At 57.8% G+C, this 115,343-nt stretch carries 91 protein-coding genes and 1 pseudogene (2 of these 92 running past the window's edge); 32 read left to right on the forward strand and 60 right to left on the reverse strand.

The genetic code is table 11. The features are described 5' to 3' along the window. Positions 1-1,349 carry the 3' portion of an ATP-dependent DNA helicase RecG gene (recG, locus tag ACYZT8_RS29180; protein ID WP_461977861.1) on the forward strand. Its footprint begins 727 nt before the window's first position, so the window shows 1,349 of its 2,076 coding nt (coding positions 728-2,076); the start codon falls outside the window, past its left edge; it ends in the stop codon at positions 1,347-1,349. Between the two features lie 78 nt (positions 1,350-1,427). Further along, positions 1,428-2,828: an aminoacyl-tRNA deacylase and HDOD domain-containing protein gene (locus ACYZT8_RS29185; protein ID WP_461977863.1), complete on the forward strand. Its 1,401-nt coding sequence runs from the start codon at positions 1,428-1,430 to the stop codon at positions 2,826-2,828. A gap of 97 nt (positions 2,829-2,925) precedes the next feature. On the opposite strand, the gene ACYZT8_RS29190 is transcribed toward ACYZT8_RS29185, so the two are convergent. Next, positions 2,926-4,290: a hypothetical protein gene (locus ACYZT8_RS29190; protein WP_461977865.1), complete on the reverse strand. Its 1,365-nt coding sequence runs from the start codon at positions 4,288-4,290 to the stop codon at positions 2,926-2,928. A gap of 177 nt (positions 4,291-4,467) precedes the next feature. On the opposite strand from ACYZT8_RS29190, the pseudogene ACYZT8_RS29195 reads away from it, so the two are divergent. Further along, a pseudogene (locus tag ACYZT8_RS29195) lies at positions 4,468-4,746 on the forward strand (histidine kinase); the annotation flags it as partial. A 313-nt stretch (positions 4,747-5,059) separates the two neighbouring features. Here ACYZT8_RS29195 and ACYZT8_RS29200 read toward each other — a convergent pair. Continuing rightward, positions 5,060-5,449 carry a hypothetical protein gene (locus ACYZT8_RS29200; protein ID WP_008150118.1) on the reverse strand — a complete coding sequence of 130 codons (390 nt, stop codon included), beginning with the start codon at positions 5,447-5,449 and terminating at the stop codon, positions 5,060-5,062. 483 nt (positions 5,450-5,932) lie between these two features. Here ACYZT8_RS29200 and ACYZT8_RS29205 point away from each other — a divergent pair, with 483 nt between their 5' ends. After that, entirely contained in the window at positions 5,933-6,316 is a 384-nt protein-coding gene (locus ACYZT8_RS29205) for a DUF6124 family protein (protein ID WP_461977867.1), read from the forward strand. A 64-nt stretch (positions 6,317-6,380) separates the two neighbouring features. On the opposite strand, the gene ACYZT8_RS29210 is transcribed toward ACYZT8_RS29205, so the two are convergent. The 7 genes from ACYZT8_RS29210 to ACYZT8_RS29240 form a co-directional block, all read right to left on the reverse strand. Further along, on the reverse strand, positions 6,381-6,929 hold the full coding sequence (locus ACYZT8_RS29210; protein WP_461977869.1) for a hypothetical protein: 549 nt from the start codon (positions 6,927-6,929) through the stop codon (positions 6,381-6,383). A gap of 28 nt (positions 6,930-6,957) precedes the next feature. Beyond that, positions 6,958-7,389: a hypothetical protein gene (locus tag ACYZT8_RS29215; RefSeq protein WP_461977871.1), complete on the reverse strand. Its 432-nt coding sequence runs from the start codon at positions 7,387-7,389 to the stop codon at positions 6,958-6,960. A 13-nt stretch (positions 7,390-7,402) separates the two neighbouring features. After that, positions 7,403-8,641: a lysozyme inhibitor LprI family protein gene (locus ACYZT8_RS29220; RefSeq protein ID WP_461977873.1), complete on the reverse strand. Its 1,239-nt coding sequence runs from the start codon at positions 8,639-8,641 to the stop codon at positions 7,403-7,405. Positions 8,642-8,833: 192 nt separating this feature from the next. Continuing rightward, positions 8,834-9,244, reverse strand: coding sequence for a hypothetical protein (locus tag ACYZT8_RS29225; protein ID WP_461977875.1), 411 nt, complete (start codon positions 9,242-9,244; stop codon positions 8,834-8,836). A gap of 3 nt (positions 9,245-9,247) precedes the next feature. After that, positions 9,248-12,262 carry a hypothetical protein gene (locus ACYZT8_RS29230; RefSeq protein ID WP_461977877.1) on the reverse strand — a complete coding sequence of 1,005 codons (3,015 nt, stop codon included), beginning with the start codon at positions 12,260-12,262 and terminating at the stop codon, positions 9,248-9,250. Beyond that, positions 12,259-13,290, reverse strand: a complete 1,032-nt coding sequence (locus ACYZT8_RS29235) for a tetratricopeptide repeat protein (RefSeq protein WP_461977879.1) — start codon at positions 13,288-13,290, stop codon at positions 12,259-12,261. The genes ACYZT8_RS29230 and ACYZT8_RS29235 overlap by 4 nt, the downstream gene beginning before the upstream one ends. Positions 13,291-13,301: 11 nt before the next feature. Further along, complete coding sequence (locus ACYZT8_RS29240; protein ID WP_461977881.1) at positions 13,302-15,350, reverse strand: type VI secretion system Vgr family protein; 2,049 nt, start codon at positions 15,348-15,350, stop codon at positions 13,302-13,304. Positions 15,351-15,806: 456 nt separating this feature from the next. Between ACYZT8_RS29240 and ACYZT8_RS29245 the strand changes: the two genes are divergently transcribed. Continuing rightward, the gene (locus tag ACYZT8_RS29245) at positions 15,807-16,193 is read left to right on the forward strand and encodes a DUF6124 family protein (protein WP_461977883.1); all 387 of its coding nucleotides are present in this window, start codon (positions 15,807-15,809) and stop codon (positions 16,191-16,193) included. A 104-nt stretch (positions 16,194-16,297) separates the two neighbouring features. Here the strand turns inward: ACYZT8_RS29245 and ACYZT8_RS29250 are convergent, their stop codons facing one another. The 28 genes from ACYZT8_RS29250 to ACYZT8_RS29385 all read right to left on the reverse strand — a co-directional run bounded on the left by ACYZT8_RS29250 (position 16,298) and on the right by ACYZT8_RS29385 (position 48,374). After that, complete coding sequence (locus ACYZT8_RS29250) at positions 16,298-17,206, reverse strand: tetratricopeptide repeat protein (protein ID WP_461977885.1); 909 nt, start codon at positions 17,204-17,206, stop codon at positions 16,298-16,300. Beyond that, positions 17,196-20,342 (reverse strand): peptidoglycan DD-metalloendopeptidase family protein, encoded by a 3,147-nt coding sequence (locus ACYZT8_RS29255; protein WP_461977887.1) that lies wholly within the window; start codon positions 20,340-20,342, stop codon positions 17,196-17,198. The genes ACYZT8_RS29250 and ACYZT8_RS29255 overlap by 11 nt, the downstream gene beginning before the upstream one ends. Positions 20,343-20,365: 23 nt before the next feature. Continuing rightward, positions 20,366-20,803, reverse strand: a complete 438-nt coding sequence (locus ACYZT8_RS29260; RefSeq protein WP_461977889.1) for a hypothetical protein — start codon at positions 20,801-20,803, stop codon at positions 20,366-20,368. A 27-nt stretch (positions 20,804-20,830) separates the two neighbouring features. Then, positions 20,831-22,867, reverse strand: coding sequence for a type VI secretion system Vgr family protein (locus ACYZT8_RS29265; protein WP_461977891.1), 2,037 nt, complete (start codon positions 22,865-22,867; stop codon positions 20,831-20,833). Positions 22,868-22,895: 28 nt separating this feature from the next. After that, positions 22,896-23,897: a serine/threonine-protein kinase gene (locus ACYZT8_RS29270; RefSeq protein WP_461977893.1), complete on the reverse strand. Its 1,002-nt coding sequence runs from the start codon at positions 23,895-23,897 to the stop codon at positions 22,896-22,898. Then, on the reverse strand, positions 23,894-24,622 hold the full coding sequence (locus ACYZT8_RS29275) for a PP2C family protein-serine/threonine phosphatase (protein WP_461977895.1): 729 nt from the start codon (positions 24,620-24,622) through the stop codon (positions 23,894-23,896). The genes ACYZT8_RS29270 and ACYZT8_RS29275 overlap by 4 nt, the downstream gene beginning before the upstream one ends. Next, entirely contained in the window at positions 24,622-28,161 is a 3,540-nt protein-coding gene (tssM, locus tag ACYZT8_RS29280) for a type VI secretion system membrane subunit TssM (protein ID WP_461977897.1), read from the reverse strand. Before tssM ends, ACYZT8_RS29275 begins: the two co-directional genes overlap by 1 nt. A 13-nt stretch (positions 28,162-28,174) precedes the next feature. Continuing rightward, complete coding sequence (gene icmH, locus ACYZT8_RS29285) at positions 28,175-29,050, reverse strand: type IVB secretion system protein IcmH/DotU (protein WP_461977899.1); 876 nt, start codon at positions 29,048-29,050, stop codon at positions 28,175-28,177. Positions 29,051-29,055: 5 nt separating this feature from the next. Further along, positions 29,056-30,387 (reverse strand): type VI secretion system baseplate subunit TssK, encoded by a 1,332-nt coding sequence (gene tssK, locus ACYZT8_RS29290; RefSeq protein ID WP_461956333.1) that lies wholly within the window; start codon positions 30,385-30,387, stop codon positions 29,056-29,058. Positions 30,388-30,389: 2 nt separating this feature from the next. Then, the gene (gene tssJ, locus ACYZT8_RS29295) at positions 30,390-30,890 is read right to left on the reverse strand and encodes a type VI secretion system lipoprotein TssJ (RefSeq protein WP_461956334.1); all 501 of its coding nucleotides are present in this window, start codon (positions 30,888-30,890) and stop codon (positions 30,390-30,392) included. Positions 30,891-30,895: 5 nt separating this feature from the next. Next, positions 30,896-32,092 (reverse strand): type VI secretion system-associated FHA domain protein TagH, encoded by a 1,197-nt coding sequence (gene tagH, locus ACYZT8_RS29300; RefSeq protein ID WP_461977901.1) that lies wholly within the window; start codon positions 32,090-32,092, stop codon positions 30,896-30,898. A gap of 17 nt (positions 32,093-32,109) precedes the next feature. Next, positions 32,110-32,250, reverse strand: coding sequence for a type VI secretion protein (locus tag ACYZT8_RS29305; protein ID WP_092276060.1), 141 nt, complete (start codon positions 32,248-32,250; stop codon positions 32,110-32,112). 270 nt (positions 32,251-32,520) lie between these two features. Continuing rightward, positions 32,521-34,038 (reverse strand): sigma-54 interaction domain-containing protein, encoded by a 1,518-nt coding sequence (locus tag ACYZT8_RS29310; protein WP_461977903.1) that lies wholly within the window; start codon positions 34,036-34,038, stop codon positions 32,521-32,523. 10 nt (positions 34,039-34,048) lie between these two features. Next, positions 34,049-36,697: a type VI secretion system ATPase TssH gene (tssH, locus tag ACYZT8_RS29315; protein ID WP_461977905.1), complete on the reverse strand. Its 2,649-nt coding sequence runs from the start codon at positions 36,695-36,697 to the stop codon at positions 34,049-34,051. A 13-nt stretch (positions 36,698-36,710) separates the two neighbouring features. Further along, the gene (tssG, locus tag ACYZT8_RS29320; protein ID WP_131062487.1) at positions 36,711-37,718 is read right to left on the reverse strand and encodes a type VI secretion system baseplate subunit TssG; all 1,008 of its coding nucleotides are present in this window, start codon (positions 37,716-37,718) and stop codon (positions 36,711-36,713) included. After that, complete coding sequence (gene tssF / locus ACYZT8_RS29325; RefSeq protein ID WP_461977907.1) at positions 37,682-39,469, reverse strand: type VI secretion system baseplate subunit TssF; 1,788 nt, start codon at positions 39,467-39,469, stop codon at positions 37,682-37,684. The genes tssG and tssF overlap by 37 nt, the downstream gene beginning before the upstream one ends. Before the next feature lie 24 nt (positions 39,470-39,493). Further along, positions 39,494-39,922: a hypothetical protein gene (locus ACYZT8_RS29330; protein ID WP_461977909.1), complete on the reverse strand. Its 429-nt coding sequence runs from the start codon at positions 39,920-39,922 to the stop codon at positions 39,494-39,496. Further along, positions 39,919-40,344: a hypothetical protein gene (locus ACYZT8_RS29335; protein ID WP_461977911.1), complete on the reverse strand. Its 426-nt coding sequence runs from the start codon at positions 40,342-40,344 to the stop codon at positions 39,919-39,921. The genes ACYZT8_RS29330 and ACYZT8_RS29335 overlap by 4 nt, the downstream gene beginning before the upstream one ends. 23 nt (positions 40,345-40,367) lie before the next feature. Next, positions 40,368-40,568: a hypothetical protein gene (locus ACYZT8_RS29340; RefSeq protein WP_461977913.1), complete on the reverse strand. Its 201-nt coding sequence runs from the start codon at positions 40,566-40,568 to the stop codon at positions 40,368-40,370. A gap of 2 nt (positions 40,569-40,570) precedes the next feature. Further along, the gene (locus ACYZT8_RS29345) at positions 40,571-41,380 is read right to left on the reverse strand and encodes a hypothetical protein (RefSeq protein WP_461977915.1); all 810 of its coding nucleotides are present in this window, start codon (positions 41,378-41,380) and stop codon (positions 40,571-40,573) included. After that, a complete protein-coding gene (locus ACYZT8_RS29350; protein WP_461977917.1) occupies positions 41,377-41,889 on the reverse strand; it encodes a PAAR domain-containing protein in 513 nt (170 codons plus the stop codon). Before ACYZT8_RS29350 ends, ACYZT8_RS29345 begins: the two co-directional genes overlap by 4 nt. Positions 41,890-41,899: 10 nt before the next feature. Further along, the gene (gene tssE, locus ACYZT8_RS29355; RefSeq protein ID WP_008150080.1) at positions 41,900-42,307 is read right to left on the reverse strand and encodes a type VI secretion system baseplate subunit TssE; all 408 of its coding nucleotides are present in this window, start codon (positions 42,305-42,307) and stop codon (positions 41,900-41,902) included. 14 nt (positions 42,308-42,321) lie between these two features. Continuing rightward, a complete protein-coding gene (gene tssC, locus ACYZT8_RS29360) occupies positions 42,322-43,797 on the reverse strand; it encodes a type VI secretion system contractile sheath large subunit (protein WP_109626782.1) in 1,476 nt (491 codons plus the stop codon). A 28-nt stretch (positions 43,798-43,825) separates the two neighbouring features. Then, positions 43,826-44,329: a type VI secretion system contractile sheath small subunit gene (gene tssB / locus ACYZT8_RS29365; RefSeq protein WP_019650069.1), complete on the reverse strand. Its 504-nt coding sequence runs from the start codon at positions 44,327-44,329 to the stop codon at positions 43,826-43,828. A 32-nt stretch (positions 44,330-44,361) separates the two neighbouring features. Next, positions 44,362-45,918 carry a type VI secretion system protein TssA gene (gene tssA, locus ACYZT8_RS29370; RefSeq protein WP_461977919.1) on the reverse strand — a complete coding sequence of 519 codons (1,557 nt, stop codon included), beginning with the start codon at positions 45,916-45,918 and terminating at the stop codon, positions 44,362-44,364. A 649-nt stretch (positions 45,919-46,567) separates the two neighbouring features. Next, positions 46,568-46,843, reverse strand: coding sequence for an HU family DNA-binding protein (locus ACYZT8_RS29375; RefSeq protein WP_003213368.1), 276 nt, complete (start codon positions 46,841-46,843; stop codon positions 46,568-46,570). A 192-nt stretch (positions 46,844-47,035) separates the two neighbouring features. Further along, positions 47,036-48,184, reverse strand: coding sequence for an NAD(P)/FAD-dependent oxidoreductase (locus ACYZT8_RS29380; protein ID WP_461977920.1), 1,149 nt, complete (start codon positions 48,182-48,184; stop codon positions 47,036-47,038). Positions 48,185-48,206: 22 nt separating this feature from the next. Beyond that, positions 48,207-48,374 carry a rubredoxin gene (locus tag ACYZT8_RS29385; protein ID WP_007954349.1) on the reverse strand — a complete coding sequence of 56 codons (168 nt, stop codon included), beginning with the start codon at positions 48,372-48,374 and terminating at the stop codon, positions 48,207-48,209. A 202-nt stretch (positions 48,375-48,576) separates the two neighbouring features. Between ACYZT8_RS29385 and ACYZT8_RS29390 the strand changes: the two genes are divergently transcribed. Next, positions 48,577-49,140, forward strand: coding sequence for a chorismate--pyruvate lyase family protein (locus ACYZT8_RS29390; protein WP_461977922.1), 564 nt, complete (start codon positions 48,577-48,579; stop codon positions 49,138-49,140). After that, on the forward strand, positions 49,140-50,030 hold the full coding sequence (gene ubiA / locus ACYZT8_RS29395; protein WP_461977924.1) for a 4-hydroxybenzoate octaprenyltransferase: 891 nt from the start codon (positions 49,140-49,142) through the stop codon (positions 50,028-50,030). The genes ACYZT8_RS29390 and ubiA overlap by 1 nt, the downstream gene beginning before the upstream one ends. A 55-nt stretch (positions 50,031-50,085) precedes the next feature. Here ubiA and ACYZT8_RS29400 read toward each other — a convergent pair whose 3' ends face one another. Then, positions 50,086-50,472 carry a COG4315 family predicted lipoprotein gene (locus tag ACYZT8_RS29400; RefSeq protein WP_461977926.1) on the reverse strand — a complete coding sequence of 129 codons (387 nt, stop codon included), beginning with the start codon at positions 50,470-50,472 and terminating at the stop codon, positions 50,086-50,088. A gap of 151 nt (positions 50,473-50,623) precedes the next feature. On the opposite strand from ACYZT8_RS29400, the gene phoB reads away from it, so the two are divergent. The 3 genes from phoB to ACYZT8_RS29415 all read left to right on the forward strand — a co-directional run bounded on the left by phoB (position 50,624) and on the right by ACYZT8_RS29415 (position 54,145). Beyond that, positions 50,624-51,313 carry a phosphate regulon transcriptional regulator PhoB gene (gene phoB / locus ACYZT8_RS29405; protein ID WP_008150066.1) on the forward strand — a complete coding sequence of 230 codons (690 nt, stop codon included), beginning with the start codon at positions 50,624-50,626 and terminating at the stop codon, positions 51,311-51,313. An 81-nt stretch (positions 51,314-51,394) separates the two neighbouring features. Continuing rightward, entirely contained in the window at positions 51,395-52,681 is a 1,287-nt protein-coding gene (gene phoR, locus ACYZT8_RS29410) for a phosphate regulon sensor histidine kinase PhoR (protein WP_461982647.1), read from the forward strand. A gap of 123 nt (positions 52,682-52,804) precedes the next feature. Next, positions 52,805-54,145 carry a hemolysin family protein gene (locus ACYZT8_RS29415; RefSeq protein ID WP_461977928.1) on the forward strand — a complete coding sequence of 447 codons (1,341 nt, stop codon included), beginning with the start codon at positions 52,805-52,807 and terminating at the stop codon, positions 54,143-54,145. Between the two features lie 159 nt (positions 54,146-54,304). On the opposite strand, the gene ACYZT8_RS29420 is transcribed toward ACYZT8_RS29415, so the two are convergent. The 8 genes from ACYZT8_RS29420 to ACYZT8_RS29455 all read right to left on the reverse strand — a co-directional run bounded on the left by ACYZT8_RS29420 (position 54,305) and on the right by ACYZT8_RS29455 (position 65,045). Continuing rightward, positions 54,305-55,201, reverse strand: a complete 897-nt coding sequence (locus ACYZT8_RS29420; RefSeq protein ID WP_461977930.1) for a peptidoglycan DD-metalloendopeptidase family protein — start codon at positions 55,199-55,201, stop codon at positions 54,305-54,307. Positions 55,202-55,401: 200 nt separating this feature from the next. Beyond that, a complete protein-coding gene (locus ACYZT8_RS29425) occupies positions 55,402-56,307 on the reverse strand; it encodes a response regulator (protein ID WP_461956349.1) in 906 nt (301 codons plus the stop codon). 167 nt (positions 56,308-56,474) lie between these two features. Then, complete coding sequence (phoU, locus tag ACYZT8_RS29430) at positions 56,475-57,236, reverse strand: phosphate signaling complex protein PhoU (RefSeq protein ID WP_461956350.1); 762 nt, start codon at positions 57,234-57,236, stop codon at positions 56,475-56,477. A 71-nt stretch (positions 57,237-57,307) separates the two neighbouring features. Beyond that, positions 57,308-58,141, reverse strand: a complete 834-nt coding sequence (gene pstB, locus ACYZT8_RS29435) for a phosphate ABC transporter ATP-binding protein PstB (protein ID WP_033059285.1) — start codon at positions 58,139-58,141, stop codon at positions 57,308-57,310. Between the two features lie 167 nt (positions 58,142-58,308). Further along, positions 58,309-59,979, reverse strand: coding sequence for a phosphate ABC transporter permease PstA (gene pstA, locus ACYZT8_RS29440; RefSeq protein ID WP_461956352.1), 1,671 nt, complete (start codon positions 59,977-59,979; stop codon positions 58,309-58,311). 15 nt (positions 59,980-59,994) lie between these two features. Further along, positions 59,995-62,277, reverse strand: a complete 2,283-nt coding sequence (locus ACYZT8_RS29445) for an ABC transporter permease subunit (protein ID WP_461977933.1) — start codon at positions 62,275-62,277, stop codon at positions 59,995-59,997. 236 nt (positions 62,278-62,513) lie between these two features. Next, the gene (locus ACYZT8_RS29450; protein ID WP_461956354.1) at positions 62,514-63,515 is read right to left on the reverse strand and encodes a phosphate ABC transporter substrate-binding protein PstS family protein; all 1,002 of its coding nucleotides are present in this window, start codon (positions 63,513-63,515) and stop codon (positions 62,514-62,516) included. A 231-nt stretch (positions 63,516-63,746) separates the two neighbouring features. Beyond that, positions 63,747-65,045: an MFS transporter gene (locus tag ACYZT8_RS29455; protein WP_461977935.1), complete on the reverse strand. Its 1,299-nt coding sequence runs from the start codon at positions 65,043-65,045 to the stop codon at positions 63,747-63,749. 382 nt (positions 65,046-65,427) lie between these two features. Between ACYZT8_RS29455 and ACYZT8_RS29460 the strand changes: the two genes are divergently transcribed. Both ACYZT8_RS29460 and ACYZT8_RS29465 read left to right on the forward strand, forming a co-directional pair. Beyond that, entirely contained in the window at positions 65,428-65,832 is a 405-nt protein-coding gene (locus ACYZT8_RS29460) for an acyl-CoA thioesterase (RefSeq protein ID WP_007896491.1), read from the forward strand. A 57-nt stretch (positions 65,833-65,889) separates the two neighbouring features. Further along, the gene (locus ACYZT8_RS29465) at positions 65,890-66,801 is read left to right on the forward strand and encodes a D-hexose-6-phosphate mutarotase (protein ID WP_461977937.1); all 912 of its coding nucleotides are present in this window, start codon (positions 65,890-65,892) and stop codon (positions 66,799-66,801) included. A gap of 123 nt (positions 66,802-66,924) precedes the next feature. Here ACYZT8_RS29465 and ACYZT8_RS29470 read toward each other — a convergent pair whose 3' ends face one another. The 5 genes from ACYZT8_RS29470 to ACYZT8_RS29490 form a co-directional block, all read right to left on the reverse strand. Next, positions 66,925-67,461 (reverse strand): DUF3299 domain-containing protein, encoded by a 537-nt coding sequence (locus tag ACYZT8_RS29470; RefSeq protein WP_461977939.1) that lies wholly within the window; start codon positions 67,459-67,461, stop codon positions 66,925-66,927. Positions 67,462-67,547: 86 nt separating this feature from the next. After that, a complete protein-coding gene (locus tag ACYZT8_RS29475) occupies positions 67,548-67,793 on the reverse strand; it encodes a GlsB/YeaQ/YmgE family stress response membrane protein (protein ID WP_090177848.1) in 246 nt (81 codons plus the stop codon). Positions 67,794-67,903: 110 nt separating this feature from the next. Continuing rightward, a complete protein-coding gene (locus ACYZT8_RS29480; RefSeq protein WP_461977941.1) occupies positions 67,904-68,986 on the reverse strand; it encodes a 5-(carboxyamino)imidazole ribonucleotide synthase in 1,083 nt (360 codons plus the stop codon). A gap of 11 nt (positions 68,987-68,997) precedes the next feature. After that, positions 68,998-69,489, reverse strand: a complete 492-nt coding sequence (gene purE / locus ACYZT8_RS29485) for a 5-(carboxyamino)imidazole ribonucleotide mutase (RefSeq protein ID WP_008150032.1) — start codon at positions 69,487-69,489, stop codon at positions 68,998-69,000. 295 nt (positions 69,490-69,784) lie between these two features. After that, complete coding sequence (locus ACYZT8_RS29490) at positions 69,785-70,702, reverse strand: LysR substrate-binding domain-containing protein (protein ID WP_461977943.1); 918 nt, start codon at positions 70,700-70,702, stop codon at positions 69,785-69,787. A 180-nt stretch (positions 70,703-70,882) separates the two neighbouring features. Between ACYZT8_RS29490 and aspA the strand changes: the two genes are divergently transcribed. The 8 genes from aspA (at position 70,883) to ACYZT8_RS29530 (ending at position 88,726) form a co-directional block, all read left to right on the forward strand. After that, a complete protein-coding gene (aspA, locus tag ACYZT8_RS29495; RefSeq protein ID WP_046044988.1) occupies positions 70,883-72,307 on the forward strand; it encodes an aspartate ammonia-lyase in 1,425 nt (474 codons plus the stop codon). A gap of 498 nt (positions 72,308-72,805) precedes the next feature. Further along, entirely contained in the window at positions 72,806-74,257 is a 1,452-nt protein-coding gene (locus ACYZT8_RS29500; protein WP_461977946.1) for an alanine/glycine:cation symporter family protein, read from the forward strand. Between the two features lie 199 nt (positions 74,258-74,456). After that, the gene (locus tag ACYZT8_RS29505; protein ID WP_461977948.1) at positions 74,457-75,461 is read left to right on the forward strand and encodes an asparaginase; all 1,005 of its coding nucleotides are present in this window, start codon (positions 74,457-74,459) and stop codon (positions 75,459-75,461) included. 165 nt (positions 75,462-75,626) lie between these two features. Then, on the forward strand, positions 75,627-76,625 hold the full coding sequence (locus ACYZT8_RS29510; protein ID WP_461977950.1) for an AraC family transcriptional regulator: 999 nt from the start codon (positions 75,627-75,629) through the stop codon (positions 76,623-76,625). 328 nt (positions 76,626-76,953) lie between these two features. Further along, a complete protein-coding gene (locus ACYZT8_RS29515) occupies positions 76,954-77,985 on the forward strand; it encodes a histone deacetylase family protein (RefSeq protein ID WP_461977952.1) in 1,032 nt (343 codons plus the stop codon). Between the two features lie 12 nt (positions 77,986-77,997). Further along, positions 77,998-79,098, forward strand: a complete 1,101-nt coding sequence (locus ACYZT8_RS29520) for a polyamine ABC transporter substrate-binding protein (protein ID WP_461977954.1) — start codon at positions 77,998-78,000, stop codon at positions 79,096-79,098. 368 nt (positions 79,099-79,466) lie between these two features. Beyond that, positions 79,467-84,053: a dermonecrotic toxin domain-containing protein gene (locus tag ACYZT8_RS29525; protein WP_461977956.1), complete on the forward strand. Its 4,587-nt coding sequence runs from the start codon at positions 79,467-79,469 to the stop codon at positions 84,051-84,053. Between the two features lie 146 nt (positions 84,054-84,199). Beyond that, positions 84,200-88,726, forward strand: a complete 4,527-nt coding sequence (locus tag ACYZT8_RS29530) for a dermonecrotic toxin domain-containing protein (protein WP_461977958.1) — start codon at positions 84,200-84,202, stop codon at positions 88,724-88,726. Between the two features lie 4 nt (positions 88,727-88,730). Here ACYZT8_RS29530 and pdxR read toward each other — a convergent pair whose 3' ends face one another. Continuing rightward, a complete protein-coding gene (pdxR, locus tag ACYZT8_RS29535; RefSeq protein ID WP_461977960.1) occupies positions 88,731-90,281 on the reverse strand; it encodes a MocR-like pyridoxine biosynthesis transcription factor PdxR in 1,551 nt (516 codons plus the stop codon). Between the two features lie 90 nt (positions 90,282-90,371). Between pdxR and ACYZT8_RS29540 the strand changes: the two genes are divergently transcribed. The 3 genes from ACYZT8_RS29540 to ACYZT8_RS29550 are packed head-to-tail and all read left to right on the forward strand — an operon-like array spanning position 90,372 to position 92,140. After that, entirely contained in the window at positions 90,372-90,995 is a 624-nt protein-coding gene (locus tag ACYZT8_RS29540) for an FMN-binding negative transcriptional regulator (RefSeq protein ID WP_461977962.1), read from the forward strand. Positions 90,996-91,004: 9 nt separating this feature from the next. Next, the gene (locus ACYZT8_RS29545) at positions 91,005-91,451 is read left to right on the forward strand and encodes a GNAT family N-acetyltransferase (protein WP_461977964.1); all 447 of its coding nucleotides are present in this window, start codon (positions 91,005-91,007) and stop codon (positions 91,449-91,451) included. A gap of 17 nt (positions 91,452-91,468) precedes the next feature. Further along, on the forward strand, positions 91,469-92,140 hold the full coding sequence (locus ACYZT8_RS29550; protein WP_461977966.1) for a GNAT family N-acetyltransferase: 672 nt from the start codon (positions 91,469-91,471) through the stop codon (positions 92,138-92,140). 88 nt (positions 92,141-92,228) lie between these two features. Here the strand turns inward: ACYZT8_RS29550 and ACYZT8_RS29555 are convergent, their stop codons facing one another. Further along, a complete protein-coding gene (locus ACYZT8_RS29555; protein ID WP_461977968.1) occupies positions 92,229-93,128 on the reverse strand; it encodes a homocysteine S-methyltransferase family protein in 900 nt (299 codons plus the stop codon). A gap of 112 nt (positions 93,129-93,240) precedes the next feature. Between ACYZT8_RS29555 and ACYZT8_RS29560 the strand changes: the two genes are divergently transcribed. Beyond that, a complete protein-coding gene (locus ACYZT8_RS29560; protein WP_461977970.1) occupies positions 93,241-94,062 on the forward strand; it encodes an ABC transporter substrate-binding protein in 822 nt (273 codons plus the stop codon). After that, positions 94,059-94,895 (forward strand): amino acid ABC transporter permease, encoded by an 837-nt coding sequence (locus ACYZT8_RS29565; protein WP_461977972.1) that lies wholly within the window; start codon positions 94,059-94,061, stop codon positions 94,893-94,895. Before ACYZT8_RS29560 ends, ACYZT8_RS29565 begins: the two co-directional genes overlap by 4 nt. A 77-nt stretch (positions 94,896-94,972) precedes the next feature. On the opposite strand, the gene ACYZT8_RS29570 is transcribed toward ACYZT8_RS29565, so the two are convergent. Next, positions 94,973-95,251, reverse strand: a complete 279-nt coding sequence (locus ACYZT8_RS29570; RefSeq protein ID WP_461977974.1) for a helix-turn-helix domain-containing protein — start codon at positions 95,249-95,251, stop codon at positions 94,973-94,975. After that, the gene (locus ACYZT8_RS29575) at positions 95,248-96,600 is read right to left on the reverse strand and encodes a HipA domain-containing protein (RefSeq protein WP_461977976.1); all 1,353 of its coding nucleotides are present in this window, start codon (positions 96,598-96,600) and stop codon (positions 95,248-95,250) included. Before ACYZT8_RS29575 ends, ACYZT8_RS29570 begins: the two co-directional genes overlap by 4 nt. 539 nt (positions 96,601-97,139) lie before the next feature. Between ACYZT8_RS29575 and ACYZT8_RS29580 the strand changes: the two genes are divergently transcribed. Further along, complete coding sequence (locus ACYZT8_RS29580) at positions 97,140-99,536, forward strand: autotransporter outer membrane beta-barrel domain-containing protein (protein WP_461977978.1); 2,397 nt, start codon at positions 97,140-97,142, stop codon at positions 99,534-99,536. 213 nt (positions 99,537-99,749) lie between these two features. Here the strand turns inward: ACYZT8_RS29580 and oadA are convergent, their stop codons facing one another. Both oadA and ACYZT8_RS29590 read right to left on the reverse strand, forming a co-directional pair. Beyond that, complete coding sequence (oadA, locus tag ACYZT8_RS29585; protein WP_461977980.1) at positions 99,750-101,558, reverse strand: sodium-extruding oxaloacetate decarboxylase subunit alpha; 1,809 nt, start codon at positions 101,556-101,558, stop codon at positions 99,750-99,752. Positions 101,559-101,569: 11 nt separating this feature from the next. Further along, on the reverse strand, positions 101,570-102,985 hold the full coding sequence (locus tag ACYZT8_RS29590) for an acetyl-CoA carboxylase biotin carboxylase subunit (RefSeq protein ID WP_461977981.1): 1,416 nt from the start codon (positions 102,983-102,985) through the stop codon (positions 101,570-101,572). 190 nt (positions 102,986-103,175) lie between these two features. Here ACYZT8_RS29590 and ACYZT8_RS29595 point away from each other — a divergent pair, with 190 nt between their 5' ends. After that, positions 103,176-104,138, forward strand: a complete 963-nt coding sequence (locus ACYZT8_RS29595; RefSeq protein ID WP_461977983.1) for a LysR family transcriptional regulator — start codon at positions 103,176-103,178, stop codon at positions 104,136-104,138. Here ACYZT8_RS29595 and ACYZT8_RS29600 read toward each other — a convergent pair. Together ACYZT8_RS29600 and hexR are read right to left on the reverse strand one after the other, a co-directional pair. After that, positions 104,080-104,289 carry a PA3496 family putative envelope integrity protein gene (locus ACYZT8_RS29600; protein ID WP_461956379.1) on the reverse strand — a complete coding sequence of 70 codons (210 nt, stop codon included), beginning with the start codon at positions 104,287-104,289 and terminating at the stop codon, positions 104,080-104,082. The two genes, ACYZT8_RS29595 and ACYZT8_RS29600, sit on opposite strands and share 59 nt — an antisense overlap. Before the next feature lie 251 nt (positions 104,290-104,540). Then, positions 104,541-105,407 (reverse strand): transcriptional regulator HexR, encoded by an 867-nt coding sequence (gene hexR, locus ACYZT8_RS29605; protein WP_008027445.1) that lies wholly within the window; start codon positions 105,405-105,407, stop codon positions 104,541-104,543. Positions 105,408-105,765: 358 nt separating this feature from the next. On the opposite strand from hexR, the gene ACYZT8_RS29610 reads away from it, so the two are divergent. The 4 genes from ACYZT8_RS29610 (at position 105,766) to ACYZT8_RS29625 (ending at position 110,481) form a co-directional block, all read left to right on the forward strand. Next, positions 105,766-107,256, forward strand: a complete 1,491-nt coding sequence (locus tag ACYZT8_RS29610) for a DUF6531 domain-containing protein (RefSeq protein ID WP_461977985.1) — start codon at positions 105,766-105,768, stop codon at positions 107,254-107,256. 17 nt (positions 107,257-107,273) lie between these two features. After that, positions 107,274-107,801, forward strand: coding sequence for an RHS repeat domain-containing protein (locus ACYZT8_RS29615; RefSeq protein WP_461977987.1), 528 nt, complete (start codon positions 107,274-107,276; stop codon positions 107,799-107,801). Between the two features lie 96 nt (positions 107,802-107,897). Continuing rightward, positions 107,898-109,961, forward strand: a complete 2,064-nt coding sequence (locus ACYZT8_RS29620; RefSeq protein ID WP_461977989.1) for an RHS repeat domain-containing protein — start codon at positions 107,898-107,900, stop codon at positions 109,959-109,961. Beyond that, on the forward strand, positions 109,945-110,481 hold the full coding sequence (locus ACYZT8_RS29625) for a hypothetical protein (protein WP_461977991.1): 537 nt from the start codon (positions 109,945-109,947) through the stop codon (positions 110,479-110,481). The genes ACYZT8_RS29620 and ACYZT8_RS29625 overlap by 17 nt, the downstream gene beginning before the upstream one ends. A gap of 52 nt (positions 110,482-110,533) precedes the next feature. On the opposite strand, the gene ACYZT8_RS29630 is transcribed toward ACYZT8_RS29625, so the two are convergent. After that, positions 110,534-113,404, reverse strand: a complete 2,871-nt coding sequence (locus ACYZT8_RS29630) for a putative bifunctional diguanylate cyclase/phosphodiesterase (protein WP_461977993.1) — start codon at positions 113,402-113,404, stop codon at positions 110,534-110,536. Between the two features lie 258 nt (positions 113,405-113,662). Between ACYZT8_RS29630 and uvrD the strand changes: the two genes are divergently transcribed. Further along, positions 113,663-115,343 carry the 5' portion of a DNA helicase II gene (gene uvrD / locus ACYZT8_RS29635; RefSeq protein ID WP_461977995.1) on the forward strand. It continues 503 nt past the right edge of the window, so the window shows 1,681 of its 2,184 coding nt (coding positions 1-1,681); its start codon is at positions 113,663-113,665; its stop codon lies beyond the right edge, outside the window.

Below are 115,343 nucleotides of genomic sequence, written 5' to 3' on the forward strand. Positions count from 1 at the left end.
TGCGTTCTCTGCGCGCACCGGCGATGCCGAAAGCCACCAAGCTGCCGGCCCAATACCTGGCCAACCTGGGCTTCACGCCAACCGGCGCCCAGCAGCGGGTCGGCAACGAAATCGCCTACGACCTCAGCCAGCACGAACCGATGCTGCGGCTCATTCAGGGCGACGTCGGCGCGGGTAAAACCGTAGTTGCCGCCCTCGCCGCGCTTCAGGCGCTGGAGGCCGGTTATCAGGTCGCTTTGATGGCGCCCACCGAAATCCTCGCCGAACAACACTTCATCACCTTCAAGCGCTGGCTCGAACCGCTGGGCATTGAAGTCGCGTGGCTGGCCGGCAAGCTCAAGGGCAAAAACCGCGTGGCCGCGCTGGAACAGATCGCCAACGGTGCGCCGATGGTGGTCGGTACGCACGCGCTGTTCCAGGACGAAGTGCAGTTCAAGAACCTCGCGCTGGCGATCATCGACGAACAGCACCGTTTCGGCGTGCAGCAGCGCCTGGCATTGCGCCAGAAAGGCGTTGGCGGCCGGATGTGTCCGCATCAGCTGATCATGACCGCCACGCCGATTCCGCGGACGCTGGCCATGAGCGCTTACGCCGACCTCGACACCTCGATCCTCGACGAACTGCCGCCCGGCCGAACCCCGGTCAACACTGTATTGGTCACCGATACAAGGCGCGTGGAAGTCATCGAACGGGTACGCGGCGCCTGTGCCGAAGGGCGTCAGGCCTATTGGGTGTGCACGCTGATTGAAGAATCGGAAGAGCTGACCTGTCAGGCCGCCGAAACCACTTACGAAGACCTCACCGCAGCGCTTGGCGAGTTGAAGGTCGGCCTGATCCACGGCCGCATGAAGCCCGTCGAGAAAGCCGCGGTCATGGCCGAATTCAAGGCCGGCAACCTGCAACTGCTGGTGGCCACCACCGTGATCGAAGTCGGCGTCGACGTCCCGAACGCCAGCCTGATGATCATCGAAAACCCCGAGCGCCTCGGCCTCGCGCAGCTACACCAATTGCGCGGCCGTGTCGGTCGAGGCAGCGCCGCCAGCCATTGCGTGCTGCTCTACCATCCGCCGCTGTCGCAGATCGGACGTCAACGCCTGGGCATCATGCGCGAGACCAACGACGGTTTTGTCATCGCTGAAAAAGACCTCGAACTGCGCGGCCCCGGCGAAATGCTCGGTACACGCCAGACCGGTCTACTGCAATTCAAGGTCGCCGACCTGATGCGCGACGCCGACTTGCTGCCCGCCGTGCGCGACGCCGCCCAGGCTTTGCTGGAACGCTGGCCGGACCACGTCAGCCCGTTGCTAGACCGCTGGCTGCGCCATGGGCAGCAATACGGCCAAGTGTGAGCACCGTCGCAGTTTGTAGACGATGCTTTTAAACAAGCTGGTTATACTCCTGCAATTGTTTGAATACGGATACAGACCATGACAGAAGCTGCCCTCGCCCCCGACACCCTGCACGCTCCGTCTGTTATTCGGCTGCTGCTGGGCAAATTGGGCATTGCCTACGAAGAAGTACTCGACCACCACGGCCTCAACGCCTCGCGCAAAGTGCAGGCGGTGCTGGTGGACGACGCGGTCGGTGCCCTGATGGTGCTGTTTCCGCAAAGCCAGTTGCTGGACCTCAATCGACTCGCCGAATTGACCGGTCGCCGCCTCACCGCCGTGCCCACCGAACGCCTGGTGAAAATGCTCGGCAAGCACAACCTGAGCCTGCTGCCCGGCCTGCCGGCGCTGACCAGTTCGCCGTGCCTGTACGAAGAAAGCCTGCTGCGCGTACCGAAGTTGCTGATCAACTCGGGCGAGCCGGGCCTGCTGCTGGAAATCGCCAGCGAAGACTTCAAGACCATGCTGACCAAGGCCAGCGCCGCGAACTTCGGCGAGAACCTGACCAGCATCCGCCCGAACCTCGACCGCCCCGACGATGACCGCGAGGAAATCACCCAGGCCGTCCAGGCGTTCACCGCGCGACGCATCCAGCAACGCCTGGAAGCCACCATCGAGATTCCGCCACTGGCCGAGACCGCGCAGAAAATCATCAAGTTGCGCGTCGACCCCAACGCCACCATCGACGACATCACCGGCGTGGTCGAAACCGACCCGGCGCTGGCCGCCCAAGTCGTCAGCTGGGCCGCGTCGCCGTACTACGCGTCACCGGGCAAAATTCGTTCAGTAGAAGATGCGATTGTGCGTGTGCTGGGTTTCGACCTGGTGATCAACCTCGCGCTGGGCCTGGCCCTGGGCAAAACCCTGAGCCTGCCCAAAGACCACCCGCAACACACCACGCCGTACTGGCAGCAATCGATCTACACCGCCGCCGTCATCGAAGGCCTGACCCGCGCCATGCCCCGCGCCCAGCGCCCGGAAGCCGGCCTGACCTACCTCGCTGGCCTGCTGCACAACTTCGGCTACCTGTTGCTGGCCCACGTGTTCCCGCCGCACTTCTCGCTGATCTGCCGCCACCTCGAAGTCAACCCGCACCTGTGCCACAGCTACGTCGAGCAACACCTGCTCGGCATCAGCCGCGAACAGATTGGTTCCTGGCTGATGCGCTACTGGGACATGCCCGACGAACTGGCTACCGCGCTGCGCTTTCAGCATGATCCGAGCTACGACGGTGCCTACGCTGAATACCCGAACCTCGTCTGCCTGGCCGTACGCCTGCTGCGCAGCCGTGGCATCGGCTCCGGCCCGGACGAAGACATCCCTGATGCCTTGCTCGAACGCGTCGGCCTGACCCGCGACAAAGCCAACGACGTCGTCAGCAAAGTCCTCGAAGCTGAAGTCCTGCTGCGCGAACTCGCTTCGCAGTTCAGCCAAGCCTAAAAGTATCGCGGGCAAACCACGCTCCCACAGGATTTACGCAATCCCTGTAGGAGCGTGGCTTGCCCGCGAAGAATCCAACTCGCTCTGACTGACCGCCTCAAGCCAGGTAGCGGATAACAAACCCGCCAAAACGCGCAGCCCAAGGGGTAGAGTCGCGCCAGAGGTGGCCACATACTACGATTCGTCCATCCGCCATGATCGCCATGTCCTGTACGGATTCATAGACGTACTCAAGATCGAAAACAGCCCAGCCCCGAAAATTAAACGTCTGATCCAGGGTTCCGTCAGAAAGGTACCGCGCCGTCACCGGTGCCAATTGTTCCCCGACAAAGCCATCACCGCGGCTGCCGGTGACTACAATCGCCCCGTCTGCTTGCCAGGCACATCGCCGCCAACCAAGCCCTTCAGGCAGCATGTCCGAGTACAACGGCATTCCGTTGTTAAAGACCCGATTGAAAGATCCGCTGGAGTTCAGGACGACGATCATCCCGTATCGAACTGAGCTACTCAAAACGTAACCAACCGCTACGATCCCACCATCACTTTCTCTAACGGATATTGCATTCATATCGATCAAGCGATCCGCGGGACGAGAAATGGTCACCGCAACACCGCCATTAAAGCTGGCATCAACCTGTCCTGATGCGTCAAATCGCATCACGAATGCCCCTTTCGGGCCGGCGGGATGAATGCTTGTGTAATGACCAGCCACCAGCACTTTTTCATCAAACTGCACTGCAATAGAATCGATGCTATTGCGACCGTACGTCACACCTGGAAGCTCGACGATCGCGGAACCACCATTAAACGTTTTATCGTCCGTACCGTCTGAATTAAGACGCAGCACAAGCCCTTTTGAAATACCGGAGCCGTCTGAAACGCTGGCGGAAAAGAGGATCTTGCCGTTTGACTGTTCAACTGCGGAGTGCCCGGAATTACCCGCCAGTCTAGGTTCCTCTTCGGAAAAATCCTCGTCATCCCGACTCAAAATATCGGCCTTCACCCGCATTTGCTCGGGTACGCCAATTTCGTTGTAAGGAATGAAACGCCCCCCACCTGAACCGAAGGACTCCACTACTGTGCCGTCCTGACGCTGCCGCACAAATGCCAAACCTTCGGAGCTTTTTGAGACGTATTGGCCGTAAGTTACCCACCCGCCATCAGCTAAAGGAATGAGCCCGAATATGGGATACACAACGGTATCCTCGAAGATCACTCGAACAACGCCGTTTTGTTCATCGCCGAACCCGGAGTCAAGCGTTCCATCCTCATTCAGACGCGCCACTGTAAACGAGGGCTCTCCCACGTATGGCTCAACGGCAATAAGCAGCTTGCCTTCAGGTAGCGCGAGAACGGCCGACGAAATGGCTCCGGTACTTCCAATCGGCACAGTTACCACTCCGTGATCACCAAACGCCGGGTCTAGATTACCGGCATTTTTTTCCACTTGCAGTTGACTCATGATCTTGCTCCATCAAGGTGATTGAGAGCCCCCGATGGGCTTCTCCCACACCAGTAGAGCAGTCAGTGGCACCATCAAACACCTGTCATAAATAACAGTATTACTGTCTTTGAGAGACACATTGGTGACACGCGGAGCCAGAGTTTCATTGAAACACCGACTTTGCGCTTAACGAAGATAGGCTCATGGTTGATTCGCTACCGGGACATGCCCGACAAACTCGTCACCGCGCTGCGCTTCCAGCACGGCACGTATGCCGAGTATCAGAACCTTGTGTGTTTGGCGGTGCGATTGCCGCTTGGACGCGGGATTGGCTCCGACCCGGACGAGGACATCCCGGATGCGTTGCTGGAGCGTGTGGGTTTGACGCGCGACAAAGCCAACGACGTCGTCAGCAAAGTGCTTGAGGCTGAAGTTCTGCTGCGCGCACTGGCTTCACAATTCAGCCAAGCCTAAAAGCATCGCGGGCAAGCCACGCACACACAAGATTTACGCAATCCCTGTGGGAGCGGTCTTGCCCGCGATGAATCCCCCGCCGATCCACCTGAATCACCACAACCCCCTGTAGGAGCGAGCCTGTTCGCGATGAATCCAACTCGGTATCTCTGAATCACCACACCTCTGTGGCGAGGGAGCTTGCTCCCGCTCGACTGCGCAGCAGGCGCAACCCAGCCAACGCGGCGTGTCAGATACAACCGAGGCCAGGCTTTAGGGCCGCTTCGCAGCCCAGCGGGAGCAAGCTCCCTCGCCACAGGGTTTACCTCCGACCTTAAGCCTTGGCTTTAGCCTTCGCCTTCCGCGGCTTCAAATACTTGGTCAACCCCTGAAACCAGATCACCAGCGCCGGATTGCCCTTGATCTGAATCGACTTGTCCTGAATCCCCGTCATAAACGCCAACTGCTTGTTCTTCGCCTGCATCGTGGCAAAGCCATACGCCGCATCCTTGAACGCAATCGCAAACGCCGGCTCGGCATACACGCCCGACTTGCTGGTAATGCGCTGATCCTTCACAAAGAAATGCCGCGCCACTTTCCCGTCCAGGGTCTGTAGCTGGAACACCAATTCCTTGTCACCCAACTGCTGCTGAAACGCAGGATTAGTCCGACTGGCCTTACCCATCAACAAACCCAGCATCCACAGTAGAAAACGAAATTTCATGCGCACAGCCTCAAGAGAAAAGTGAACGGCCGGCGCAGTGTAGCGGCTTCAAGCGAGAACGCCACTGTTGTGCAGCGATAGAAGAAGATGCCCTAGTTTTTGACGCTGATGACTACCAAGTCATTGACGAAGCAAGGGTGTTTAAAAGCGTGAAGATTTTGATCTTTCTACGCTCGACGCCATCGGATATTTCCTTCAACACGTGGTGCTGTTCGTGAACTAGGCAGGGTTTGGCTTCATCGATAGGCTTTGTTCGTCGCCGCAAAATCGGTGACACGGACGTGCAAGTCCGGCGGGATACACAATGGTTATGGCAATTCATCGAGCATTTTCCTATGCTCGCGAACCGTTATGGCAGTTGTGTATGGGAGACCTTCGGGTCTGCCGGGTAATCCCGCCGGTCTTGCACACCTATGCACAGCTGCCACCTCTTTCGAAGTGCAAGCGAAACGGTGTCGGCTCCATAATTACGGGATAACACTTATGATCAAGCCAACACCGAATCCACCAGCAAACGAAGCTACATCCCCCTACGAATCCCTCGATTCGAAGAAACTCCACGAAGCCGCCGAACGCGCGCTCGACCACCATTTCGCCCCACCACCCGGCGATAAACCCAAACCTCGCAAAGGCAACCTCTTCGCCGTCTCCCCCGACATCGACACCGAAGCCCTCCTGGCTAACGCCTCGGAAGACCTGTTATCCATCAGCGCCATCGCCGCCAACCTGGCCGACGACGTGGACGGTGCACGTCGCTCCCTAGCCTTGGCGCTCAGCAGATTGGCGGATGGGGTCCGGTTGTTGGTGGAGCGAGCGCTGGATCACATTGATTCGCCGAATCCGGCGGAGCATCGGGGGAAGGTGTAACAGGAACGCGAATAGAAAAAGGGGACTTGGCGTCCCCTTTTTTGAAAATTTGAAATTCGCTTTTTTATGACTTTCCGTCAGCTGCGATAGACCCAACGTTACATCGTCCATCCTGAAGATCAGGGATCAGACTTCTGTTTCCCGACTGATACCAGTCGGCAAGCAATTGGCTCTCGCAGAAAGCTTCTTTCTGGACATCGTAATAAAATGCCACCGTATGGGTCGCCATGGCGCCCCGATTCGGTAGGAAAACCTCCAAATCAAATACGACATCGGGCAAAGGACCATTCCTGTCGGCCATCAATTTTGGCGGCCCTTTAAATTTGCAGGGTGCTCCTGTAAACGCGGAATCCAGCAAGCCACTCTGATAAGTGTAGATGGCGCAGTTCGGTATTGAATCTTCAAACACCACCGCAACCATTACACCGCCCTTCCAACTTAAAGCACCGAAGGGGATTGGATGAACGTCCTCTGCACGCATCTCATTCTCCGCAGCGATGGCAGCAGTTACAGCGACCGGCAACGATTGCTCCACATTCAACAGGGTGGGTGCCGCATGAGCCGACATTACAAATAGGGGGAAAATGAGACTGTAGAGGGCAACAGCTTTCATGCACGCCCCCCGAGAAAACGAAATGAAATCACCATTGGCAACCCGTTCCTGGCGACGCATCCATACCGATATCTTGATCGAATGAATACTTCTTTTGGGTTTTGTAGTTTGTGTAAGTCATCCCGTAAATGCGGGCACCTTGGCTGACCATTTCATAATCTCCCGATACCACGCCATCGGAGACTTCAACCCAGGTCGTCGTAAATTGAGACGGCCGATCCGGATCCATGACTTCTTCCTCGGAATTTTTGTAGACAAGACCAATTGCCGTTTTTGACTTGCTGTATTTGACGTTCGCGCCGCTCCATTTAACGACCGAATCGAAATAGCGTCTGAACTCAAAATTGATGCTTTTGCCTTCCTGCGAGCGGAAGCAATAGACCTCGGTTGTGATTTCACTGTGAGCCGCCATTGGACAGAGGAGTAGCAAGGCTACAAAAAACGAAGAAAAATATTTCAAACCGATCATTCCTTTAGCGGTTCATGGGTAACTGAAAGCGCATTCGCACAGCGCAATAAGCGAGATCTTCACGAAACAGACGGAAACTCATCTCGCACTGCCCGACCGCATATTGCTTCCAAACCGGATCGTCGAAGTCTCCCCCTCCGAGCAGATTGATCGAGGCCTTCAGACCGCTTTCGCGATCCTGCCCTGCCATCAACGAAGCAGCTTTGTAAAAGCCATCATTCGGCGTTCCTGTCTGTAGATAAATGAGCTCACCCAACCGGGCGGTGGTTGTCTGCGCCAAGCACGCAAGCTTATCGATGGGAGCCTCCGCTCCCGGAAAAACGGACTGATAGATATCCTCGCAATACGCTTCTTTGAAACTCACCCACTTTCTTTGCACATCGCTCAGTTGCTTCTTGTCTGCAGGAGACAAACTGGCCAACGCTTTTTTGTATTGCTCATTCAACAAGGCATCCACTTTTTCGAGGCTTTGCTGGCCGCAAATAATCAAATCTGTATTGGTGAAACTGTCGGGGTTGCAGGCTTCCTTGGCGCTAGCGGAAACACTTGAAGCAGATGAAGCATTCGCCGCCGGAGGCCTAGCCTTTTCTGATGTGCCGGAAACGCAATTGGACAAGCAGGACACCGTCGGCAGATTCGGATCGCCATTTCCGGCAAATACGTAAGTCGCAACGCCGACACGGGTTCGTGCTGTATACACGGGAACACTTACGGCCAAGGATTTGGAGGGCACGGAGACGGATGGGACTCTCGGCACAACTACCACGTCACCCTCAACATCTCCACACAATGCCTGCATAGCTGATTCGCTGAAAGGCATACCGCTTGGCGGAGCAAATTGTTTGGAGTCAGGTCGGCAGTCGTAACCGTGCCAGTAAGGCCCCGACTGTTTAGAGGTATCAAAGGAGAAGATATAAATCCTTTGTAGTTCAATTATTCCACCTTCGTATCCAAACACCACCCAGCGGCGGGACCGAGCACTGGAAGAACTTTCATTAGCCAGAATGTACTGACGGCCATCCCGATAGAGCTCAAACGAATTCAAAGCGCCAGTCGGCTCCGCCGTGTCGGATAACTTCTTACCGGAACCGGCATCCAACATATAACCATTACCATCCAGCACCACCGAGCAATTATTCGTGGCACTCCCTTTCTGCATGCACGACCGCAGGGATTGAAAGATCGGTTCAGCAGCCACAATCGGTGGACATAAGAACATCACCAACAACAAAAACTTATTCAATACTATTTCCTTGTATTGATGCATATACTGAAACAAAACAGCGAACGCACTTATATACAGCCCAAAAACAATACAACTAACAAACCCTGTCAACCACCATCACACTACCCACACTCAACCAAGGAGGCGGATTTATTTGCTGCCTCCCTTAATCAAAGATGGAGACAGCTAAATTAATCTGACGCCTCGCAGTTATTTCCCTGCTTCGGAACAGCTCAGGTCTTTAATTACCGCTGCCGTTACAGGAATGACACAGCTTCTGCGCTGCTCACCGGTTGGCTGCAGAGGGATAAGGCTAAGTGTCAAATGAACCCCGTCAGCTTTCACCGAAATATCCTCGAAACCAGCATCAGCAAAGTCCGAACCGAATTTTTTACCTTCAAAGGTACAGAAGTTCGAAGAGGACAGAACTTTCCAGTTTTTTTCAGGGCTAATCACCTGAACATCAAGACAACTATTACCGAATGTTTTTACATACCTGACGACATTATTGCCAACGCGGCCGGCCCCGACTTCCGAGACAGAGCCGATATCTGGAATTTCGGCTGCTGCGTGTCCCAGGTAAAAAACACAAAACAATGGTACCAACTTCGAAAATTTCATAAATCACCTAAGATAATCAACACGTCTATTGAACCGATCTTCAGGCACATTGCCCCATTTCGAACGATCGCCTATTACATCTGAAAATGCAGACAAATTATTGTCCGTCATATGTCTTTGAATAAGGGCCCTGGAATCCCCTGTGTAGTCACCTCGATAAATCAAGTCGATGGCCATATCCTGAATTCTAGGATTTGTAGAATCCCAACTCAAACGACCGTAAAGATTAATAGCATCGGTCTTATCCGATATCCTCACAACTTCACTTTTCATGAATTCATAAATTGGCACGAACAATTGATGCTGCTGTTTCCGGGTTATGAATATTTTTCTGATTTCTGGGCTCGCGCTCTGCAGATAATTTCTTGCGGCACTTCCACTTAAACCTTTTGCCCCCAATAGCCAACCCAGCAATGGTTCTTTAATACCTACAGCAGCAAGATCACTTTCGGGATTAGGTCTCTGGCCAAGGTCGTAGCCTCTCCCGATCGTGACTCCAGAAACGCCCCCAGGCCAATGGACCTTCCGACTGAAATACATATGCAATGGGTTCGCCGGATCTTCCAGATCATTCCCCTCCACGTCAAATGTCAACTGACCTCTATCGACCTTCAGCCACCTCAAATCATTGTCATCTTCCACGGCAAGGGAGTTTGCGATAAAACCGATTGGATGAAAGTGATAAATCAAACCTGATTCGATGGCCGCTTTCCCGGAAAGCTCATCCCAAAAAACATACTTGCTGATCCGCTCTTTTTCATGCTTCAGCGTCTTCGGGGAGGTTTCCAATAGCTGATCCAACTTGCTCCACTTTGCAGAGTCCGCTTTGTCCTTCCACTCGGTCGGATGATGAGCGATTAGCTTCGACCAGCGTGCACGTGTTTCAGCATTTTTTAACGCATTCGCGAGCTCAGCTGAATCGACTTGGCCGTCGTGGTTTGTGTCAATTTTGGCGAACAAGTCTTTGAAGAACTGCGGCATGTCTTCGGGATCAAGGAAACCATCCGCCGTTGCGTTTGTTTCTTCAACAATCTGGAATCCGAGTTTTTCCCAATCATGCTGGGTGATGATGTTCGCGCCTGCTTTATTTACCAGTCCGCTGACCGGTTGACCGTCGTCGGTGACGCTTACGTTGCACCAGTCTTCCGTGCCGACCTTGATCACCGGGGCCTTGCTGAGGTCGACGGCGTGGTCGAGCTTTAGCAGCGTCGTGCCGGTCGCCGGGGCTACTTTCTTGAGCTCTGTTCCGGTCGGCAATTGAAGGTACTGCTTACCTGTTTTAAGGCCAGCGAGGTTTTTGAGGAGATCTTTCACTTCCGACTCGGCGGTGAATATTTCGACGTGAACCTGAAACTTGCTGTCCGACGCGCCTTGCTCGCTAGTGAGATTATCCGTCTGCCCCAAGTATCCAATCGGATCGCCAGCCTTGATGCCGGTACTGGTTGATACAACGCTATCAAAGTCCGTAGGAGTCACCGTCTCCCACTGCACATACTGACTTGCTGGATCGTTTTCGACGGTCGTCCAGAATGTCGGCGGTGCATTCCCCGTTGGCTGCCACACTCCGCCAGACACAAGTGTGCATGAGCCCATGCGCCGCAATTTGTTGCCAACCACAAGGTTTACAACTTCCTTGCTATTGAACTCGATAACACTATTGACGGCCAACTCCAGGCCACCATCGACGGGCGCACCGGCAGGTTGCCCGTTTGTTGGATTCGCCGGATTCTGATGCAGTGGCAGACGTTTAGACGCCCTAGCTTTAACCTTTCCTTGCCAGTAATTTGGCCTTGCTCGTTCTGGTATGGCGTCTGCCGTCCAAATACGATGATGCTGGGTGTTTTTGTATGGCTCGCCATCTTTCAAATAAGCGAACCAAATTTCAGCACCTACGTCCCGAACTTTGTGCGAACCAGCCTTCACGCTGCCGGAAAGAATTTTGCCTTTAGCGTAGGTGATGTTGTTGACGTCCTTCTGCTCCAGAACTTCAAGCTTGGTACCGTTAGTCACTTTCCCGGGAGAGGTTATGTCACTCGACAAGGGCGCCTCGTCATAAGCCTTGAAGTCCCCGACCTTCATGGTCACCTTCGGTTTTGGCGTTTCATCCGGGGATAGCGGATAGCGTTTATAAGGTAGCAAATGCATATACAGACTGTAGAAATTCAGCTTGTTTTGCTTACCTTTATTCGGCCCTTCTTCCGGGTTTGGCGCCGATTTGTACTCATGGCGCACCAAACAGAAAGAGTTGGAGTACTTCAGCTTTTTCTCGTTATCACCGAAGGTCGATTCTAAGTAGTCCTGATTCAACCGGTACGCGACGACCTCACCATCGGCCATACAGCGAACCGGCTCATTGAGTACGCATTGCGGAGCACTTGCATTACTGATGTGGATGCCGCCATGCCAAAATTTGTTGCTACCTAACAAGTAATGACCTGACTTCTCATTTTCGAGCGCTTTGCAAATTTCCTCTGTGTCAGTGAACTGCTTCCCGTCAGCCTTTCGGAAGGGGTATTGAAAATTCATTAGGGGTGCAGGTCCCGCCGGAGCAGGTACTGGGGTTGGCGCCGCCGCAGGCGCCGGTTGTGCACCAGTTCTGTATTGAGCTTTCGGACGCAAAAACTTTTCTGGCATCGGCCAGTAACCGCTCTGGTGCCCATACTTAGCGGATTTCGGCCCAGAAGAAGATTGCGAGCCGAAAAAATTCCCCGCAGTCCGTACTGAGTTGATGTCCTCGACTACCCCCGTATGCCCGTGGAAATTAATCCAGAGTGCAATATCACCGGGCTCGACGCTCGCGAGCGGGATGACTTCAAAATGGGTTACATCAACATTTAACTGTCCCGTTGTCAGGTATGGGATTGAATATCCCGCATCCTTCAACATTCGGTACAACAGCCCTGAGCAATCGATTTCCTTGCGACCGTCGGCGTCGGCGTCGGCATACCCTTTCGCAGGGCCGTATTCATATTGGCTATGTGGGTAGTTAGCCCGCTGTTCAAGTAGTCCAGTACTCATCGGAAGCTTCCTGCTTTAAGACATTGAGTTGAGTTTTCAGCGACGACGCCTTGGGCCGCTAAGTGGTCAACGCCTCGCGCACCGGACTCACGATCCGTTTTCTGAACCTCCTGATAACACGCCATTGCTCTGGGCAGATCAGCAGGGACGACAGTGCCGACTTCATACACCTCTCCTAGTTGGATAAGTGCATCAACTGAGCCTCGGCGCGCGGCGCTTTCCAATGCGGCCATTGACTGTTGCGGATTGATACAGACGTGCTTGTCGTCGTATTCACCCTCATCGCAGTAAAAATTTGCAAGCGTCACGCCTGCGCCGGGAATGCTTTTTGAAGCAGCGACCAAAAGATCCAAAATTTTGGTGTTATCCAAGCGCGGAGCTTGTCCAGAAAGACTGATTCCCGCAGCAGACAATGCAGCCTGCGGCGAACCGAGTTGCGCTCCGGCTAAATAGCTATCCAGTGCTGCGGCGTACAGGTAAACACCGGACTCGGGCGAAGCATGATTAGCCAACCGGTCAAACCACACACCTTTCTTCAGCTCTCGTTCACCGGGCGATAGTTTTTCCGTTCGAGCCACACCCTCTGAAACGTTTTCAAGCGACCAGTCTTCGACACGGCTCAAAGCCCAGCAGTTGTCTTTTTTGAAGACGAAAATTTTCAGAAATCCGCCCGTTTGGTCACGGACGATCACCTTGTTAGGTAATTCGACCTTAATGGTGAGATTCGACTCAGCGGCTTTTTCTGGAATGAGAACGCTCAATTCAGTAGCGTCCAGCGTTTTGAGTTTACGTTTGACTACCTTCGGCTTACCACCATCGAAAACCACTCGAATCTCTTGAACGGGAGAGGCGATAAAGGCCTTCTGTATCTCAGGCTGGGAGGCGAAAACTTTAACGAACTCTGCAAAGTTGTCGCTCGGACATTGAGCATCAATGGACGACGAGGCAAAGGCACCAGTGTGCATACCTAAGGTCAGCAATGCGATGGAGCACCACTTCACCAGCCTTACGTGTTTGTTTGTTGTCATCACGAAACTCATCACTCAGAAAACACAAAAAAAGCCTTCGGTTTAACCTTCTCCGGCACCGCATTCCCCAACGCCTGATCCATCAAACTCCCCGCCTTATCCTTATCCGCCGCCCCCGGCAGCACCGGCGGTTTAATCCCGATCCCAGTCCCCGACCCCGCCGAACCACCCGCATTAATCTTCACCACCGGCCCAACAACCGTCACCCCACCGGCATCCAGCTTGATAAAGCTGCCACCACCCAAAATGGTCAGCTCGCTGCCAGCCTCAATAACAATCTTCGCCCCAGCCTTCAGATGAATCTCTTTCCCAACGCTGGTCAGCTGCGCAGTCCCCAGCTTCACATGCTGGTTCTGCCCAATCGTCAGGTGATCATCCAGCCGCGTTTCAACCTTGCGATCAGCAATCGTGGTGCGATGCTCTTCAGCCTTGAGCTCGGTGTAGGTGTTCTTGACCACCGTATCGTGGCGTTCGTTACCCACGCGGATCTTCTGATCATGCTCAATGTTTTCATCCCAATCCCGCTGGGCATGAATAAAGATCTGCTCCGCTCCCTTCTTGTCTTCAATCCGCAGTTCATTAAACCCACCTCCCCCCGGTGAGCTGAGGGTTTTGAACACGGTGCGAGTTTTATTGGCCGGCAGTTCGTAGGGAACCTGGTTTTCCTTGTGGTACAGGCAACCGGTCACCAGCGGTTGGTCGGGGTCGCCTTCGAGGAAAGTGACGAGCACTTCCATGCCGATGCGCGGGATAACGATGGCGCCATACCGATCCCCGGCCCAACTCGAAGAAACGCGCATCCAGCAGCTGGTTTTGTCATCCGCCAAGCCTTCGCGGTCCCAGTGGAATTGCACTTTGATGCGGCCGTATTGGTCGCAGTGAATCTCTTCACCTTTGGGACCGGTGACCATGGCGGTCTGGCTGCCGAGGACGCGGGGTTTGGGGTGTTGCAGCGCGGGGCGGTAGAACACGGCCCACGGGGTGGCGAGGAAGCGGTTGCGGTAGCCCTGGTGGAAGTCGTCTTTGTTGTCGGTGGTGTCGCTGGTCACCGATTCTTCGAGGACTTGCGGTTGTTTGCCTTCGTGGACGATTTCGGTGAGCAGCCAGAGGTCGTTCCACTCGGTGCGCGGGTGGTCGGACATTTCCAGGAAGTGGCCGCTGATCAGTTTGGTCTGGTCGCCGTGGCCTTCGGCTTGCTGGTAGTCGGCACGATGGCGTTCGAGGGCGCGTTGGCTGAGGAATTTGCCGCGCGCGCGGTCGAGGAAGCGGCCGGGGTAGTCGTAATCTTCCAGATCCGGTTCGGTGCTTTCGCCGTCGGGCTTGTAGGCGGCTTCGAGTTGCAGGCGCGGTTTTTCGAAGTCGTAGTCGCGGCGGGTGACGCGGCCGGTGCGGGTTTCGAGGCGCAGTTTGAAGCCTTTGATCACAGGTTCGTCGGCGACCATGCCGCTGCCTTGCACATACGCCGTCGGCTGGCCGAGTTTCGGGAACACGGTCTGGTCGTCACCGAACACCAGCAGATGACCTTTCTCGCTGTGCTGGAAGTGGTAGTGAATGCCTTCCTCTTCGCACAGGCGCTGGACGAAGTGCAGGTCGGTTTCGTCGTACTGCACGCAGTAGTCGCGATCCGGGCAGGGCTGGCTGAGCTGGAAGCTGTACGAGTTGCCCTTGATGCCGTGCTCGTCGAGGATCAGCGCGATGATTTTCGGCGCGGACATCTGTTGGTAGATGCGCTGGTTGGTGCGGTGATGCAGGTATTGCAGTTGCGGCACCAGGGAGACTTTGTAGCGGGTCAGGCGCTTGCCGGCGTCACCTTGGGCGACGCGGTAGATCTGGCCGTGGATGCCGGAACCCTGTGGGTCGAACGCCAGGAACGCCTGTTTGTGCAGGAGTTTTTCCAGGTCCAGATCGGGGTTTTCGCTGACCAGTTCGAGGTCGAAGCGATACGGCTGGCTGATGCCTTCAGTGCCGGTGAACGACAGCACTTGCAGGTCGCCCACCTGATCGCCTTGAGAACCGTCGACGGTCAGGCTGAAGTGGGTTTCGTTAGCGGAGTTGAACATTGCTTGCTCCCTGTTCGGTAGTCATCCGTTACGCCGACAGGCCGTCACTGTCAGACCGATCTATTACATGCCGCAACTATTTAAACGGAATCACGGCCTTTTGATTTTGCCCCTACAGGGATGTCATGTTTATCGGACATTTCCTGCAAGACGTGGGGCTGTTCATGAACTATTCGCCCCTTGCTTCCACCGCTAACCTTTACTTGTCACCGCAAAAAACGATGACACGGACGTGCAAGTCCGGGTAAAAGACGACGCACAACGTCATTGGTCGCTGGTCGAGCAGATTACTGCTCGTGGCGCCTGTTTTATGGCGGCTGTGCGTGGGAGATCTTTCTTTCGAGAGCGATCTGCCGGGGTCCGTCTGCCCGGTCTTGCACACCTGCGCACAGTTGCCACCTTATTCGCGTGCAAGCGAACGGTGGTGGCTCCCAAAATACAGATGGAGATACATACATGTTCAAGGTCACGCCCAATCCGCCAGACAAATCTGGTACCTCTACTGAAGAATTCCTCGACACCGAAAAACTCAATAAAGAAGCTGCCGACCGCGCTTTCGCCCATTACTTCCCCCCAGCCAACGGAAAAACGCCCAAGCGCCGTAAAGGCAATCTCTTCACCGTGTCCCTCGATATCGACACCGAAGCCTTGTTGGCCAATGCCTCCGAAGACCTACTTTCGATCAGCGCAATCGCAGCCGATCTGGCAGACGATGTCGAAGGCACTCGGCGGTCCGTAGCCTTGGCACTGAGCAGAATGGCGGATGGTGTGCAGCTTTTGGTGGAGCGTGCTTTGGATCGTCTGGATGAGTTGGAGATGAGAAGGCAGCAGGCGAAAACGTAAGAACTGTAAGGGGACGGATTAGTTTGAAAAATAAATCCGTCCCCTTACTCCAGATTTATATACCGACCGCAACAAAGCCAACTCACAAATCGCCCCTTTACTTTCTACTTCAGAACACTACGCTCCTTCGAACGCTCAGGAATTTTTTGCTGTTTACCGCCTGCTATCATAAGCTCGTTATACGCTTTATAGTTTTTCGCGGCGGTAGCTTTGTCGCCTTCCGACCAATATGCATCTGCAATATTCAGATAGGCTACGACTCGCTTCGGATTATCGGCAATGACTTTTCCCAACAACCAAATAGCATCCTCATTGAAACCGGCCTGCTGCCAAAAATAAGCAATATCATTAAAGCTTTGCTGATCACCACTCGAGTAACCATAGTCAATTATATACTTCTCTATAAAACCTCGTTTCGGAAAACTCACGAACGCTTCTTTATTTTTATAGAGCCGAGATGTTGCATTCTTGAACTCTGTCAGAATCTCACCTTTCAGGCTCGCAACAGTTTTCTCTACCAGTCCTTTTTTCTGCATGCAATCTTCAGTTGTACAGGCTTCTGCTGCATCTTGCTCAACGACTGAGTAACAGTATGGTTGCGATGACTCAGAGGCACTTGGTCCCTTCTGCAAATAAACAAGTCGATCATGATTTGTTTTTATTACCTTGCAATAGGGTACCGCTCCAAATGAGTCAGGAACACCCGATTTATTTTTTACAATATCTGCCGCACTTACAACCTTACTCGCCTCAAGTGTTTTAACTTTTCCGTCCTGACTGACAAACCAGAAGATATTCTCTTGAGTAGTGCAGTCACATTCACAGCTCAGCACGTAATCTCCACCTCGGATGTCCCACTTGGACTTGGCTACTCCGTCAGGCCCACAATAATTCTCTGCAATGGCCACAGAGCAAACATTGGTATCCGGATCGCATGCCAGCTTTTTACCCTCGCCCCACGCGGAAGATACCAGTAACAGAAACACATATAACCAACGGCTGTTAAAGTTCACAAATATCACCCTCAATAATCATTCCGTAGTTACCATTTTCTCGCGACGCAGTATTACCACTCATCGTCGCAGTATATTTCTGCCCTTGAATGATACCCATGCGCCGGCTAAACGCATCAGCTCGATAAGCCGTTGATGCCTTCTCTGCGCGTTTCTTACACACAAAAATAACAAGTTCTTTTTGCGTCGTGATGTTGGCGGTCGGAAACTCCGCACGAATCAACTCCTCGGCCTTCGACAAGTTATTTTGCTGAACACATAAATCATAAAGCGCACAATAGGTTCGCAACTTAACTTTAACCATCAGGTTCGGCGCTAGTTCACGCATCAACTTAAGGCAAGAAATTATATTATTATTATATTTGGCAGCATGATCCAGCTGAATTTTCTGGAAGGCTTCAACCTCACCAAGCTTTTTAAATGCGGATTTCCAGCCAGCGTTATTACTGGAAATAATTCCGATCGCCCAGTTCATCTGCGCCGTTGTGTTTGCAGCATTCAGTGTATTGAGCAATGTCTGGAAATTCATATTTGCGCCAAAGCATGCATCAAATTTAGCCTGATCGGCTGCACGCATCTCTAACAATACCGGACCAAGCGTGCCTTGGCCAAAGTTCCACTGAATGATGCCAAACGACATACCCTGCCCATCAAAATTACCCGCCAGTGCTTCGTAATCGAGTTTGCTTTTCCCTTCATACCCAGAAGAAACCAGCAGCGCAATTTCCTTTGCCTTACTGAGAGGAATACAGGTAGTCGATAATAAATTCTCTACGAATGCAACAGAATGGAAATGCCAAACAACATCTGAGCTTACAGCTGCTTTGCCAGCAAGCTCTTCCCAAAAAACGTATTTACTTATTCTTTCTTTTTCATGCTTTAACGTTTTCGGTGACGCCTCCAGCAACTTATCAAGCTTGCTCCACTTGGCAGAATCTGACTTGTCTTTCCACTCAGTTGGGTGATGAGCGATAAGCTTCGTCCACTGCGCTCGCGTATCAGCGTTCTTCAAAGCGTCAACGAGTTCGCCCGGATCAACTTCACCATCATGGTTATTATCGATTTTCGCAAAGAGATCCTTGAAGAACTGTGGCATGTCTTCAGGGTCAAGAAATCCGTCCGCCGTAGCGTTTGTTTCCTCAACAATCTGAAAGCCAAGCTTTTCCCAATCATGCTGTGTGATGATTTCCGCACCTGCTTTCTTCACCAGTCCGGTGACCGGCTGATCGTCCTCGATCACGCTGACTTCGTAATAATCGTCGTTACCTTCCTTGATAATCGGTGCCTTACTCAAGTCAATCGCATGTTCCTTCTTGAGTGGCGTGGTGCTCGTTGCCGGCGCTTTTTTCTTCAGTTCGGCTCCCACCGGCAGATGCAGGTACTGCTTGCCGATCTTCAGTCCGGCAGGGTTCTTGAGGAATTCTTTCACGTCATTTTCGGCAGTGAAGATCTCGACATGAACTTGATATTTGCTCGCCACACCACCCTCTTCGCCGGTGAGGTTTTCGGTTTGTCCCAAGTAACCAATCGGATCGCCAGCCTTGATGCCAGTACTGGTTGATACAACGTTATCAAAGTCCGTAGGAGTCACCGTCTCCCACTGCACATACTGACTTGCTGGATCGTTTTCGACGATCGTCCAGAATGTCGGTGGTGCATTCCCTGTTGGCTGCCATACGCCGCCAGACACCAGTGTGCATAAGGCCATGCGCCGCAATTTGTTGCCAACCACAAGGTTAACGACTTCTTTGCTATTGAACTCGATAACACTATTAACTGCCAACTCCAGGCCACCATCGACGGGTGCACCGGCAGGCTGTCCGTTTGTTGGATTCGCAGGATTCTGATGTAGTGGCAGCCGTTTTGACGCCCTAGCTTTAACCTTTCCTTGCCAGTAATTTGGCCTTGCGCGTTCTGGTATGGCGTCTGCCGACCAAATACGATGATGTTGGGAGTTTTTGTATGGCTCGCCATCCTTCAAATAGGCGAACCAAATTTCAGTTCCTACGGCGCGAACTTTTTGCGAACCAGCCTTCACGCTGCCGGAAAGAATTTTGCCTTTAGCGTAGGTGATGTTGTTGACGTCCTTCTGCTCTAGGACTTCAAGCTTGGTGCCGTTAGTCACTTTACCGGGAGAGGTTATGTCGCTCGATAAAGGCGCCTCGTCATAAGCCTTGAAATCCCCGACCTTCATGGTCACCTTCGGTTTTGGCGTTTCATCCGGGGATAGCGGATAGCGTTTATAAGGTAGCAAATGCATATACAGACTGTAGAAATTCAGCTTGTTTTGCTTACCTTTATTCGGCCCTTCTTCCGGGTTTGGCGCCGACTTATATTCATGGCGCACTAGGCAGAAGGAGTTGGAGTACTTCAGTTTTTTCTCGTTGTCTCCGAAGGTCGATTCCAGATAATCCTCATTCAGCCGATAAGCAACGACTTCGCCATCGGCCATGCAGCGTATCGGCTCATTTAGGACGCATTGTGGGGCACTTGCATCGCTGATGTGAATGCCGCCATGCCAGAATCTATTGCTACCCAATAGGTAATGCCCTGATTTTTCGCTCTCAAGCGCTTTGTAAACATCTTCTGCATCAGTGAACTGCTTACCATCTGCCCTTCGGAATGGGTATTGAAAGTTCATGAGTGGTGTAGGCCCTTCATTAGGTGAAGAGGCCGGAGCCGCAGCAGGACTTGCGGCTGCTTCCTGTTGGCTCCACCACACTTCAGGGCTAATGAGGTTCCCATTGGGACCCTTCATTTGATAATGGACATGACGTGGATATTGGGTCACACCATTCGGCCCTTTCCCCCCCATTGTTCCGATCTCGTCACCTGCAGCAACGGTTGCTCCCTGACTTACCATGTGACTGCTTGTATGCAAAATCTCATGACTGTTGCCGTCCGCATCTTTTATTTTTATCGTGCCATAGTTCCCACCAGTAAATGTGACTGTGCCTGCAATTGGCGCATAAACTTTTGGATTCTGCAAATTGATGCCATTTTGGCCACCAATATAATTAAAGTCTGTCCCTCCATGAGGGCCACTCGCACGTTGCTCGCCATAGACTCCCGTTATATGAGGCTGGTGGCCATCAACCGGGGGCAGAACACGGAGCATCACTTCATTGAAAGACATATAACTTCCTTTTTAAATTTCTATCAAAGCGAGTAATCTTGAACTTCATCCAAAAACCAACACAACTCCAACTTAAATGTATAGAAAACCTGGTAATCGGTATCTGGCTTTTCAATTTTTATTTTTGCAATACCGTTGGACGCCTCTAGAACTTTGACTTCGAGACCGTCAGCAGTTCGTTTCTCTTTCCCAGGAACTATAGGGAACTTCAGATTTTCTTTTTCCAAAAAAACTATTTTTTGCTCTGGCTCAGGCTCGGCGTCTACCGTTATTAACTTTTTCAAGGGGGTATGAGTAAACTCCCGCTGCACCGAAGAGCTCTCCAAGTAAGCAGCTAAAAAAGCTGAAAAGTCCTTCGATGGGCATGAACTTACATCAGCTCCGCCTGCAATCGCACTGCTTGAAAAAAGCCCTAGCGCGGATATAACAAGTGCGAGAGTGATGCGCAATTGACAGTTCATAAGCAGATCCTTTAGTTGAATTACTAATCACTCAGAAAACACAAAAAAGGCCTTCGGTTTAACCTTCTCAGGCACCGCATTCCCCAACGCCTGATCCATCAAACTCCCCGCCTTATCCTTATCCGCAGCCCCCGGCAGCACTGGCGGTTTAATCCCAATCCCAGTCCCACTCCCCGCCGATCCACCCGCATTAATCTTCACCACCGGCCCAACAACCGTCACCCCACCGGCATCCAGCTTGATAAAGCTCCCCCCCCCCAAGATGGTGAGTTCGCTGCCAGCCTCAATAACAATCTTCGCCCCAGCCTTCAGATGAATCTCTTTCCCAACGCTGGTCAGCTGCGCAGTCCCCAGCTTCACATGCTGGTTCTGCCCAATCGTCAGGTGATCATCCAGCCGCGTTTCAACCTTGCGGTCGGCAATCGTGGTGCGATGCTCTTCAGCCTTGAGTTCGGTGTAGGTGTTCTTAACCACCGTGTCATGCCGTTCATTCCCGACACGAATTTTCTGATCATGCTCAATGTTTTCATCCCAATCCCGCTGGGCATGAATAAAGATCTGCTCGGCACCCTTCTTGTCTTCAATGCGCAGTTCATTAAACCCACCGCCCCCCGGGGAGCTGAGGGTTTTGAACACGGTGCGGGTTTTGTTGGCCGGCAGTTCGTAGGGAACCTGGTTTTCCTTGTGATACAGGCACCCCGTCACCAACGGCTGATCCGGATCCCCTTCAAGGAACGTCACCAGCACTTCCATCCCGATCCGCGGAATGACAATCGCGCCATACCGATCCCCAGCCCAACTCGAAGAAACGCGCATCCAGCAGCTGGTTTTGTCATCCGCCAACCCTTCGCGGTCCCAGTGGAATTGCACTTTGATGCGGCCGTATTGGTCGCAGTGAATCTCTTCGCCTTTAGGGCCGGTGACCATGGCGGTCTGGCTGCCGAGGACGCGGGGTTTGGGGTGTTGCAGCGCGGGGCGGTAGAACACGGCCCACGGGGTGGCGAGGAAGCGGTTGCGGTAGCCCTGGTGGAAGTCGTCTTTGTTGTCGGTGGTGTCGCTGGTCACCGACTCTTCGAGGACTTGCGGTTGTTTGCCTTCGTGGACGATTTCGGTGAGCAGCCAGAGGTCGTTCCACTCGGTGCGCGGGTGGTCGGACATTTCCAGGAAGTGGCCGCTGATCAGCCTGGTCTGGTCGCCGTGGCCTTCGGCTTGCTGGTAGTCGGCGCGGTGGCGTTCGAGGGCGCGCTGGCTGAGGAATTTGCCGCGCGCGCGGTCGAGGAAGCGGCCGGGGTAGTCGTAGTCTTCCAGATCCGGTTCGGTGCTTTCGCCGTCGGGCTTGTAGGCGGCTTCGAGTTGCAGGCGTGGTTTTTCGAAGTCGTAGTCGCGGCGGGTGACGCGGCCGGTGCGGGTTTCGAGGCGCAGTTTGAAGCCTTTGATGACGGGCTCGTCGGCGACCATGCCGCTGCCTTGCACGTAGGCCGTTGGCTGGCCGAGTTTCGGGAACACGGTCTGGTCGTCGCCGAACACCAGCAGATGACCTTTCTCGCTGTGCTGGAAGTGGTAGTGAATGCCTTCCTCTTCGCACAGGCGCTGGACGAAGTGCAGGTCGGTTTCGTCGTACTGCACGCAGTAGTCGCGGTCCGGGCAGGGCTGGCTGAGCTGGAAGCTGTACGCGTTGCCCTTGATGCCGTGCTCGTCGAGGATCAGCGCGATGATTTTCGGCGCGGACATCTGCTGGTAGATGCGCTGGTTGGTGCGGTGATGCAGGTATTGCAGTTGCGGCACCAGGGAGACTTTGTAGCGGGTCAGGCGTTTGCCGGCATCGCCTTGGGCGACGCGGTAGATCTGGCCGTGGATGCCGGAACCCTGTGGATCGAACGCCAGGAACGCCTGTTTGTGCAGGAGTTTTTCCAGGTCCAGATCGGGGTTTTCGCTGACCAGTTCGAGGTCGAAGCGATACGCCTGGCTGATGCCTTCGGTGCCGGTGAACGACAGCACTTGCAGGTCGCCCACGTAGTCTTCCACGGTCAGGCTGAAATGCGTTTCGTTAGACGGGTTGAACATTGCTTGCTCCCTGTTCGGTAGTCATCCGTTACGCCCGCAGTCGCAGGCGTTGCAGCAAAGACGAAGTGGCGCCCAAGGCGTCACGCAGTTGGGCGGCGGTGATGGTGCGCTTGGCCGCATCGAAAGCCAGCGCCGTTCGCAGGGCTGGCCAGCAGTGTTTCGGTAGATTCCATGGAGCGTGCAGCTCGCGGTCGAGGTGCGCGTCGCGGGCCTCGATCGACGACAAGCGGCGGAACGGGTGTTTGCCGCCCGCCAGTTCGTAGAGCACGCAGGCCACTCCGTACACGTCGGCACTGGCCGACAGCGGTTGGCCTTCGAGCAGTTCCGGGGCTGCGTAGCCTGGGGTCCAGGCGTTGAAGCGGTCGCGGCTCAGGTGTGGCAGGCCGGGCAAGATGCCCTCTTCGGCCTGGCCCAGACCGAAGTCGAACAGGCGCACGCCTTCTTCGCTGAGCATCACGTTGCTCGGCTTCATGTCACCGTGCAGCACGCCGCGAGCGTGGGCGTAGGCCAACGCGTCGAGCAGCGGCAGCGCGATGTCGCGCAGTTCTTTCCACGGCAGGCCCAGGGGGCGCTCGCAGAGTAATTTGTCCAGGGTCAGCCCACGCATGAGTTCCATGGTAATGAAGGCGCGCTGGCAGTCGGTGTCCACTTCAAAGGTGTGCGGTCGCAGCACGTTGTTGTGGCGCAATCGTCGGGTCAGGGCGAACTCGCTGTAGAGCAAGGCGCTGGCGTCTGGCGATTCGGCAAATTCTTCGCTGAGGATTTTCAGCGCGATGTAAGGGTCGGGATCGCCGAACTGTTCGCTCAGCAAGTCCCGTGCGCGGTAAACCGCGCCCATGCCGCCGGCACCGAGCAGGCGCTCGATGCGGTAACGGCCTGCGAGCACGTCGGGCATTTCGCCGACGCTGGCTTTTGTTGGCGCCAGCGCGGGTTCTGCCTTGTGAGCTTTGGCGAACGCAAAGTAAGTCAGGTTATTGGCTTCCTCGTCGGTCACCAGCAGGTCGTCGAGCGGCGGCATGAGTTGGGTCATTGTCGGATCACCACGGCAGTCAGGTTGTCCCGGGCCGACCCACGCAGAGCGCCGTCGAACAGACGCTCCAGCGCAACGTGCGGCGCGGTCAGGCTCAGGGCATTGCCCAAGGCATCGCTGCTGAGCCCTTGGTACAAACCGTCGCTGCACAACAGAAACGTATCGCCGGGGTAAACCTCGAGTTCGAGCACGTCCAGCGTCAGCACCTCGGCGGCCCCGACCGCACGGGTCAGGGCATGGGCCGACGGATGCGCACGGGCGTCTTCGACGCTCATGTTTTGCTCGTCGATCAGTTGCTGTTGCAGCGAATGGTCCTTGGACAGCTGATACAACCGCTGGCCACGCCACAGGTAGCAACGGCTGTCGCCGGCCCAGATGCAAGCCGCGCGATTGCCCTCCACCAGCAGCGCCACCACGGTGCTGCCCATGATGCTGTCATGGCGCCCGGCGGTGACGGTCAACTCCTGACCCAGGCGGCGATTGAGCCAGTGCAGGCACTGGCGAATGCCTTTGAGTCGTTCGTCGAAGCCGTCCTGCACCGGCAATTCCGCCAGGCTGGCGACGATCAACTGGCTGGCGATGTCGCCACCCTGATGACCGCCCATGCCATCCGCGACCACCCACAGCCCCTGCTGTGGACAGTCGAGAAAAGCATCTTCGTTGCGCGCCCGAACCTTGCCCGGATCGGTACGCGCAGCGCTGCGCCAGGGACTGGCAACCAGCATCAGAGCTGCACCGGCATACGGAAGGTACGCAGCACGCCCATGTCGAACGGGTTCGGCGGGCGCTGGCTGCTGAGCAGGTAATTGGCGCGCAGGCCACCCACGTCAGCTTTCAGCACCAGCACGTCGCGACCGCTCAGGTACTCGGTCTGCATCAGGTCGAACAGACGGAACAGCGACCAAGGGCCGGTGTTCTTCTCGATACCAATCGGGCGGCCGGCCATTTTGTCGAGGACCAGGCTGGTGCGACCGTCTTCAGCGTCGGTCGGCCATTTGAACGACACCGGCACGATCGGACCGTGGCGGTATTCGATGGTCTTGTCGCCAAACTTGAACTCGGAACGGCTGACGGCCGGGTCGAGGGTGTACGGCTCCAGTTTGAACTGCACTTGCGGCTCGGCCGGGTTGATCGAGAAGAAGCTCTGGCGGATCACTTGGGCGGCGGCCATCTGGTCGAGGTAGACCTTGGAGATCGGCATGCTGTGACCGTCAATGCTGCGCAGGCGGTAGTTGCCTGGGTCGCCACTGACGAACGGACGCATGTAGGTCTCGAAGAAGCGATCGTTGATGCCCTGCGCCTTGAAGAACTCGCGGAAATCGCTGATCGCGACGTCGCTGGTGCTGTGGGCGCTGAACGGGTAACGCTTGTTGATCGCCTTGCCGTAGAAGCTGTACAGCTCGCTCTGATAACGCTGGTTCAGGTACTGGTAGGAATCGTTCAGCACCAGACGCCAGGTGTCTTCGGCCAAAACGTTGAACCACACGCTGACCGGACGCGGCAGGCGATTCGAAGCATTGCGCAGGGCGCTCAGCGCATCACGCTGGCCGCTCATGCGAGTCTTGGCCATTTCGAACGCGGCCTGATCCGGGGAGCTGGCACGTGCCAGGCTCGCCAGTTGCAGTTGCAGGTCGTTGAGCGCCGCGAGTGCCGGGGTCAAATCAGCGGCCGGGCCGTTGTTGTCATCCAGCAGACGGTGCAGCGGTTCGAAGCGACGTTGCAGGGATTTCTTCGCGGTGTCCGGCAGGTTTTTCATCGCGGCCATGTCCGAGGCCTGATCCGCTGCGGCAGACGCCAGTTTGCCCAGCTTGCCCAACTTGCCTTTCTGCTCGCCCAGCGCTGCAGCGGCATCAGCCGCTTGATCAACCGGTTCGGCTTCCGCCGGGAAACGGGTGTTCTCGCGCACTTCCACCAGCAGTTGCAGTACTGGGGAATTGGCGGAAGTCAGGCCCGCCAGTTGCTCGGCGCCCTCGCCCGCATCGTTGATCGGTGGCAACGCAACCTGACCGACCGCTTCGCTCCAGAAGTTGGCGTAGTCGCGGAAGTACAGTTGCTCCAGTTCGACCATCAAGCGACGAAGGTCCATGCCGCTGATGCCCGCGCCTTCGCCCAACACCCAGTTATCACGCAGGATGTCGGTGACCAGCGCACTGCCCTGGACCGAGAAATATTGCTGATAACCCTGTTGGGTGTAGAAGCCCGGGATCACGTATTCGGTGCCGACAAACAGCGAAGCCTGCGGGCCGATGTGTTGGCTCAAGCGGTATTCCGGCAGGTTGCGGGCCTGCTCGCGCAGCATCCGGTAAACCACGTTAGCCAGCGACTCGCTGCGCAGCACCTGACGCGCCTGCGCCACCAGTTGATCGTTCAGCGGATAGATAAACGGCTGCTTGAGCAAACGCTCGAAGTGCGTGTTCAAACCGTTCTGCACCGCGGTGTTGCCGGCGTAACGCTGGGACCAGTCAGTGGCGACCCAATCCTTGAGCCACGCCGCATCGCGACGATCTTTCATGTTCAACATCAGGTACGCACGCAGGCTGTTGAGCAGGCGTTCGCGGTCCTTCATGTTGGCGCGGATCTGCCCTTCCAGCAGCGTCGCGACCTTCGGCAGCAGTTGCGCTTCGAGCTCACGCTCGTACGCAGCCTTGACCACCGGATTGACCTCTTCACCTTGGTACAGGCCGCCACGTTCGTGGTACGACACGTCACCTTTCTTCGGGAAGACCTGGGTTGCCGCGTAGCTGGTGTCGAGGGTCTTGAGCACCGCCATGGAATCATCGCGGGCGGTCAGGGCCGAGCGTTGTTGGGTCCAGTTGGTGGCCAGGTTGCGCAGGTTTTCCAGACGCTCATAGTTGGCGGAAAAACCGCCGGCCCACAGCATGCCAAACAATGCGAGTGCCGCCAGTGCGCCCACGTACAACGCACGTTGGCCCCAATGGATGCGGCTGCGTTCGCGCTTGTCCAGGCCGGCCAGGTCGGCCTCGGGGAAAATCACCCGGCTGAGCAAATGGTGAATGAACCGCGAGCGGCCACTGCGCAAGGTCGGCAGCATGCCGGCACTCATGCCCAGACTGGCGCCGATACCGGCGGTGGTCTGGTCCATCTCTTGAGTCAAATGCGGTGCGCTGGTCAGGTAGAAACCGCGCAACTGGCTGACACGCTGGTAGCGGTTGCCGGTGAACGCCATGTCGACGAACAGGCACAGGCGCTCGCCGATCTGCCCCAGTTGATGCGGGAAGTCGAGGATGCGACCACGGCGCTGGGTGTCGCGCTCCTGGTGCATGCGCATGATCACTTGGCTGTTCAGGCGACGCAGCAGCTCTTCGAACTCGGCGCGCAGCACGGCGACGTCGGTGCCGCTCTGCTCTTTGCGGAAGCTGGTGCCGAGCACCTGATCGCTTTCTTCGCGGGTCAGTTGATCGAAGAACTCGTCGAAACCGAGCAACTGGTCAGCCTTGCTCAGCACCAGATAAATCGGCACATCGACGTGCAGTTTCTGATGAACGTCTTGCAGGCGTGCACGCACCTGGCGAGCCAGGGTGTCGAGGTCTTGCTCATTGTTGCCCAGCAGCAACTCGACCGGGATGGTCACCAGCACGCCATTCAACGGACGGTTGCGGCGACGCTTGCGCAGCAGGTCGAGCAAGGTGCTCCAGGCGCTGCCATCGACTTCGGCATCCGGCTGGGTCAGGTAACGCCCGGCGGTGTCGATCAGTACGCCGTGGTCGGCGAAATACCAGTCGCAATGGCGGGTGCCGAGGGTGTCGCGGGTCAGCTTGCGGTCGATCTTGTTGATCGGAAACTCAAGGCCCGAGAAGTCCAGCAGGCTGGTTTTGCCGCTGCCCTGAGGGCCGATCAGCAAGTACCACGGCAAGTCGCTGCGCCAGCGTTCGCTGCGACCGCGATACAGGCTCGAGGTCTTCAGGGTTTTCAACGCATCCTTGAAACGTACGCGAAGTTCTTTCTGCTCTTCGTCGATCAGCTCGTCACGGCGGATGCGGTCCTGGCCGTCTTCGGTGTCTTCGACGGCTTTTTTACGCACGCCCGCGCGCCAGCTGACGAAGACCATGGTCAGGCCCCAGATCAGGAACAGCACACTGATGGTCAGCAGGCGGGAGGTCGAACCTTCCCAGAACTTGTAGTCATCCACCGCCAGCAGCGGCCCGACGAACCACACCAGCAGCGCGACAAACAGCACCACCAGCAAGGTCCAGACCCAGGTCTTGCGCAAGAATGCGCCGACTTTCTTGAAAAACTTTTTCATCACACGTCCCTGTTTACGGCTGCGACTGCGGCTGGACCGCGGCCGGATCTAGCTGCTGAAAAGGTTGCAGAACGGTTTCGCGTTGCTCGCCCAAGACCCAGGCGAAACCCGAATACATCACCACCAGGCAGACCACGGTGAACAGCACCACCATCCACGCCGGCACGATGCGCACCAGGCTGCGGCGCTGATCGTTCAAGCCTTCCCAGTGCGGCGACAATTCGCGAGGCACGTCGCCGCGCAACTGACGAATCTGGCGATACAAGGCGTCGCGGATGCCTTCGAGTTCGAGCATGCCGCGCGCTTGTACGCGGTACTTGCCTTCAAAACCGAGGGACAGGCACAGGTACATCAGCTCCAGCATCGGCAGGTGCTTGACCGGGTTTTTCGACAGGCGATCCAGCAGCTGGAAGAACTTCTCGCCACCGAAAGTTTCGTTGTGGAAGCTGCTGAGCAGGCTCATTTGCGACCACTCGCTTTCGTTGCCCCACGGCGTGGTCACGACGGCTTCGTCGACCACGGTGCAGAGCACGTAACGCGCGGCCATCACCTGGCTGCTTTCGGCGCCGTTGTGCAGCGCCCGCACTTCAAACAGTTTCAGCCCGGCGGTCAGTCGCTCGTTGAGCGCATACATGTCTTCGCGGGTGTCGCTGTGCTTGAGCCGCACCACTTCCGACAACAGGTCAGACGCGGCGGCCACCAGCGAATTGAGGCTGATGTTGAAGGATTCCGCCGGGCGCAGACGCGCGGCGTAGATCATCCGTTCTTCGAGCTGCTCAAAACGCGGGGGTGCGGCGAAATCTGTCAGCGGACTCTGCGCCGGGCCGTGGCCCTGGCGGTCGAGCAGGACGGTTTTATCGTCCTGGTTATGTTCCATGTCCTTGATCATGTCGGTCAGTTCCTGATGGCCCAGAATTTCAGTTCAAGCTCGGCGAATTCGCCGGACACGTGGAACGCGAAACCGCCGGAGCGCTCGAGTTGTGCCAGGTCTTCGGAACTGAGTTCGAGAATGAAATAGGTTTTGTTGGAGTGGAACGCGATCTGCCGTGGGGCCACCGGCAACGGTTTGACCTTGATGCCCGGCAGATGCAGGTTGACCAGTTGGCGGATGCGCTCCACCGGGCCGACCTTGAGGTGCGCCGGCAAGCGGTGGCGCAATTCTTCGGAGTCGCAGTTGGCGCTGGCCGCGAGCACGAACGACGCCGAGCCCAGCAGTTTGTGGTCGTGCAACGGCGAGACGATGATCCCGTACTGACGCGCTTGCAGGACCAGTTCGATGGCGTGTTGTTCGAGCACCATCGACAGGACCTGACGAATCGCTTCCATCAATTTGCGGAAGCTCGCGCCCTGGTCGCTGTGCTGGTAACGGCTGTCCAGACGCGGGCGTTTGCTGTCGCTGGAGAAGGTCGCCAGATCGCCGAGCATGGTCAGCAGCGTGCGGTACAACTCTTCCGGGTGAACCTGCTCCAGGCCGAGGTAGTGACGCAGCAGCAGTTCGGTGCGGTTGATCAGTTGCAGCATCATGAAGTCGCCGACTTCCGCGCCGCCGACCTTGCCGTTGGAACGGATACGGTCGGCGATGGTGTCGCCACGGTGGCCGAGCATGCTGATCACTTCTTTCAGGCACGACAGCAAGTAGCTGGACGAATGCGCTTGAATGTAGGTCGGCACGAAGTCCGGATCGAGGCTGATCACGCCGTCGGGCGTGGTGTCGAGCACGTCGCAGATTTTCAGCTTCACGTAGGCCTGGTCGCTCTGCTGCTCGCCGAGCAACAGTTTGAAGTCCGGGCGGCCGCAGCTGACCTGGCTGGCAGAGTCGTCGCCGGCGTTGGAGTCGGCCACTTCCGCTTCGTACGCGGTGAAACGTGCCAGCACATCGGATTGCTCCGGGCGACGGGCCTCGATGTGGTTGCCGGTAACCAGCGGCAGCGCCAGGTAAATCGGCGTGTTGCCAGTGTTCGGCGGCACGTCGAGGGCCAGCGGCTCGGTGTTGCCACCGAGTTCGAACAGGCTGCCGTCCGGCAGAATCCCCGAGGCCTGGCTGATCACCAGTTTGCCCATGTTGAGGAACTGCAAGTCGATGTCCAGGTTCAGGAAGCCCCAGGTGTAGCTGCCCAGCAACTGAGTGCGGGTCTTCATCTGGTGGTCGTAATAGCGGTCGTTGTGCTGGAAGTGCTGCGGACGCAGCAGCATGCCTTCTTGCCAAATGACTTTATGGGAATTCATGTTCAGTCATCCGCCTTGGCGAGCGTTTCGTTGCTGTTGCGAATGCCGGCCTGATCGAGGGTCAGGTCTGCGTCGGTGACTTCCACCGGGGTGACTTGCACCGTGTAGCGCCATTTGGTTTCCGGCAGGTCACGGTAGGCGGCGAGGATGCCGACGTAACGGCTGCCCTCCTCCACGCTGAGCTTGAGTTCGATGGTTTCACCCGGGCGCAACTCGAGTTCTTCGCTGGCCACCAGGTCCGGGGCCAGCGATTCCTTGGCGCGCTCGTACAGGCTGAAGAAGTCAGCGTTCTCGAAGGTCACCGGGTGCTTGAGCTCGAACAGACGCACGACGATCGGCGACGGACGCCCGTTGAGGTCCGGGTTCAGCTGATCGCTGGCGGTGAGCTTCAGGTTGAGTTTGGTGACGTGGGAATACGGCGACAGCGACGAGCAGCCGGCCAGCAGCACCAGGGCCGCGAACGCCGTCAGCGTCTTGAAAAAAGCGGTCGAGCAGCGAGACATGCGCATCATCCTTGGTGGTCGGTGTGAAGGGTGGAAATCAGGCGGATCTGTTCTTCGTAGGCCTGGGCAAAGTCGCGGGCCAGCAGGCGTTCGCTCCAGTCATCGTCCTGGCGCAGGGCCTGGTGATAACGGCCGTACGCTCTCCAGCGGCTGCCGGACGTGGCCATAATCGGCTTGTTGTCGCGCTCGAAACGCAGGGTCAATTGCTCTGGCGAGAAGTGATCCAGCGTGCCGCGAACGGCGGCGCGGCTGGCGGTCAGCAAGGCCACCTGATGCGCCTGCAAATCACGGAACGAACGAGAGATCGCTTGCTCGGCCGGCAATTGGCCCGGCTTGTTCGGCTGCAACAAAATGCCCAGCGCTTCACCGGCATCGACGGCGAATTTCAGCGGGTTTTTGTGGGTGCCTTGCACAGTGGTCTGGGCCAGGCGCAATTCATTTTTCAGTTCGCTGCGGGTGCGCAGGCTCTGCTGCAAACCGCCAACGCTCTGCTTGAGCAGGCGTGCCGCGTTCAGTGCCAGGGCTTCGCGGGCGTCGTGGTCGAGGCCTTTGAGGTCCACGCCCAGTGCTGCGCCGAAGTGATCCCAGAAACCTTCGCTCTGACGCTCGACGGCTTTCGGTGCCGGGGCTGGCTCGGGTTCTGCCGGGGCGTTGATCAGCTCCGGGACCATCAGGCTTTCCATGTCGATGCGCGCGTAGTCGGCGCGCTGACGGGTGTCCTCGATGGTGGTGCTCGGGCTGATCAACTCTTCGATTTCCGAGTACACGCGCTCTTGCTGATCGAGGGCGTTCAACGGATCGAGGTCGAGAAACGCATCATCCGGAATGATGCTGCCCGCCGCTTGCGGACGGCCGACTTCCACGTCGAAGGTCGCCGGGTCGCGCACCAGCCGTGCACGGATCTCGAAATCACCCAGCACGTACACGCTGCCGTGCTCGATGCGCATGGCTTCGCCCTTGCGCAGGCGCGCGCCGCTTTCGCTGTCCTGGATACCGTTACTGCTGGTATCGGTCAGGAAAAACGTGCCTTCGCGGTAGCTGATCACCGCGTGGTGGTTGGACAGATGACGCTTGCGGTCGGGAATGATCCAGTCGCAATCCTCGCCCCGGCCAATCACGCCACCGGCCTGTTTGAAGGTCTTCTGGCACAAATCCGTGGGCACGAACTGCTTGGTGTTCAGCATTTCGAAAACCAGTTCCATGGTGATACTCCTTGCGGTCACTTGCCGCGATTGACCGCCTGCGGATCACCCAATGGGCGATAGGTGTTGTCGTTGAATTTGTAATTGCCGCTGCAGCCGCCGAGGCCGCATAGAACGACGAGGGTCAGCAGGACGGCTTGCCAGTGACGAACAGGCATCAGAGGGTCTCCATGGGTAGACAAAGCACAAAGCGCCGACCCGGTTGGGCGGCGCTATCGAAATTGATTGGGGTGAAGTAGAGCGCTCTAGCCTGGGGTCTTGACGCAACCCCCTGTGGCGAGGGAGCTTGCTCCCGCTGGGCTGCGAAGCAGCCCCAAAACCGGCTGTCCGGTTTACTCAGGCGGACCTTGTTGGCTGGATTACGACTGCTGCGCAGCCGAGCGGGAGCAAGCTCCCTCGCCACAGGTCGTGCGTGGCTCAACATTGGGTTAACCATCGAAATCACCCAGGTTGATATTCAAACGCCCGAGGCGGTACAGCAGCGTGCGCCGTGGCAGGCCGAGTTCGCGGGCGGCGAGGGTCTGGTTGCCGTCGTTTTTGCGCAGGCAATCGAGCAGCAGGCTGCGTTCGACCTGCTCCAGGCGTTCGCGCAGGTTCAGGCTGTTGTCTTCCGGCATGGCTTCCATGCGCAGGGAGAAGTGCTCGGCCAGCAACTCGCCGCCCTCGCACAGCAAAACGGCACGCTCGACCAGGCCTTTGAGCTCGCGCACGTTGCCGGGGAAGGCATAACCGGACAGGTGATCGAGCGCCGCATCGGACCAACGCACCGCGTCCCGTTGCAGGAACGAGCACGCCTTGTCGGCGAAGTGCCGGGCCAGGTCGAGGATGTCGCCTTCGCGCTGACGCAGGGCCGGCAACTCGATCGGGAATTGCGCGAGGCGGTAGTACAAGTCCTCGCGGAATTTGCCTTCGCTGACCAGCACCGACAAATCCCGGTGTGTCGCGGCGATGATGCGCACGTCGATCTTGTGGGTGTCGTTGGACCCCAGCGGACGAATCTCGCCTTCCTGCAGCACGCGCAGCAACTTGGCTTGCAGGGATAACGGCATGTCGCCGATTTCATCCAGCAACAAGGTGCCGCCATTGGCCGCGTCGAACAGCCCGGCGCGGTCGCGATCAGCACCGGTGAACGCGCCTTTGCGATAGCCGAACAGCTCGCTTTCCAGCAGGTTCTCGGGGAACGCCGCACAGTTCTGCACGATGAACGCCTGGGAACGGCGCGGGCCGCAGTCGTGGATGGCGCGTGCGACCACTTCCTTGCCGGTGCCGGTTTCACCGCGCAGCAAGACGGTGTACGGGCTGTGCAAGACTTTGCTGATCAGCGAGTAGGTCTGGCGCATGGCCTTGCTCTTGCCGATCAAACCGTAACCACTGGCACTTGGGACACTGACTTTCATCGGTCGGACGTCACCGCTCGGCTGACGCAAACGCTGGAGCAAATGCAGTTGGCCGAGCACGAACGAACCCAGCTGCCCGAGGGAATCGGCGAAGCCTTGCAGGTCGATGTGCCGGCGACTGGCACACAGCAACAAGCCTTCAACAGCCTTCTGCTGATTGACCAACGGCACACACAGCAGCGACTGCCAAGGCGTGGCCTGCGGCGGCAGGAAACTGGTTTCGTGCAGGCTGCCGCTCAACTCGCTGAGGCTCACCACGCGGTTTTGGCACAGGGCGAATTGCAGCAGTTGTTCACCGTTGTAGTCCGCCGGCAGGCTCGCCGCTTCCCGCGGTTGCAGAATGCCGTTGAGGCACTCGGCATTCATCCCCAGGCAGGTGTGAGTCGCATCCAGCAGGTACAGCTGCGTCAATTCGCAACCACTGAGCTCGGCCAACCCGCGCACGAAGTCACCCAGCAGCGCAGCACCGTCCGCCGCGCGCGACAGGCTGGCGAACTGCGCCAGCAAGGCTTCGGCATAGACCAGCGGTTGCGGCACTTGAGTGAACATCACACCCACCTCAGGCGAACTCGCAAGTCACACTGGCGCCGCCGTCGAGCGTCGCGTGGACACGCTTGAGGCTTTCACCGGTGGCCATCGCGTCGAGCAAGCGGTCGGCCACCAGCGGCAGCACGTGCAGGTCGAGCAAGTGGTCGATCAAACGCGCGCCGCTGTCGCTTTGGGTGCAACGTTCGGCCAGGTGATCGACAAGGTCTTGCGAGTAGGTGAAATCCAGCTGACGACGGTTCAGGCGCTCGCCCAGACGACCGAGTTTGATTTCGATCAGCTCGCGCAGCACCGGGCCACCGACCGGGTAGTACGGCACGACGCGCATCCGCGCCAGCAGTGCCGGTTTGAAGTGCTTGCTCAGGACCGGGCGAATGGTTTCTTCGAGCACTTCGGCCGATGGCCGTGCGCCGTTTTCGCAGAGTTCGCTGATGCGGTCGCTGCCCAGGTTCGAGGTCATCAGGATCAGCGTGTTGCGGAAGTCGATCTCGCGCCCTTCGCCGTCGTTGGCCACGCCTTTGTCGAAGATTTGGTAGAACAGGTTCAGCACATCCGGGTCGGCTTTCTCGACTTCATCGAGCAACACCACCGAGTACGGCTTCTGGCGCACGGCTTCGGTGAGCATGCCGCCCTCGCCGTAGCCCACGTAGCCCGGCGGCGCACCGATCAGGCGCGACACGGTGTGCTTCTCCTGGAACTCGGACATGTTGATGGTGGTGATGAAACGATCACCGCCGTAGAGCAAGTCAGCCAGGGCCAGCGCGGTTTCGGTTTTACCGACGCCGCTCGGGCCGACCAGCAGGAACACGCCCACTGGAGCATCCGGTTTGTTGAGGCCGGCAGCGGTGGCGCGCATCGAGCGGTCCAGGGCGTGAACGGCTTGTTCCTGGCCCCGGATGCGCGTGCGCAGGTCGGTGGCGAAACTGGCGACCTTGGCATTGTGTTCACGGGCCAGTTGCGCCAATGGCACGCCGGTCCAGGCGCTGATCACTTCGGCGACCAGACGCGGGCACACTTCGAAGCTCACCAGACGTTCTTTGACCTGAAGTTCGGTCAGCGCTTTGTGAGTTTCGTTGAGAGCGGTTTCGAGGGATTCAACGCTTTGCGCTTCGTCCACCGGCAGCGTTTCGATCACGGTGCCTTCGGCGTCTTCTTCAACCGTGATGGTCGGCTCTACGGCTGCGGCTTCGCGGGCCTTGGCCAGTTGCTGACGCAGATCCAGCAGGCGTTCAGCCAGTTCTTTCTGCTCGGTCCACAGGTTTTCCAGCGCGACCATTTCCTCTTCGGCTTCGGCCAAACGCTCTTCCAAAGCGTCCAGCGCTTCGTGATCGATCAGCAAACCGGCTTCGGCATCACGGCGCAGCGCTTGACGCTGACGGCCACCTTCAGCCAGCTCGCCACGCAGGCGCTCAAGGCTTTCCGGGGCGGCGGCGAGGCTGATGCGTACACGGGCGCACGCGGTGTCGAGCACGTCGACGGCTTTGTCCGGCAGCTGACGACCCGCTAGGTAGCGAGCGGACAACTCGGCCGCAGCGACCACTGCGTCATCGCGCAGGTAGATGCCGTGGCTCTTCTCGTAGACCTGAGCCAGGCCACGGAGGATGGTCACCGCTTCGCTGACGGTCGGTTCGTGCAGTTGCACCGGCTGGAAGCGACGGGCCAGCGCCGGGTCTTTTTCGAAGTATTTCTTGTACTCCGCCCAGGTGGTGGCGGCGATGGTGCGCAACTCGCCACGGGCCAGGGCTGGCTTGAGCAGGTTGGCCGCGTCGGAACCGCCGGCATTGCCGCCCGCGCCGATCAGCGTGTGCGCTTCGTCGATGAACAGGATGATCGGTTTCGGCGAGGCTTTGACTTCGTCGATCACGCCTTTGAGGCGGCGTTCGAATTCACCTTTGACGCTGGCGCCCGCCTGCAACAGGCCCATGTCCAGAGACAGCAGCTCGACGCCTTTCAAGACTTGCGGCACCTCACCGGCGGCGATGCGCGAGGCCAGACCTTCAACGATCGCAGTCTTACCGACGCCGGCTTCACCGACCACAATCGGGTTGTTCTTGCGGCGACGGGCGAGAATGTCGACCATCTGCCGGATCGCACCATCGCGGCACAGCACCGGGTCGAGTTTGCCGTCGCGGGCCTGTTGGGTCAGGTTGTGGGTGAAGCGCTCCAGCAGCGATTCACCCGGTACTGCCGGTTTGCCGGTGGCGGGTTGCTCTTTCTGCGACAGGGCGAATTCTTTCAGGCGCTCGATGTTCAGCTTGGACAGCAACGACTGATAACGGCTGCCCGCGTAGCGCATCGGGTTACGCAGCAGTGCGAGGATCAACGCGGCTTGCTCGACCTGGCTCTGGCCCAGTTCAAGGTTGGCCACCAGCAACGCGTCTTGCAGCCACTGCACCAGTTCCGGGGCGAACACCGGGTTGCGCGAGGCGCTATGCTCAACCCGCGATTGCAACGCGGCGCTCAGCTCGCCGGCATCCACTTCGGCGTCTTGCAGCGCGCGTGCGAGCAAGCCTTGCGGGCGCTCCAGCAGGCCGAGCAGCAAGTCTTCGACGAGGATTTTGCTGCCGCCACGGGCGACGCAGCGCTCGGCAGAACTTTCCAGATCACGACGGGTTTCGGCGTCCAGCGCCTGGATAAGTTGTTGCAGGTCTACGTTGATCATTGGTCATCTGTCCTTAATGAATTTTGCTGCCCAGGGTCACCACGCCGTCCGCTTTTTCGCGGCCCAGCCAACTGGTCCATCCCAGGCGACAGGCGTTTTGCTCACCGATGCGCAGTTCGCGGATTTCTTCCTGGCGCAACACCAGGCGAATGTCGTAATCGAGCGGGTCACGCAGGGTGAACCGCACCAGCGCGCACAGCGGCTGGTAGCCGAAACCGATTGGCAGGAATTCGTGGAAGCGTTGCCAGTCGAGCTCGCGGATGTGGATGCGAAATTTGCCGCTGCGGTCGCGCACGTGTTCGCCCAGCACCAGGTCTTCGCCAAGCAGGCTGTTGGCGCGGCCCAAACGATTGCGCTGCTCTTCGAGAATTTCCACGCGGCGCTCGATGCACTGCTCGATGGTCAGTTCGGCGTGCTTGAAGTAGTAACGCAGCACCGCTTCGATCAGCGCCGCCGAGTGCGCCCGCAAGCTGAGCAAACCGAGGTACGGCAGCAGACGTTTCCAGTTCAGTTCCTGAGCCTTGCGAATCTCTTCGCCGCCGAGGCCGATCAAGGCGAACAACTGCGCCGAGAACGGGTCGAGGGCGCCGCTCTCGAAACTGGCGCGGTAACGGTACTTGCGCCAGATCGGCAGCATCAGCCGTTGCAGGCGATGGTGGAACAGGTCGAGGAAGTTACGAGTCGGGTTGCCGTCCTCGCTGTCGCCCAGGGCCTGCTCACCGTAGAACGCCGGCAGCGGCGAGCCGGAACCGACCAGGCCGATCAGGTTGAAACGCAGGCGCGCGCGCATCTGCCCGTGCTCGTGGAAAAACTCCACGCGATCGACGTCACTGCCAGGGAAACCCAGGCTCGGGTTGGCCTGGAATTCCAGCTGGTCGTACAAGTCATCCTGGCTCAGGTGCGGGTGGGCCTCGCGCAGCCGGTCAACCACCAGCAGCACGGCCTGAAACAGCGAGTACTCGCGTATTCCTCGGGTCAGTCCGCTTAAAGCAGCGGCTGAAGGCCCATACGTGGTGTCCATTGGTACACCTCTCCCTGTGTGCTTTTTACCCGCAGCTCGTGGAATGAATTGAGACTGGCGTAAAGCGCGAAAAACTCGTTAAGAACCGAGGCGAAAACGAACAGGTCGCCCTCGCCGATATACCCTTCCGGGTCGATGGTCAGCTCGGTGCGCAACCCGCGTACCGGCAACCCTCGGTGCAACCGGTCGACGTGTTGGTGCTTGATCGACTTGAGCCCGCCCAGCAGGCGTTTGCTGACTTTTTCAGCGTGTTGGTCGTAGTAGCGCGGCAGGTCGTAGGTTTCCAGAATCACCTTCAACGCATTGACGTCGGCCAGCGACAGATAGTTGAGCGACATGTTGCTGATCAGCTTCCAGAGGAAGTCGCGGTTCAGCGGCGGCGCGAAACTGGATGTGGCCGGGGTGATGTTGCGGAAACTCAGGAACTCCGGCGTCTCTTCACAGGCCTGGCTGATGTCGCCAAGCTTGAGTTTGCGCGGCAGGTTCTGGTTGGTGCACATCAGCTCGATCGACAGGGTTTCGTGGGCTTCGGTGTGGCGGATGCCGAAGCTCAGGTACGTGTCGAGGCCGTCGTGCAACAGCGACGAACGCTGGCGGATGCTGTAATGCGGACGGCTGGTGGGCACGTCGAAACTCGGGTCGTGCTCGAAGGATTCAAACGGCACGTACTCCTGATAACCGAGGCCGCCGGGCTTCCAGCCGGTGACGGTTTCCACCGAGAACACGCCGCAGTTTTCCAGATCGAATTCCGCCGGCAACAGCAGGTACTCGTCTTGCTTGCCGTCTAGGCGGATCGGCAGTGCGTCGTGCTTGAACAGGTTCACGATTGGCGTGCAGTAGAGCTTCACGTTATCCAACGTCGGACGCATCCGCATGATGCCGCTCTTGCGAATGTCGAAGCGCAATTCGAGACCGCGCATTTGCTTCAGCGTGTCTTCCGGCAACGCTTTGAGCATGTCCAGGCCGTTGACGTCGACGAACAGGAACTTGTCCTGGAAGGCGAAGTATTCCTGCAAGTAGCGATAGCCACGGAAGGTGTTCAGCGGATACGGGATCAACGCTTCTTCTTCGGCAAAACCCACCGGCTGCACACGGTCGCCAGGCATCTTGAACGCCATCGGCAGGCCGTTGACGCCATTGATGGGCTTGCCGGCGCCGTCCAGCGGAATCAGCTCGATGCCTTCCAGGTTGCGCAGCAGGCTGAGGTACAGCATCTGACTGATGTAACGCTCACCGGCGAAGTGCAGACGCAGGCGGCTCAGCTCCAGCTCACCGAGGTGGCCGTCAGCGCTCATCTCCAGACGCAGGCTCAACAGCGAACCGTCGCCCTTCACCGAGTAATTCAGCGCGGCCAGATCCAGCGGCAAGACTTCGGTTGGGTAGCAAGTGCGGAAGCGGCAACGCACGTCATCGATCGGCACACTCTCAATCGGCGTATCGCGCTCGACCATCAACGCAGGCCCCGAACGCTTCAACGGATCGAACTGCAAAATGCTGAACGCCGGCAGCGGCCGCATGTAGTTGGGCCACAGCAGGTGCATCAGCGAGTGGCTGAGCTCGGGCAGTTCGTCATCGAGCTTCTGGCGCAGGCGCCCGGTCAGGAACGCAAAACCTTCCAGCAACCGCTCCACGTCCGGATCCCGCCCGGCCTGACCCAGGAAAGGCGCCAACGCCGGGCTACGCTCGGCGAATCGACGACCTAACTGGCGAAGTGCGGTGAGTTCGCTTTGGTAGTAGTGGTTAAAGGACACGGGTTACCTTCCTGGTGGTGGATCTCATGAAAAAAACGTCCTGTAGAGCGCGACCGTCAGACCGGAAATGACGTAGCCGGAGATCAGCAGATAGGGCAAAAACACTACCCATACCACCATCATTACAAGCCCGCCAAGTTGCCCAAAAAGCAAAAGCCCCAGCCCGCCGATCATCCACGGCACCGCGTAAAAAGGGATGAACATCAGTGGCGCACACCAGATTTTCTTCACGATCTGCTGTTCGGTTGCCCTGCTCAGCCCTCGGGTTGCCCACGCGGCAAAAGCGATATAGGCCAAGGCCCCGAACCCGAGGACGTGGATCGTCAGAAATTGCTTCCAGTCGAATACCCTCGGGTACCACACGGTTGACTCGAGATACATCAGAACCTCGAACGCGACGATCGGCACCCAGAGCGCCGCCGTCAGGAAGAGGCGTCGGCCCAGGCTGATCATGCAACCTTCCCTTGCATAGGGTTCACGGGCATCACTTGCCGAATCAGAGCGCGTCTTTCCCAACGCAACTCAATGACCTGCGTTACCAGAATCGCCAACAATGTCACGCCGCCCTGGGCCACGGTGTAGAAGAGCGCACGCAGCGGGTTGTCCGGCACCATGGTGAATAGAATCCAACTGATCATTACCGCAAGGACGCCCAGCTTGGCCCACAGGTTCGGGAGCAGCGCGACCACCAGGTTCACCCCGAAAAAAATATAAATGAACATGTAATGAGCAATACCAATCCCCACGCCACGGGTGGTGAATCCGCCGTTGAACGCTTTATAGGCGACGACAACTGCGTCGTTCAGGAACACGTAGGCGAGGCATCCAGCGGCATGGAACACCAGGCACATGGCAACGCGGACGTAGATATTCATACCGCCCATCCTTAGACCAATCATTAGACCCTGGGGTGCGTCAAGTAATACAAACCCAGCAGGTACATCACCGGGATCGCCATAACACATAAAAAATTCAAAACTTTGTAGTATTTTCTAGCCCTAACACTTGGAACCAGCCCGACAACGCCAACTACAAAACAGAAAATAGCTAACAAACCAAAATAATTGTTATCTACCATCCCAGCAAAGTAGCCTTCCATGCTCATTCCTTATTAAAGCCGACAAAATTCCAGCGATAAAACTCAAACGCCTTGAGAAAATCTGCTCTGACGACTCCTCTGCCTGGATTGTAGTAAGTCCAGCCAGATACATCTTTGGCGAAGTAACCTTTTTCAATAGGAAGGCCTACGTATCCACCACTTTGGGGGTCGGCCATATTCTCTCCTTTTAATCTCACCGCCCAAGTAAACGGCCACACAATAGCTGCATCAGTATTTCCCTGGCATATATCTATGCGGTCACCGGTTACGGACACTGCCATTTGAATATGGTGGGCAGTCGTCATCATAGGCCGGTCAAGCGCTTGAGCTAGGATGTCGCCAGGCTTCAGAGCGTCGACACTTGCTACTGCCGTGGTGTTTTCTACCGTGTTTTGCATCTCACGGGCACCGTAGGTATACATAACCATTTCTGCGAAACCATACATATTCGAGGCATATCGGTCATGCACCGCCGGGCTATAGTTTTCCATGTTCTTATAAGTTCTGACTCCGGTTTTAAGTTTTACCGGCAGCCCCCGCTTACTGGAAAATTCAACCAAAACGCGTATCGCAAAATCTTCACAGGTAAACCTGTAATCACTTACCTCACCGTCTTTATTCCAATACTTCTCATTGATCAGCCTTTCCGCAATCATCGGAGCTTCATTCTGATAGGCTGCAATTTCAGCTTCTGACCACAAGGTCGTAGTTGGCCAAAAGACCTTTAAAACTACTTCTTTTCCAACCGGGTCAGCTTTCGGAGTTAAAGCCACCGCGGAGATATACAAACTTGAGAGGACTTCCGCGGTCATAGTAAAACCCCGTCGATAGCCGGATGAAAATCAAAGCTCTCGCCTTCCTTACCTCCAATCATTTGCGTTCTTCCCATCGCATCTGTTTGCCCCGAAACAACTTCTCCCTTGGCATTCTTGATGTGATACGGAATCCCCTGTAATGGATTACCGTCTTGGTCCTTCATCACAACATGCTGGCAATGAGAAAAAAGCATTAGTGGAATCGGCGGAACAAACGGCACCGGAGAATGCGAATTCCCGATAATCACCGTCCCGGACCCGGCCGTAACCTTGTTGCCATGAGTCCCAACGGAATCCACCGTCGCAGCCGGTTTGCCGTTAATCAAAACAGTCGTCGCCAACCCGCCCGACATCGCACCACCACACGCCGAGGCATCGCCTTGGCGGGCGGCCGCGAGGCCGTCGAAGAAGACGTCGCCGGAACCGGCGGCGATCGGGTTGGTGCCGTGGCCGGGGAGCGGGCAAGCGGTGGGGTCGGATACGCGTGCTGCTGGTTTGCCGGACATACGAATCTCCTTAGTTGACCTTGACTTGACCGCTGCCATCCAGGCGCGCGGCGAAACTGACCTGACGCTTGAAACCATCAACTTCCAGCAGGCCTTCGATGCTGAAGGACAGGCGAAGCTGATCGTGATCACGCGGCAGGGAGATGACACGCACATTGCTCAAGCGTGGCTCGTAGGCTTCGATAAAATTTTCGATGGCCAGACGGGCCTGACTCAGGGAGTCGTGCAGGCTCAGACGCATGTCATTGAGATCGGGTAGCCCGTAATCGGACAGCGTTTGCACGCTGCCCGCACGGGTGCTGAGCATCTTGGCCAGATGGGCAGCCACGGACGCCATGGCGGAGACCTCGCGGCTCCAGCCGACGCGTTTGTCCGCGTCGCCACCCAGGCGTTCGAAAAGGCTGCCGTATCCAGTCATGAGTTAGGCTCCGCTTACTCTTTGTCCAGCTTGCCAACCAGCGACAGGGTGAAATCGGCCCCCATGTACTTGAAGTGCGGGCGCACGTTCAGGCTGACGCGGTACCAGCCAGGCTCGCCTTCGACATCGCTGACGATGATCTGGGCAGCGCGCAGTGGACGACGGCCACGGACTTCGGCGCTCGGGTTTTCCTGGTCGGCCACGTACTGGCGGATCCACTTGTTCAGTTCCAGCTCGAGGTCGGTACGTTCTTTCCACGAACCGAGTTGCTCGCGCTGCAGCACTTTCAAGTAGTGAGCCAGGCGGTTGACGATCATCATGTACGGCAGTTGGGTGCCGAGCTTGTAGTTCAGCTCTGCGGCCTTGCCTTCTGCGCTGATGCCGAAGAACTTCGGCTTCTGCACCGAGCTCGCGGAGAAGAACGCCGCGTTGTCGGAGCCTTTGCGCATGGTCAGGGAGATGAAGCCTTCCTCGGCCAGTTCGTATTCACGACGGTCGCTAACCAGAACTTCCGTAGGAATCTTGGTTTCGATTTCGCCCATGCTTTCGAAGTGGTGCAACGGCAGGTCTTCAACCGCGCCACCGCTTTGCGGGCCGATGATGTTCGGGCACCAGCGGAATTTGGCGAAGCTGTCGGTCAGCTTGGTGCCGAACGCGTAGGCGGTGTTGCCCCACAGGTAGTGCTCGTGGCTGTTGGCGACGGTTTCTTTGTACACGAACGATTTGACCGGGTTTTCTTCCGGGTCGTACGGGTTACGCAGCAGGAAACGCGGCACGGTCAGGCCAACGTAACGGGAGTCTTCCGACTGGCGGAAGCTCTGCCATTTGGCGAATTGCGGGCCTTCGAAGTGATCTTTCAGATCCTTCAGGTCCGGCAGACCGGTGAAGCTTTCCAGGCCAAAGAATTTCGGGCCGGCCGCAGCAATGAACGGCGCGTGCGACATGCAGGCAACGCTGGACACGTACTGCATCAGTTTCACGTCCGGCGAGCTTGGGGACATGAAGTAGTTGGCGATGATCGCGCCCACAGGCTGACCACCGAACTGACCGTATTCAGCGGTGTAGATGTGCTTGTACAGACCCGATTGCATCACTTCCGGCGAATCGTCGAAATCGTCCAGCAGGTCTTCTTTGGAGACGTTGAGGATTTCGATCTTGATGTTTTCGCGGAAGTTGGTGCGATCGACCAGCAACTGCAGGCCACGCCACGACGACTCCAGGGACTGGAAGTCAGGGTGGTGCAGGATTTCGTCCATCTGACGGCTGAGCTTGGCATCGATCTCGGCGATCATGCGGTCAACCATGGCCTTCTTGACCGGCTCACCGTTGTTCTGCGGCTTGAGCAGCTCTTCGATGAAGGCCGACACACCGCGCTTGGCGATGTCGTAGGCTTCGTCGTCCGGCGTCAGGCGGGTCTCGGCGATGATGCTGTCGAGAATGCTGTACTCGCCGTTCTCTTTGCTCTTTTGCTGTGCTGCGCTAGTGCTCATTGTGTTGGCTTCCTTGGCTGATGGAGACTCAGGCGTCCTGGGCTGCGGCGTTCAGGCCCAGCTCACCCAGTACGCGACCGCGGGATTCGTCGTCGGCGAGAACGCCTTCGATGGCTTTGCGGAACGCAGGCGCGTTACCCAGCGGGCCTTTGAGGGCCACCAGCGCGTCGCGCAGTTCCATCAGTTTTTTCAGCTCAGGCACTTGCTCGACCAGGCTGGCCGGGTTGAAGTCCTTCATCGAGTTGACGCGCAATTGCACGGCCAGTTCGTCGGCTTCGCCATCTTCCTGAAGACGGTTCGGCACGCTCAGTGTCAGGCTCAGCTCTTGCTTGGCCAACACTTCGTCAAACGTCATCTTGTCGATACTGATCGGCTTGCGATCTTCGACTTTGCGTTCATCCTTGCGGTGGGTGTAGTCACCGATTGCCAGTAGTTTCAACGGCAGTTCGATCTCTTCCTGGGCACCACCGGTGGCAGGTTTGAAAGTGACGTTGATGCGTTCCTTGGGGGCTACCGAGCCTTCTTTGGCCATGGCTTTTCTCCTTGCGGTTGTGGCCCTGGGGCCTATTCGAGTACCACTTCGAGATCGAGGTGGCACAGCCTGCGATAAATCTCTTCCTTGCGTTCACGTACGGCATGGTTCTGCGGCAACAACTCGCAGCAGCTATGCAGTAAATGCAGCACTTCCAGCGCAAGATCGGGCTCCCAGGCGTTCAGGCCTGAGTCCTGTAATGTTTGGTCCAGCGTTTCGAGTTGGGTTTTGGCCAGTTCGTATTTCTTGGCCATGAAGCACAGCCGCGCGAGGGCGAACTGCCAGAAGAACCGCACGCGTCCGCCGTGGGCGCTTTGCAGGCCCTGCTTGAGGATCTGCACGGCAGCCTTGAGGCCGTCCTTGCGCAGGATCGGCAGGACTTCTTCCAACGCCACTTCCCAGGCCGGCTGGGTGTCGGCGACTTCAACCTTGCGCGGCGCACTGGCGCTTTGCAGGTGCGGCATGACGTTGGCGCTGATCCAGGCGCGGGTGGCCGGATCGGCGAACGGCGCGCCGTCGTGGAAACGCAGCTCGACGATGCCGGGCAGGCGCTGAATCAAAAGCGCGAAGTGGATTTCCACTTCGCGCATTGCCATCTCGGCGTTCAGCCCCTGAAGGCATTCCCAGACCATTCGCTGGCCATCGAACCAGAACGGCGCCTTCGCCAGGCTCGCCTCCAGTTCCACCAGCAGGTCGGCGTATTTGGCCTGATCGTAACGGTCCTGATAGGCCTTGAGCTTGTCGGCGGGCAAGCCGCGCAGCACGGTGATTTGCTCAGCGTTGCGCTCAGGCACCGCATCAATGGGCAGCCACAGCAGCGTGCGATTGAGGCGCAAGGCGCGCAGGTCAGTGGCTTTCTGCTTGAGCCACCAGGCGCACAATGGACGGGCGCTTTCCTGCTGGGCGCGCAGGGCTTTGTGGGCTTCTTTTTCGTTGTCGATCGGTGCGCCGGGGGTGAACAGCTGCGTGGCGGCCTGTTTGACCTGGGCCACCGCAGCGCCCACCACGCCGGGTTCCGGCTGGTTGTCAGCGGCGCGTTGCACCATGTTTTTCAGGCGACGGGAGATCGGCAGCAGCAGCGGCGCGTCGTCACCCAGGTGCTCGGTGCAAGCGGCGTCGAGGCCTTCCAGATGTTCGACCAGTCGCCGGAACATCGGCAGCTGTTCTTTGATCGCGACGTTTTCGGTCAGTACCTGCTCAAGACGCGGCACCAGCCAACTGATCGCAGCGGAGCGGGTACGGGCCTTGCTCGGGTGAACTTCGGCCCAGTGGTTTTCGCACAAGTGGTGCAGCAAGCCGAGGCCGGCCAGCAGGCCTTGAAAGGATTCACGCTGGTACAAGGCCCACGTCAGCCAGGCGCCGACCCGCAAATCCTTGGACTGGGTGCGCAGCAGGTTTTCGCTGTTTTCGCGGATTTTCAGCCAGTCGATCTGGCCGCTTTCGTGCATGGACGAGGCTTTCGCCAGCTCGCTTTCCAGTGCTTCATACTCGCTCGAAAAGCGAACGTCCTCGCCCGCGAAATTCTCTTTGGAAACAGAGGCTTTTGCGAGTTCAAGGTAATGAGCAGAAAGTTTGCTTGAGTAGGACATCCATGGCCTTTAATTAGGATTACGGTCGAACGCCAATTGCAGTTGCAGCAGCGCGGGACAGTATCAAAGAGCTGCGATGAGTCTCATCCAATTGAGTTCGTGCTCTTTCAAGTGGGCGCATCGTAATCACAATGATGGCCACTAGCAAGCATCCGATTAAACAACAAGACGAACTGTTGTTTATTGCGTGTAGGAGATTTCCCTATATGTGTAAGGGGATTCCCTGATGTCGATTTAATATTTCCCCCTTCATCTGGCAGCCCTGAAACCGTTGAGCCAGAGCGGCCGGTTAGGCCTTCATCAAATCGTGGACAGCACCGCCCTAATGGCAGGCGGGAAGCATGCCAACAATAGAGGAGGATGAATGTAGGAACTGTCCGAAAGATTGCGGTCATCTTCGAACAAACGAGGGGCGACATCAGAGAGTTAAGAAAGTGCCATCTTTATGATGGCACTTTATATAAGGCATTTTTTTTGTAAGGTCGTTCGCGAACAAATGGATGTGTGGGCAGTTGTTTTCCAACCTGTATTAATTAGTCCACCAAACATACACAGAACAAAAAACGCTCATAAAAAATGGGCACCCGATTCAATCGTTGTGCCCATTTTTCAATACGGTTCTCCCCGTTATTCAGGGAGTTCGCCGCAATTATGGATTAACGCTGTCTTTCAACGACTTGCCTGGCTTGAACGCAACGGTGTTGCTGGCCTTGATTTTGACGGGCTCACCGGTTTGCGGGTTTTTGCCGGTACGGGCACCACGGTGGCGTTGCAGGAAGGTACCGAAACCCACCAGCGTGACGCTGTCTTTGCGGTGCAGAGCGCCGGTGATTTCTTCGAGAACGGCGTTGAGAACGCGGTTGGCCTGCTCTTTGGTGAGATCTGCTTTTTCCGCGATGGCGGCGGCGAGTTCTGGTTTACGCATTAGTGAAGCCCCTTTGACGGTTTTTTGTTGTTATGTCCGTGCTGTTCTCGTTGGAACAGCGCCCAAAGCGCCGCAGGTGCTCTACTCTGCGGCAGACGGGAGTGAGAATGGCATGCACGGAAGAGCCGCGCCAGTCTCGGCGCGACCTTTGTAGGGGCAAAAGCGGGGTGATTCCGACAGAACGACCGGTATTTACGCCAGCAGTGCCGGAAGCTCTTTGTTGAGGGCCAGTTTTTCCATCACCGCCGCGCCTGTCAGGGCATAACCGAGCAGTTTTCCGCTGGCATCGCGGCACAAAACCTTGATGTCCGCGCCCTGCCCTTCGACGGTCCAGACGCCCTCGGCGCCCCGTGGTGGCGGCGAAACCACCAACGGACAGACCGGGGTTTTCACGGTGATCGGCATCGGGCCATAACTCACGGCCGTAGGGTTGCCGGCGAGGGTTTGTGCCAGCGCTCTCGCACAGCTCATCAGGGGCATTACGTACAACAAATTCAGCCCATCGACCTCGGCGCAGTCGCCCAAGGCGTAGATATTGGCGTGGGAGGTCTTCAGGTGGCGGTCGACCACCACGCCGCGATTGACCTGCACACCGGCCGCAGCCGCCAGATCGATACGTGGACGCAGGCCAATGGCCGAAACCACCACGTCGCAGGGAATCACCTGACCATCGGACAGATGCGCTTCCACACCGTCCGCGACGCGCTGCAAGCGGTTGAGCACCGGCCCAAGGTGGAAACGCGCGCCCAGGCTTTCCAGCCCGGCCTGAACCGCAGCGGCTGCGGCCGGGTGCAGCAGGGTCGGCATGACTTGCTCGCACGGTGCAACCAGTTGCACCTCATAGCCACCGAGAATCAAGTCGTTGGCGAACTCGCAGCCGATCAGGCCGGCACCGAGCAGCAGCACCCGGCGCTTACCCGCGGCAGCGGCACGAAAGCGTGCGTAGTCTTCCAGGTCGTTGATCGGGAACACCGCATCAGCCGCGTCGCCTTCGATGGGCACCCGCACGGTTTCCGCGCCCCAGGCCAGGATCAGGTCGCGGTAAATCACCGCTTCCTCACCGATCCACAGGCGTTTGTGGCCCGGATCGATGCCGCTTATGCGTGTATGAGTACGCACTTCGGCCTTCAATTGCTCGGCCATGGCGCCCGGTTCGGCCATGCTCAGGCCGTCGGCGTCTTTGTTCTTGCCGAAACCGGTGGAGAGCATCGGCTTGGAGTAGGAGCGTCCGTCATCGGCGGTAATCAGCAGCAGCGGGGTTTCGCCATCGAGCTTGCGAAACTCGCGGGCCAGGTTGTAGCCGGCCAGCCCAGTGCCGACGATCACGACAGGTGCGTTCATTCCTTACTCCTCGGTTTTTTTATTAGTTGATTTCAATCATTTCGAAATCCATCTTGCCGACGCCGCAGTCCGGGCACAGCCAGTCTTCCGGTACGTCTTGCCACAGCGTGCCCGGCGCAATGCCGTCGTCCGGCCAGCCGTCGGCTTCGTTATAGATCAGGCCGCAGACCACACATTGCCACTTTTTCATTCAGGTACTTCCTCAGGATTCAGGCTTATTGCCGGCGCGGACGGTCGATAGGTGGAGCGATGCCGTCCGGCTCAGGGGCGTTTTGTACTGATCAGGCCCGGCAGATGCAAGCCTGTTCGGCGTAACGGCGGCCCGGATCAATCAAAATCGCTGGCTGACATGGTAAGCTCGCCGCCTCATTTGCTGCCAATAATGACTCACTGTGCCGCACTCAAAATCCCCCTCCGCGACTCCTCTGTGGCTCCCTCAAAGCCAACTGGCGCCCCTCCCCGACACGTCTACCCTCGACTGGCTGTTCGACGAAGGCTCCCTGACCCGACGACTGATCCGCTTGTCGAATGACGGCTTCAGCGTCACGCCGCTGTTTGAAGGCTGGCAAACGCTACGCGCCGACGAATGTGCTGCGCTGGAGCTGGACGAAGGCAGTGAAGGCTGGGTGCGCGAGGTGTATTTGCGTGGGAACGGAGAGGCTTGGGTGTTTGCCCGCAGCGTGGCGGCGCGCAGCGCCTTGCAGGGCGACGGCTTGCACATGGACGAACTGGGTAGCCGCTCGTTGGGCGAATTGCTGTTTTGCGATCATGCGTTCCAGCGCCGCGCCATCGAGGTTTGTCACTATCCTCAGGAATGGCTGCCGCTGGAGTCCCGGGCCCCTGAACTGTGGGGCCGTCGCTCGCGTTTCGACCGTGGCGCCTTGAGCGTGCTGGTGGCCGAGATCTTCCTGCCGACCTTGTGGCTCGCAACTCGTGCCCAGCCGGAGAATTGCTGATGTACCAAAGCCTGCTCAAGTCCCTGAACCGCTTGAACCCTCGGGCCTGGGATTTCATTCAACTGACCCGCATGGACAAGCCGATCGGCATTTATCTGCTGCTGTGGCCGACGCTCTGGGCGCTGTGGATTGCCGGCAAAGGCTCGCCATCCCTGGCCAACATTGTGATTTTCGTCCTTGGCGTGGTGCTGACCCGCGCTGGCGGCTGCGTGATCAACGACTGGGCGGATCGCAAGGTCGACGGCCACGTGAAACGCACCGAACAACGCCCGTTGGTGAGCGGCAGGATCAGTTCCAAAGAAGCTCTGGTGTTCTTCGCGTTGCTGATGGGCGTCAGTTTCCTGCTGGTGCTGTGTACCAATGCGGCCACGGTCTGGCTGTCGTTCGGCGGCTTGGCGCTGGCCTTCAGCTACCCGTTCATGAAGCGCTACACCTATTACCCGCAGGTGGTGTTGGGCGCGGCGTTCTCCTGGGGCATGCCGATGGCGTTCACTGCCGAAACCGGTGAACTGCCCGCAGCCGCATGGTTGCTGTGGATCGCCAACCTGCTGTGGACCGTGGGCTACGACACCTATTACGCGATGACCGACCGCGACGACGACTTGAAGATCGGCGTGAAATCCACGGCGATTCTGTTTGGCGAAGCGGACCGGGTGATCATTCTGACCCTGCAAGGATTGGCGCTGGGCTGCCTGTTGCTGGCGGGATCGAAATTCGAGCTGGGTGGCTGGTTCCACTTGGGACTGCTGGCGGCGGCGGGCTGTTTTGCGTGGGAATTCTGGTACACCCGTGGCAAGGACCGGATGCGCTGTTTCAAGGCGTTTTTGCACAATCACTGGGCCGGGTTGGCGATTTTTGTGGGGATTGTGCTGGATTACGCCACTCGCTGACCGCCCAAGCCGCTGCCGAACGCATGTTTCGGCAGCGGCTGCAGACTTTGATCGATTACTTCTGCGACTCGTGGACGACGTGCCAGACGTTTTTCATGCCGTCACCCTTCATTTCGCCAGGTTTTTCATCCTTCATGAAGGTGTAAAGCGGCTTGCCGTCGTAGGCATATTGCATCATGCCGTCATCACGCTTGATGACCGTCCATTTGCCTTCGGCCTTGGCACCCGCCGGGGCCATCATCGGTGGCCAGTTCTTGGCACAATCACCGTTACACATGGACTTGCCGCCGGCGTCCTTGTCAAACGTGTAAATGGTCATTCCCTTGTGGTCGACCATCATGCCGCCCTTCATCATGGCCGGTTCGTCAGCGAAGGCCATCGTCGGCAGAGCCAGAGCAGCGACCAACATCAGTGACTTAAGGGAGAACGAGTATTGAGTCATGGAAACCTTCTCTTGTGGTAGTCAGGATTCGGAATTAGAGCTTAGTCCAGGTTCGTGACAATCGCCGGTCGACTAAAATACTGTCACACGACTGCAATAATTCCGTTATCTAATGCGGCGCAAGACAGTTAAATGACAAGAGGATTAAGGCATGGTTGGCAGGAGCATTCTGATCGTCGACGACGAAGCGCCCATTCGCGAAATGATCGCCGTTGCGTTGGAAATGGCCGGCTATGACTGCCTGGAGGCTGAGAACTCCCAACAGGCCCATGCCATCATCGTCGACCGCAAGCCGGACCTGATACTGCTCGACTGGATGCTGCCCGGCACGTCCGGCATCGAGTTGGCCCGACGCCTCAAGCGCGATGAATTGACCGGGGACATCCCGATCATCATGCTCACCGCCAAGGGCGAAGAGGACAACAAGATCCAGGGTCTGGAAGTCGGTGCTGACGATTACATCACCAAACCGTTTTCCCCTCGTGAGCTGGTGGCACGCCTCAAAGCCGTGCTGCGCCGTGCCGGCCCAACCGATGGCGAGACACCGATCGAAGTCGGCGGCCTGCTGCTCGACCCGATCAGCCACCGCGTGACCATTGACGGCAAACCCGCCGAGATGGGCCCGACCGAATACCGTCTGCTGCAATTTTTCATGACTCACCAGGAACGTGCCTATACCCGTGGCCAGTTGCTGGATCAGGTCTGGGGCGGCAACGTGTATGTCGAGGAGCGCACCGTTGACGTGCACATCCGCCGTCTGCGCAAAGCTCTCGGTGATGCCTACGAAAATCTGGTACAAACCGTGCGCGGCACCGGTTACCGCTTTTCTACCAAAGCCTGACCAAGACCTTTACCGCCCGACAAGCTGACAAGGACGCGTGTTCAATTGAACCAAAACTGGCATGGCACCCTGATCCGCCACATGCTGTTGCTGGTGACCGGCTGTTTGGTGATCGGCCTGATTACCGGCTACTACGGCTGGAGCCTCGCTGCGGGCCTGGGCCTTTACCTGGCCTGGACCCTCAAGCAATTGCTGCGGCTGCACGAATGGCTGCGACTGCACAAACCCGACGAAGCACCGCCCGACGGCTATGGCCTGTGGGGCGAAGTGTTCGACAGCATTTACCACCTGCAACGCCGTGACCAACGCGTGCGCGGACGCCTGCAAGCGGTGATCGATCGGGTTCAGGAATCCACCGCTGCGCTGAAAGACGCGGTCATCATGCTCGACAGCGATGGCAACCTCGAATGGTGGAACCGCGCTGCCGAAACCCTGCTCGGCCTCAAGACACCGCAAGACAGCGGCCAGCCGGTCACCAATCTGGTACGGCATCCGCGCTTCAAGGAATATTTCGAGCAGAACAGCTACGCCGAACCGCTGGAAATCCCTTCGCCGACCAATGATCGCGTACGCATTCAGCTGTACATCACCCGCTACGGCAACAACGAACACCTGATGCTGGTGCGCGACGTGACGCGCATTCATCAGCTGGAACAGATGCGCAAAGACTTCATCGCCAACGTGTCCCACGAATTGCGCACACCGCTGACGGTGATCTGCGGCTACCTGGAAACCCTGCTCGACAACGTCGAGGAAGTGAACCCGCGCTGGACCCGTGCCCTGCAGCAAATGCAGCAGCAAGGTGGGCGCATGCAGACCTTGCTCAACGACTTGCTGCTGCTGGCCAAACTGGAAGCCACCGATTACCCGTCGGACAACCAGCCGGTGGTCATCGACGGCCTGCTGCAATCGATCACCAGCGATGCCCAGCAGTTGTCCGGCCAGAAGAACCAACGCATCAGCCTGGAAGCTGATCCGACGATTCTGCTCAAGGGCAGCGAAGCCGAGTTACGCAGCGCGTTTTCCAATCTGGTGTTCAACGCGGTGAAATACACCCCGGCCGAAGGCAATATCCGCATTCGCTGGTGGGGCGATGAGCAAGGCGCACACCTGAGCGTGCAGGACTCCGGGATCGGCATCGACAGCAAACATCTGCCGCGCCTGACCGAACGTTTCTACCGCGTCGACTCCAGCCGCAACTCCAACACCGGCGGCACTGGCCTCGGCCTGGCGATCGTCAAACACGTACTGCTACGGCACCGCGCGCGGATGGAAATCAGCAGTGTGCCAGGGCATGGCAGCACGTTTACCTGCCATTTCGCGCCCGCCCAAGTCACGAAAACCCGGGTCATCAGCACCGCCGACTGATACCGGCCAGCACTCGCCACTAGGCAATCATCAAGTCAGCCGCTACATTGGCTGACTTGTGCCTGCCCTTCAGGCACCGCATCGACCCCCTTTTCGAATACACGGAACCCGCAAAACTCCATCATGGACCCTTCCCCTGGCTTGACCCTCGCGACACTCTTCGCCGATTTCGGCATGATTCTTTTTGCTCTGATCCTGGTTTTGCTCAACGGCTTTTTCGTTGCGGCGGAATTTGCCATGGTCAAATTGCGCTCGACCCGGGTCGAGGCCATCGCTGAAAAAAACGGCTGGCGCGGACACATCCTGCGCACCGTTCACAGTCAGCTCGATGCGTACCTCTCGGCGTGCCAATTGGGTATCACCCTCGCCTCCCTGGGCCTTGGCTGGGTCGGTGAACCGGCGTTCGCGCACATCCTCGAACCGATCCTTGAAGCCGTCGGCGTGCAATCGCCTGAAGTGATCAAAGGCGTGTCGTTCTTCGCCGCGTTTTTTGTCATCTCGTACTTGCACATCGTGGTCGGTGAACTGGCGCCAAAATCCTGGGCCATCCGCAAACCCGAGCTGCTGTCGCTCTGGACCGCCGTGCCGCTGTACCTGTTCTACTGGGCGATGTACCCGGCGATTTACCTGCTCAACGCCAGCGCCAACACGATTCTGCGGATCGCCGGCCAGGGTGAGCCCGGCCCGCATCACGAGCACCATTACAGCCGTGAAGAACTGAAACTGATCCTGCACTCCAGTCGTGGCCAGGACCCGAGCGACCAAGGCATGCGTGTATTGGCCTCGGCGGTGGAAATGGGTGAGCTGGAAGTGGTCGACTGGGCCAACTCCCGGGAAGACCTGGTGACGCTGGAGTTCAACGCGCCGCTCAAAGAAATCCTGGCGATGTTCCGTCGCCACAAGTTCAGCCGTTATCCGGTGTACGACAGCGAAAGCCAGGAGTTCGTCGGCCTGTTGCACATCAAGGACCTGCTGCTCGAATTGGCGGCCCTGGACCACATTCCCGAGTCGTTCAACCTCGCCGAACTGACCCGGCCGCTGGAGCGTGTGTCGCGGCACATGCCGCTGTCGCAGCTGCTGGAGCAGTTCCGCAAGGGCGGCTCGCACTTCGCCCTGGTTGAAGAGGCCGATGGCAACATCATCGGCTACCTGACCATGGAAGACGTGCTGGAAGTGCTGGTGGGCGACATTCAGGACGAACACCGCAAGGCTGAGCGCGGCATCCTCGCTTACCAGCCGGGCAAGCTGCTGGTACGAGGCGACACGCCGCTGTTCAAGGTCGAACGCCTGCTGGGCATCGATCTGGACCACATCGAAGCCGAAACCCTCGCCGGGCTGGTCTACGAAACCCTGAAACGGGTGCCGGAAGAGGAAGAAGTGCTGGAAGTCGAAGGCTTGCGGATCATCATCAAGAAGATGAAAGGGCCGAAGATTATTCTGGCCAAGGTGTTGATGCTGGATTAAGCGCGGTACCTGTGGCGAGGGAGCTTGCTCCCGCTGGGCTGCGAAGCGGCCCCAAAACCGACTACCCAGTTATTCAGGCAGACTGCGTAGGCTGGATTGCGCCTGCTGCGCAGCCGAACGGGAGCAAGCTCCCTCGCCACAGTAATCGCGCTGATCCGCCTATTGCTTACCCAACGCAAAGTTGGGCAACGCACCCACCGGTTGATTGAACTGATACGGAATCGACACCAGCCCCAACCCCGTATTGCGCTGCACCACGAAGTGCAAATGCGGCCCGCTGCTGTTGCCAGTATTGCCCGACAGTGCCAGCGCACTCCCCACCGAAACCCGCTGCCCTTCGCGAACGCTGACCGAACCTTGCTTGAGGTGAAGGTATACGCCCATGGTTCCGTCATCGTGCAGCACCCGCACGAAATTGCCTGATGGATCGGTGCCGTGCCCGGTCTGGGCATTTTCGGTTTTCACGACTACCCCGCCACGTGCCGCGATGATCGGCGTGCCCTCGGGCATGGCAATGTCCATGGCGTAACGGTTCTTCGCGCCGAAGTGGCTGTACTGGCCGTTGGCACCCTGACTCAAGCGAAACGGCCCGCCACGCCAGGGCAGCGGATACCGATAGGCCATGGCGGCCCCTGAAGGGTCGCCCAGTGAATATTCGAACCTTGGGATGTACACCAACGGCCTTCCGGCCTGCGTCGCCGTGAGCAGCGCCAGACGGATGTTGCTGCGGGCCGGCATCACCCGGCGGATCGGCCGGCTCGGCGCGCCGCTGACGTTGTTCAGCCCGGCAAAACTCAGCTCGATCTCGACCGGCGCATACAGGTCGTTGCGCACATACACGTTGTCCACGCCCTTCTGCTTCTTGATCTCCAGGTACACCTGGCGCTCAAGGTGCTCGACCATGCGATCTCGAAAAACGAACACCTGGGAGCCTTTGGTGGGGCGGTCGCTATAGGAGACCACGCCATTGGCGTCTTTGGACTTGTAGATAGTCATGGCCACAGCCGAGGTGGAGGCCATGAAAAGACCACAGAAAAACAGCAGGCGCGCGAGCATGGGCAAGAGTCTGTCGAGTAAGGCCTGGGGAGGAGCCTAGCAGCTGCAATGGACCCGGGTAGTCGGCAGATGTTTCAAATGATCGTTCCCACGCTCTGCGTGGGAATGCAGCAAGGGACGCTCTGCGTCCCACCGAAGCGGACGCGGAGCGTCCGGGGAGGCATTCCCACGCAGAGCGTGGGAACGATCAGCGGTACATGTTACGCGCCGGGTACGAAATGCTTCTGCGCCGTACCACGGGCAATCAGGCGGGAGATGTAGTCGAGCTTCTGCGCATCCTGATCCACAAAGCGGAAGGTCAGCTGCAGCCAGTCGCTGTCGGGTTTCGGTTCAAACGCGACGATGGCGTGCAGGTAGCCATTGAGGCGGGCGACTTCGGCGTTGTCGCCCTGCTCCAGGTCGAGCACGGCGCTGTCGAGGACTTGCGGCAGGGTGTCGGTGCGCTTCACCACCAGCAGCGCTTCCTTGATGCTCAGGGCTTTGATCACGCATTGCTGAATGCCGCTTGGCAAACGCAACTGGCCTTGACCCCGACCGCTGGCTGAAGCGGAAGCAGCGACCGGTGCCTTGACCGGTGGGCTATTGAGCAAACCGCGTGAAGGTGCAGCCGCCGGTGCCGGAGCGGCGACCACGGCAGCCTTGCCACCGGTCAATGCGCTCAGGGAATCGTTGCCGAAGGCCGAGTTCATTTTGGTCGGTGCACCGTTCATCAAGGCGTCGAGCTTGCCGACCTTGTTCAGCGCTTGCTTGACCTTGGTCAGCAGTTGTTCGTTGGTGAAGGGCTTGCTGACGTAGCCGGAAACGCCGGCCTGAATTGCCTGGACCACGTTCTCTTTATCGCCACGGCTGGTCACCATGACGAAGGGCATGGTCTTGAGGTTGTCCTGCTCGCGGCACCAGGTCAGCAATTCCAGGCCAGACATTTCCGGCATTTCCCAGTCGCACAGCACCAGGTCGAACGCTTCCTTGGCCAGCATGGCCTGAGCCTTTTTGCCGTTGATGGCGTCTTCTGTCCGGATACCCGGGAAGTAGTTACGCAGGCACTTCTTTACCAGGTCACGAATGAACGCCGCATCGTCCACCACCAACACACTGATCTTGCTCATCCATCACCCCTCGAAAAAATCCCGGCAAGCATACCGTTTTACTGATGGCACATTGCCAAAAACCTTCAGTCACGCCGGGACTTTTCGTTCGCGGGTGCTGCTGTTGAAGTCGAAAACCACACAAAAAAACGCCCGGCCAAAGGACCGGGCGTTTTTCTTGGGCAGTCTTACTTATCGTCAGCTTTGCCCGGAACATTAGCGGTTTCGGCACTTGTGCCTTCAACTTCTTCTTTCATGCGCTTGAGGCCCAGGTGACGCACGTCGGTACCGCGCACCAGGTAAATCACCAACTCTGCAATATTGCGCGCGTGGTCGCCGATGCGTTCCAGCGAACGCAGCACCCAGATGATGCTCAAGACCCGCGAGATAGAGCGCGGGTCTTCCATCATGTAGGTTGCAAGCTCGCGCAGCGCGGTCTTGTATTCACGGTCGATGATCTTGTCGTACTGGGCAACCGACAACGCCAGGTCGGCGTCGAAACGGGCAAAGGCGTCCAGCGAATCGCGAACCATGTTGCGCACCTGGTCGCCGATGTGGCGAACCTCGACATAACCGCGCGGGGCCTCGCCTTCTTCGCACAACTGAATGGCGCGACGGGCGATCTTGGTCGCTTCGTCACCGATGCGCTCCAGGTCGATCACCGATTTGGAGATGCTGATGATCAGACGCAAGTCCGACGCTGCCGGCTGACGGCGGGCCAGAATGCGCAGGCATTCTTCGTCGATGTTGCGTTCCATCTGGTTGATCTGGTCGTCGATCTCGCGGACCTGCTGGGCCAGGCCGGAGTCGGCCTCGATCAGCGCGGTCACGGCGTCATTAACCTGCTTTTCCACCAGACCGCCCATGGCCAGGAGGTGGCTGCGAACTTCCTCCAGCTCAGCGTTGAACTGCGCGGAGATGTGATGGGTAAGGCCTTCTTTGCTAATCATGTTGGCGTCCTTGGAGCGTCCGGTAAGGTGCGGTGGACCGCAGCGTCAGTTCAGTGAGCAACTACAGCTTCCTAGCCGTAACGACCGGTGATGTAGTCTTCGGTCTGCTTCTTGGCCGGATTGGTGAACAGGGTGTCGGTGTCGCCGAATTCCACCAGCTTGCCCATGTACATGAACGCGGTGTAGTCGGAAACCCGCGCGGCCTGTTGCATGTTGTGGGTCACGATGACGATGGTGAACTTCGATTTCAATTCGTAGATCAGCTCTTCGACTTTCAACGTCGAGATCGGATCGAGTGCCGAGCACGGTTCGTCGAGCAGCAGCACTTCCGGTTCTACGGCGATGGTGCGAGCGATCACCAGACGTTGCTGCTGACCACCGGACAGGCCGAGTGCCGACTCATGCAGACGGTCTTTGACTTCGTCCCACAGCGCCGCGCCTTTCAACGCCCACTCGACGGCTTCGTCGAGGATGCGTTTTTTGTTGATGCCCTGGATGCGCAGGCCGTAAACCACGTTTTCGTAGATGGTTTTCGGGAACGGGTTAGGCTTCTGGAACACCATGCCGACGCGACGACGCAGCTCGGCCACGTCTTCGCCCTTGCGGTAGATGTTGTTGCCGTAGAGGTTGATTTCACCTTCTACGCGGCAGCCGTCGACCAGGTCGTTCATGCGGTTGAAGGTCCGCAGCAGGGTGGACTTGCCGCAGCCGGACGGGCCGATGAAGGCGGTCACGCGCTGTTTCGGGATGTTCATGCTGACGTCGTACAGCGCTTGTTTGTCACCGTAGAACAGGCTCAGGCCCGGTACTTCAATGGCCACGGTTTCCTGTTCAAGACTCAGGCTCTGCTTGTCGCGACCCAGCGCAGACATGTTGATGCCGTGGGTATGTGCTTCGTGCTGCATGGGAGGCTCCCTGTGCTAACAAATTCGGTTCGGGGCCGCAGACCAGGCCTGCGGTTACGCAATTCTTTTGTAGGAGCCGGCTTGCTGGCGATGCAGGCAACTCGGTCCCGCAGGTTCACCGCGGTGATGCCTTCGCCAGCAAGCCGGCTCCTACAGTTCGGTGTTGATTAGCTATCCAGCGCTTTGTATTTTTCGCGCAGATGGTTACGGATATAAACGGCCGACAGGTTCAACGTGGCGATCACCAGCACCAGCAGCAGCGCCGTGGCGTACACCAGCGGACGCGCAGCTTCGACGTTCGGGCTCTGGAAGCCGACGTCATAGATGTGGAAGCCCAGGTGCATGATCTTCTGGTCCAGGTGAAGGTACGGGTAGTTGCCATCCAGTGGCAGCGACGGGGCCAGTTTCACCACACCCACCAGCATCAGCGGCGCCACTTCGCCGGCGGCGCGAGCCACGGCGAGGATCATGCCGGTCATCATGGCCGGGCTGGCCATCGGCAGCACGATCTTCCACAAGGTTTCAGCCTTGGTCGCACCAAGGGCCAACGAGCCTTCACGCACGGTGCGAGGGATCCGCGCCAGGCCTTCTTCGGTGGCCACAATCACCACCGGAACCGCCAGCAGCGCCAGGGTCAGGGACGCCCAGAGCAGGCCCGGCGTACCGAAGGTCGGTGCCGGCAGTGCTTCAGGGAAGAACAACCGGTCTACCGAGCCGCCCAGCACATAGACGAAGAAGCCCAGACCGAACACGCCGTAAACGATGGCCGGAACGCCCGCCAGGTTGTTCACGGCGATGCGGATAATCCGGGTCAACGCGTTCTGTTTGGCATATTCGCGCAGGTAAACCGCTGCCAGCACGCCGAACGGCGTCACGACCATCGCCATGATCAGGGTCATCATCACAGTGCCGAAAATCGCCGGGAAGATCCCGCCTTCGGTGTTCGCTTCACGCGGGTCGTCGCTGAGGAATTCCCACATCTTGCTGAAGTAGAAACCGATCTTGGTGAAGGTGCCCATCGCGTTCGGCTGGTAGGCATGAACCACTTTGCCAATACCGATTTCGATCTCTTTGCCGTTCGCGTCACGAGCCGTCAGGCTGTCGCGGTTGAACTGGGCGTGCAGGTCGTTCAGGCGTGCTTCGATGTCCTGATAACGTGCGTTCAGCTCAGCGCGCTCGGATTCCATGTCCGCTTGTGCGGTGGCGTCGAGGGTGCCGGCCAGTTCCAGCTTGCGACCGTGCAGGCGGATGCGTTCGAGGCCGGCGTTGATCGCGCCGATGTCGACTTTTTCAAGGGTCTTGAGCTGTGCGGCGAGCTCGTTGACGCGGGCAACGCGAGCCTGCAACTCAGGCCAGGCGGCTTCGCCTTCAGCAATAACCTTGCCTTCCTGTTTGACGTTGACCAGGTAGCCGTAGAAATTGCCCCATTCGCGGCGCTCGATGGCCATCAGCTCCGGCGGCGTCTTCTGGTTGGTCAGCCACTCGCCGACGATCCAGGTGAAGTCGTTGCCGTTCAAGTCACGGTTGCCGACCTTGATCAGCTCCCGGGTCATGAACTCCGGGCCCACGTCGGGCACCGGCAGACCGGCACTTTTCAGACGCTCGCGCGGCACTTCTTCTTTCTGCACGATTTCGCCGATGACCAGGTGATTGGCCTGGCCCGGCACGTCGTAGCTGGCGTGAATCAAATCCGCCGGCCAGAAGTGACCCAGACCGCGCACGGCAATCACCGCCAGCAAGCCAATGGTCATGATGACCGCTATGGACACCGCGCCACCGCTGATCCAGACGCCTGGGGCGCCGCTCTTGAACCATCCATTCAGGGAGTTCTGTTTCACAGACTTCTACCTTTCTTAAAGCGACGAGTATTTCTTGCGCAGACGCTGACGAATCAGTTCCGCGAGGGTGTTCATGACGAAGGTGAACAACAGCAGCACCAGCGCCGAGAGGAATAGCACGCGGTAGTGGCTGCCGCCGACTTCCGATTCGGGCATTTCCACCGCGACGTTGGCGGCCAGCGTTCGCAGACCTTCGAACAGGTTCATTTCCATGACCGGGGTGTTACCGGTGGCCATCAGCACGATCATGGTTTCACCGACCGCACGGCCCATGCCGATCATCAGTGCCGAGAAGATGCCCGGGCTGGCGGTGAGGATCACCACCCGCGTCATCGTCTGCCACGGCGTGGCACCGAGGGCCAGGGAACCGAGAGTCAGGCCACGAGGCACACTGAACACGGCGTCTTCGGCGATGGAGTAGATGTTCGGGATCACCGCGAAACCCATGGCCAGACCGACCACCAGAGCGTTGCGCTGGTCGTAGGTGATGCCCAGGTCGTGGGAGATCCACATACGCATGTCGCCGCCGAAGAACCAGGTTTCCATGTACGGGCTCATGTACAGCGAGAGCCAGCCCACGAACAGGATCACCGGAATCAGAATCGCGCTTTCCCAGCCGTCCGGCACTTTCAGGCGGATCGACTCAGGCAGGCGACTGAAGACGAAACCGGCCACCAAAATGCCGATCGGCAGCAGCATCAGCAGGCTGAAAATGCCCGGCAAATGCCCTTCCACATACGGCGCGAGGAACAGGCCGGCGAAGAAACCGAGGATCACCGTCGGCATCGCTTCCATCAGCTCGATCACCGGTTTGACCTTGCGGCGCAGGCTCGGGGCCATGAAGTACGCGGTGTAGATTGCAGCGGCAACGGCCAGTGGCGCGGCCAGCAGCATGGCGTAGAACGCGGCTTTCAGGGTGCCGAACGTCAGCGGCGACAGGCTCAGCTTGGGTTCGAAGTCGGTGTTGGCCGCGGTCGATTGCCAGACGTATTTAGGCTCGTCGTAGTTTTCGTACCAGACCTTGCTCCACAACGCGCTCCACGACACTTCAGGGTGCGGGTTGTCGAGCAGCAGCGGTTGAATCTTGCCGCCCGCTTCGACGATCACGCGGTTGGCCCGTGGCGACAGGCCGAAGATGCCTTGGCCGTCGACCACCTGATCCACCAGCAAGGTACGGTGAGCGGTGCTGTGGAACACGCCGAGCTTGCCGGAAGCGTCGAGGGCAACGAAGCCTTTACGACGTTCTTCGGCGGTGACTTCAACGATGGGCGTGGTGCCCATCTGGAAGGTGCGGATCTGCTTCAGACGCTGCTCGCCATCCGGGTCGCGGGCCATGAACCACTGGGCCAGGCCACCCTTGGAATCGCCGAGGATCAGCGAGATACCGCCCACCAGCTGGGTGGCAGCGGTGATTTCGCTTTCACCGTTTTCCAGCAGTTTGTAGCGACCGTTGAGGCTCTTGTCGCGCAGGCTGAACACGTCGGCCTGAGCACGACCGTTGATCACGTACAGCCATTGCTGACGCGGGTCGACGAAGATGTTCTTCACCGGCTCGTTCATCTGCGGCAGATCGATACGTTTCTGCTCGTTGGTGATTTCGCCGGTCATCATGTTTTCTTCGCTGGTCAGCGAAAGCACATTGAGTTGCGAACCGGTGGAACCGACCAGCATCAGGGTCGAATCAGTGGCGTTGAGGCTGACGTGTTCCAGCGCACCGCCCGCCTCGTTCAACGCAATCGGGGTTTCGCCGTACGGGTATTCGACGGCTGGCGAGATGGTTTTCTTGCCGTCCGGGTAGCTGACTTTATACGTGTGACGGAACACCAGGGCCTGACCGTTGGACAAGCCGACCGCTACCAATGGGTGACCGGGCTGGTCTTCACCGATGGAAGTGACCGTAGTACCGGCCGGAATCGGCAGATCGACGCGCTTGAGTTCGGCGCCACTGTCGATGTCGAAGAACAGCGCCTGCCCTTTGTCGGAAACCCGCATGGCGACCTGGTTCTGCTCTTCCAGGGAAATCATCAGCGGCTTGCCGGCGTCTTGCATCCAGGCGGGCGTGATGGAGTCCTTGGCCGTCAGATCGGCACCCTGGAACAGGGGGAAGACGACGTAGGCGAGGAAGAAAAAGATCAGCGTGATCGCGGCGAGAACCGCAAGGCCGCCCACGAGGACGTACCAGCGGGTCAGGCGATCTTTGAGCGCGCGGATGCGGCGCTTGCGTTGCAGCTCAGGCGTATTGAAATCAATTCGCTTGGGAGGATTAGTAGTCATGGTGGAATTGGCCAGATCATTCATGCGCACACCCTAGCGATCCTGTATGACAGAAAGATGACAATGCAGTGACGCAACAAATCCGCCGCCAGCGGAACTGGCAGTGGATGGGAAATTTGGGGGGCCGGCGTACCGGCATTTGTAGGAGCTGAGCTTGCTCGCGAAGGCGTCATTACATTCAACATCAATGCTGACTGAACCACCGCTTTCGCGGGCAAGCCTCGCTCCTACAGGTCCGGGTTTACCCCGGACCTAGGGTTTTACTTTTTTGCGACGTCAGCGCCGCCTTCCGCGAGACCCAGGTCAGCCAGTGCTTTTGCAGCAACCTTGGCCGGCAGTGGGATGTAGCCGTCTTTCACTACAACTTCCTGGCCCTGTTTGGACAGAACCAGTTTCACGAACTCGGCTTCCAGCGGGGCCAGAGGCTTGTTCGGGGCTTTGTTGACGTAAACGTAGAGGAAGCGCGACAGCGGGTACTTGCCGTTCAGGGCGTTTTCTTCGGTGTCTTCGATGAACTCGGTGCTGCCTTTCTTGGCCAGAGCTACCGTTTTCACGCTAGCAGTTTTGTAGCCGATGCCCGAGTAACCAACGCCGTTCAGCGAGGAGCTGATCGACTGCACGACCGAAGCCGAACCTGGTTGTTCGTTGACGTTTGGCTTGTAGTCACCTTTGCACAGGGCTTCTTCTTTGAAGTAGCCGTAGGTGCCGGATACCGAGTTACGACCGAACAGCTGAACCGGCTTGTTGGCCAGGTCGCCGGTCACGCCCAGGTCGCCCCAGGTTTTCACGTCGGTTTTAGCGCCGCACAGACGAGTGGACGAGAAGATCGCGTCAACTTGTTCCATGGTCAGGTGCTGGATCGGGTTGTCTTTGTGTACGAAAACAGCCAGGGCGTCCACGGCAACCGGGATCGCGGTTGGCTTGTAACCGTATTTGGTTTCGAACGCTTGCAGCTCGGTGTCCTTCATCTTGCGGCTCATCGGGCCCAGGTTAGCGGTACCTTCAGTGAGCGCAGGTGGCGCGGTAGACGAACCGGCAGCCTGAATCTGGATGTTTACGTTCGGGTATTCTTTTTTGTAGTTCTCAGCCCACAGGGTCATGAGGTTGGCCAGGGTATCGGAGCCGACGCTGGACAGGTTGCCCGACACACCAGTGATCTTGGTGTAGCTCGGGATAGCAGGGTCAACAGCGGCAACCGCGTTGGCAGTCGCAACGCCAGCAGCGACAAAAGTCATTGCCGCCATCAAACGCTTCAGTTTCATGCCTTACTCCTAGCAGATAGGGTGTGTTAGTCGGGGCCAAGTATCAGCAGGCCGTGTGAACACTCTATGGCTGAAATATGACAATTGGATGAAAGGCCAGCATTCGAGGTTTTACCGGATAATTCATGCGCCCCAATCGCTAGCAGGCTAGCTCCCACATTGGAATGCATTTCAATGTGGGAGCTAGCCTGCTAGCGATTGGGGCCGGTACAGCTACAGACAATTTCGGGATCAGCGCCCCTTCTTCCAGAGATAAGACCCCACCAGAATTCCGACGACACAAATAATCGCCACATAGTAGGCCGGCCCCATCGGGCTTTCCTTGAGCAGCAAAGTGACGACCATCGGAGTCAGGCCGCCAAAGATGGCGTAAGCCAGGTTGTAGGAAAACGACAACCCGCTGAAGCGCACCACCGCCGGGAAGGCTTTGACCATCACGTAAGGCACTGCACCGATGGTGCCGACCAGGAAACCGGTCAAGGCGTACATCGGATACAGCCAGTCCGGGTGATTGAATAGGCTGTGATAGAAAGTCCATGAGCTGAACAACAGCGCAGCACTGCCAAACACGAACACTCGACCAGCACCGAATCGATCAGCCAAAGCACCGGACGCCACGCACCCGAAGCTCAGGAACACAATCGCCAGGCTGTTGGCCTGCAACGCCGTGGTCGGCGAGAAGTGGTAAACGGTCTGCAGCACGGTCGGGGTCATCAGAATGATCACGATGATGCCGGCGGACAGCAGCCAGGTCAGCAGCATGGAGATCGCGATCGCGCCGCGATGATCACGCAAAACGGCGCGCAGCGGCACTTCTTCGGCCAGGGCTTTGCGCAGTTGCAGCTCGGCGAACACCGGGGTCTCGTGCAGCCAGCGGCGCAGGTAGACAGAGAACAACCCGAACACGCCGCCCAGCAGGAATGGGATCCGCCAGGCGTAATCGGACACTTCTACCGGGGTGTAAATGCTGTTGATCGCGGTGGCGACCAATGAACCCAGGAGGATGCCAGCCGTCAGACCGCTCGTCAGAGTGCCGCAGGCATAACCGATATGACGCGCAGGGACGTGTTCGGAAACGAATACCCACGCGCCCGGCACTTCACCGCCAATCGCCGCGCCTTGAATCACCCGCATCAGCAGCAACAGGATCGGCGCCCACATGCCAATCTGCGCATAGGTCGGCAGCAAGCCCATGATCAGGGTCGGTACCGCCATCATGAAAATGCTCAGGGTGAACATCTTCTTGCGGCCCAGCAGATCGCCGAAGTGCGCCATGACAATGCCACCCAGCGGGCGGGCGAGGTAGCCGGCGGCGAAGATGCCGAACGTCTGCATCAGGCGCAGCCACTCGGGCATATCCGTCGGGAAGAACAGTTTGCCCACCACCGTGGCGAAGAACACGAAGATGATGAAGTCGTAAAACTCCAGCGCGCCGCCCAAGGCAGACAGCGATAAAGTCTTGTAGTCGCTGCGGGTTAACGGACGTGCGGGCTGGGTCGGCTGCGCGATGCTCGAGGGCGCTGTGGTCATGGCAAGGGCTTCTCTTATAGTCGGATCTGCAACCCCAACAACGCTGGCTGAGGCTTGGGCAGGTCCGGCACGATAGCAAATTGTTCGAAAAAGCACATAGAGGTGCGTATTTGACGGTCAAAATGAGAACCGGACGGTCGTCTCGGAGTCTACCGACCGATATACTCGCTGCATTGCAGCATTTGTAAGGGGTTGCTGTGCGAAAACGCGCTGGCTGTCAGGCAAGGCAATTGCCTGGTTCAGTCGCTTTCGCAGAGTTTCTCTTTAGGCGCCTTACGAAAAACGTGACGGACGTAGTATGTTCGGGCTGAATCGTTTTTCCTTGAGACGGCTATTCACGTGAAGTACCAACGAAGAGTCACGGGTCAGAGGCACCCCCGGCATGATAGAGCTCGAACAAGAAGATCCAATCCCGCAAGGCGACCTGGCCCTGCAAATCACCGCGCTTCCGCGTGAAACCAACGGCTTCGGCGATATCTTCGGCGGCTGGCTGGTGGCACAGATGGATTTGGCCGGCACTGCAATGGCCAGCAAAGTCGCTGGCGGACGCGTGGCGACCGTTGCGATTGATCGCATGGCGTTCCTGGTTCCGGTAGCGGTGGGCGCTCAGCTCTCCTTCTATACCCAGGCACTGGAAATCGGCCGCAGCTCGATTCAGATGATGGTCGAAGTCTGGAGCGACGATCCGCTGTCCAGCGAGTGGCGTAAAGTGACTGAAGCCGTGTTTGTGTTTGTCGCGATCGATGGCAGCGGCCGTACTCGCTCGGTTCCGCCACGCGCGCGTTAAACGCCGCGGCCTTTCTGCGGTCCATTGCAGTCATTGTTCCTGATCGAGAGTTGCCCCATGAGCACGCCCAACGTTGAAGCCGTGAAACTGGATGAACTGAACTGCTGGCGCATCCGCCACGGCCAGGCCGAATTGCTGGTGGCCCAGCAAGGCGCGCACATCCTCAGTTATCAATTGGCCGGCCAACCGCCGCTGATCTGGCTAAACGACGAGGCTGTGTTCAAGACCGGCAAGAGCATCCGTGCCGGTGTGCCTGTGTGCTGGCCGTGGTTCGGCAATTTCCCGCGCAACCCGCAAAGCGTCCAGGCGATGCGCGTCAGCAACGAACCGCCAACCGCCCACGGTTTTGTCCGGGCGATGGATTGGGAACTGGGCGGTATCGAAACCGAGGGCGAGAGCCTGAAGGTGGAATTCATCCTGCCCTACCCTGAAGGCGGCTTCCCTGGCTGGCCGCATCAGGTGGATTTGAAGCTGAGCATTCGTCTGGATGAGCAACTGCACATCAGCCTCACCAGCCACAATCGCGGCACTGACAAAGTCACCATCAGCCAGGCGCTGCACAGCTATTTCGCGGTCAGTGATGTGCGCAATGTGCATGTCGAAGGGCTGGATGGCTTGAGCTATATCGAAACCCTGGATGACTGGAAAACCAAGACTCAGACCGGTGAGCTGCGTTTTACCGGCGAGACTGATCGCATCTACCTCAATACTCCGCAGACGCTGAGCATTGTCGACCCGGCCTGGGAACGACGCATCGAGCTGACCAGCAGTGGTTCACGCACGGCAGTGATCTGGAACCCGTGGATCGAACGCGCGGCGGCGTTCAGTGACATGGCTGACGATGGCTGGCAGAAGATGCTGTGCATCGAGACGGCGAACGTGATGGATGATGTGGTGACGCTGGCGCCGGGGGCGAGTCATACGCTGGGCGTGAGCATCGGCAGCGCACCGCTCGAATCAACACCATAAATCCCTGTGGGAGCGAGCTTGCTCGCGATGGCGGCATTACAGTCAACATAGATGCTGAATGTTATGGCCTCATCGCGAGCAAGCTCGCTCCCACAGTTTTTTGTATCAAGCCAACTGATGCTGTTACAAATCCGACTCCTGCACCACCCGCACCTTCGCTGCATCCAGCGCATACGCCGCATCAGCCAAATCGTTGTTGACCTTCTCGATCTTCAGCGTGCCGGTCACCCACAGCGGCGTGTAGATATCATCCAGCTTCAATCCCTTCGGATAACGCACCAGCACTAACTGATTCGGTGGCGGTGGCGGCACGTGGATGCAGGCGCCCGGGTACGGCACGAGGAAAAACAGCGTGCTGCGGCCCTTTGCGTCGGACTCCAGCGGCACCGGATAACCACCGATGCGGATGTTCTTGTCGTTCATCGACGGTACGGTTTTGGTCGAATACATCACTGCCGGCAAGCCTTTGCTCTGCTTCATGCCACCTTTTTCGGTAAAGGTGCCAGTGGCTTCGGGGGAGTTGTGGTCGATTTCGGGCATGGCCTCGAGGGCCTTCTGGTCCGACTTGGGCATCAGTTCGAGCCAGTCGGTTTCCGGCAGTTCGCCGGCATGGGCCAAACCACTGCCCAACAGGAGGAGAGTCAACAAAAGACGGCGCATGGAGGTGCTCGGTAAGGAAAGGACGTGTAACGCCGAGCATTCTAGCCCTCCCCGCGCGCGCCGCAGAGAGGACTTTGTCGCTTGAATCAGTTCTTTCTGATCAAGCCGTAGATCACCAGCAACACCACAGCACCAACCAGCGCACCGATGAAGCCCGCGCCTTGGCCGGCCTGGTAAATGCCCAGCGCCTGACCGCCGTAAGTGGCCGCCAGCGAACCGCCGATACCGAGCAGGATGGTCATGATCCAGCCCATGCTGTCATCGCCCGGTTTCAGGAACCGAGCCAGCAGGCCGACGATCAAGCCGATAAAGATGGTTCCGATAATTCCCATGGCATTTCCCTCTGATTGAATGGCAATGCCCCAAGCCTAGTCAGACTTTGGCATCCTGCCATGAGAGAACGGCGGGCCCTAATGGTTCCGCCGCTGCCACATGAAACTATTTATTCGGCGATGAGCGCTTCGACCTTGAGGATCTGCGCGGCCAGTCTTTCGCGGCTTGCACAACGCAGGTTGGCGTGACCAACCTTGCGGCCGACTTTGAACGCCTTGCCGTAATGGTGCAGATGGCAATCGGCGATGGCCAGGACTTTGTCGGTCTCCGGCACTTTACCGATGAAGTTGAGCATTGCGCTCTCGCCGACCTTCGCCGTCGAGCCCAGCGGCAGGCCGGCAACGGCCCGCAGGTGGTTTTCGAACTGGCTGCACTCGGCGCCTTCGGTGGTCCAGTGCCCGGAGTTGTGCACGCGCGGGGCAATTTCGTTGGCCTTGAGGCCACCGTCGACTTCAAAGAACTCGAACGCCATCACGCCGACGTATTCCAGCTGTTTAAGCACGCGGCTGGAGTAGTCTTCGGCCAGTGCTTGCAGCGGGTGATCGGTACTGGCCACGGACAGCTTGAGAATGCCGCTGTCGTGGGTGTTGTGAACCAGCGGGTAAAACTTCGTTTCGCCATCGCGGGCACGCACGGCGATCAGCGAAACTTCGCCGGTGAACGGCACGAAGCCTTCCAGCAGGCAGGCCACGCTGCCCAGCTCGGCGAAGGTGCCGACCACGTCTTCCGGTTTGCGCAGGACTTTCTGGCCCTTGCCGTCATAACCCAGGGTGCGGGTTTTCAGCACGGCTGGCAGACCGATAGAAGCGACGGCGGCATCCAGATCGGATTGCGATTGAATGTCGGCGAACGCCGGGGTTGGAATCCCCAGGTCCTTGAACATGCTCTTCTCGAACCAGCGATCACGGGCAATGCGCAGGGCCTCGGCGCTCGGGTAGACCGGGACGAATTGCGACAGGAACGCCACGGTTTCGGCCGGGACGCTCTCGAACTCGAAGGTCACCAGATCGACTTCATCGGCCAGCTGACGGAGGTGATCCTGATCGCCGTAATCGGCCCGCAGGTGTTCGCCCAACGCGGCTGCGCAAGCATCCGGTGCCGGGTCGAGGAAAGCGAAGTTCATGCCCAGCGGGGTTCCCGCCAACGCCAACATGCGACCCAACTGGCCGCCACCGATTACACCGATCTTCATCGTCAACAACCTCAGGCGATGCGTGGGTCTGGATTTTCCAGGACGCTGTCTGTCTGCTCAGCACGGAATTTTTTCAGCACCGCGTGGAACTGCGGGTGCTTGGCGCCGAGGATACTCGCCGACAACAAGGCGGCGTTGATCGCGCCGGCCTTGCCGATGGCCAGAGTGGCGACCGGAATGCCCGCTGGCATCTGCACGATCGAGAGCAGCGAATCGACGCCCGAGAGCATCGACGACTGCACCGGAACGCCCAGCACCGGCAGGTGGGTCTTGGCCGCACACATGCCAGGCAAGTGGGCCGCGCCACCGGCACCGGCGATGATCACCTCGATGCCACGCGCCTCGGCCTCTTCGGCGTACTGGAACAGCAGGTCCGGGGTGCGGTGGGCAGAGACCACTTTCACCTCGTAAGGGATGCCGAGCTTTTCCAGCATATCGGCGGTGTGGCTAAGGGTGGACCAATCGGACTTGGAGCCCATGATCACGCCAACCAGTGCACTCATCGTCGTGCCTCTTCTCTCTGGGCGCCCGCAGGCGCGTCAAAAAACAACAAGCCACGCAAATGCGTGGCTTGATTGTACGAATTATGGCCAGTCGAACCGGCCGAAGGCCGCGCAGTATACCTCAATGAAGCAGATAAACAGCCCCCGAAACGACCATCTGTCATACGGCGCAAAGTACCGGTTTTATTGACCTGAAGGTCAATTAAAATCCCCTGTAGGAGCCGGCTTGCTGGCGATCCAGACAACCCGGTGTGTCAGACAGACAGCGTCGACTGGATCGCCAGCAAGCCGGCTCCTACAGTCCGGTGGGGGTCTGGGCGGCGCCGCCTTCGAGTTTGCGCCACAACAACCGCACGTTGGCCTTGCGCACCAACGCGCAGCGATACAGGCGAATCTCCAGCGGCACATGCCATTGCGGGCCGCCGCAGACCACCAATTCACCGCGCGCCAGTTCGGCGCGAACGCTGAGTTGCGGCACCCAGGCAATCCCCAACCCCTCCAGCGCCATGCTTTTCAGGCTGTCCGCCATGGCGGTCTCATAGATGGTGGTGAACCGCAGCGCACGCTGGCGCAGCAACATGTTCACCGAACGCCCGAGAAACGCACCGGCGCTGTACGCGAGCAGCGGCACACTGCCGTCGCCCTCCAGGTCAAACAACGGTTTGCCGTCGGCATCCGCCGCGCACACCGGCAGCATCTCGGTGTGGCCGAGGTGCAGCGACGGGAAAATTTCCGGGTCCATCTGCAAGGCCGCGTCCGGGTCATAGAAGGCCAGCATCAAGTCGCAACCACCTTCGCGCAGCGCATGCACCGCATCGCCGACGTTGGTTGCCACTAACCGCGTGGCAATGTTCAGGCCTTCATTACGCAACTGCGCGATCCAGCGCGGAAAGAAACCCAATGCCAATGAGTGCGCGGCGGCAACCTGCATCACTTCGCCCTGCCCGCCTTCCAGGTGATGAAGGTGGCGCAGCACTTCGCCGAGCTGTTCGACGACAGTTCGCGCGGTCACCAGGAACAGCTGTCCCGCCGCCGTCAACTCAATAGGCGTGCGCGAGCGATTGACCAGTTGCAGCCCCAGCGCGGTTTCAAGGCTGCGGATTCGGCGGCTGAACGCTGGCTGCGTTACGAAACGTCGCTCCGCAGCCTGGGAGAAGCTGCGGGTGGCGGCCAAGGCGCTGAAGTCCTCGAGCCATTTACTTTCCAGATTCATCACGTCCTCCCGGACACGCACCAATTTAGGTCACACGCTCGCCGCACTCACGGCGTCACACGGGCATTATGCCGAATGTGCATAGGCCAGTGTTTAACAGCATTGGCCGAAAATTCTCCACAAGCCTAGCATTTGCAGTGTTCCGGCACAGACCGGGTCCCTATCGAGATGATTTCTATCATGTCCTCCGCTGCATCTTTCCGCACAGAAAAAGACCTGCTTGGCGTACTCGAAGTACCTGCGCAAGCGTATTACGGCATCCAGACCCTGCGAGCGGTGAACAACTTCCGTCTCTCCGGCGTTCCGATTTCGCATTACCCGAAGCTGGTTGTCGGTCTGGCGATGGTCAAACAGGCCGCCGCTGACGCCAACCGCGAGCTGGGTCACCTGAGCGAAGCCAAGCACGCTGCCATCAGCGAAGCCTGTGCACGTTTGATCCGCGGCGATTTCCACGAAGAGTTCGTGGTGGACATGATTCAAGGCGGCGCTGGCACTTCGACCAACATGAATGCCAACGAAGTCATCGCCAACATCGCGCTGGAGGCCATGGGTCACCAGAAAGGCGAATACCAATACCTGCACCCGAACAACGACGTGAACATGGCGCAGTCGACCAACGACGCCTACCCGACCGCGATCCGTCTGGGTCTGCTGTTGGGTCACGACGCGCTGCTGGCCAGCCTCGACAGCCTGATCCAGGCGTTCGCCGCCAAAGGGGTCGAGTTCAGCCACGTATTGAAGATGGGTCGTACCCAGCTGCAAGACGCCGTGCCGATGACCCTGGGTCAAGAATTCCGCGCCTTCGCCACCACCTTGAGCGAAGACCTGGCGCGCCTGAAAACACTCGCACCTGAACTGTTGACCGAAGTGAACCTGGGCGGCACCGCGATCGGTACCGGCATCAACGCCGACCCGCGCTACCAACTCCTGGCCGTTCAGCGTCTGGCACTGATCAGCGGTCAACCGCTGGTTCCGGCGGCCGACCTGATCGAAGCCACTTCCGACATGGGCGCCTTCGTGCTGTTCTCCGGCATGCTCAAGCGCACCGCGGTCAAGCTGTCGAAGATCTGCAACGACCTGCGCCTGCTGTCCAGCGGCCCACGCACCGGCATCAACGAAATCAACCTGCCGGCGCGTCAGCCTGGCAGCTCGATCATGCCCGGCAAGGTCAACCCGGTTATCCCGGAAGCCGTTAACCAGGTGGCATTCCAGATCATCGGCAACGACCTGGCCCTGACCATCGCGGCCGAAGGCGGCCAGTTGCAACTGAACGTGATGGAGCCGCTGATCGCGTTCAAGATCTTCGACTCGATCCGCCTGCTGCAACGCGCCATGGACATGCTGCGCGAGCACTGCATCGTCGGCATCACCGCCAACGAAGAGCGCTGCCGTGAACTGGTCGAGCACTCGATCGGCCTGGTCACCGCACTGAACCCGTACATTGGCTATGAAAACGCCACCCGCATCGCCCGTATCGCCCTAGAAAGCGGCCGCGGCGTGCTGGAACTGGTGCGCGAAGAAGGCTTGCTCGACGACGAAATGCTCGCCGACATCCTGCGCCCGGAAAACATGATTGCTCCGCGTCTGGTTCCGCTTAAAGCCTGATCCGACACGTTACTTGTAGCACCGCTCACCAGGTCGAGGGACTAGACACCTCTCACCTTTTGAGGGCTTGGGGATTTATTCCCCAAGCCCTTTTTTTTAACTCATTTAGCGACAACTCAGAACCTGTGGGAGCGGGCTTGCCCGCGATGAACGATAACGCGGAGTTCCTGATAAACCGCGGTGCCTGCATCGCGGGCAAGCCCGCTCCCACATGAACCGGACCTCCAAAGGGTCAGGTGTTTCAAAGCTTAGTTACACCGAATGCACCACAACCGTGCAGACGGACGGCACTCTCCTAGGTATAGTGCCGCCCCTCTTCGCGTGAGCGGTCGTTGGTAACGAGGCCCAAACCCATGCGAAACCCGAACTAATAACAAACCTGCGATATGGGCCCGGGACGAACACTCGCCTCACTGTTGTGCCACGTGCACACCGGTGTAACGCGATGTTTCTACCTGCCCAGCATTTGCCTAAACAAAAAACAGCGAGGAATAATCCATGCTCGAAGTCATTAACGACTTCCTCTCAGGGAAAGTACTGATCGTGCTCATTGTCGGGCTCGGTAGCTACTTCACGATCCGCTCGCGTTTCGTTCAATTGCGCCACTTCTTCCACATGTTCGCGGTGTTCCGCGACAGCCTGAAAAGCAGCGCCGGGCAACTCAGTTCGTTCCAGGCCTTGATGCTCAGCCTCGCCGGTCGCGTCGGCGCGGGTAACATCGCCGGTGTCGGCATCGCCGTGACCCTCGGTGGTCCAGGTGCGGTGTTCTGGATGTGGGTGACCGCACTGGTCGGCATGTCCAGCAGCTTCTTCGAATGTTCCCTCGGCCAGCTCTACAAGCGCTGCGATTCCGATGGCACCTACCGTGGCGGCCCGTCCTATTACATCCAGCACGGCCTGCAGAAACGCTGGTTGGGGATGATCATGGCGTTCCTGCTGCTGATCACCTTCGGCTTCGCCTTCAACGGTCTGCAATCCCACGCCGTGACCCACTCGCTGAACAACGCTTTTGGCCTCGACACCACCTGGACAGGCCTGGCCCTGGCGGTGTTGCTGGGTCTGGTGTTCGTCGGTGGTATCAAGCGCATCGCCAAGGTCGCTGACCTGCTGGTGCCGGTGAAAACCCTGGTGTACATCGGTGTGACCATCTATGTGATCGTGCTGCAATTCGACCACGTTCCGGCGATGCTGATGACCATCGTCAAAAGCGCCTTCGGTCTGGATCAAGCCTTCGGCGGCCTGATCGGCAGCGCCATCGTCATGGGCGTGAAACGCGGCGTGTTCGCCAACGAAGCAGGCCTGGGCAGTGCGCCGAACGTTGCCGCCGTGGCTTCGGTCGAGCACCCGGTTTCGCAGGGTGTGGTTCAGGCGTTCAGCGTGTTCCTCGACACCTTTGTGATCTGCACCTGCACCGCGTTGCTGATCCTGCTCTCGGGCTTCTACACCCCTGGCTTTGAAGGCGATGGCATTGCCCTGACCCAGAACTCGCTGGCCGCCGTGGTCGGTGACTGGGGCCGGAGTTTTATCTCCGTGGCCCTGTCGTTGTTCGTGTTCACCTCGATCCTCTACAACTACTACCTGGGCGAGAGCAACCTGCGCTTCCTGATCGGTGAAAACCGCAAGGCGCTGATCGGCTACCGCGCGCTGGTGCTTGTATTGATCTTCTGGGGTGCGATCGAAAACCTCGGCACCGTGTTCGCGTTTGCCGACATCACCATGACCCTGCTCGCGTTCGTGAACCTGATCGCGCTGTTCCTGCTGTTCAAGGTCGGCATGCGCATCCTGCGTGACTACGATGACCAGCGTGCTGCCGGGATCAAGACGCCGGTGTTCGATTCGAGCAAGTTCCCGGATCTGGACCTGGACCTGAAAGCCTGGCCAGCCAATCCGCCAGCCGCCGCCCCCAAGGCCGAAGCTGAGCCGCAAGGCGTACCCGCAGCGCAACGCTGATTGGTAAAAAACCGGGCGCATCCCCTGCGCCCGACGTGACACAGCGTGCGGCCGGCGTCATGCTCGGCCGCAGGTTGTGGCAGCTTGTTGATGCTGCCGTTTTGGTACGAGCTTAAGACCGCGCCGCTGCCATCGCGAGCAAGCTCGCTCCCACATAGGCTCGCTAATACACAAAAAGTCATCGTTCTCGGAGACCTTCATGAATTCCTCGACCTATCCTGCCGCCCAGCACGTCATGGTGCTCTACACCGGCGGCACCATCGGTATGCAAGCCAGTGCTCACGGCCTGGCCCCGGCGTCCGGTTTCGAAGCGCGGATGCGCGAGTATTTGCACAGCCAACCTGAACTCGTGGTGCCACAGTGGCGTTTTCGCGAGATGTCGCCGCTGATCGACAGCGCCAACATGAGCCCGGCGTACTGGCAGCAACTGCGTGAAGCGGTGGTTGACGCCGTTGATGTCCAGGGCTGCGACAGCGTGCTGATCCTGCACGGCACCGACACCCTCGCCTACAGCGCCGCGGCCATGAGCTTTCAACTGCTCGGCCTGCACGCCCGCGTGGTGTTCACCGGTTCCATGCTGCCGGCCGGCGTGACCGACAGCGATGCCTGGGAAAACCTCAGTGGCGCGCTGGTTGCTCTGGGCCAGGGTCTGGCCCCGGGCGTGCATCTGTACTTCCACGGCGAACTGCTGGACCCGACCCGTTGCGCGAAAGTTCGTAGCTTCGGTCGTCACCCGTTCAAGCGGCTCGAGCGTCAGGGCGGTGGTGTGAAGGCCACTTCGCTGCCAGCTCAATTGAATTACAACCAGAGTAAACAGTTGGCCAAAGTCGCTGTGTTGCCGTTGTTCCCCGGCATCGGCGCCGAGCAACTTGATGGCGTGCTGAACAGTGACATTCAAGGCTTGGTGCTGGAGTGCTACGGCAGCGGCACCGGGCCAAGCGACAACCCTGAGTTTCTCGCCGCGCTTTCGCGAGCGCGAGATAACGAAGTGGTGGTGGTCGCGGTGACGCAATGCCATGAAGGTGGTGTCGAGCTGGATGTGTATGAAGCCGGTAGCCGCTTGCGTGGCGTCGGTGTGTTGTCCGGCGGCGGCATGACCCGGGAAGCGGCGTTCGGCAAGTTACATGGGTTGCTGGGTGCAGGCCTCGATACTGCTGAAGTACGACGCCTCGTCGAACTCGACCTGTGCGGCGAACTCAGCTGACACCGCACAAAAACCTGTGGGAGCGAGCTTGCTCGCGATAGCGGTGAGTCATTCAACATTGATATCGACTGATCCGACGCCATCGCGAGCAAGCTCGCTCCCACAGGATCTTCGTTGGGCATGTAACTTGCTGCTTTTCAGACATTCCCAAGGCTGGAAGCCGTCATGCTCCACTCCCACCTCACCACCCTCAATGCCGTCTCCCTGGTGCTCAACACCTTCAAGGCCGAAGGCTTGTCCAGCGAAGCACTGCTGGCGGGAAGTGGCATCAGCGCGGCGGATCTGAGCCGGGCGGACACGCGCATCACCACCAACCAGGAGATGCAGGTCTGCGCCAACGCAGTCGCGCTCAAGCGTGATATCGGCCTGGAACTGGGCCGGCGGATGCACGTTTCGTCCTACGGCATGCTCGGTTATGCGCTGCTCACCTGTGCCACCTTCGGTGACGCTTTGCGGTTGGCGATGCGTTATCCGGCGCTGTTGGGAACACTTTTCGAGTTGAGCCTGGAAGACGATGGCGAGCGCGTGTGGTTCGTGGCTGCCGATTACCGGGAGAACCCGGCGCTGGCCGTGTTCAATGCCGAGTTCTGTCTGGTGTCGCTGAAAGTCATCTGCGATGACCTCCTCGGGCACCCGCTGCCATTACTCGCGGCTCGTCTGGAACATGCGGCGCCGGACTACCAGGCGACCTACGCCGAACACTTCAATTGCCCACTTCACTTCGACGCCCGGGATAATGCCTTTGCCTTCGACAAGCGCTGGCTCGACCAGCCCTTGCCGCTGGCCGATGTCATCACCCATCAGGCCATGGTCGAACGCTGCCGCAAGCAGAACACCGAATTCACCGGGCGCCAGGCGTGGTTGGGGCGGATTCGAGAGTTGCTCCGTGCGCAACTAAATGCGGCGCCTGGGCTGGACGGTTTGGCGCTACAGATGAATTGTTCGGCGCGCACGTTGCGGCGCCATCTCAAGGATCTGGGGTGCAGCTATCAGGAGTTGCTCGATGAACTGCGCTTCGAGCAGGCCAAGCTGATGCTTTGTGAAGACCAGCTGCCGATCTACCGGATCGCCGAGGCGTTGGGCTTCAGCGAAACCGCGAGTTTCCGCCATGCGTTTGTGCGCTGGAGCGGCGTGGCGCCCAGCCAGTTCAGACCACACCGATAACCCTTGTGGAGCGAGCCCTGTGGCGAGGGGATTTATCCCCGTTGGGCTGCGTAGCGGCCCCGGCATTTCAAAGTTAAACCGCGTTTACTACTGCTTCACAGCCGAACGGGGCGGTGCGACGTTTCGCTAAATCCCCTCGCCACATGGCCCGCTCCCACAGGTTCTGCATTCCAATGCTCTGAACCGGGGCACCGTCGCGCCAATAAAGGGCGAATTCCGGTCAAATCTTTTGGCCATATCAATCCCCTTTTGGCCTTTCCTGCCGTTTTCCCAAACGCCGCCTCCCGCAAAACTGTGTTCAACCGAATCAGCCTGCGGAGAACAAGAAATGCTGACGATCTACTCGGACGATCACCACCTGCACCACGGCCGTTGTGAATTGATGGACGGGCAACTGATGCCCTGCTTCGAAATGCCCTCGCGGGCCGACCATGTGTTGCAACGTGTGCAAAAGCAGAATCTCGGCCCGGTCGAAGTGCCGCAGGATTTCGGCCTGGACCCGATCGCGCGCATCCACAGCCGCGACTACCTGGACTTCTTCAAAGGCGCCTGGGCGCGCTGGACCGAATTCAACACCGACGGCGACTTGCTGCCCTACACCTGGCCGGCCCGCACTCTGCGCCGGATCATCCCCACCAGCCTGCACGGCCAGCTTGGCTATTACAGCTTCGACGGCGGCGCACCGATCACCGCCGGCACCTGGCAAGCGGCGTACAGCGCAGCGCAAGTGGCCCTCACCGCGCAAGCCGCCATCCAGCGCGGCGCCCGCAGTGCCTTCGCCCTGTGCCGACCACCGGGGCACCATGCCGCCAGCGATTTGATGGGCGGTTATTGCTACCTCAACAACGCCGCCATTGCGGCTCAGGCCTTCCTCGATCAGGGCCACAAAAAAGTTGCGATCCTCGACGTCGATTACCACCACGGCAACGGCACCCAGTCGATTTTCTATGAACGCAACGACGTGCTGTTCACCTCGATCCACGGCCATCCGGAAGCCGAATTCCCGTTCTTCCTCGGTTACGAAGACGAGCTGGGTGAAGGCCCGGGCGAAGGTTTCAACTTCAACTACCCTTTGCCGGCTGGCAGCGGCTGGGAAACTTGGAGTGCCGCGTTGGATCAAGCCTGCGAAGAGATCCAGAAATATGGTGCGGACATCATCGTCGTCTCCCTGGGCGTCGATACGTTCAAGGACGATCCCATCTCCCAGTTCAAGCTCGACAGCCCGGATTACCTGGCCATGGGCGCGCGCATCGCGAAGCTCGGCAAACCGACGCTGTTCGTGATGGAAGGCGGTTACGCGGTAGAAGAAATCGGCATCAACGCCGTGAACGTTCTCGAAGGTTTTGAAAGCGCCCAATGAGGAATTAGAACAATGAACAGACTCAAGCGTTTTATTGCACCGGCGCTATGCGCCACGGTGCTCGGTGGCGCCGCCCACGCTGAAGAGCGAACGTTGCGCGTCTACAACTGGTTCGACTACATCACCCCAAAAGCGCTGGAAGACTTCAAGGCGCAGAACACCCAGACCAAACTGGTCTACGACATCTTCGACACCAACGAAGCACTTGAGGCCAAGCTGCTGACCGGCAACTCCGGCTACGACGTGGTGGTGCCGTCCAACGTGTTCCTCGCCAAGCAGATCGAGGCCGGTGTTTTCCAGCCACTGGACCGCAGCAAACTGCCGAACTGGAACCACCTCGATCCCAAGCTGATGAAGCTGCTCGAAGGCAATGATCCGGGCAACAAATTCGCCGTGCCGTACATGTACGGCACCATCCTGATCGGCTTCAACCCGGACAAGGTCAAAGCCGCGCTGGGCGACAATGCGCCGGTGGACAGCTGGGACCTGATCTTCAAAGAAGAGAACATCAGCAAGCTCAAGCAGTGCGGCGTCGCCCTGCTCGACTCGCCGTCGGAGATCTTGCCGCTGGCCCTGCAACACCTCGGTCTGGACCCCAACAGCAAGAAGCCGGCGGACTACGAAAAGGCTGAAGCGCTGCTGATGAAAATCCGTCCGTACATCACCTACTTCCACTCCTCCAAATACATGGCCGACATCGCCAACGGCGACATCTGCGTCGCGGTCGGTTATTCCGGAAGCTTCTCGCAAGCCGCCAACCGCGCCAAGGAAGCCAAGAACGGTGTGATCGTCGACATGCGCCTGCCGAAAGAAGGCGCGCCGATCTGGTTCGACATGCTCGCGATTCCGAAAGGCGCGAAGAACCCGGAAGACGCCTACACCTTCATCAACTACCTGTTGCAACCGCAAGTCATCGCGCCGGTCAGCGACTTCGTTGGCTACCCGAACCCGAACAAGGACGCCACGCAATTGGTCGACCCGGCGATCCGCAACAACCCGAACCTGTACCCGACCGAAACGGCCATGGGCACGCTGTACACCCTGCAACCGTTGCCACGCGATGCCGAACGCGCGCGGACCCGGGCCTGGACCAAGATCAAATCCGGGACCTGAAGCAACGCCTGAAAACCGAAGACCCGCCGTGACGCGCAATGCCGATCAGTTAAGCAATTTCTGCTCTGACGCATTTTTTGTAGCAGCTGGCGAAGCCTGCGTTCGGCTGCGCAGCAGTCGTAAAACCTGAGTTTGCAGTCATCCTGAAACACCGCATCGTCTGATTTCACGACTGCTTCGCAGCCGAACGCAGGCTTCGCCAGCTGCTACGAATCGCGCTGCGGCTTGACTGCCTGGCATTACGCACTCGCGGGTCTTTTTTTGCCTGCAATACATATGTACCGCCAGGCACGTTCGGCCGCCCGATACCTTTTCCTGATCCAGCGCTGCGCAATCAATGGCAGCGCGCTCTCAGTCAGGAGACGACCATGCCCGAAACCGTTGCCCCGAGTGCAGAAGAGGTACTGACCCAACTGGTCACCGGCCCCTCGATCAGAGAGGTCGCCGCGAGCGCGTTGAGTCCTGCGCTCAATGCGCTTTATCCGCAGTTGAAGATCGATCCGACGCTCGCCACGGTCGTCACCCCGACCTGGGTCGATACCGGAACCGATGTCGTGTCCGGCCATAACTTGTATGAATCGCTCACCGATGTGCTGGTGCGACTCGGTTTGTCGGGATCGACGGTGACGCTCATCGATGGGGAACATTTCCTGACCCTGCAACCGGGCGCTGAACCGCTAGCTCAATTGCCGGTGAAAATCGATGCCATTGGATGCCTGCTCAACACGCTCGCACCGCAGCTGTTCATCGCTTATCAGCAACAGCAGCTTGATTACTGGAACCGGGAAACAAGTCCTTCGACCCCGCGCTGGCATTCGCTTTCGCAATCGCTGCAGGACATCTGGAACGTGGATGAGGCCACCGACTGGGATGCGGACCAAAAAGCGATGGCCCGAGCCGTGTTCAATCATCCGGATCGCGCAACACGACGGTCGAAGGACAAGTACCTGACCAAGGCCTGCCTGATCGACACCGATCGGGTTGAAAACGCGGTGAGCGAACATCTGCGGGTCCTGGATATCGCCGTGTTCGTGGGCACATTGGGCACGCGCACCCTGGTGCTGACGCACTCGATTGCAGAAGGGTTCAGGCGCTACGACTCTGTTGCGGCACTGGGTAATACATTGTTCGCCCACCCTGGAACGTCAAGCGTCGAGCTGACATTGCAATGGCGTCTGTATGAACCCGAGGGCAACTTCTTCCACCACCAGGCCTGCGCGCTGATCGCACTCGAAGCTGAAGCCATCGGTCAATTCAATACGTTTCAACGTGCTTCTTTTACGAGTCTTTCACCACAAATCAGTGCCGCGGCAAAAAGCTTCACTGAGTTTGAAGCCCTACCGTCGTCGCGCTTCAGCAAGGTTCAGGGGTTACTGACAGGGTGGTTGAAAAACGCTTCGTCAGCGGACCTCACCCGGTACAGCCGGCACTTGATGGACCTGGCGCAGCTGCGGGAACAGGACGCTGGAAAAACCTTCGACGAAGGCATCTCGTCACTGCCGCAATTTGCGCTGCAAACCCTGCGAGAGCAGATGATCAAGGATTATCCGACGGCCGCGGACCTGGATCTGAAAGACATTGAAATCAACATCACCAGCGTCGTGGTGCTGGGCGCTATCGTGGTACCCGGCAAGACGCAAACCACCACGCTGTCGCTGATCGAACTGGCGCTGCAAAACCTGATTGCCGTTCCGCTGGGCAACAAGACGGTGCGCTACAAAAACGGCGCCGCGGTGCCTGCGTGGATGACCCCCGCCTATCTGGAAAAGCTCGTCCTGCAGGTTGATATCGGGGCGGTTTACCCGGCGCTGATCAAGCGCAAACTGCTTGAAGAACCGCAAGAAACGATGCGACGGCAAGCTCTCTACACCCGCCATCTGCGCGTTCAGCTGCCCTTGCAGGCGTTACAGCACAAGATGCGCGACGAGGCCGGGATTGATGAACGCGGGTATCAATACGTCAATGCAGCCATGCGGGAAAACGCTGCCGACCGCCGGGTGAACGGACAGGAGATTGTCATTCGACCGTTGGCCTTTATTACCGGTGATTCCGCCGACAGCAAAGGCGATGAAGTGGCCAACATGTTCGTCATCGGTCCGCGGCTCGCCGATAAAGGACCGTGCCTGCTCTACCGGCCATTGCTCTCTCCCTCGCTGTCGCAGTACCCAAGCGAGGCCAATCTGCTGTATGCGATCAAGCACGAAAAACCCCTTCGCCAATCGATCCTGGCCTGGCTGTCCGACGATGTGCGCTTCAACTATTCCCAGTATGTGTTTTCGGGTGAGTTGCCGTCGGTCTGGACGCTGACCCAATTGCTGGTAGACCCCACTTCAGCCTTGGGCAAGATGGGCGCGGTGACGATCAGTACGGCAGCCCTCGATGACGCGCCGCTGGCGACCCTGTTCAAAGCCAACGCCAACGCGATGATTACCCTGGCTGATCGTCAATCGGTGTCCAATGCGCAAGCTCGCTGGGCAACGCTCAAGCAAGGCACATGGATGCTGTTCAATGTCGCGTTGCCCTTCCTCGGTCGCACTGCCGGAGTTGCCGCGTGGATCTGGCAGATCATGGACGACATGCAGGAGATTACCGATGCCGCTGAGAACGACGACAGCCAACTCGCCTGGTCCGCCGTGACTGATCTGCTGTTGACGCTTGGCATGGTGCTGGCCCATCGGGCTGCCACTCGCCATAAACCCGTCTCGCGGTTGCCCGAGACTGTCGAGCCACCACCCGTGACGCCCGAAAGCAAGCCTGCCCGCAAAATCACGATCACCCATCTGCCCGAACTCAATAAGCTTCCACCCTCCCATGAGTCGTCTCTGCACGCCATCGCTACGCTGCCGCCCTCATCCTTGGGCGTCTTGCTTGATGAGTTTGCCATCGCCGAACCCAAAGAAAAGGCTGCCGCCTCGAGCGAACCCGGTCCTTATCAACACCTCAGTTCGCTCAACGGAAAAAGGTACGCGAAGGTTGGCCAGCGATGGTTCGAAGTCACCCTCAACGACAACAACGATGTGCAGATCATTGACTCACGCCGGTCCCCCCCACGCACCGGGCCGTTGCTGGTCAAGAACGCCAGAGGTGAGTGGTTCATCGACACACGACTGAGGCTTCGGGCCGGGGGCAAGGAGAAAAAACGGCTGGAACAACAAAACCGGCAGCGCCAGGCTGAACTGAAACAGCAAATGATTGCGTTCGAAAGCCAAACCAAAAGCCGGGAGGCAGAACTCAAGGAAGCTCAAAAAAAAGCGAAGGCACCAACAGCCACCGACACCCATCGCCGCTTGTACCTTGAAATGCTCGACGCGCAGATATCGTTCATCAGCGCCAACATGGAACAGATGAAAGCTTTCAATGCTCGCGAGGCCATTCCCAATTACCGGAAAGCGATGATCAGTCGCCTGGATTTCCAGCTTTCGCTGCTGGAGAAATGGTTCGATCACCAGCGTCCGGTTTTCGGTAATCAAATGCGAATTTCCCTCGATCTTCTCGACAGCCAACCAACGGGAAACACGCAGGCCACCCGACAGACCTATCAACACATGAGCGACCTGACCGAAGGTTACATCCAGAAAATCGAGTTCGCGCATTCTCGCTTCGAGCAACTGAACCTGCTCGGCAAAGAAGCCGTCGAAGTAATCCGCGACGTCAAAGCCAACCTGCCGACGTTCGATTTACAGGACCTCAAATTGTTCCAGATCACACTGGGGCAAGAGTTGTGCCTCGACGACAGCGTTGCGACCGCGCCTGAAGCGCGCCAGGCACTGGAGAACGTTGTCGAAAACGCAGCCCTCACCATCCAGGCTTCACTGGATCTGGCTGCTGACGAAGAGGTGCGGCGGTTACCGGAACGGATTGATGGGCTGAGCGATCTGGTGGAACAACTCACGATCACCGACCAGCGCATCGTCGATCTGCCCACAGAGTTTCCCGGTCAGTTCCTGCAACCATCGCTCGACTTGATGCGCCGACGAATCGACGGTTTTCAACAGCGCAGCGTGAAGCACTTGGCGAACCTGCTGCGGGAACGCCAAGCGCTCGAACCGCAACCTGGCCCTTCCCGCCTGCCGACCGTTCCCGCCAAGCGAATCATCAAGACCCGCTATAAAGGTACGGTGGTCGGCCAGTTACGCGCCGAATCCGTCGCGCATGGGTCAGAACTGTTCGACGTGACCTCGACGTTGACCGGCAAAGTCATCTCGACCTTTCATGAGAAGACCCCGGGCGTCTGGGTTGAAAGAGTGGCGCCGAAACCGGTTTCTCCCGTCGTCGTCCAACCCGACTTGAGTGCAAGCAATGTGCTTGGCCAGGCGTTGCTGGACGGGCTGGATGCGTTCATTCGTCGAACAGAGGCCCACTCAAAAGGGACGCGGCGAATACCCGTGGAAATAGAGGAGATGTTTCATCAGCAGGCCCATCGACTGCAGGAGGCCGCGCGCGCGATCGACGAAGCGCTGACCGCGAGTAATTCCACCGAAGGCGGTCCGGGTTCCGCCGTCACGCTGACCAAGCAGCTAAACGACGGGGCTACCAAACTCTACAATCAGGGGCGTGTGACACGAATCAGCATGACCAAACTACAGCCGCCGACGGCGGAGCGCGTCCGGTGGCTGCAAAGCGAAGGTCAGGTCGACATCGTCAAGAGCCCCGGCCGGCGCTTGCTCAAAAACCGTAAAAGAGACTACCTCGAGGAGTATGAGATCCGTGATCGCAGCACAAAAAAAGTGCTGTGGTATGCCCACTTCCACTATTCAGAGCCCGCATCGCCTGCACAAACCTTCACCGCGGCGCACCTGAAAACCGTGCAGCAACGGCTGCTAGGGGGCGCATCCGAATCCCGCAACGCGAACGACGATCTCCAGGCGATTTCGATCTACCGCAGCGAGATCAGCCTGCAACTGGCGACCACACTGTTCTTCGCAAAAGTGCCGGCCTCGGCCTCAGGATCGTAAGCCGTACGTTGTGCCAAAACCGAGACCCGCATTCGCGGGTCTTTTTTTGCCCGCGATATATATCTACCACCCCGGGGCGGTGACGCCTGATTACCTTCGGTGCATCAAGAGGCTTTCCTGGCCTCGCCTTTGCCCCGGTATCCGCCATGAGTAAGAACACTTCATCGCCCCAGATTGATTCGACGCCTTTGGTGGAGACCAGTGACCTGGTCAGCCTGACCAGCCACGGCCCGGCACTCAGCGAAGTGGCTTCGCACCTGCTGCGCCGGACCTTGGAAAAGTCCTGGCCAGAACTGCAAATCGACCCAGACAAAGCCTTCGTCGCCACGCCTCAATGGCTCATCGTGGACGACCACATCGAGGCTGGCCCGACCGAGTTCGAATCATTGACCCTGGCGCTGATGCGCCAGGGCCTGTATGGAACGGTGGCCAACTATCTCGAAGGCGAGCATTTCCTGACCCTCGAACCGGACAGCAAAAACCCGGTTCACCTCGCCGTCAGCATTGAAGACATCGCAAAGATGCTCAATGACTCAGCGTCGATACTGTTCGTCGAGGCTCAAGTACGGCAACTGGAGTTCTGGAATGCCAAGGGGCATGCGATCTCCCGCTGGCAGGAGCTTTCCAACGCGCTGCGCAAGGCGTTGAACGTGGAGAAGGTCAAAGGCTGGGACGCCGATGAGTGCGCGATGGCACGGGAGGTGTTCAGCGCCCCGGACAAAACCACCCGTAAAAATGTAAACAGCGAATTCTCCGCCATTCAGGCATGCCTTCTCGATATCGACACCGTCGAGAATGACATCAGCCGCCATTTATTGATCGGCGGCGCACTGGTGCTCAAGGCCACGTATCGCAAGCGCCAACTGCTGGTGATGTACACCATCGAGCGCGCATACGAGTCCTTCAGTTCGCTGGAAGAACTGGGCAACTCGCTTCCCGCACGCCTGGAGGAACAACGGTCAGGACGCGGTCTGACGTGGCGGCTTTACGAGCCGGAAGGCAACATCTTCGATCACATGGCGTGGGCATTAGTGTCGTCACAACTGGACGCCATCAACTTATTGCAGTTTATTGAAGCACCGGCAGACGATGTAGAGCCCGAAACCGGGCTCGACTCCACCGAAAAAGCGCAACTCCTGCAACTGAACAAAGCGATTCCCGATTGGTTGCGCAACGCCTCGTCCAACGATATTCAAGACTACAGCCAATACATCAGCGCGCTGGGCAAGTTGTATCGTCAACCGGACGGCAAATTGGCCAGAGCCGAGATTCCGTCCATCAGCGATTACGCTCAGCGGCTGATGCGTGAAGCGATCATCGCGGATCCACTGGCGGTTGGCGCCGCGAATCTTGCGCTGGATAGTCTGCGGATCAAAATCACCAACAGTTTTTCCACCGACAACTTCACGCTCCCCAACCCCCTCGATCAACGCATTGAAACGCTGGCCGACTTCGCTCTTGAGAACGAAGCGCCCTACATGGCGAGCGTTTTTTTCAAGGGCGGTGCGGCGGTGCCGGATTGGCTGACAGCGGAATTTCTCACCACTGTGTCAGCGCGAGTGGACGTCGGCAAAGCGTATCCAGAACTGATCAAACCCAAGCTTCTGGAGGATCCGGTCACCTCCCGACGTCAGGAAAACTTCTATCGCGACCAACTACGTTCTTTGCTGCCGCTCCAGGCACTGGAGGCCAGATTCAAGCCTGAAACCGGTGTGGACGAACGCGGTTACCAATACGTCTGCGAACTGCTCGATCCCGATGTCACAGTCAAAACCATCGCCCTTTACCCGCTGACGATGACGCCACAACATCGCTTGATCAGCAGCAGCGACACCGTCGACAACATGTTCATCATCAGCCCTCGAAACGCACACAGCGGGCCTTGCCTGCTCTATCGGGCGATGCTTGATGAGCCCCTGCTGCAATACCCCTCAAGACAAAACCTTTTGTACGCGTTGCATCAACCCGGCGACCTCAGGGATTCGGTACTGGCCTGGCTGCCCCAAGAAGAAATGAGCTTTGAATATGCCCAGTATGTATTCCCCACCGGGCTGCCCTCACCGTGGCTGATCGCGGAACAAGTCGTCAATCCATTGCAGCGGGCAGACAAGTTCGGGCGCGTGGTTTTCGAAAGCGTCGAGATCACGGGCGACATTCTGTCTGCGCTGTTCAAAAGCAACGCGCGAATGCTGGTCAACCTCGCCGACCGTAAATCGCGGTCCAATGCCGAGCGGCGCTGGAGCGTTTTGAAAGACAGTGGCTGGGCGCTCTTCAACGTCGCCTCAAATTTCCTCAGCGGTGCGGTCGGCACAGCCGTCTGGGTCTGGCAAACCATCAACCAGATTCAGCAGGCCCTCGATGCCCATGACAGGGATGACCGTTTCATCGAATGGACGTCGGTGTCAGACATTCTGCTGGCGATCGGCATTATCCTCAGCCACCACGCCGTGATGCGACGTAAAAGGGTTTCGAGCAAACCTCGAATTGAGCAGGTGTCGAAGGAGAAAGCTGCAGATCCCGTCGCCGAGCCCGTAACCGTCACGCTCAATCCTGCCCCGCTGGCCCCGGATCTTCCCCCCAGTCACCTTTCCTCGCTGGAGTTGGCCGGCTCGGTTCCACACCGAACACCGACCGCACTGGGCGCCTACCTGGACACGCTAAAAGTCACGTCCCCCGATATTTCCAGTGCAAGCGTGACGAAGGTTAAGGAAGCTCCTCCGCATTTTTACCAGCATAACGACAGGAATTACGCACAAGTGGGTGACCGGTGGTTCTACGTCGACGTGAAAGGCGACGACGAGGTTCATATCGTTTACCCGGATCAACCTGAGCGAAACGGTCCGATGCTGATGAATAACGGCAAAGGGCAATGGGTGCTCGACCTGCGTCTGCGCTTGCGAGGGGGCGCCGGGAATGTGTTCAGCCGCCACTTGGAGGCAGCCAACGAGCAGCGCAGAGTCAATCTGGGTGACGCACTGGGATCCTTCAAAAGCCTCGAAAAGGCGAAGGAGACCGAACTGACAAAGTTACATGACGGCATCCGGCAGGCCAGCGCTGAAAACTACGATCAGCGCACGGCGGCTTACATGGAAAAACTGGATGCAACGATCGGCGAGTATCGCCAGGCGCTGGAACAACTACGCGAATGGCGCACCCTCGGCGGGACGGAAAACTACCGGGAAGACTTGCTTCGCATGAGCGTGGTGCTGCAGAAGAATATTTCTTTGTGGTTTGTCCTGAAACGATCCGAGTATGCGCAGGCCACCAGTGTCATGACCAAGGCCGGACAAAACGAACCAGTCCCCAGGCAAACGTTCGTCGACGATGTCCAGAAAGCGTCCGACCTTGGTAAGGAGATGGTTGAAAAGCTGATCCTGTCGACGTCAACACTCGAAGGCATGCACGCAGCCGGACGACCTGGCATTGAACGCGCAATGGAAATCAGAAAACTGGCGCCTTCGTTTACTGTGCTGGATATCAAGGCCAACGAAATCGGCATGGCGCAGGAGCTGTGCCTCAATGAGCAGGTCAGCCCCCTGATGCAGCAGGCTCGTACCGCTGTGGGAAATATCGTTGTGAGCGCCGCGAAGGCCGCGATTCAAGTGGCGGACCTGATGAAAGTCGAAGTCGAACATTCCGTTGTAAAGGAGCATGTCGAGGAACTGAACAGTCTCGTGGAGACATTCGCCGACGCCGAACAGCGTATTCAGGAATTGCCAGGCACGTATCCTGGACTGGTCAAGCTACCCAAACTCGAACACCTGCAATCGCTCATCGATGAATTCGCGCAACTGGCACACAACCGATTACAGGCTTCGCTGCCAGAGCCCATTGCTGTGCAGCCTCCTGTAGAGCGAGTACAACCGGGCACTTCCCGACAACCGATCAAAGTGCGCAAGACCCGGCCACGCGATTCCAGCAAGAGTGAACCCGAAAAAACTATGGAGGAGCCGCTCAAGCCGTTTACCCCCGCCGTTTACAAGCAGTCCGTTCCGGTACTGGATGATGTGGAAACAGTCGCGGCCGGCATGGAACTGAACCTGGACACGAACACCTTCATAGAACGCACCCGTAAAGACGCTTTGCTCCCAAGACGCATACCTGCCGATGTCCAGGATGTATTCGATCAGCAGGCACTGAAACTGGAGCAGGCTGCCAGCAGCGTTGATCAAGCCGTGGCCAACAGCAGTAAGGCCGGAGGTGACCCAATCCCTGTCGCCACGTTGAGCCGCGATCTACGTGATGGGGCCAGCCGCCTGCGCAAAGAAGGTGTCAGCGTTCGAGCTGACCTGTACACGCAGCGCAAACCGACCCAGAGCATTTTCAAATGGATGCATCAAAACGGGCAACTCGACATCAGCCGCGATAAGCGAGGTCGAATCCAGACCAGAGGGCTCGGCGACTTTTTCCAGGAATACCGGATTTTCGACAAGCCCCACAATAAGCCGTTATGGGTCGCGCATTTCCACTACGAAAGCCAGACGAGCCCGGCGAATACCCCCACCGCGGCCCATTTGAAAGTTTCAGATGACTATCTGAAAACGCTGACACCTGAACTGCAGCAGGTGTTGAACACCTTCGAGCCAATCGATGGGGTGTTCAGAAAGATCGAAGATCCTGAGCTACGCAAACTGTTTCTGGACCTGGAGCCGCAGACAAAAACCGCATCGTAACCCCTTAACGACGCCAGACCTTTTCCAGTCGCCCGAGTGCGGCGCTGATCGCCGCCTCCGGCACCGCCGCGAACCCCAGGACCAGCCCGGCGCGCTGGTCCATAGGTTTTGCCGAATCCGGCAACCAGTAGCTGCTCAGCGCATTGATCTCGACATCGACGCTGGCAGCCTGCTCCACCAGTTCGCGCTCGCGGGCCTGTGAGTCGACTGCCACCGTCAGATGCAGCCCTGCCGCGACACTGGGCAGGCTGCCAACGCCGGGAACATTTTGCGGCCAACCGGCCAGTAAGGTATTGCGTCGGCTCAGGGCCGCGCGACGCATGCGGCGGATGTGCCGCTGGAAATGCCCGGCGGCCATGAACTCGGCCATGACCGCTTGGGTGCTCACCTCGGAATGCCGAACGTCCACCGCTCGACGTTGCGAGAACGCCTGCACCAGCGTTGGCGGCAACACCAGGTAACCCAGACGCAGCGCCGGGAAGGCGACTTTGCCAAACGTCCCGACGTACAAAACCCGCCCCTGCCGGTCGAGTGCGGCCAACGGCGCCAATGGTGCGCCGCTGTAGCGGTATTCGCCGTCGTAGTCATCCTCGACGATCCAGCCTTGGGTGCGTTCGGCCCAGGCCAGCAATTCGAGGCGTCGCGCCAGGCTCATCACCACCCCGGTCGGGTATTGATGCGACGGCGTGACATAGGCCAACCGGCAATCGCGGAGGCCATTCAATTCGTTGCAGTCGATGCCCTCGCTGTCCACCGCCACGCCATGCAATTGCGCACCGGCCACGGCGAACGCATGACCTGCCGCCCGATACCCCGGATTCTCAATCGCCACCCCGTCGCCCGGCTCCACCAGCAGCTGTGCACAAAGGCTAATCCCCTGCTGTGCACCACTGGTGATCACTATTTGCTCAGCCGAACACTGCATTCCTCGCGAACTGCGCAAATACGCGGCGATCATGCCGCGCAAACGTTCGTCCCCCGCCGGATCGCCATAGCACAGTTGCTGTAAATCCGGTTTACGCCAGAAAGCCGCATTCAGCTTGGCCCAGACCTCGAAAGGAAACAGATCAAACGCCGGAACACCGACCCGAAACGCTCGTGGCGGACCACTCGGAGGAGTTGGCAAATGGTTATTCTCAACCCGCCCCAATGCCCCCCTGTGGATAACTTTACTGGATGGAATCACAGGTAAATCGAGCCAATTTGTGGATAAGGCTGTGGGTAACCCTGTTGACAACCCTGTGGATACTTTTGTGGATAATTTTTTCGCCGGCAGCGCGGCTTGGGGTAATTGCGCCACGTAAGTCCCGTCGCCGACACGCCCCTCGATAAACCCCTCGGCGTAGAGCTGATCGTAAGCCCGCACCACGCTGTTGCGGGAAATCGCCAACGCGGCCGCCAAATCCCGGCTGGCCGGCAATCGCGTGCCACTGGCCAGCCGACCATCGAGTACCCGCAGGCGCAACGCCTGATAGAGCTGACGACTCAGGCCCTGACGACGGTCGAGTTCGATACCGGCAGGGTTGAATGACAGGGAAAGCGGCGCTTCGCTCATGGCAATGGACCTATGAAATTGGTCATTAATGGCTCTTACAACAGACCAATAGCCTGCCTAGGATGAAGGCATTCGCCAAGGAGTTTTTCCATGTACAACCCCAGTGGCTTTGCCATCAAAGATTTGCATGAACTGCACCAGCAGATACTCGGCACTCGTCTCGCCATGGTGGTCACCCACGGCGAGCAAGGTCTGCAAGCCAGTCATCTGCCATTGTTGTTCAATCCTGAGCAGGGCCCGAATGGCACCCTCTACGGCCACTTCGCCCGGGGCAATCCACAGTGGAAGGAATTGCAGAACGGCGCCGAAGCCCTGGTGATTTTTGCCGGTGTCGACGCTTATGTCAGCCCGGGGTTTTACCCGAGCAAAGCCGAGCACGGCAAAGTCGTGCCGACCTGGAATTACGTCGCGGTGCACGCTTACGGAACAGCCGAAGTGTTCACCGATGCCGATCGCCTGCTCAATCTGGTCAGCGCCTTGACCGATCGCCATGAAGCCGACCGCGCGCAACCGTGGAAAGTGGCTGATGCGCCGGCCGATTACATCGACGGCATGCTCAAAGCCATCGTCGGATTCGCCCTGCCGATCCAGCGTCTGGAAGGCAAGCGCAAGCTCAGCCAGAACCGCAGCACCGCAGATATTGCCGGTGTGCGCGAGGGGCTCGCCGCCAGCCCTGATGTGCACGATCAAGCCCTCGCCCATTTGATGCGTTAAGGAATGAACATGAGTCAGATTGAAATCCGCCAGGTCACCGCCAACGATCACGCCGCCTGGCTGCCGCTGTGGCAAGCCTACCTGCGCTTCTACAACACCGAGTTGCCTGAGGCTGTCACAGACAGCACCTGGGAGCGCATGCTCGACCGCAATGAACCGACTCATTCGGCGTTGGCATGGGTCGATGGCAAAGCGGTCGGCTTGGTGAACTTCATCTACCATCGCTCGAACTGGAGCATCGAAAACTCCTGCTACCTTCAAGACTTGTTGGTAACGCCGGAAACAAGGGGCACCGGCATCGGCCGCAAGCTCATCGAATTTGTGTATGCCACCGCCAAGGCGGACGGTTGCTGCAAGGTCCACTGGCTGACCCACGAAACCAACGCCACCGCGATCCAGCTCTACGAGCGCATCGCCGAACGCCCCGGTTTCATCCAGTTTCGCAAAGCCCTTTAAGGTTCAAGGAGAACAGCATGTCGACTTCACTCGCAGACTGGAAAGGCGTCCCGGCGCCTTCGGTTCAAACGATCGAAGGGCGTTTCATCCGCCTGGAAAAACTCGACCCGGCGCGCCACGCCGAGGGTTTGTGGAAAGCCCTGCAAGGCCCGGGATCAGACCCGAAACTCTGGGACTATTTGCCGTACGGTCCTTTCCCGGAGCGCAGCGCTTTCAACGATTGGCTGAACAACCATGCGGCCAACAGCGACCCGTATTTCTTCAGCGTGATCGACCGTGCCAGTGGTGAGGTGCAGGGCATTCTCAGCCTGATGTCGATCGTCCCCGCGCAAGGCCGTATCGAAATCGGTCACGTGACCTTCGGCGCGCCGATGCAGCGTTCGCCGAAAAGCACTGAAGCCGTTTACTTGCTGGCCAAGGAATCTTTTGCGCTGGGCTACCGGCGTCTGGAGTGGAAGTGCAACAACGGCAACGCCCGCTCCAAGTACGCGGCGGAGCGTTTGGGGTTCAGTTTTGAAGGCGTGTTCCGCCAGCACATGGTGGTGAAGGGGCAGAACCGGGATACGGCGTGGTACTCGATACTGGATTCGGAATGGCCGGCGGTTGGCGCGGGGTTTGAGCGGTGGCTATCCGATGAAAACCAGACGGAATCGGGGCAGGTGAAAACCCTGGCCGAGTGCCGCGGGTAATTTTCGGCGCCTGGACAGACGCCTTCGTCGGAACGCCGCCCGGAGCAAGCCCGATCCCATGTGGGAGCGGGCTTGCTCGCGAATGGCATCACGCTAACTTTTGGGCAAGCACCGCAATATGCTCCGGCCCAATCCCGCAGCACCCGCCCAAATGACTGGCACCGCGCGCTTTCCAGTCGGCCGCCCACTGTAGATACCCCGGCGGATCGAGGTCCTCACGCAGCGGGTCCAGACCGTCGTTGGCCGTGGCTTCTTTCGGTTGTGGCGGGAACGCATTGGCGTACGCGCCGATGTAAATCTTCACGCCCAAACGCTGGAAGGTTTCCCGCGCCGCATCAATCGCAGCGCCGATCACTTCTGGCTGGCTGCAGTTGAAGAGCAACGCTTCGACACCCAATTCAGCAGCCACCGCAGCGGCCTCAGCCACAGGCTCACCGGAACGCAAACGCGGCACTTCGTCCGTGTCCTCATCCTTCAAGGTAAATGACAGCCAGAACGGCTTTCCGTCCTTTGGCAGACCGGCGTGAATCGCCCGCGCCTCAACGATTGAGCTCTGTGTTTCGGCTAGCCACAGGTCGACATGCGGCGCCAGCCCGTTGACCAGCGGCGTCAGCAATTCAGTCACCCGGGCAGCATCAAACAGGTCTGGACGATAGGAGCCAAACAACGGCGGCAACGAACCGGCCACACGTACGGCCTTGCCCGAAGCCTCCACTGCCCGCCTCGCCAACTCACCGGCCAGCGAAGCAAGCGCCTGCCCTTCAGCCGCAAAACGCTCCTCGCCGATGTGAAACGGCACCACCGCATAACTGTTGGTGGTGATCACATTGGCGCCACTGTCGATGTAAGCCGCGTGAACCGCCTCCACTGCGCGCGGTGCTTCGCTCAAGGCCAGCGCCGACCACTCGGGCTGCCTGAACGGCGCTCCTGCACGCTGCAGCTCACGGCCCATACCGCCATCCAGAATTACTGTGCTTCCTGCGCTCATATGCTTTTCACTCATATGCTTATGAAAATAACTCACTACCAACGTAGTTCTTATAACTATTTAATACGCACCACCCGGTTAATAACAACCACTTTTTTATCAGGGATCGACTGTGAAAATTCAACCGCTTCTGGCCTTGGGCCTGACGATTCTGGCTGTCTCCACCCAAGCCTTTGGCGGCGCCACACTGGACCGCATCGAGCAGAAGAAAGAACTGGTGGGCGTGTTGATGGAAAGCTATCCACCGTTCTCGTTCCTCAACGACCAGAACCAGCTCGACGGTTTTGACGTTGATGTGGCCAAAGCCGTGGCGGACAAACTGGGCGTCAAACTGCGTCTGGAAACGCCGTCCTGGGACGTCATCGCCGCCGGTCGCTGGAGCGGCCGTTACGACATCTGCGTCTGCTCGATGACGCCGAGCAAGGCACGCGCCGAAGTCTTCGATTTCCCGGTCGAGTACTACGCTTCGCCAGCCGTGATCGTGGTCAATGCCAAGGATGATCGCATTCACAGCGCCAAGGACCTGAGCGGCAAGAAAGTCGGCCTCACCAGCGCCTCCAGCTATGAAAGCTACTTGAACAAAAATCTGGTGATCGAAGGCGCTGAAGACACCCAACTGCAGTACCCGTTCGAAGACGTGCAGATCGCGCCGTATGACACCGACAACGTGGCGTTCCAGGACCTGGGCCTCGGCGCCGGCGTGCGGCTGGATGCGATCCTCACCAACCTCGTCACCGCGCAACCGCGCTTGACCGAGGACAAACGCTTCAAGCTGGCCGGCGAGCCGCTGTACTCGGAGCCGAACTCGGTGGCCATCGAGAAAGGTGACGCGCAGTGGGACGCCAAGGTGCGTGAAGTGTTTGCGCAACTGAAACAGGACGGCACCCTGAGCAAGCTCTCGCAAAAATGGATCGGCGCCGACATCAGCCAATGACTTCTTTCCCGACACCTCCTCAGCCGCCTCAACCGCTGGCTGAGTCGCGGTTGCAACGAATCTTCGGTTTCCGCACGCGGCTGTACCTGACGTGGGCGGCGATGTTTGGTTTGTTCGCCAGTTTCTTCCTGAGCTTCGACCTGAAGTTTTCGATCATCCTCGACAAACTGCCCAACCTGATCGGCCTGCACCTGGCACCAAACGGCTTCCTGCAAGGCGCGGCACTGACGCTGTTTCTGTGCCTGGCCTCAATCGTGTCGTCGTCGCTGCTGGGCTTCATCACCGCCCTGGCGCGGCTGTCGAAAAGCGCCGTGGCCTTCGGCATTGCGAGTTTCTATGCCTCGTTCTTTCGCGGCACGCCGCTGCTGATCCAGATCCTGTTGATCTACCTTGGCCTGCCGCAACTCGGCATCGTCCCAGGCGCCATCTCCGCCGGCATCATCGCCCTGTCGCTGAACTACGGAGCTTACCTGAGCGAAATCTTCCGCGCCGGCATCCTCGGCGTCCCCCACGGCCAACGCGAAGCCTCCCTGGCACTGGGCATGCGCAAAACCGTGATCTTCTGGCGCGTCACCCTGCCCCAAGCCATGCGCACCATCATCCCGCCGACCACCAACCAATTCATCTCGATGCTCAAGGACTCGTCGCTGATCTCGGTGATGGGGGTTTGGGAGGTGATGTTCCTGGCGCAATCCTATGGACGCTCGAGCTATCGGTACATCGAGATGTTGACCACGGCGGCGATTATTTACTGGGTGATGTCGATTGGGCTGGAGCTGATTCAGGCGAGGATGGAGCGGCACTATGGGAAGGCGTATTTGAGTCGGAGTTAGTGAAGGATCACTGCCTCCGAATGGCCGTAAACCCCAATAGATGCCATCTTTATAGAGCGCCCGTACACGGTGCAGAATCAGGTCAATTCGCGTCGAATCCGCACCACGCCCATCTTCAATCCAAACGGTCTGAATACTGCATTCAGCGATTTCAGCGTCTGATTTCCTTCCCCATGCTCGATATGCACCAGCGTGCGCACCGAGATTTTGCACATTTTTGCGAATTGGGTCTGGTGAAGCCCTGTGACCTCGACTCGCAATCGACGGACCGCTTCGCTTATCTCAAGAGTGCCTTGAGCCAGCGCTTCCTGGATGCTTTCGATGAGCACAGTGCGCTCAGCAACGGTCATGCTCATTTCAGGTCCCACTCTTTCAAACGCTGCTCCAGATTTTTCAAGGCAATTCGTGGGTGATTCATTGTCGCGTCAGGCAAACCACTGGCGGTCAAAATGTCGGGGAGTGCTGCCAGACGTTTGGCATCCTCGCGCAATCGATCGAAAGAATTCGGCGCGTCACTCAACGCAGCTAATGGATCATTAGGATCTGCAATGTCGGCCAATGCTCGACATACGCCACGCCAATCAACGTCACCTGCTCTTTCCAGCTCTTTTGGCCACTTGGTAGTGCGGGTCACACCTTCGTCATCCATCACCATTGGCGCCAGATCATAGATCGGTGCTAAACGAAACGAAGCGGTGTCCCGAATGATTGCGGTGTTGCGGCCATGGTTATCTGAGTTGCCGAGGATTTTATTGAGCAGATCCCGACGCAGGTAGTCAGCAACAAGATTCGGGATTTGGTCCGCCTGCCCCGCTTCACGCCAGAGTCTCGCAAGTAGCCTGATAACTTCCATGTGGTCCATAGGGCTACCGGGCGTGGTTACTTGTGCCAAAGAGTAGATCGACTCCACGGCAAAACGCTCAACACCCAGAGGCGTCACTTGTCGATCAAAACGCTGCATCCACAGACTAGGCTTGGTCGCCTCTTCCAACGCCAAGCCCTGTTCTGCCACCGTTTCGATGCCTAGTTTTTGGAGTGCTTTGTAGTAGTGGTATTCGCTTCTGAGAATGTCTTGATCGTTCCTGTTCCCTTTGTTGCGAGAGAACTTCACGAACCAGTGTTGGGCAGCGTCTGCGTCGTCCAATACTGCGTCGGGGTATAAATTTCCATCCTTACCCTGAACTAACAAAAGTTTGGGCGCCTCGCCACCCGCTCCGGTTGCCCCACCAATTGCGGCGCCCTGCTCATAGGCATATTCGAGAAACCGGTTATCACGACTGATGACGTCCTGGCGTTTAAACCCTATAGGCTCGCGTTGATCTACTGCCTCAGCGGATTCCTTTATGCGCATATTGCCAATCGGTGCAGGAGTGCTGCGGGCCAGTAAATAGAGGTCGGCACTGACGTCCGCAGGTATGTCGCGACCTATGTGTGTCAGCAGAAATTTTTTGGCGGCACCGGCAGGTGCAATATCGTGAAGAAATGCGGGTGCATTGGATCGCTGCCCCTCCCATTCCAGAGGAAATCTGGCACTCACTGCCTTGGCAAATGGAGCGCCAACGTCCTCAATGTTTTCGACGAGATAAGGTGTTTCGTAGCCAAAGCTGCATCGGCTTTCGAAACCTTTTTCAGGGCTGTCGAAGCTCAAGTCCATGGCGTCGTGCCATTTCCCGGTAATGAAAATCTGTAAAGTCAGATTGTACATGCCGTCAACACCTGCATTTAAATGCATTTTTTGCGGATTTTTTAAACTTCGATTGCAATATAGTGCATGCGTGAGGCCCTAAACATCTTCTTCTACGCATTAAAATGCAGATGGAGGATTTTTGACAGGCTAAAAACGCAAAATAATGCAGATTGAGGTGACGCACCGACATCATTCTGTAAAACCCTACGCTGTACAAGACGGCCTCCTTAATCGCTTTGCGTCTCGGCGCCGCTTTCCAATTCGGCGAAGGCCTGTCGGCGTTCCAGACGCAGGCGAGGGGGGTGGAGTAACAGCCGTAATCATGGGGTGATTGGGCAGTGGCAAATGAGTTTTTGATCTGAAAAAAACAGACCAATCCTGAAAGGTTGTAGGCAAATATTCCAACGGGTGAAGGCCGAAGCACACGTACGGGGCAAAGTAGAGTTTTTGCTACAACCGAATTTCCAAGGCCCTGCAAAACTGCCGGAAACGCCCGGCATTCAAGCACCAGTGCTCCCTCCTAGAGTTCGACCTCCTCAAAATGAAGGTCGAACTCAATGCCCACGCCATTCATTCATCACCCGCAGCAACTCGCCCTGGCCATCGCCCTCTCTCTTGGCTGCATCGATATCACGATGGCTCAGCAAGCAGTGGTTGATGCCGCTGTCGAAGCACCCGCAAAGAAAGCTCGAGTAACGGCTTGGCCGAAAAAAGATGATCTTTTGGCGATCAAGAATTTCATTGGCCCGATGGCGCACGCCGTCAAACCCGCATCGCTTAAGCCTCCAGAACCGGTGACTCAGTTGCCGTCTGTTCCGGCTGCTCCGGAACCGGTAGATTTTGCAGCCCATCTTTACGACTTTCCCGAAACAACAGAGAAAGGTCTCTTCACCAGGCCGGTCATTGATGATTGGCTCGCAACGGAGAGTTTCGCTGATCCGATGCAGCACACTGGCGAACCCAATCCAGTTACTTCAGAACAACCAGTGAACCCCACCCTACCGTTGGCGGCTACTGCAGGACCAATGGATTCGGCGGCACGTCCTTACGATTCCCCCGTACCCACTGACGACCTGCTCGAAACGGCAGAAGATGATTTATCGATCACGTTCGACAACTTCGCGAATGCCGATAGCACTGAGCACACCTTTGCAGCAGAGCGCTACGAAACCATCGGCGGCGTCTCGCTGAAACTGGGGGAGGAAGATGATCTGTTTATCGTCAACCACGGTGTCAGCTTTGCTGGGGAAATACAGGGGGGTGGCGGGAAAAACGTAATACTGCTCGACTCTCCCGACGGCGGCACACTCGACAAAACCAGTAACTTTTTAGGGTTGCGAGTAGCGCAAGGAGCTTGGTCCTTGACGGGCAAAGACGACTTCGACCGCGGAGCCGAAGTGTTGGCTGGCGCAACGTTGTTCAATATGGGCAGTATTGCGGGGGATGCCATTGTTTACGAAGGTGGTAGCTACGGCGGACAGGGTGAGGTTCGCGATCTTTACGTAGAAGGAGCATTGCTGGTCAGTGAGTCGCTTGGTGCCCCACACATCAGAGGAAACCTGACTTTTACAAAGGATGCCACGCTTTCCTACGCCGTAACGGCTACCGGCAAGTCTCCCACCATCATGGTCGAGGGTACTGCTGCGCTGGAGGATGCCTCACTGGAGGTTTTTGCAGTGCCGGGCGACTATCCCGATGGCAGTGATCACTCGGTCCTCAAAGCCGGCAATGTGGAAGGCGAATTCGGTCGCGTCACCAGTAACCTGGCGTACATGACGCCGACCCTGTCTTACACCAAAACTGAAGTGGCTCTTAACTACGCTCGCAATGGAGTGCCGATCGAAGATTTTGCCGCAGACGACAATGCTCGTGAATTTGGCCGAAGCGTCGAAGAGCCGGCGACTAAAACCAGCGAACCCAATGCTGCCGTAAACGCCCTGCTCACCACCGATAAATCCACAGCCACTAATGCTCTCGAACAACTGACCGGTGACAGCAACGCCAACCTCGCCAAGGCAACCCTGAACAGTGACAGTCCAGTCAGCGCCACCTTGCTCTCGGCCATGCGCCAGCTGGACAGCGCAGCAGGGTTCGGAAATCAGAAAAGTGCGCCACGCCAGGCCGCCGGCAGCGAAGACAACGGTAGGGTCTGGCTACAAGCCTTGGGTCACGGCGGAACGCTGGATCGCGACCACGATGCTCTGAAAACTTCTACCAAAGGTCTCGTTCTGGGCGCGGATTGGAGCGTCGGTGAGGAATGGCGCATCGGTGTGATGGGCGGCAAGTCTGATACTCGTCTGGACAGTCGCGAACTCGACGGCGATCTCGACAGCTGGCACTTGGGCGTCTATGCCATGCGCCAGAACGGACCGATGTCGTTGCGCCTGGGCGCGACCTACAGCAATCATGACGGCAGCACTAAACGTCGGGTTGCCTTCAACGGTTTCAGCGACCGTCCCGAAGGTCGTTACGATGCCAACACCCAACAGGCCTTTGCTGAGGTGGGTTACAACATGGGGCGAGCCAATGTCAGCATCGAACCGTTTGCCAGCCTTGGCTACCAACGCTATCAACGCGACGGCTACACCGAAAAAGGTGGCGCGGCAGCGCTGAAAGTCCACGGCCAAGCCCAAAACAACCTCAACAGCACGTTCGGCCTGCGACTAGCGAAGATCAATACACTGGATAACGGCATGCAACTGACGCCACGGTTCAGTGCCGGCTGGAAACACACCTACGGGGATATCTACACCGACACCCGCCAGCGATTGGTAACGGGCGGAAAAAACTTCACCGTTTCCGGTGCGCCGCTGGATCGAGACAGCCTGTTGGTTGATGCAGCGCTGGACCTTGGCTTGTCTGCGAAACATACGCTGGGTGTCGGTCTGAATGGTGAGATCGGCACTGACAGCCGCAATCACGGCGTAATGGGTCAGTGGCGAATGGCGTTCTGATCAACCACTGACACACCGCAGCCCCTGTGGGAGCGAGCTTGCTCGCGATGAGGGATTAACATTCAACATTGATGCTGACTGATAGCCCGCTATCGTCGGAACGCCGCCCGGAGCAAGCTCGCTCCCACATTTGCCAATGCGCAACTCCGGACGAAAAAAAAGGGGAGCACATGCCCCCCCGAGGTTTAAAGCGGTGCTATCTCGGCTGTTAACTCAGCCTTCGATCTCAATCAGGATTTCGCCCGGATTCACCCGGTCGCCCTTGGCCACGTGGATGGCGGTGACTTTGCCGGCGATGGCTGCCTGGACTTCGGTTTCCATCTTCATCGCTTCGGTGATCAGCACGGCTTGCCCTGCTTTCACGGTGTCGCCTTCCTTGACCAGCACGTCGACGATGTTGCCCGGCATGGTGGTGCTGACGTGACCCGGGGCCGTCGCTTGCTTGCGCTTGCTGCTGCCGCCGCTGACGAATTCGTTGAGCGGTTCGAACACCACTTCTTCCGGCATGCCGTCGATGGACAGGTAGAAGTGGCGCTTGCCTTCAGCCTTGACGCCGACACCGGTGATGTCGACGCGGTAGGTTTCGCCGTGGACGTCGATCACGAACTCGGTCGGCACGCCTTCGCCACCGGCCGAGGCCACACCGCCCGCCTCAGGAATCGGCAACAGCACTTCTGGCGTCAGGGTGCCGGCAGCACGTTCTTCGAGGAATTTGCGGCCGATGTCCGGGAACATGGCGTAGGTCAGCACGTCTTCTTCAGACTTGGCCACGGTACCGATTTCGGCACGCAGTTTGGTCATTTCCGGCTTGAGCAGGTCGGCCGGACGCACGTCGATCACTTCTTCGCTGCCGATCGCCTGACGACGCAGTTTCTCGTTCACAGTGCCCGGTGCCTTGCCGTAGCCGCCTTGCAGGTAGAGCTTCACTTCGTTGGTGATGGTCTTGTAGCGCTCGCCGGCCAGCACGTTGAAAAACGCCTGGGTGCCGACGATTTGCGAGGTCGGGGTCACCAGCGGCGGGAAGCCGAGGTCTTCACGAACCCGCGGGATTTCGGCCAGCACTTCCGCCATGCGGTTCAGGGCGCCCTGCTCTTTCAGCTGGTTGGCCAGGTTGGAGATCATCCCGCCCGGTACCTGGTTGACTTGCACGCGGGTGTCGACGGCAGTGAATTCGCTTTCGAACTGGTGGTATTTCTTGCGCACGGCGTAGAAGTACAGGCCGATCTCTTGCAGCAGTTCCAGGTTCAGTCCGGTGTCGAACTCGCTGCCTTTAAGGGCAGCAACCATCGACTCGGTGCCTGGGTGGCTGGTGCCTGAGGCGAAGCTGGAGATCGCGGTGTCGATGTGATCGGCACCGTTTTCGATGGCTTTGAGTTGGCACATCGTGGCCAGGCCAGCGGTGTCGTGGGAATGGATGAACACCGGCAACGACTGCTCGGATTTCAGCGCCTTGACCAGTTCGCCGGTGGCGTACGGGGTCAGCAGGCCGGCCATGTCCTTGATCGCCACCGAATCGCAACCCATGGCTTCCATTTGTTTGGCCTGGGCCACGAACGCGTCGATGGTGTGCACCGGGCTGGTGGTGTACGCGATGGTGCCTTGGGCGTGTTTGCCCGCCGCTTTCACCGCTTCGATGGCCGTACGCAGGTTACGCACATCGTTCATCGCATCGAAGATGCGGAAGACGTCGATGCCGTTGACCGCTGCCTTGGCGACGAAAGCTCTGACTACGTCGTCGCTGTAATGGCGGTAGCCCAGCAGGTTCTGGCCACGAAGAAGCATTTGCAGGCGTGTGTTAGGCAGTGCGGCGCGCAGCTGACGCAGACGCTCCCACGGGTCTTCTTTGAGGAAGCGTACGCAGGCGTCGAAGGTTGCGCCGCCCCAGCATTCCAGCGACCAGTAGCCGACTTTGTCGAGCTTGTCGCAGATCGGCAGCATGTCTTCGGTGCGCATGCGGGTGGCGAGCAGCGATTGGTGGGCGTCGCGCAGGATTGTGTCGGTAACGTGGATTTTCTTGCTCATTGTTGTATTCCTCACAGGCCTGCGTGGGCGGCGATGGCGGCGGCGATGGCCAGGGCCAGCTCTTCGGGTTTGCGCTTGATCGAGTAGTTGGTCAGTTCAGGATGGCTTTCAACGAAGCTGGTGTTGAACTGGCCGCTACGGAATTCCGGGTTACGCAGGATTTCCTGGTAGTACGCAGCGGTGGTCTTGACCCCTTGCAGACGCATGTCGTCGAGGGCGCGCAAGCCACGGTCCATCGCTTCTTCCCAGGTCAGCGCCCAGACCACCAGTTTCAGGCACATGGAATCGTAGAACGGCGGAATGGTGTAGCCGGTGTAGATCGCCGTGTCGGTGCGCACGCCGGGACCGCCGGGCGCGTAGTAACGGGTGATCTTGCCGAAGCTCGGCAGGAAGTTGTTTTTCGGGTCTTCGGCGTTGATCCGGAATTGCAGCGCAAAACCGCGGTGTTGGATGTCTTCCTGTTTCACCGACAGCGGCAGGCCGGACGCAATGCGGATCTGCTCACGGACGATGTCGATCCCGGTGATTTCTTCGGTGATGGTGTGTTCCACCTGCACCCGGGTGTTCATCTCCATGAAGTACACCTCGCCCTCGGCGAGCAGGAACTCCACGGTGCCGGCGTTTTCGTAACCCACAGCCTTGGCTGCACGCACCGACAGGTCGCCGATGTAGGCGCGCTGTTCCGGGGTCAGTTGCGGGCTTGGAGCGATTTCGATGAGCTTCTGGTTGCGACGCTGGATCGAGCAGTCACGCTCGAACAGGTGCACGACGTTGCCAAAGCTGTCGCCGAGGATCTGCGCTTCGATGTGTTTCGGATTGACGATGCACTTTTCCAAGAACACTTCCGCCGAACCAAACGCCTTGGTCGCTTCGGAAATCACCCGTGGGAACGCTTGTTCGAGTTCTTCGCGGCTGTCGCAGCGACGGATACCACGACCGCCACCACCGGAGGTAGCCTTGAGCATCACCGGATAACCGATACGGTCGCCTTCGACCAAGGCCTCGGCGATGTCCGCGACGTTGCCTTCAGTGCCCGGCGTGACCGGCACGCCGGCCTTGATCATGCTGCGACGTGCTTCAGTCTTGTCGCCCATGCGGCGGATGACTTCAGCCGATGGACCAATGAATTTGATGCCGCGTTCGGCGCAGATGTCGGCCAGTTCAGCGTTTTCCGAGAGGAATCCGTAACCGGGATGCAACGCATCACAACCGGTTTCCACAGCCAGGTTCACCAGCTTGCGCGCATTCAGGTAACCGGCCAGTGGCTCGGCACCGATGCTGTGGGCCTCATCCGCACGCTTCACATGCAAGGCATGGCGGTCGGCGTCGGAATAGATCGCGACCGAGCGAATGCCCATCTCGGCGCAGGCACGCACGACTCGTACGGCAATCTCACCACGGTTGGCGATCAGGATCTTTTTTATCACTTGGAGGTTCCCTTGAGCCGGTGGTACCCACGACCTGCTAGACCAGGTCGACGCGTGACTAAATGTTTCGATTTAGTCGCAGCCCCACACTAGCCCTCACAAGGAATTAACAAAAATGAATAATAATTGGGTTAGGCATAAGTAAAGCCTTATAGTTGATGCATCAGCCTGCGGCCAGAGCCCTTAGATTATGCGTAAGTCATTGATGCGTATGACATTGCGTCAATTGCAAATCTTCAACGAGGTCTGTGATTTGAGGTCCTACAGCCGCGCGGCCGACGAAATGTCCCTGACACAACCGGCCGTCAGCCTGCAGATTCGCCAGCTTGAGGAGCTGATTGGTCAGCCTTTGTTCGATTACGTTGGCAAAAAACTCTACATGACTGAGGCTGCCGAAGCACTACAGCGTGCCAGTCGAGACATTTTCGGGCGCCTGGAAAACCTCGACATGCAGCTTTCGGACATGCAGGGATCGCTGCAAGGCCAGTTGAAACTGGCGGTGGAATCCAGCGCCAAATATTTCGTTCCGCATCTGTTTGCAGCATTCAAGCGTCAGCATCCAGAGGTCAATCTACAACTGACTGTGGTCAACCGCGGACAAGTGATCCGTCGGCTGTCTGATAACCGCGACGACCTGGTGATCATGTCGATGGTGCCGCAGGACATGGGCCTGGAGTTCCTGCCGTTCCTGAATAATCCGATCGTTGCTGTCGCACCGCCGGACCATCCGCTGTGCCACATGGGGCCGCTGCGCTTACAAGACCTCGAGCCGTACACACTGCTGCTGCGCGAGCCCGGTTCCGGAACGCGATTGGCGTGCGAGGAGTATTTCAAAGAGAAGCGCGTGCACTTCAACCAGACCCAGGAGGTCGCATCGGCCGAAGCCCAGCGTGAATGCGTACTGGCGGGTCTGGGCGTTGCGCTGTTGACGCGCCACGCCCTGAACCTTGAGTTGGCGACCGGTGGATTGATCGAGTTACCGGTCGAAGAACTGCCGCTGTATCGCAGCTGGTGCCTGGTGCAAGCCAAGGCGAAACGGCTGTCACCAGTGGCGCACGCGTTCCTTGCGTTTATCCGCAGCGAGCGGGTGCAGATCAGCGCGCTGGTTGAGCGCTTCGACGGGAAGTTGCGGGAGCTGCCTGCCAGTAGTTGAGCTCCAGCTCGGGGAAATCACCGATCTCTGCCAGCAGCTGACGGCGTTCGCAGCGATCTTCGATGGCGCGGCGAAATTCCATGCGGCGCTGATCTTCTTGCTGACGACGGGTTTTGGCGGCGCTGTTGCGTTCTTCGTAGGGCTGGGCCATTTCGAGTCTCCCAAGGCGATTACGGGAGTTTCAAGATAGGCGCGAGGGATGACGGTTTGGCGGCTTGTGCGTTACAGGGATGTGAATATTGCTGGGGGATGAAGTGTTCTTGAGAACGCCTTCGCGGGCAAGCCCGCTCCCACAGGGTTCGGTGGTGCTCACTCAATTTGAGCAACGCAACCGATCCTTGTGGGAGCGGGCTTGCCCGCGAATGAAGGTCGGAACGACCTTCCAGCCATCTCGGATCAGCATCAATCGTCGAGAGCTTTTACTGACTTGGGCGACAGCCGCAAGCTGCGCAGGCTGCGTTTGACGCTCTTGAGGTGGTTGACCAGGCTCGGCCCGCGCGCCATGGCCACGCCCATCGCCAACACGTCGATCACCACCAGGTGAGCGATACGCGAGGTCAGCGGGGTGTAGATTTCCGTGTCTTCATGCACATCGATCGCCAGGTTGACGGTCGACAGTTCCGCTAACGGCGTCTGACTCGGGCACAAGGTGATCAACGAGGCGCCGCTTTCACGCACCAGGTTCGCCGTTATCAGCAAATCCTTGGAGCGCCCGGACTGGGAAATGCAGATCGCCACATCGGTCGGTTTCAAGGTGACCGCCGACATCGCCTGCATGTGCGGGTCGGAATAAGCCGCCGCGGTCAGCAGCAACCGGAAGAACTTGTGCTGTGCATCCGCCGCCACTGCGCCAGAAGCACCAAAGCCATAGAACTCGACGCGCTGGGCCTGGGACATGAGCGACACCGCCCGCTGCAACTCCACCGGATCGAGCTTCTCGCGAACCTCCATCAGGGTGTGCAGGGTGGTATCGAAGATTTTCAGGCTGTAATCGGCGACCGAATCGTCTTCATGAATCGCAAACTGGCCGAAGCTCGCGCCTGCCGCCAGGCTCTGCGCCAGCTTCAGCTTCAGGTCCTGGAAACCGGAACAACCGATGGCGCGGCAGAAGCGCACGATGGTCGGCTCACTGATGCCCACGCTATGGGCCAGGTCGGCCATGGAGCTGTGCATCACCGCCGCAGGATCAAGCAGCACGTGGTCGGCGACCTTGAGCTCCGACTTGCGTAAGAGGTGGCGTGACTGGGCGATGTGTTGCAGCAGATTCAAAGGGCTGGACTCTTTGTTATTGGCAGGTGCCGGAGATGTAGCAAGCTTGTAGTTATACTACATGAATCGGCTTTTTGCCTGCTCAATGCGTAATTGAATTGTCTTGCTGCCCCCGGTTTTGGCTGGGGGCGCTCTGTGTAGCCAATGCTGAGAAGTCACTGAGGAAATGGCCAAAAGCACTGAGTCTTGGCCTTCGACAACACCTTCCCCACCGGCTCAATTAACAAACTTTTCGTATTTCAACACCATCCAACCAACACAAAATTTTACAAATGCAATATATATGTATTCTTTAATTAGCAACTCCGTACGCCAGCATTGAGGAGATTAGACACCTACAACCTCTATAGGAATATCCATGCAATCTAAGCTGTCGCTTTTATATTCAGCGCTCTTTTTCTCTCTCATCCTAACTTTCAACGCCTCAGCAGAAGAATACTATTGGTATATTCAGACCGAGGCTTATGCCGAGCCAGAAGCACAGAAACAACACTCGTCTCCTGAACAGGCATGCCGACATCTTCATGAAAATACTGAGTATGGATACTATGAGTACGGGGCTACAGAACCGACACAGAGTGAAAACCAATGGACTTGCAATTTCATTTACGGCCCGGATCTGGAAGAAGATACATTTGGCTTATCTATATACCGACATGGCGATTCGTGCGCAAATAATAAAATTTTCGATAAGCTGAGCGGGCAGTGTGAATCGGAGAGCATTTCTAACACCTGTCCTTTGAATACAGTTGGAAACCCTATCAACTTTGTAACAGGCTATAAAACACAGTCTGAACAAGATTTCCCAGTTTCAGGAAACCAGCACAAAAGCAAATTACATTTCACAAAGCAATATAATAGCTCGAACGGTATCTGGACCCATTCATACTCCTCGAGACTCCTAATTGAACCTGGTTTGATTACATTGATTCATACCAATGGTGACAGGTCATATTTTGATAAAAAAGAAAACAATTATGTCGGAAGATACCCAGAGATAGGAAAGCTGATCGCTGGCTCAAACCTCTGGATATATATGGCAGTTGACAACAGTCTTTCAGAGTTCGATACATATGGAAAACTATCCAAAATACAAAAAACAGACGCAACACTAAAAATCACCTATACAGATAAATTCACTACGGTAACTGATCAGTTCGGAAACACCTTGCAATTCACTGACGACTCAAAAAAACAGCCCGTAAAGGTTACAGCAGGAAACCTAAATATCGTCTACGGCTATAATAACTACAAGCAATTGATCTCAATGACCCGCATTTATTCAGGACACACAGAAAATAAAGAGTATTTATATGAAGACATTTACGACAGCAGGCTACTGACAGGCATTATCGATGAACGAGGAGTACGCTACGCCACATGGGCCTATGACAAACAAGGACGCGCAATTTCGAGTGAGCACTCCGGTGGAGCAGGAAGAACCTCAATTAATTACAATGAGGATGGTTCGTCTACGGTAACCAATGAGCTCGGAAAGCAAGCCCGTTATCAATTTGAGATGATTCAAAACATCAAACGTATCAAAGCCGTCGAAGGTATTCTTTCCGCTCATTGCCCCGATAGCAATTCGAGCTTTGCCTATAACACTCGTGGTTTATTAGAAACAAAGACTGACAATAACGGCAACATTACAACATACACCTATAACGAACGAGGCCTGGAACTTTCCCGCACGTTGGCGACCGGTACGGCCCACGCTAAAACTATCACCACCGAATGGCACCCAACTTTAATCTTGCCCGTGCGTATCACCGAACCCCACCGTTTCATCCAATACACCTATGACGTTCAAGGACGACAACTCAGTCGAACCGTTACTTCCCGCTGATTCAGAAGGATCTGATCATGAGTACACTGATTTTCAGAGTGGGGCTGATAGCACTCACTCTAGGTGGAATTCTTACCACCCAGTTTTGGCAAGCGGCGGAGCGTGGCTGGACATTCGCCTACAACGCTGAAGGTCTGCTTACCTCCTCGGATGGCCCCCGGACCGATGTGAACGACATCACTGGCTATGAATACGACACAAAGGGAAACCTGACACGCGTTACTAACGCGCTAGGGCACGTTACAGAATTTTCGAATTTTGACTTCGCGGGCAATCCACAAACCACTACGGATCCTAACGGCGTCACCACTACCCTGACTTATGCGCCCCAAGGATGGTTATCGTCAGTCAGCATCGCACACAGCAAAACACAGTTCGAACACAACGCTACTGGTGACATAACCAAGCTAACCCGAGGTGATGGCAGCTGGCTTGCTTACACTTGGGACGACGCCAGACGACTAATTCAAATTACAACCAGCCTAATGGAACAGGTCGAGTTCGAGCTCGATCCAATGGGCAACCACAATGCATTAAGTGTGTAGGACAATGCGGGGAATCTGACGAAACAGCATAAATTGGTTTATGACGAACTGGGTCGCTTACTTCAGTCGGTAGGAGCTAGCGGCCAAACGAGCCATATGCAATACGACCCTAATAACAATCTCATTACTACCGTTACTCCTCGCGGTACTAGCTTTAGCAGCGCCTACGACCCGCTCGACCGATTGGTGAAGAGCACTGACCCATTAAACGCCTCCGAGCAATTTAAATACGATGCGCAAGACAACATCACTCACGTCCGCGACGCACGTGGAGTAAGCACTCAATATCACTTCGATGGTTTGGGTAACCTGACTCAACTGGACAGTCCCGATACTGGCAGCAGTAAATACAAATATGACGCAGCCGGTAACATCACAGAGATAACCGATGCTCGAGGGGTAGTCACATCCTTTACATACGATGCTCTCAATCGCTTGATTACTCGCCGGTATCCGGCGAACCCGACGCTCGATACCCGGTTTCACTACGACTCGATTACGGCAGGCAACAGGGGAATCGGCCGACTGACTGCCGTGGAGGACATGACTGGAGTACTGAACTACTCCTATGACGCGCACGGCAACCTTATCGCTCAGCAGCACACTCCACCGACGAATGATGTGGCTCAAGCAGAACAAATTGGCTATGGCTACGACAGTGCAAATCAACTCCATCGAATCGACTATCCCGCCGGATTCAGCATCCACTATCTTCGTAACGCCGCCGGACAGGTTAACCAAGTTGAAATTCAGCATGGAACAGACAAACCCATTGCCTTTGCACAGCACCTCACTTACCTACCTTTCGGTCCGCTTAAAAGCCTGACCTGGAACAATGGGACTACGCTTCAACGTACCTACGATCTGGACTATCGGTTAACTGCACAAACCGTCGCAGGCTGGAGCGATGCCTATACCTACGATGCCATCGGTAACGTTACCAAAGTACAAAGCAGTTCGCTCGGCGATCTAAATTACAGCTACGACGCGCTCGATCGCCTGACAGAAGAAACAAATGCCATCCGACAGCAAACTTTTACTTATGACGCTGTGGGTAACCGCACAAACAAAACTCTCACTCCTCTGGTCGAAGGCAAGGTGCAAGACAGTTCCATCATGACTTATCAGTATGGCGCCAGTAACAATCGTTTGATCCAAATAGACGACCATTTGGTGAGTTCCGATGGGACAGGCAATCTGATCAAAGACCACTACAATCGCCAATTCTCATACGACGAACAGAATCGCCTGAGCAGCGTGGAAATTGACGGAATGATCCGGGCTCAGTTTCGCTACAACGCTCTGGGTCAACGCACCCAGAAAATCACCCCACAAGGCGTTACCACATTTCTCTACGGACCTGATGGACAACTGTTAGGCGAAACAATGTTCAGTAGCGAAGGCAAAAAACTCGTAAGTCAATTCTACTTCTGGCTTGATGGCCTGCCATTGGGCGGTGTGAGTATTAATTATGATGTGGCAGGAGTAATTTCTAATAGCATGCCGTTCTACATTCATAGCGACCACGTCAACACTCCCCGTATCGTAGTTAACGCGGTTCAGGAAATTGTATGGGAATGGAAATCTGACGCTTTTGGCTTGGAGAAAGCCAGTGGCTCTTTGACTCTAAATCTCCGTTTCCCCGGTCAGTACTACGATGCTGAAACTGGGTTGCATTACAATTACTTCAGAAATTATGACCCGGAGACAGGACGCTATTTGGAAAGTGATCCAATCGGCCTCAAAGGTGGGTTTAACACCTATGGATATGCCACAAGCAATCCGTTGAAATACATTGATCCCTTTGGATTGGAATCTGTGTTTGAATGGTCCTCCAAAGCCGAGGACATAGCCGAAAAAAGCGGACTACCTGGAACACATAACGGTCCCCGGGACGCTTTCAGACACTGTGTCGCGTCGTGCATGATTGCATCATCAAATTGGGGGGAATCAACAAGCAGATTTGCCGGATGGGCACATGAAGTATCGAACTTTGGACAAAGCAAAGACGAGAGAGCCATGGACGACTGGAACAATCAAGTTGGATTATGTGCGGCCAAAGACAAGAAAAGCCCTGATGACTGCCCAAGAGCCTGCATGACTCTTCTTGAAAACAATGTTTTGATTAAGGAGGCAACTTCAAATGGCGCATACTACTAAATATAGATATTCAGCACTAAAGATCGCTTCGCTTGTCTTGCTACTGGCCTGCTCCTTCGCTTTCATAGCGGCAAGATACTATTACCCGGCAAACCTTGATCAAATATGCGATAGTAACTCGCCATTACTAGTAAACAACATCTACAGTTGCAGCCTCGTTGAACAGGTAGTAAACAATCTTGAGCACGAAGGCTACACTCTCGCTACCTTAGAGAAATCCAATACAAGCCGAGGCCCATTTAAAGCAAGATTTGATTACAAAATATTTGAAATAAACAACTATAAAATCGAAGGAGACCCTAATAGCGGAATTGCTCAGTTTCGATTCATCAATGGTCGTTTATCTTCAATAATTTACACACCAAAAAATCCAGAAATCGTATTTAACCTATACCCCGAAAAGGAATCAAACGAGACAAGCGTCCGGCATTCGACCAACTACCAAGGACTGAAGTATATTTCATGGTCAAACAACCAACTTGAATCTTACATTACATGGTGGATCAGACGATTTGCTTAGCAGATCCTCCCTTACTGAGTCAGCACTCTGTCTGCTGACTCAGTAAAGCATCTCATTTAGCATCTTGCTCTTTTAACAAGCAGCCTAAGTCATTTGCCTCGACCGGACGACTGATCAGGTAACCCTGCACCTCGTCGCAGCCTTCAGCCTGCAAAAACTCAAGCTGTTCGGGTCGCTCCACACCCTCAGCCACCACTTTCAGCGACAAGCCGTGCGCCATGGCGATGATCGCCCGGGTGATCGCCGCATCCTCGCTGCCCTCCCCCAGGCCGCGGATAAACGCCTGATCGATCTTCACGTAATCCACAGGAATGCGCTTGAGATAGCTCAGGGACGAATAGCCCGTACCGAAATCGTCGATCGCCAGCTTCACGCCCAGATCCCGCAACTGCTGGAAGGTCGCGATGATGTGCTCGACGCTATCCAGTAGCTGGCTTTCGGTGAGTTCGAGTTCCAGGTAGTGCGGCGCCAGGCCGGTTTCTTCCAGAACCTGACGTACCAGACTGACCAATTTGCCCTGACGCAATTGATGGACCGACAAATTAACCGACACGCGAATCGGATCGAGCCCCTGGCGCTGCCATTCGCAAGCCTGCCAACAGGCTTGGCGCAACACGAACTCGCCAATCGGACCGATCAGCCCGGTTTCCTCGGCCAGACCGATAAAGTCACCCGGCGGCACCCGCCCCATGGTCGGATGATCCCAACGCACGAGGGCTTCGGCAGCGTTCAGGCGTCCGGTGGCGAGGCAGAGTTTCGGTTGGTAATAGACTTGCAGCTGCTTTTCTTCGATGGCTTTGCGCAGCTGATTCTCAAGCTGCAATCGCTCAAGGGTGCTGGCTTGCAGGCTCTCGGTGTAGAACTGGAAGTTGTTGCCGCCCAAATGCTTGGCGTGCTGCATGGCAATGTTCGACTGGCTGACCAGCGCGGAAATTTCCCGAGCGGTGTCCGGCAGCATGCTGATGCCCATCGAAGCGCTGACCACCAGTTCGTGGCCATCGACGGTGATCGGCAAACGCAGTTTGGTCGACAATCGGGTCGCCACTCGCGCAAGGCTCGACAGGTTGCCGTAGGCATCGAAGATCACCGCAAACTCATCACCGGAAAGCCGCGCGATGGTGTCCGCCTCTGGCAGCGCGTTGACCAGCCGCCGGGCCATTTTCTGCAGTAACTGGTCGGCGACTTCATGGCCAAGGCTGTCATTGAGCAGCTTGAATCGATCCAAGTTGATATGCAGCAGCGCCAGGCTGCGGCGCCCGCCCTGACGCACTCGCTGATGTGCCTCACGCAACCGTTCGCGAAACAGCGAACGATTGGCCAGGCCAGTTAGCTCGTCGTAATGGGTCAGATAGCGCATGCGCTCTTCAGATTCCCGTCGAGCGGACAGATCGGCGAAGAAGCCGACAATATGGCTCACATTTCCCCGAGCATCTCGGACAGCGTTCAGTTGCAGCCACTGCGGATAGAGCTCACCGTTCTTGCGGGTTTCCACCAGCTCGCCCTGCCAGGTACCGTGCTGTTCCAGCGCATGATGAATCGCGCCGTAGTGCCGACGCGCATCGCGGCTGCACGGCAACTCGACGACGTTACGCCCGATCATGTCTTCGATGTCGTAGCCGGTGACGCGGCTGAAAGCCTGATTGACTGCGATCAGCGCGTAATTCGGGTCGAAAATCACAATGCCTTCACTGGCCGCCTCGAACACCGTCGCCGCCAGTTGGCGCTGCTCTTCCTGGCTCTTGTTCGCGCTGATGTCACGGCGGGTGCCGACCATGCGGATCACCCGACCATTTTCGCTGCGCTCCACCGCTCGTCCACGGTCTTCGATCCAGACCCAGTGACCGTCGCCATGCCGCACGCGGTATTCGATCTGGTAATCCTCGCTGCGGCCTTTCAAATGTTCGACCAGGGCACGGCGCAGCGACGGCAAGTCTTCAGGGTGCAGGCGTGGCTTGAGGTGGCTGAGCATTGCGGTGACGAATTCCGGCTCCAGGCCGAACAACTCCTGAAGCTGGGTGTGGTGGACTTCGTCGGTTTGCAGGTTCCAGTCCCACAGCCCGAGTTCACTGGCCTTCAATGCCAGCGCCAGCCGTGCTTCGCTCTTGCTCAGGGCCTGATTGGCCGCGTCCAGTTCAAGGCTGCGTTGGGCGACACGGTTTTCCAGCTCGACCTGGGCTTCACGCAGTTTGTCTTCGGCGCACCGGCGGTGATCAATTTCTTTGGCTAATTCGTGATTGAGCTGGTCGCCGCAGCTCTGCGCCTGCTGCAAGTGTTCGATCAGGGCCTGATTCTGAAAACGCCGCAGCAAACCGCTGTCGATCAGCCGATTGACCTGCCAGGCCACCACACTCAACGCCCCCAGCAAAATCAGCCCGAACCAGCCCCAGCCCTGGCCTTGTTGATCGCCGCCCCAGAATAGATAGGCGATGGCCGGCAACAGGCAAGGCAAGGTAAAGGACAGGAACGCTGGAAGGCTGACCGCGTACGCGACGCTGGCCGACAGGGCGGCGGCGCCGATCAGGCCAAACACCCAGGCTTGTTGTATGAAATTGTCAGCGGGCACCAAGGCGATGCCGGCACCGGCCAGGGTCAGGCCAGTCATGGCGGAGCCCAGCAGGAACATGCGACGCCAGACCGGATGGGCCTGGCGGTCAGGAATGGCCGAATCGAAGGCTGCGACTTGAATCACCCGCAAGGCCACCAGCGACAACAGCCAGATCAGCCAGACGCTGACGAGGAAGTAGCGCTGAGGACTCCAGAGCAGTCCGGCGCAGACCAGACCGTTGGTCAGCATGAACAGCGTCGGCAGCAGCGAACCCTGGTAGAGCAGACGCGTGCGCTCGACCGCCATTTCCATGGCGTACTGTTTGCGGATAACCCGAGGCTCCACAGAGGGGCCCGACAGGTCAGAGCTGAGGGTCATAGGCAATGTTCTTGTTCTTATAATGATGAGCATGAGCCCGAAACGTGGACGGAGCATACACAAGCCAATGCCCTTACCAAACTGCCCCAGATCATAAATTCGACAAAATTTCCGGCCCCCGCCGCCCCCTGAAAACCTTTCGAGCGAGCCCCGCCAACGCTTGCAGCCAGTGACTGACCGGTCGTCATCCGTGCTTCTTTCATCGGCTAATGCAAAGCTCGGTTTGCCCGGTGTGACGGCGCACCCTAGAATGCCCCGATGCGCGATGATCTCTCCCTTCTGCTGAACTCCCTCAACGATGCCCAACGCCAGGCCGTAGCTGCCCGCGTGGGTCGTCAGTTGGTCCTGGCCGGTGCTGGTTCCGGTAAAACCCGAGTGCTGGTGCACCGTATCGCCTGGTTGATCCAGGTCGAGAACGCGTCGCCCCACTCGATCCTGTCGGTGACCTTCACCAATAAGGCCGCTGCCGAGATGCGTCATCGCATCGAGCAGCTGATGGGTCTCAACCCGGCCGGCATGTGGGTCGGCACCTTCCACGGCCTGGCGCACCGCTTGTTGCGGGCGCACTGGCAGGAAGCCGGCCTGAGCCAGACCTTCCAGATTCTCGACAGCGACGACCAGCAGCGGCTGGTCAAGCGGGTGATCCGCGAGCTGGGGCTGGACGAGCAACGCTGGCCCGCCCGTCAGGCCCAGTGGTTTATCAACGGGCAGAAAGACGAAGGCCTGCGTCCGCAACACATTCAAGCCAGCGGCGACCTGTTCCTGGCGACCATGCGCAGCATTTATGAGGCCTACGAGGCCGCTTGCCTGCGCGCCGGTGTCATCGACTTCTCCGAATTGCTGCTGCGCGCCCTGGACCTGTGGCGCGATCACCCGGGCCTGCTGGCCCACTATCAGAAGCGCTTCCGGCACATTCTGGTGGACGAGTTCCAGGACACCAACGCCGTGCAGTACGCCTGGTTGCGTCTGCTGGCCAAGGGCGGCGACAGCCTGATGGTGGTGGGCGACGACGATCAGTCGATCTACGGCTGGCGCGGCGCGAAAATCGAGAACATCTATCAGTACTCCGACGATTTCCCGGACGCCGAGACCATTCGTCTGGAGCAGAACTATCGCTCCACCGCCGGGATTCTCAAGGCTGCCAACGCCCTGATCGCCAACAACACCGGGCGCATGGGCAAAGAGCTGTGGACCGATGGCGGCGAAGGCGAAGCGATCAACCTGTACGCCGCGTTCAACGAACACGATGAAGCACGCTACGTGGTGGAAACCATCGAAAGCGCGCTGAAAACCGGCTTGGCCCGCAGCGATATCGCGATTTTGTACCGCTCCAACGCCCAATCGCGCGTTTTGGAAGAAGCGTTGCTGCGTGAGCGCATTCCGTATCGCATCTATGGCGGTCAGCGCTTCTTCGAACGGGCAGAAATCAAGAACGCCATGGCGTACCTGCGTTTGCTTGAAGGTCGCGGCAACGATGCGGCACTGGAACGGGTGATCAATGTTCCGGCCCGTGGCATCGGCGAGAAAACCGTTGAAGCGATTCGCGACCATGCGCGCCACAGTGATGTGTCGATGTGGGAAGCCATGCGCTTGCTGGTCGCCAATAAAGGCCTGACCGGTCGTGCAGCTGGCGCGCTCGGCGCGTTTATCGAGCTGATCGAGAACCTCGCCGCCAAGTGCATGGAAATGCCATTGCACCTGATGACCCAGACGGTTATCGAGCAGTCGGGGCTGATTGCCTACCACGAAGCGGAAAAAGGCGAGAAAGGTCAGGCCCGGGTAGAAAACCTTGAGGAACTGGTCAGCGCCGCGCGTAACTTCGAAAACGCTGAAGAAGACGAAGACCTGACGCCATTGGCGGCGTTCCTCGGTCATGCGTCGCTGGAAGCCGGGGACACTCAGGCCGACGAGCACGAAGACAGTATTCAGCTGATGACCC

Source organism: Pseudomonas sp. LB3P93 (assembly GCF_054898025.1).

Excerpts from the sequence above, each read along its gene's own strand:
- ACYZT8_RS29210 (WP_461977869.1), bottom strand. The coding sequence starts at position 6,929 with ATGAAAGCTGTTGCCCTCTACAGTCTCATTTTCCCCCTATTTGTAATG.
- tssK (WP_461956333.1), bottom strand. The coding sequence starts at position 30,387 with ATGAATTCCCATAAAGTCATTTGGCAAGAAGGCATGCTGCTGCGTCCG.
- ACYZT8_RS29205 (WP_461977867.1), top strand. The coding sequence starts at position 5,933 with ATGATCAAGCCAACACCGAATCCACCAGCAAACGAAGCTACATCCCCC.
- ACYZT8_RS29375 (WP_003213368.1), bottom strand. The coding sequence starts at position 46,843 with ATGCGTAAACCAGAACTCGCCGCCGCCATCGCGGAAAAAGCAGATCTC.
- ACYZT8_RS29185 (WP_461977863.1), top strand. The coding sequence starts at position 1,428 with ATGACAGAAGCTGCCCTCGCCCCCGACACCCTGCACGCTCCGTCTGTT.
- purE (WP_008150032.1), bottom strand. The coding sequence starts at position 69,489 with ATGAGTGCACTGGTTGGCGTGATCATGGGCTCCAAGTCCGATTGGTCC.
- ACYZT8_RS29345 (WP_461977915.1), bottom strand. The coding sequence starts at position 41,380 with ATGACCGCGGAAGTCCTCTCAAGTTTGTATATCTCCGCGGTGGCTTTA.
- pstB (WP_033059285.1), bottom strand. The coding sequence starts at position 58,141 with ATGCAGCACGAAGCACATACCCACGGCATCAACATGTCTGCGCTGGGT.
- icmH (WP_461977899.1), bottom strand. The coding sequence starts at position 29,050 with ATGATCAAGGACATGGAACATAACCAGGACGATAAAACCGTCCTGCTC.
- ACYZT8_RS29555 (WP_461977968.1), bottom strand. The coding sequence starts at position 93,128 with ATGAGCGCAGGAAGCACAGTAATTCTGGATGGCGGTATGGGCCGTGAG.
- ACYZT8_RS29460 (WP_007896491.1), top strand. The coding sequence starts at position 65,428 with ATGATAGAGCTCGAACAAGAAGATCCAATCCCGCAAGGCGACCTGGCC.
- phoR (WP_461982647.1), top strand. The coding sequence starts at position 51,395 with ATGCTGTTGCTGGTGACCGGCTGTTTGGTGATCGGCCTGATTACCGGC.
- ACYZT8_RS29545 (WP_461977964.1), top strand. The coding sequence starts at position 91,005 with ATGAGTCAGATTGAAATCCGCCAGGTCACCGCCAACGATCACGCCGCC.
- ACYZT8_RS29525 (WP_461977956.1), top strand. The coding sequence starts at position 79,467 with ATGCCCGAAACCGTTGCCCCGAGTGCAGAAGAGGTACTGACCCAACTG.
- ACYZT8_RS29420 (WP_461977930.1), bottom strand. The coding sequence starts at position 55,201 with ATGCTCGCGCGCCTGCTGTTTTTCTGTGGTCTTTTCATGGCCTCCACC.
- tssC (WP_109626782.1), bottom strand. The coding sequence starts at position 43,797 with ATGAGCACTAGCGCAGCACAGCAAAAGAGCAAAGAGAACGGCGAGTAC.
- ACYZT8_RS29500 (WP_461977946.1), top strand. The coding sequence starts at position 72,806 with ATGCTCGAAGTCATTAACGACTTCCTCTCAGGGAAAGTACTGATCGTG.
- ACYZT8_RS29540 (WP_461977962.1), top strand. The coding sequence starts at position 90,372 with ATGTACAACCCCAGTGGCTTTGCCATCAAAGATTTGCATGAACTGCAC.
- ACYZT8_RS29475 (WP_090177848.1), bottom strand. The coding sequence starts at position 67,793 with ATGGGAATTATCGGAACCATCTTTATCGGCTTGATCGTCGGCCTGCTG.
- ACYZT8_RS29400 (WP_461977926.1), bottom strand. The coding sequence starts at position 50,472 with ATGACTCAATACTCGTTCTCCCTTAAGTCACTGATGTTGGTCGCTGCT.
- ACYZT8_RS29505 (WP_461977948.1), top strand. The coding sequence starts at position 74,457 with ATGAATTCCTCGACCTATCCTGCCGCCCAGCACGTCATGGTGCTCTAC.
- ACYZT8_RS29630 (WP_461977993.1), bottom strand. The coding sequence starts at position 113,404 with ATGACCCTCAGCTCTGACCTGTCGGGCCCCTCTGTGGAGCCTCGGGTT.
- phoU (WP_461956350.1), bottom strand. The coding sequence starts at position 57,236 with ATGATTAGCAAAGAAGGCCTTACCCATCACATCTCCGCGCAGTTCAAC.
- ACYZT8_RS29575 (WP_461977976.1), bottom strand. The coding sequence starts at position 96,600 with ATGTACAATCTGACTTTACAGATTTTCATTACCGGGAAATGGCACGAC.
- ACYZT8_RS29330 (WP_461977909.1), bottom strand. The coding sequence starts at position 39,922 with ATGATCAGCCTGGGCCGACGCCTCTTCCTGACGGCGGCGCTCTGGGTG.
- pdxR (WP_461977960.1), bottom strand. The coding sequence starts at position 90,281 with ATGAGCGAAGCGCCGCTTTCCCTGTCATTCAACCCTGCCGGTATCGAA.
- ACYZT8_RS29450 (WP_461956354.1), bottom strand. The coding sequence starts at position 63,515 with ATGAAACTGAAGCGTTTGATGGCGGCAATGACTTTTGTCGCTGCTGGC.
- ACYZT8_RS29625 (WP_461977991.1), top strand. The coding sequence starts at position 109,945 with ATGGCGCATACTACTAAATATAGATATTCAGCACTAAAGATCGCTTCG.
- ACYZT8_RS29310 (WP_461977903.1), bottom strand. The coding sequence starts at position 34,038 with ATGTTCACTCAAGTGCCGCAACCGCTGGTCTATGCCGAAGCCTTGCTG.
- tssE (WP_008150080.1), bottom strand. The coding sequence starts at position 42,307 with ATGACTGGATACGGCAGCCTTTTCGAACGCCTGGGTGGCGACGCGGAC.
- ACYZT8_RS29510 (WP_461977950.1), top strand. The coding sequence starts at position 75,627 with ATGCTCCACTCCCACCTCACCACCCTCAATGCCGTCTCCCTGGTGCTC.
- ACYZT8_RS29380 (WP_461977920.1), bottom strand. The coding sequence starts at position 48,184 with ATGAACGCACCTGTCGTGATCGTCGGCACTGGGCTGGCCGGCTACAAC.
- tssB (WP_019650069.1), bottom strand. The coding sequence starts at position 44,329 with ATGGCCAAAGAAGGCTCGGTAGCCCCCAAGGAACGCATCAACGTCACT.
- ACYZT8_RS29580 (WP_461977978.1), top strand. The coding sequence starts at position 97,140 with ATGCCCACGCCATTCATTCATCACCCGCAGCAACTCGCCCTGGCCATC.
- ACYZT8_RS29445 (WP_461977933.1), bottom strand. The coding sequence starts at position 62,277 with ATGAATGATCTGGCCAATTCCACCATGACTACTAATCCTCCCAAGCGA.
- ACYZT8_RS29530 (WP_461977958.1), top strand. The coding sequence starts at position 84,200 with ATGAGTAAGAACACTTCATCGCCCCAGATTGATTCGACGCCTTTGGTG.
- ACYZT8_RS29275 (WP_461977895.1), bottom strand. The coding sequence starts at position 24,622 with ATGCTGGTTGCCAGTCCCTGGCGCAGCGCTGCGCGTACCGATCCGGGC.
- ACYZT8_RS29600 (WP_461956379.1), bottom strand. The coding sequence starts at position 104,289 with ATGGCCCAGCCCTACGAAGAACGCAACAGCGCCGCCAAAACCCGTCGT.
- tssM (WP_461977897.1), bottom strand. The coding sequence starts at position 28,161 with ATGAAAAAGTTTTTCAAGAAAGTCGGCGCATTCTTGCGCAAGACCTGG.
- ACYZT8_RS29425 (WP_461956349.1), bottom strand. The coding sequence starts at position 56,307 with ATGAGCAAGATCAGTGTGTTGGTGGTGGACGATGCGGCGTTCATTCGT.
- tssG (WP_131062487.1), bottom strand. The coding sequence starts at position 37,718 with ATGGACACCACGTATGGGCCTTCAGCCGCTGCTTTAAGCGGACTGACC.
- ACYZT8_RS29255 (WP_461977887.1), bottom strand. The coding sequence starts at position 20,342 with ATGTCTTTCAATGAAGTGATGCTCCGTGTTCTGCCCCCGGTTGATGGC.
- ACYZT8_RS29565 (WP_461977972.1), top strand. The coding sequence starts at position 94,059 with ATGACTTCTTTCCCGACACCTCCTCAGCCGCCTCAACCGCTGGCTGAG.
- ACYZT8_RS29245 (WP_461977883.1), top strand. The coding sequence starts at position 15,807 with ATGTTCAAGGTCACGCCCAATCCGCCAGACAAATCTGGTACCTCTACT.
- ACYZT8_RS29350 (WP_461977917.1), bottom strand. The coding sequence starts at position 41,889 with ATGTCCGGCAAACCAGCAGCACGCGTATCCGACCCCACCGCTTGCCCG.
- ACYZT8_RS29415 (WP_461977928.1), top strand. The coding sequence starts at position 52,805 with ATGGACCCTTCCCCTGGCTTGACCCTCGCGACACTCTTCGCCGATTTC.
- ACYZT8_RS29520 (WP_461977954.1), top strand. The coding sequence starts at position 77,998 with ATGAACAGACTCAAGCGTTTTATTGCACCGGCGCTATGCGCCACGGTG.
- ACYZT8_RS29230 (WP_461977877.1), bottom strand. The coding sequence starts at position 12,262 with ATGAGTACTGGACTACTTGAACAGCGGGCTAACTACCCACATAGCCAA.
- ACYZT8_RS29490 (WP_461977943.1), bottom strand. The coding sequence starts at position 70,702 with ATGAATCTGGAAAGTAAATGGCTCGAGGACTTCAGCGCCTTGGCCGCC.
- tssJ (WP_461956334.1), bottom strand. The coding sequence starts at position 30,890 with ATGTCTCGCTGCTCGACCGCTTTTTTCAAGACGCTGACGGCGTTCGCG.
- ACYZT8_RS29340 (WP_461977913.1), bottom strand. The coding sequence starts at position 40,568 with ATGGAAGGCTACTTTGCTGGGATGGTAGATAACAATTATTTTGGTTTG.
- ACYZT8_RS29620 (WP_461977989.1), top strand. The coding sequence starts at position 107,898 with ATGCAATACGACCCTAATAACAATCTCATTACTACCGTTACTCCTCGC.
- ACYZT8_RS29270 (WP_461977893.1), bottom strand. The coding sequence starts at position 23,897 with ATGACCCAACTCATGCCGCCGCTCGACGACCTGCTGGTGACCGACGAG.
- ACYZT8_RS29550 (WP_461977966.1), top strand. The coding sequence starts at position 91,469 with ATGTCGACTTCACTCGCAGACTGGAAAGGCGTCCCGGCGCCTTCGGTT.
- oadA (WP_461977980.1), bottom strand. The coding sequence starts at position 101,558 with ATGAGCAAGAAAATCCACGTTACCGACACAATCCTGCGCGACGCCCAC.
- ACYZT8_RS29265 (WP_461977891.1), bottom strand. The coding sequence starts at position 22,867 with ATGTTCAACCCGTCTAACGAAACGCATTTCAGCCTGACCGTGGAAGAC.
- ACYZT8_RS29260 (WP_461977889.1), bottom strand. The coding sequence starts at position 20,803 with ATGAACTGTCAATTGCGCATCACTCTCGCACTTGTTATATCCGCGCTA.
- tssH (WP_461977905.1), bottom strand. The coding sequence starts at position 36,697 with ATGATCAACGTAGACCTGCAACAACTTATCCAGGCGCTGGACGCCGAA.
- ACYZT8_RS29515 (WP_461977952.1), top strand. The coding sequence starts at position 76,954 with ATGCTGACGATCTACTCGGACGATCACCACCTGCACCACGGCCGTTGT.
- ACYZT8_RS29480 (WP_461977941.1), bottom strand. The coding sequence starts at position 68,986 with ATGAAGATCGGTGTAATCGGTGGCGGCCAGTTGGGTCGCATGTTGGCG.
- ACYZT8_RS29465 (WP_461977937.1), top strand. The coding sequence starts at position 65,890 with ATGAGCACGCCCAACGTTGAAGCCGTGAAACTGGATGAACTGAACTGC.
- ACYZT8_RS29240 (WP_461977881.1), bottom strand. The coding sequence starts at position 15,350 with ATGTTCAACTCCGCTAACGAAACCCACTTCAGCCTGACCGTCGACGGT.
- ACYZT8_RS29455 (WP_461977935.1), bottom strand. The coding sequence starts at position 65,045 with ATGACCACAGCGCCCTCGAGCATCGCGCAGCCGACCCAGCCCGCACGT.
- aspA (WP_046044988.1), top strand. The coding sequence starts at position 70,883 with ATGTCCTCCGCTGCATCTTTCCGCACAGAAAAAGACCTGCTTGGCGTA.
- ACYZT8_RS29610 (WP_461977985.1), top strand. The coding sequence starts at position 105,766 with ATGCAATCTAAGCTGTCGCTTTTATATTCAGCGCTCTTTTTCTCTCTC.
- ACYZT8_RS29335 (WP_461977911.1), bottom strand. The coding sequence starts at position 40,344 with ATGAATATCTACGTCCGCGTTGCCATGTGCCTGGTGTTCCATGCCGCT.
- ACYZT8_RS29570 (WP_461977974.1), bottom strand. The coding sequence starts at position 95,251 with ATGAGCATGACCGTTGCTGAGCGCACTGTGCTCATCGAAAGCATCCAG.
- ACYZT8_RS29200 (WP_008150118.1), bottom strand. The coding sequence starts at position 5,449 with ATGAAATTTCGTTTTCTACTGTGGATGCTGGGTTTGTTGATGGGTAAG.
- tssA (WP_461977919.1), bottom strand. The coding sequence starts at position 45,918 with ATGTCCTACTCAAGCAAACTTTCTGCTCATTACCTTGAACTCGCAAAA.
- ACYZT8_RS29615 (WP_461977987.1), top strand. The coding sequence starts at position 107,274 with ATGAGTACACTGATTTTCAGAGTGGGGCTGATAGCACTCACTCTAGGT.
- ACYZT8_RS29470 (WP_461977939.1), bottom strand. The coding sequence starts at position 67,461 with ATGCGCCGTCTTTTGTTGACTCTCCTCCTGTTGGGCAGTGGTTTGGCC.
- ACYZT8_RS29595 (WP_461977983.1), top strand. The coding sequence starts at position 103,176 with ATGCGTAAGTCATTGATGCGTATGACATTGCGTCAATTGCAAATCTTC.
- ACYZT8_RS29385 (WP_007954349.1), bottom strand. The coding sequence starts at position 48,374 with ATGAAAAAGTGGCAATGTGTGGTCTGCGGCCTGATCTATAACGAAGCC.
- ACYZT8_RS29235 (WP_461977879.1), bottom strand. The coding sequence starts at position 13,290 with ATGACAACAAACAAACACGTAAGGCTGGTGAAGTGGTGCTCCATCGCA.
- ACYZT8_RS29190 (WP_461977865.1), bottom strand. The coding sequence starts at position 4,290 with ATGAGTCAACTGCAAGTGGAAAAAAATGCCGGTAATCTAGACCCGGCG.
- ACYZT8_RS29305 (WP_092276060.1), bottom strand. The coding sequence starts at position 32,250 with ATGCCTGTTCGTCACTGGCAAGCCGTCCTGCTGACCCTCGTCGTTCTA.
- ACYZT8_RS29225 (WP_461977875.1), bottom strand. The coding sequence starts at position 9,244 with ATGAAATTTTCGAAGTTGGTACCATTGTTTTGTGTTTTTTACCTGGGA.
- tagH (WP_461977901.1), bottom strand. The coding sequence starts at position 32,092 with ATGGAACTGGTTTTCGAAATGCTGAACACCAAGCAGTTCGTGCCCACG.
- phoB (WP_008150066.1), top strand. The coding sequence starts at position 50,624 with ATGGTTGGCAGGAGCATTCTGATCGTCGACGACGAAGCGCCCATTCGC.
- ubiA (WP_461977924.1), top strand. The coding sequence starts at position 49,140 with ATGTACCAAAGCCTGCTCAAGTCCCTGAACCGCTTGAACCCTCGGGCC.